We start from the raw sequence: 115,343 nt of genomic DNA, 5'->3' as shown, positions 1-115,343 counted from the left end.
ACTGCAATATCACTTCTCGTCAATGCATTCGGTGCCAGTTGGTTCAGCAGCGACATGTCAAGGATATGATGATTCACGCCCAATTCCTTGGCAATGTTTTGAGCACATTCGATTTCCAAGCTATGCCGCTGATTATAATCGAACGTCACCGCTTCCACTTTCTCAAATCTCTCCAATGCCCAGAACAGGCACGTCGTACTGTCCTGACCTCCGCTAAACACAACCACTGCCTTTTCTTTCTTCTTCATTTCTATAAAACTCCTTTTTACGGAAAAAAACAGCACCCTAAGAATAGAGCACTGTTTCTCCTTAGTTTTTTTGAGAGGGTAGCTAGAACCTCTTCCGCCTTAACGCGGAATATTATATTTTTCCAAGTCAATAGTAACTTGAAAACGATAAGAAATCAAGATGTTTATATTTAGTGAATATTAAACCTAATGGAAAATTTGGTTATCTTTTCATTGCTTAAACATCCCATTTTTTAACCGATAAAAAAGAGTGAATAAAATATCGATAAAGGGGTCCATTAATTTGAAAAGCATTAAAGCAAAGGTATTGGTGGCATTTTCACTCATTTATAAAGGTTGTTTCATTTTCGTATATTCGGGGAATAAATAACTATACACAATAATAAACCAATAAAAAGCAAATCTATCAAAAGCGGCAGGAAGTGAATATTTTCCTTTGTTTTCAGAATATTTAGTGTATAATAAATATAACTAAAGGAATATTTTAACTGAAATAATCATTGCTTCCAATACCTGCTACTGCAAATCCCGACATTTCCTTTCAACACCATGCACGGGCACTTATACTCAGTAAGGATCCATTGCATGCTTTCTCTCGAATCAAACCATTCACAACTTTATTCACATAAAAACACGATTCTCACTCCAGATCTGTAAAAAAAGGTTAAATTTCACTCACGATATGTTACTATTAAACTAAGACCTTTTAACCCCAAAGGAGGAATTCATATGAAACGTTTTTTCAAATTCATAACAGATTTTAACGAAAGAAAAGCACTGGAACGGGAAACCGAAGAGTTCTTTCGCAAAGAATACGAAAATTATATGAAGATGAATCCTGACAATCAAGGAAAAAGAAGGAGATTAGCTCCTAGACTTTATGTGATTGATGGCGGTAAAAAGGGCTCCAACCTTGAGATTTCTGACAGAAAGAAATCCAGTTAACCTGATTCCTCCCATAATCAGCTACGAATGCAGTTGCTCAAGACCCACAAACGTTAAATCACCATGATAAACGGAGATTCGTGACCATTCCATTCATTTACAATATATAAGCCGAAAGCTCAGATATGCTTCTGAGCTTTTTTTATTTTTCATTCTTTTATAAACACTATATTTATAGAAGAAACTAGGTATTTTTTTAAAAAAATGGGTTAACTTTAGTTTATTTCATGTTTCAGGTAAAAGATCAACTATAGACCCATGGGTATCCCATTAGGAAAAAACCGGAAAATATCAAAAAAAAGAGATGTGTTCTTTTACTCATCTTTGTCCGTATTCTAAAGAGTCCAACTAATTGAGTCGATAGATGCAATATCTTACATTGAATGACAATTCCATAAATATTGTTACGTTTATGACAACTAATAGGTATAAACAATTAATAAACTGTAATAAACCTCACTTTTAAAAACAATTCATTATTCAAATATAGCCATTAAGAATCGGGTTCAAATGCTCATTAAACCATTTTGATTCTGACCAAAATAGATCTTTATTAAACTTTCCATAATTTAGTGTAAATAAACCAAGGATTTACGTGTTTTTCAGCCATATCTTTGTACTCATAAAACAATTTATCCCATTAGATAATATTACACTCCTATATACATTTATTTGAAAAAGCTGATAATAACTATATTGCGATAGAATAATTGACTCTTGCCTATTAAGTTTAAAATCATGTAGTGTGTATTCAGTAAATCAAATAATTAAAAAAAAGAGAGGTTAAAAAATGGCACCAATATTTATTTGTGCGATCTTTTTACTTGGCTATGGCATTTTCGAACAAAAACGCCATCAGAAGCGTCTCGACTCCATCCCGGTACGTGTGAATGTGAATGGGATTCGAGGGAAATCGACTGTAACGCGCCTGATTACAGGTGTGATCCAGGAAGCTAAGTACAAAACAGTAGGTAAAACAACCGGAACATCAGCAAGAATGATCTATTGGTTTACCGACAAGGAAAAACCGATTGTACGCCGCCCGGAAGGACCCAACATAGGAGAACAACGGCGTGTAGTTAAAGAAGTTGCCGACTTAGGCACGGAAGCACTAGTTTGTGAGTGCATGGCCGTACAGCCTGACTATCAACTAATCTTCCAAAACAAAATGATCCAAGCAAACATTGGGGTCATCGTGAATGTATTGGAAGACCATATGGATGTCATGGGACCGACTTTGGATGAGGTTGCTGAAGCCTTCACTGCTACCATTCCCTATAATGGTCACTTAATAACCATTGAAAGTGAATATTTGGACTTTTTCAAGCAAATTGCCAAAGAACGCAACACAAAAGTGATCGTTGCAGACAATTCCAGAATTTCGGAAGAATTCCTACGCGAATTCGATTATATGGTATTTCCAGATAATGCATCACTGGCCTTGGCCGTTGCGGAGGCTTTGGGCATTGATGAAAAAACAGCTTTTCGCGGTATGTTGAATGCACATCCCGATCCAGGTGCCATGCGGATCACCAAATTCGGAGATCCCATTCAGCCAACTTTCTTTGTCAATGGCTTTGCTGCAAATGACGCGTCATCGACGCTGAACATTTGGGAACGTGTCAATACGTTTGGATACAGCACAGAACCTCCTATCGTCATCATGAATTGCCGTCCCGACCGTGTGGACCGTACCGAGCAGTTTGCTAGAGATGTATTGCCTTACATAAAATCTGAAATCGTCATTTCCATAGGTGAAACCACATCACCGATCACTCGGGCATTCGAGCAAGGTCAATTGGATACAAAAGAATATTGGGATTTAGAAAACTGGTCAACTGAAGAAATCGTGGCCCGCCTCCGCCCATTGATGAAAAATCGCATCGTCTACGGTGTCGGGAATATTCACGGTGCAGCGGAACCATTAATTGAAGCATTCATGAAATCTAAAACGAAGCAAAAAGCGAGTTAAGTAGGAGGAACCTTAATGTTTGGATCGGATTTATATGTAGCTCTAGTACTAGGAGTTACGCTTAGCCTTATATTTTCAGAAAAAACGGGTGTCGTACCCGCAGGACTTATCGTGCCAGGTTATTTGGCATTAGTATTTGATCAATGGGAAATCATGCTGACCATCCTGATCATTAGTGTAGTAACTTATTTGATCGTCACTCACGGCCTTTCAAGATGGGTGATTTTATATGGAAGAAGAAAATTCGCAGCCATGATGGTGACAGGGATTTGCTTGAAGCTCCTGTTGGACTTCGTCTACCCCGTCATGCCATTTGAAATATTCGAGTTTCGGGGAATCGGTATAATCGTACCTGGATTGATAGCGAATACGATTCAAAGACAAGGAATGCCATTGACACTTGGCAGCACGCTTTTATTATCCGGCTTGACTTTCGGTTTAATGAACGTGTACTACCTATTCTGAGGTGCAAAAAATGAAACGGACTTTAAATGCAAAAGAAAAAACACTTATCTTTATTAAACGCACGAAGAAAAAGAATCTTAAATACACTGGAATCATACTACCTATATTACTAATCGCTTTAGTCATTACCACTTGGATGGGACGGGCTGAGGAAGTGAAAACAACTGCTTCAAAATCCGATCAACCATTTACGATGACAATGGTCGGTGATGTGATGATGGGACGGTATGTTAAAGAAGTGACGGATAAGCACGGATATGAATACCTCTTCCGTTATATGCAGCCCTATTTTTCCACTTCAGACTATGTCAGTGGGAATTATGAACATACCGCTTTAAAAGAAGAGGTATCTAACTATAAGGGAGCAGATACTCCCATCCGGTTAAACTCCAATACTAGTGGTGTTCAAGCCGTTAAAGATGCTGGCTTCTCTGTGATGTCTTTGGCCAATAACCATATGATGGACTATGAAGAACAAGGACTTCTTGACACGATTGATGAATTCAAAAGTACGGATATGCACTATGTCGGTGTTGGATCGAACACTACGGAAGCTAAAAATAGCATCGACTATGCAGATGTTAATGGCGTACGTGTCGCAACACTTGGCTTCACGGATGTTTACGGTAAGGATGCCGTGTCAAAAACTGATAAAGCCGGACTATTGAACTCCAACCCTGATTTATTATTTGAAATGATCGGCAAAGCAAGGGATGCCAAGCAAGGCAACGCAGACTTGGTTGTGGTGAATATGCACTGGGGACAAGAGTATTCAACATCTACAACCGCCCGTCAAAAAGACTTGGCTAAAGCTATCATCGATGCTGGAGCTGACATCATCATCGGCCATCACCCCCACGTGCTTCAATCGTTTGATGTGTATAAAGATGGAATCATTTTCTATAGCTTAGGAAATTTCATATTCGATCAAGGCTGGACACGCACAAAGGATTCAGCCATGGTTCAATACCATTTAGCGGAAGACGGAAAAGCTACAATCGATGTCGTTCCACTGCAAATTGAAGAAGCAACACCAAGGCCAGCTACCTCTTCAATCGACAAATCACGTGTTTACCGTCAGTTGACGAAGGAAACGAGTGAAAAAGCCCAATGGTCGAAAAAAGAGGATCGTATCGAGATTACCTTGGATCACAAGAAGATAATCGACCATAAAGCACAACGTGAGCAAGAAGAAAAAGCAGCGAAAGCAGCGAAAGAAGCAATGGAAAAGAAAGCTGCACAAGAGAAAAAAGCAGCACAAGCTAAACAACAGGACATGCAACCCATTCAGTAAGGAACGCTTTGTACTACTACGTAAAGAAAAAAGACACACAACTTAGAAGTTCAACGAAAAGGGGGACCAACCGATGATTAACCGTATGACGAGAAAAGTGCTCATTTCCCTTAGCATGCTCATTTATATTGCTGGATGTTCGAAGACACCCCCTATTTCTGACACTAATGAACCGATAGATAGTAAAAGCGCACAATCATATGGGGTCAGTTCTTCAAACCCAATCGCAATAGATGTCGGGATGGATATATTGGATAACGGCGGTACGGCGGCGGATGCCGCCATTGCGGTATCCTATGTATTAGGTGTAGTCGAACCCTATGGATCTGGCGTGGGTGGCGGAGGCGGTATGCTGATTGACCCGGAATCCGGCGATCCCAATTTTATCGATTATCGTGAATCTTCTCCGGAAGACCCAAGTTCAAGACACGATACGGGGATTCCTGGTTTAGTGGCCGGCATGCAGGTTATCCATGATAAGTATGGGAGCGTACCGATGGAGGATCTTCTTCAGCCGGCGATTGATTTGGCTGAAGGCGGTTTTAAAGTGGATGAGATTTTATCTTCGCGCTTAGCCGCAGCTCAACCAAGGTTATCTTCCGATACATCATTATTTTATCCTGATGGCGATGCCATTGAACCAGGCAAAACCCTCATTCAAGAAAACCTTGCTGAAACATTGAAGCTAGTTCAGAAGGAAGGTCCTGATGGTTTTTATAAAGGGGAAATTGCACGGGATATTAAAAGAGAAACAGACATCGACTTGAAGGATTTAAAGCGCTATGAGGTGAAAGAACGTAAGCCGGTTCAAGGAACATTTGCCGGTTATGACGTTTTAACCGCCCCTCCGCCCTTTTCCGGGATTACAGTTCTTGAAATGTTGAGGCTCGCCGAGGAAACGAACCTCGGTGAATCTTCAAGTAAATCAGCTTATTTGAAAGTCCTGGGGGGCATCTCAAATACAGCCTATCAAGATCGGTCCGCCCATATTGGGGATGGGATAAGCCACTCTAAGGCGGAACAATTGCTCTCCCCCATTCACTTGAACAATCTTAAAAGTAAGATCAAAAGTGATAATTGGGAAAATAAAGAATCGAATGATTCCGAAGAACATGAAAGTACGACACACTTTGTGATCATGGACAAGTATGGCACTGTCGTTTCCGCAACAAATACGCTCAGCAACTTTTTCGGATCTGGTGACTATACGAATGGTTTTTTCCTTAACGATCAATTGAAAAATTTCCGGTCCGGTTTGAACTCTCAAGAGGCATATAAACGGTCAAGAACTTTCACCGCTCCGACCATTCTCAAGAAACCAGGGAAGGAATCGATTGGGATCGGCTCACCAGGCGGTGATAGGATTCCGCAAGTATTGATGCAGGTCCTATATTCTTATACAGAGAATGAAGGCCCATTTCAGGATATCGTCGACCGTAATCGGTTCGTCTTTGATGGAAAGAAAATTTATACAGAATCCAGGCTTTCGGATGAAATAATATCCAACTTGGAAGATTCAGGATATGAAGTCATTCAGAAGATTTCCCCCATGTATTATGGTGGGGTTCAAGTACTCGTTAAAAATGAGAAAAATGGACAAATATCCGGAGCTGGGGATAAAAGAAGAAATGGAAGCTGGAAAGCTCAGCAATAAAAGTGCAATCCAACCCCTCCTTTTCTAAAAAAAATCATAAGAATTCTAGCGATGTATAAGGGGACTTAGAATATGAATACCGTAAAAAAAATAACAAGCTGGGTTATACCCGTTGTTCTAATAACAGCCCTGCTTGTGACCATGAATACATTTAAACGGACAGAAACTTTAACACCCGACGAGCAAAAGAAAATAGAACAATATACGACTGTCGAAAAATAAAAAAAGCTGGGGCATCCCCGCTTTTTTTATTTTTGCCGTCAACGGATATGGAAGATGAAATACGCTATAGATACGGAGGATAACCATGAGTGAAAATAGCTATATCGATTTTATTGAACTGCAGCAAAATGAACAAGAAGACCTCGATTACCGCATCATCGTTCATCACAGGAATCCTGATATCGCAGTTCTAGCCATACATGGCGGGAATATCGAACCAGGTACGAGCGAAGTTGCAGCCGCACTTGGAGAGAGACTTTGTGCAAGCACCTATCTATTCGAAGGCCTAAAACCAAGGGGCAACCAGGTCCTCCATATAACATCCCCCTTATTCAATGAACCGGGCGGCGTTTCAATGACAGCGAACGCTCAGACCATCCTTTCGATCCATGGCCACTACGACGTACATAATGCGCTGGTTTACATTGGCGGAAGGAACGAACCCTATAAGTACCTTATTCAGCAATGCCTCAACAAAGCTGGATTTCAAACTGATCATGCACCGCAGCACCTTTCAGGCATGAGCGGATACAACATCACCAACACATCCAAAACGGGTGCAGGCGTGCAATTGGAACTTTCCACAAAGCTTAGAAAAAGCTTTTTCAAAGGTGATGACTTTACCAGTAAGAACAGGATCAATCACTGTGATCTTTTTAAACGGTTCGTTACTGCCATTGAAAAAGCGACTCTTGAATATAAACAGGTTGAATAAGCTTCTTAGTCCATGAGGCTTTCAACTTGACCGAAGCTTTCGAATTTCTCGGCAAAATAACCTGACGAAAGATTGGAGATATGAACGCCGGTGTTTTCCGTTGTATTGAGAAAACGGCCATCACCTAGATAAATACCTACATGGGTCACACCTAGCCTTGTTCCTGTGTCGCTAAAAAACACTAAATCCCCAGCCTTTGGATTTTCGATTTTGGGCACCAATGAGAAGTAATCCGCTGCGGAATCTCGTTTTACTGAAAGGCCCTGCTCCTTCATGACCCAATAAATGAAGCCGCTGCAATCCATTCCGATCATCGGATCTTCTCCCCCAAAAACATAGGTGAATCCGCGTAAAGTGTATGCATACTTGATGACATCATATGCTTTATCATATGCAGCCTCCTGGTTTACATAAAACGGATATAACGGGTTGCTGTATAGTTGAAGATACTGCCCTTGCATCAACTCATCCGTACTTAACGCGTTACGACTTTTGATCGCACTCATGGAAATGCTGTAATTCTCCGATATACTATTAAGCGTTTCTCCCGTTTGGACGATATGCTCTCCTTTAGGCGTGTATGTTTTGTACGCCACTTGGTATTTTGCAAAGTAATCTTCTGTAGTGGATCTCACCTGAACCGTTTCTGCACCATATCCAGAATTGACAAATTGGTTTTTGCCAATATAAATACCCGCAGTCATGACTTTTAAGCTGTCTTTTTCCAGAAAGAATATAATATCCCCAGTTTTCGGAGTGGCTGTATCCATCCCTTGCTTATAAAAACCATCCACTGTCAAACGGTCGACCGGCACATTTTGCTGGGAAAGCACCCAATGAATCAATCCGCTCGAATCAAACCCTTTTTCAGGCGTCTCCTCACCAGCTGTCTTTTTAAACCCCATAAAAGATTTCGCATAGTTCGCAATTTTTTTTCCTCTCTCTGACCATTGATAGATGGAAGGAGTATACGCCGTCTGAATGATTGCCAACTTTTGGCCCGCAAATAACTTATCATCCGGTAAACCATTCGTTTTCATTAATTGCTCAGCCGATATATCATATGTCTTGGCAATCGAATCTACCGTTTCGCCAGATATTACAGTATGCACAGGATCTGCAGCCTCGGCCTTTATGCTAGGTAAAAAAGTGAAACTAATCATAAATACCAAAGTAAATATCATACAGCTTATTTTTCCATTAAACATTTTAACCCTTCCTTTATACGCTGAAATATTTTAAATTTACGATGTATTCCATCATATGAAGCCGAACAACTTTCATATAAATCTTTTATCCTATCATTCACCTAAAATAATGTCTTATTGCTCATCTCAACAATATCATCGTCGAACCAAACGAAACCTTTAGCCTATTTTTTACAAAAAAATTCGGTCACTTTCATTGAAGCACTTTATAAATAAATCAATATTCCTATACTGTAAAATTTCACCTCATCGAGATAAGTTGGAAATCGAAGAATTCCTAAAGGGTTTTATTTTTTTATGCAAAATGGGTAAAGTTAGATTATAGGAATCCTGGTCATGATAAAGTCGTGCATATACGGCTTGCCCTATTTATGAAGAGGTTAACGATATAGGAGTGAACATTTTGATAAAAATGACAGAGAAAGCCCAACAGGCAATTAAAAATATGCAGCATAGTTTGGGAGGGGAATCGTATTTGAGGTTTGGCATAAACAGACCTTGCTGTAACCAGATGAACTATACATTAAGCTTGGCAATCTCTAAAAAAGAGCACGAGGAAATACTCGTTTTACATGATATAAAAATGTTGATTGACCCATCGGACTCCCATTTTACAGATCAAACGGAAATTGATTACGAAGGCGATGGATTTTTGATCAGGAACCCGAATCCATTGGTATCACTCATCATCTAGCAGAAGTAAATAAGGGGAAAGCATAAATGGCCTTCCCCTCGTTTCTATGAATCTATGGCATATACACCGTTTTACTATGTGAAAGCTTCAAAAACACTTTATCTATTGGCTGTCGTTAACTCAACCAAGTTGTTTTCCGCCTTTTATGGACACCATGTTTACATCATCTTGGTAGGCACCATAGGATTTTTAATCTAGTAATCTATCTCAGATTAAATCTTGGATATGCATCAATGGAAAATGAGGAGATAGTGATGAGTGATGAGTGATGCGATTGCATTACTGGTGGAGCAGTGTCACCATCGTCGTTATTGGTATGACAACAAAAATAGTCCTGCTTTTGGCCTTGAGCCATTGGACCCTACTTGTCCGATTCCTATATATTATTCCCCTTTGTAAAAAAGGCATGGATACTTGACCAGCCCCTCTAAATTGTACTTTTGTACTTCTATGTGATTTTGTCCTCTAATAGAGAGATGCCCCGTTAAACGAATCAAGGTCAAGTGCCTGCAGAATGGTAAAATGGCTATACAACCAAAAGGGGAAACCACTTAGTGGCCTCCCCCGTTCCTTTAATTCTTTATCTGGAATTCCCCCAGCGTATGCTCCAAATCATTTATTAACTGTGTAAGCTGCTTTGTATATTGAAAAGTTCATTGCAATAGGAGGATAGGATTGGTTTCATCCCGAACCATGGTTTTAAAAGAAGACTTGTTTATCCTTCATGTTTTTTAAACCCTCACTAGATTGAAGAAATTTGCAACACTCCTGCCGAATAACTGGCTAACCGAGACCCCACAGACGCTTGCTTTGATGAGGCTTGGCAGGCAGCCGGCGGAAAGGGTGCGGATTTCTGAAATCAACTGGAACGTTTTTTAAATATAAAAAACTGTAGATCGACAATAGAATATGTCGGTCTTTTTGATTCGAAGCTGATCATTTCCATGAAAAAGGTAAGGTGATAACTCATTTTACTTTTTATCCGGCTTGGTGAATTGCTGACCAATTGCACCTATTATTAAAATGATGATCGAAATGAGACTGTAGTCCTTAAAAAAGGTCGTAAATGGAATATCCAGAAATAAAAATGCCATCGTAAGCAGTCGTCCTAACAGTAGAATCATTCCGATAACTACCATCCATTTAAATACTTTTCCCAAAAATTCCATCTTTTCCTCCTTAGCTAATCTATGATGACCTTCATGGTATTACCATTTTACAAAAATAAATAACTGGAGGGCTGCCAAATATCCAATATCCTTTAATATTCATAATATCCATATCAGCCGGAACACCGCCCAGGCTCCAGTCCTTCATCTTTACATGGGCGTTCTGTGTACCATTACTCGGGGGCATCTTTCGAGATCGGTTTTCCGGCTTCGATCAACACTTTGCTGCCCAGTAGGAAAAAACCTTGAATGAACAGCAATAAACCAGTTCCTATAAGCAGCCATTCTATTTTAATGATGTCGGATATCGGTCCAAATACAAGCATTCCCAGCGGCATCATCGAAGTCGAAATCATCCCTAAAACACCAAATACCCTACCGAGAAGATCACCATTGACCTTCTCCTGTAACAAGACCGTGGACGGCGTATTAAAGATCGGCATCGCCACCCCGACTACCCCCATGATGATCAAGTAAATCCAGAAAACGGGGATGATTCCAAGAGCGAAAGTACAGGCACCAATTATAAGGCTCGCAAGTGTCATCGTATGGATCTTGTTTTTAAAGCCTCCCCAGGAAGCCATGAAAATCCCACCTAGCATCATACCGATGGCAAAAGTGATTTCTATCGCAGTCAACCGCCAAACATCATTCCCGAAAGAGCGTGTGACCTGAAGCGGTGTAAGAAATGCAACAGGTGCGGCAAGCACGAAGAAAAATGCGAAAAACATAAAGAACTTCTTAAGAAAGTCGTGATTCTTGATATAGCTGAATCCTTCTTGCAAATCGGCGAAATAGCTGGTTGTTTGCTCTTTTAATGCCTTCGCATGTGCTGGAATTTTCAAAAATGCCAGCAATGTGAAGATGGCAATTGCAGCTGTAATCACATCAATGAAGAAAATGGTTTCGATTGAAGCCATCGTAAGCAGCGCGCCGCTCACCATGGGGGAAACGAGCATCACTAGCGCTTGAATGCTTCCATTTGTCCCGTTCACCTTCGTAAGTTTATCTTCTGGCACAAGCTGCGGAAGAATGGCCCCAACTGCAGGAGTCTGGATTCCAGTTCCGATCGCCCGGACAGCGGACATGACGAAAAGCAGCCAAAGCTCATCGTAGCCGATTAAAAACAAGATGGCCAATATCAGCGTTGAAATGGCAATCAATGAATCCGAAAGGATGATCAGCATCTTCCGATTATAGCGGTCTGCCCATACCCCCGCGATTGGGGAGAGTATAAAGGTAGGCACGAAACCACAAACGATGGATATCGTCATCATGACACCCGACTGTGTATTCAACGTGATATACCACATGATGGCATACTGAACCAAGGACGAACCAAAGAGCGATATGGTCTGACTGCCTAGAAAAAGAGTTATATTCTTTTTCCAATTGTCCGTTACTTGTTCATTTAATGATTTCATCTCTTATACACCTCATTCTATTTTAATATTTTTTTCTTAATGCCCTAAAAAAAACACAGGCTATCTGCCTGTGTTTAGAGTAAATGGATCAGAACCTAACTAAAGAAACCTGAGAGGATGATTATTTTCACGATAAAAATAATCTCCCACTGGCCTTCGTTTGGTCATGCTACGGAGGGTCCAACCTTCTACACGTATCCAAAATGACCTCCTTGGATGCGTATTTATAAGATTAACTGGTTTAGCGAAAACCTTTGAGCCACAAAGGTTGCCGCGGCTTCAGCTGGACAGCAAAAAAAGCGTAAAATGAAGGTTTCCTTAAAAATAGACAGACCATTCCCATTTACCCTGCGGATATGCAGAGCCCTTGAACGTATTCAATTAGCGGTTCAAAGATTGGAAACGCAGTCTGATAAATGTCACAAGGAAAACCTCCATTTCTTAAAAGTTAAAGTCATATTAACATGGCACAAACTGGTATATCAACAAAAAACTTCCTTTAAAGCAGAAGCATCACTTCGGTTTTAGGCCGTCTAATGTATCCACCGCATTCCATTCATCCATTCATTCGTTTGACTGCGGCCGTATATTCCATATGCCATTTTTCCCATTCACCCATTGGGAAGTCCTGATGATGACCATCAAGTAAATTACTTAACATATCGAGGCAAACATGCCAGCCTGCCAAATCCTTTGGTGTATGATCATTAACAGGCTGGATGGATTCCTTCAATACTAATGAGCATCCATCCTTTTCAGGGGATACCTCGAAACGAACCCAGCCGTCCCCCCATTCAAAGTCTAAAACGGCAGATTCCCGGAAATCCCTTATCTTCATATCAAAGGATTTCCCTGACCCATCATTGAAATTGAATTTTATGTTCCCGTCTTTTCGAAGGTCCTTTATTTCCAGATTGGACATCCACTTTTCCAACTTATCATTCTCCGTTAAAGCACCCCATACCTTTTCCACTGAATGATTGAGCAGGCGATCGAATCTTGCGATAATCCCGTTACCTTCTTTTTTGATTACAGCTTGCACTTAGATTCCCCCTATTCGATTCATTACCCGATCTTATTTTTAAAATACAAAATGGTCGGATGGAATTCACCATTTGCCGATTTCGCATAATCAGGAATCCTTCCTGCCTGAATATATCCCAATGAAGTATACAAGGAGTTAGAAGGATCCCCTTCCCTTGTATCCAGGACCAATAATATCCGTCCCTCCTGCTTGGCCCTCTTCTCAGCCTCTAGCATGAGTGAACGTCCTATGCCTTTTCGTCTATAACCAGTATGCGTCATTAATTTTGCTATTTCCGCACGATGGCCGCCGTTTTGCTTTGAACATAAATGTAACTGTACGCTCCCGACTATCTCACCCTGTAATTTCGCGACAAACAGAATCACATCAGGATTTAGGGCACTACCCCAATAATCAATTGCCTCAGACTGTTTCATGGGAGGTAAAAAACCAATGGACGCTCCATCATTCACAACTTGCACCAAAAGGTCGGAAAGTTCATTAAGATGGTATTCGATTGATGTTAATTGTTCGACTTTCACCTCAGCATTCAAAGTGATCACAACCTTCAGGAGATATAGTTATATTCACCATCCCTGGCGCTTTGATAAAGAAGTAATATGAGCCAGATGATGGCGTCCGTGCCATGCATAAATGCCTATATTTTCACCGATAGTCACCACTCCTGAATCAGGATGAATGAATGTTCGGCTCAGGTCGTCTGCATGAAGACCCGATAAAAGTTTGCACATTCGGATATGTACACTTTCGATTAGTGATAGAGAAACTTCAATCGGCAAATCATAATCAGGCAGCTCTGCCCATTGCGCCTCCTCGTACGGTTTAATGACCGGACTTTCTTCCGTAAGGGCCAATTTAAAGCGAATGAACACATTCATATGACTATCAGCAACATGATGCACCACTTGGCGCACCGTCCATCCTCCAGGCCGATAAGCCGTATCAAGCTGTTCATCATCCATGTTACCCACTGCCTCCTGCAGCATCCCAGGCAAAGCTTGAATCTCCCTGATCCATCCCTCGGTCACACCATTAGTAATTTCCCCGTCAAACTGAAATTTACCAACCGGGTATCTTAAATCCATCTTCATTCCCCCTTGATGTTCGATAAAAATAGCATCCAGTATATATTCTTTATCAATTGAGACAAATCCTTTTTACCGGCAATTCTTTGTTTTGCACTCCTGCTCATGTTTTCATTAACCACCAGGAATATTAATCCATCTCATAAGCACGTATACTATTTCCACATTTAGCAACCATAACAAAAGAATGGCATGTACAACAATCCAATCTTTACACAATGGAAATGGGGATAGGATCATCTTGAAGAAAATCAGTTCGATACAAACCCTTAGCATTTTCTTTTTATCAATCGGCCTTCTTAATCACGTTATGTTGATCCCTTTCCTCCTATCCACTGGCGGAAGGGATGCTTGGTTTTTTTCTATCATAACTATTGGATTGATACCGATTTGGGTCTACATATTATCCAGGATAATCAAGAATATGAATAATCAATCCCTGACTAATTGGCTTGAAAATAGATTTGGGAAACACATTAAAAATATCGTTTTATTCTTTATAGTGATTTATCTGATCAGTCTTGTATTGGCTACCACCAAGGAAACGATAGATTGGATCACTACAAGCTTTCTGTTTGAAACCCCAAGTTTGGCCATTATCATTCCGTTTACACTGCTATGCATATTCCTAGCCCATTCAGGTATGCGCTCCATCGCCATTTGCTCTTCTGTATTATTGCCGATTGTCGTCGGTCTTGGCATTTTTGTTGCGACCGGAAATATACCGACTAAAGACTATAGCCACCTCCTTCCCCTTTTCGAGAATGGCTATTTTCATGGCGTTAAGGCTTTGCATTATTATGGTTATGGTCTTGCCGAACTGATTTTAATCGTTTTTTTTCAGGAAAAGCTTTCTGATAAGCTCAGTCGGAAAGCATTGGTTTTCTTATGTCTCGGTTTAGTGTTTCTACTTATGGGCCCACTAACTGCTGCTATCGCTGAGTTCGGGCCGACCTTAGCCGAAGCCATGAGGTACCCCGCCTATGAACAATGGCGGTTGCTGACAATTGGTAAATATATCGAACATACAGACTTCTTTTCCATTTATCAATGGCTTGCGGGAGCCTATATCCGTGTATCCCTAGCGTTATTCTTAATAATGGAAGTCTTTAAAGGAAAAACGAACAATATGAAGCTCGGAATCCTTTTCGCTGTAGGTTTTCTTATGGTCGTCATCTCCATCGTACCCTTCAGTAATTTCAAGTTCTTGCATGTAACTCAAACTTTTTATTACCCTGGCGCTTTTTATTTCCTTTTACTTTTGTCCACCATCTTATTTACCGGCACTTTCATTAGTTCTAAGGAGGGTAAAAAACATGAGAATGAAACGATCCAAAAATGAACCAGCCCTGCCTGAATTAAAGGAAGAGACATTTCGGGAGTTATTCCGTTCAAGTTCAGATATCATATTTGACACGATTTATATCGGAGAAACAGAAAGGCTCATTCCTGCCCTTATTTTTTATTGCTCGGGTATGGCCGATATCAGTTTATTGAACGAGGGAATTTTGGAAAAATTAAATAAAATGATGGAATTGGATGAGAGGATTGATGCGGAAGAGGCAATCAACAAGCTAAAACCCTTGGTGGATTTGACGAAAGTGACCATTGATAGTGAATTCATTAGTGTCCAACAGCTGATCTTCTCCGGGAATGCATTATTATTCATACCGTCGAACCAAGATTTATTTTCAATAAATTTGTCCAATGTTCCGAACCGGCAGCCTGAGGAGTCTTCTTTCGAGGTCTCGGTAAGAGGTCCAAGAGATGGGTTTGTCGAAGATTTATCCATAAATACAGCCTTAATCAGAAAACGTCTAAAAACAAAATCGTTAGCCTATGAAGACTTTATCGTTGGCAAGCGCAGTCAAACGAAAGTCGCACTGATGTACATAGATGACATCATCAATAAAGATCTGGTTAAACATGTAAGATCCAAGATTAACTCCATTGATATTGATATATTGGTTAGCAGCCAACAATTGGAAGAATTGATCACAAAAAGTAAATTCAGTATATTTCCACTCACCCATTATACAAGTCGCCCTGATTTTGCAGTGGAAGCACTCAATCAAGGAAGATTCATTCTAATCGTGGACGGTATGCCAACAATAATCGTGGCTCCTTCTACATTACTATTGCAAATAAAAACCGCAGAGGATTCGAATCTCCCTTATCTATTTGTAAGCCTGGAGCGACTGCTTCGCTTTATGGGGCTTGGCATTACCATTTTATTACCTGGGTTTTGGATATCCATTTCCGCTTTCAACATTGAACAGGTACCGTTTCCGTTACTAGCCACCATAACCCTTTCAAGACTCGGGCTTCCCTTATCCGCCACCATGGAATTCATTCTCATGCTCATTTTATTTGAACTATTCCGTGAATCCGGAGTCAGGTTACCTAAAGCGGTTGGGCAGACAGTTGCAGTTGTAGGCGGTCTCATTGTCGGTGATGCCGCGATACGGGCAGGACTGACTTCACAAACCATGCTTGTGGTCACTGCAGTGACTTCTGTCGCATCTTATACCCTTGTAAACCAGTCACTAACAGGCGCCGTCACCATCCTGCGTATGTTAGTTTTAGCGCTCAGCTGCATTTACGGAATCTACGGCTTGATAATCGGTTTCCTTTCCATTGTCACTTTATTATCCAGACTTGAATCATTCGGGGTTCCCTATATTGGAGGACTGAATCCACCAAGGTTCGCAAAAATCATGGATGCATTCATAAAAAGGCCATGGAATTCCATGAGCAAGCGATCATTGGCAGCTAATGATAAGACCAGAAAGGAGCAGTAAGGCCATGTTCCGCTTTTGTAAACTATTGTTGACCATACCTTTAATCCTTTTACTTTCGGGTTGCTGGGATGAAAAAACGATACAGGACTTTCATTATATAACGGCAATGGGCATTGATTACAAAGATGGGGAATATATCGTTTATGCGCAGCTTGTAGACTTTGCTGCTGTAGCTAAAACGGAAGCGAAGCCAACTGAAAATCCGCCCGTATATGTTGGAAAACAAAAAGCCCGTTCCATTTCGCTTGCCGTAAATCAACTGATGCGAAATACTCAACAAGCTCTCTATATAGGGCATATTTCCACATTTGTAATCAGTGAAAATGTTTTGAAGCAGCAAAGTACAGAAATAGTGGATTATATTTACAGAAACCAATTACTTAGGTACTCAGCAAATATCTTCGCCACAAAAAGTTCCCTGGATGAGCTTTTCTCCATTAATGGTTATTTTAATTTATCGCCTTTATACACGACATTATATTTACCAGAGGATGTCTATCGAAACAGATCATACATTGAACCCATTACGGTCCAAAGGTATTATTCTAATCAACGGGAAAAAGCATCCACCACCATCTTGCCTTCCATTACTTGGAACGAAAAAGTATGGAAAGAAAAAGATAAAAACCGAAAAAGCCTTTATATGGATGGTGCTTTTGTCATTTACTATAAAGTGTCCCAACCCTGGTTCTCTGAAAAGGAACTGAGCGGTGTACGCTGGCTCACTAAAAGGACCAACAAAACTCCCGTAAGCATTAACATGAATAAGCAAGACATCTATGCCTCTTTCTCCCATCCACATTCTAAAGTAAAACCTGTTTTCAAGGATGGAAAGTACAAGTTCGATATTTCCGTTGACGTATCGGGTAAAATACTGGGGCTAGATACACAAATGGAAATCGAAAAGATTAAACAAAAATTCGAAAATGAAATAAAAAAAGAAATCCAAACAAGCTTTGAAACCGGGATTCAAAAGAACGCAGACCCTTTAAGCTTAGGTAAAATCCTTTATATCAAAGAGACAAAATACTGGCAAAAGAATCATATAAAAGAGCCGAAAGATTATTTAGATAAAAATTCAATACATGATATAAACGTAAAGGTACACATCCTTAACACAGGCGGATTAGAAGCTAAACCACTCGAGTAATGAAGTTTTGATTTGTGATTTTAATGCCCAATTTTTTGATAATGCTCCATTGACGAGTAAATCGACTTAATTCACGAGTATTTGCTACAAACTCACGAGTAAACGCTGATATCACATGAGTTTGCTGCTACATTCTACGAGTAAACGCTTATTATCCAAGAGTTTACTAACTTGGGTTTAATAGCCCTCTTCATGATGAAAAAAGTCAGGATGGTGGCATTTTGAGCTCCATCCTGATTTTTGGCGTTGGAAATGAGGCCCTGAATTTGTCGGATATCATAATTAAATGATAAATTAAGAGTATTCTAACAATTGGGGGTCCATTTATGAGCATACAGAAGGCTACATTACATGAGCTAGAATCACTGACCGAACTTTTTGATTTATACAGAGTGTTTTATGAGCAAACATCCGATCCCGGTCGCGCAAAGGAGTTTTTAAGAGAAAGGCTGACAAATGGGGAGTCTGTGGTTTTTATGGCCTATGATGAAGGAAATCCTATTGGTTTTGTACAATTATACCCTTCTTTTTCATCTGTGAGTATGATGCGGTCATGGGTATTGAATGATTTATTTGTGAGGGAGTCCGCCCGCAAAAAGGGATTTGGCGAGGAGTTATTGAACGCGGCCATCACTTTTGCACGCGAAACAGGTGCCAAAGGGGTTTCACTGGAGACAGGCAAGGATAATGTAAAAGCACAGAAACTTTATGAAAAATTTGGTTTCGTCCGTGAATTGAACCATTTCTATTATTTCACCATTTAATATAAAAAAGTGTAGGGAAACCTTCCCTACACTTGGATGCTATTTATCTAGTATATTAATTATTTAGCAGTTTCCATGCTGGCTTGAATTTCTTTAATTAGAAGTTCGGCACCTTCAGGGCTAAGTATTAATTTACCGTCAGCAAGTTTCATATTGTCATCGGAAACTTCACCTGTAACCTGACATGTCATGTTTGGTTTATATTTTTGAAGGATGATGCGCTCTTGTTCTACATAAATCTCCAGAGCGTCTTTCTCATTAATTCCTAATGTTCGGCGTAGTTCAATTGGAATGACTACCCGTCCTAATTCGTCAACTTTACGTACAATACCTGTAGATTTCATTTAATTTACCCCACTAACTTTCTTGCGAATGTTGCATCTATATATTTCGTCACCATTCGACATTATTTGCACTTCTATAAATATACCACTACCTACCATATTCGTCAATTCTCGTATCTTCGTATATTATCTGCCTCTATATGATTTTTATATAAAATATTAGTAATTCCTTCATAACACGCGTCATAACAACGTTTCCCGCTTTTTTATTGGCACATTTTGTTAATTTAATTATTGAAATGAAAACGTATTCATATAATTTCAACAGCCATTCTCCATCATTCCATGTCGAATGATGGAGAATGAATTTCACTAGCCTAATAGAATCCTGTTGATTTTCTTTTGCTTTTGAAGGACAATTTAAATTGATCGCTTATAATATTTCGAAAATTCATTCTGCTTTTGACACAGTGGATATTTCTGAAAAATCTTTCGGAAAGCCGAAACGATTGCCATACTTCGAGAGTCTTACTGACTCATAAAACAGATTGAGGTGAGTCAATTGCGTCCGATTATATTAGGTATTTGTTCTGCTTTCTTTTTTGCATTTACGTTTGTTTTAAATCAAGCCATGGAGTTGTCTGGCGGAAGTTGGATATGGAGTGCTTCGCTGCGTTATATCTTTATGGTGCCTTTTCTGTTGTGTATCGTATTAAGCAGAAAAAATCTGCGTCCCCTTTTACGCGTGATGAGAGAGAAGCCGGGTCCTTGGCTGCTTTGGAGTTTTGTCGGATTTGGGTTATTTTATGCTCCTTTATGCTTTGCATCCGCCTACTCACCTGGCTGGCTAATCGCCGGTACTTGGCAAATCACAATCATTTCGGGTGCATTGCTTGCGCCGCTGTTTTTTGAAAATGTCCAAACGAAAGATGGGCTCGAAAGGCAAAGAGGAAAGGTTTCTGTGAAGGGCCTCCTCATGTCCATGATCATTTTGCTTGGAATCATCCTGATGCAACTGGAACACACCAAGCACATTTCTATGGCCAATCTTTGGTTGGGTGTGATTCCAATCGTCATCGCCTCGTTTGCATATCCTTTGGGAAATCGCAAAATGATGGAAGTATCAGAAGGCCGTTTGGATGCTTACCAGCGTGTATTGGGAATGACTTTGGCGAGTCTGCCGTTCTGGTTTCTGCTTTCATTGTACGGTTTCTTTACAGTAGGGGCGCCGACGAAGATGCAGAGTTTCCAATCCCTTTTGGTCGCACTATTTTCCGGAGTCATTGCCACGGTCCTTTTTTTCATGGCGACCGATTTGGTACGCGGAAATATGCAGAAATTAGCTTCAGTTGAAGCTACACAATCGATGGAGGTCCTTTTTGCCCTAGCCGGCGAATTGCTATTCCTATCTTTACCGATCCCTACTCCGTTATCGTGGTTCGGCATCTTTATCGTCATCATAGGAATGATCCTGCATAGCTATGTATCTCATAAAAAAGAAGGTTCATCCCGGAAACGGACAGTGAGTGCCTAAAGCAAGTCAAAAAAGCCCTGGATAAGATTTCGGGGCTTTTTTGACCCGAAAACAGAAACTGACTACGTTCTTTTTTTCCATTGACAGGTCATGATTAATTGATGATTTTTTAAAGTGGCAAAAAGCTCACCATCCATTTTTTTCATTAAACTTTTACCTTGAGTAAGTTCAAAAAGTATGTATAATGAAAGGTAATTGCATATGTCAAAGGTTTTCTAGGGTTCCGCAGTGCGTCTTATTGCTGGTCTGGTCCGAGAGAAAACTCACAGCATAGCTGTGTCACGGAAGGATAAAAGCCTGGGAGAAACTGTTTAACGGTTATCTCTTGGGCTTTTTTTGTTTTTTTGGTAAAGAATAAAATTGGAGGTGCGATATTTCATGAGCACAAACTGGATTAAAGTATTCATTGCAGCTTTTTTTGAAGTATTTTGGGTGATTGGCTTAAAACATGCAGATGACTTTTGGACTTGGTCTGGAACGGTCATTTCGATCATCATCAGTTTTTACTTGATGATAATGGCTGGCAGGAAGCTTCCTGTCGGAACGGTATATGCCGTGTTTGTCGGTATGGGTACGGCCGGGACCGTTTTTTCCGAAATCATTTTCTTTGGGGAATCCTTCAAGCTAAGCAAAACGCTATTGATCCTCCTCTTATTATCAGGGGTGATCGGCTTGAAGCTAGTGACTGATGATAAGGCTGAGAAAGGGGATGAATCTTAATGGCTTGGGTGTCTTTAATCTTAGCGGGGCTATTTGAAATGTTTGGGGTTGCGATGATAAATAAATTGCACAAAGACCGTAATTGGCAATCCTTGCTGCTGTTATTCATCGGATTTGGAGCAAGTTTCTTATTTCTTGCTTTTGCCATGCAAACCTTGCCGATGGGGACGGCTTATGCTATCTGGACAGGGATCGGCGCATCAGGCGGAGCGATAATCGGGATGCTCTTATACGGGGAATCCAAAGATTGGCGAAGGGTCGTTTTTATAGCCATGGTCCTTGGCGCGGCAGTGGGATTAAAACTTGTTTCATAGGAATGTCCCACTTGAAAAGGAATATGGCACCACATTACAAACACCATCCTGATATTACGTTATCAATACCTATTTTATATAAAAGCATAGAAAATCAAAGACGACACATACCCATTATGTGCCGTCTTTTCACCTAACTTGAATTAAGTAGAATTTTTCGCGAGTGAAGTCATTTTATAAAACATGGCCAGCATCCATCTCGGTGGAACCTTTCCCCTTAACCTGTTTTAGCGTCGCCACTATAAGAAAGCTAACAATCACTAATAATAGCCATGAGCTTACCTTTCCTAGATGAACGAGACTCCATGCATCGGTTTGGTTTGGATATTCCCAAGCTCCAAAGAACGTTGCGATATTTTCGGCTATCCATATAAAAAATCCGATGAGCACAAATGAAAGTGCGATTGGCATACGATAACGAGTTCCACCAATCTCGTATGTGACCCATGATCGCCAAAATACGAAAATGACAAGTCCAGATAACCACCAACGAACATCAATCCAATAATGATGGGTGAAAAAATTCAAATAAATTGCAGCTGCAAGAGATACAACGACCAAAAAAGGTGGCCACTTGACCAGTTCAACCTTTAACCTCCTCCACGCCTGGCACAGATAACTCGCTACACTCGCGTACATGAATCCGCTATACAGAGGCACTCCAAAAATTTCGAAATATCCTTCCTCTGGATAAGTCCAGGAGCCCATATGTACCTTGAAAAGTTCAAGAGCAAGTCCAATAAGGTGAAACAATGTGATAACCTTTAGTTCATCCTTTGTTTCAAGCCCAGAACGCACCATCCACCACTGCATCAGAAGGCAGATGATGAGCAGCCAGTCATACCGCGGCAGGAAGGGAAGCGGAATGAATTTTGTAATAGCCAAAGAGGCAAAAATAACGGCAGGAAACAAACATGATAGGGCCTGCTCCCAACCAAAACGAACGAGTTGTTTTAGTGCTCTCATGATTGGTGCCTCCATTTTTTTAATGGTTAAATTCATGAGTAACTCCCCTTTTATGAACTCTTTCTTTTTCCACTTTTTTAATCTTGGGTGTCTTCATCATTTCGGTATTCTAAAATATCTCCTGGTTGACATTCTAAAGCCTTACAAATCGCCTCTAAAGTTGTTAATCGAATCGCTTTTGCCTTACCGTTTTTCAATATGGAAAGGTTAGCCATCGTTATTCCAACCCTCTCAGAAAGTTCTGTAACACTCATTTTCCTTTTAGCCAGCATCACATCAATATTGATTATAATTGCCAAGTTATTCACCTCAGACTATTAAGTCATTTTCTGATTTTATATCGATGGCTTCTTGTAAAAGCCTTTGAAGAACAGCAGCAAAGACTGCAATCACCATTGAAGCAAAAATAACGACCATTCCGATTAATATGATACCTGGGGCGTCGTCCATTTCCGCCATGAGATAAAAGAGCGGCATGCCTACCACATACAAGACACTGATTGTTATTGCACAATTTTTTATAGTCTTTAAAGCTCTTACAGATAATTCCGAGAAAGCTTTGTTCTTGTCAATATAGCTTAAAAGTTTAAAGGCTTGATATAGAGCAAAGTAAAAAGGTATCGCCGATGCATACAAATCGATTAAAATGAGATATTTCAAATAAGTCATATCCGGATATAATTCTGCTGCAAAATTCGCTATCTCAGGCACCACAAAGATGCACAAAGCAAGAACTGGAATTCCAATAAGAATAACAGCTATCTTTAAAAAGAGTGTTGTTCCTAGTTTCATAAAAAAGCACCTCACTTATTTATTGTCAATTTAATTTAACATACGATTTATCGTTTTACAATAAAACATTGTTGTTTTTTATTATATTATTATTGTTACTGAAATATCCTTTCATTTTAAAAAATAAAAAAAGCATTCCTCATTACAAAGAAATGCTCCATAACTAACTATACAATTCATCACTTGTTCCCGTATGTTTAATAACTATGGTTACCTTCAGCTCTACTCGTCTGCGTAACCGTATCCCTCTCCTTATATCATCAGGATTTCCCTGATATCCTCTTCAGTAAGTGCAGATGACGACTTGTCTCCAGGGTCGATGATTTCTTCAATAAGGTGTCTCTTTTTCTCTTGAAGTTCATTCATTTTTTCTTCGATTGTGCCACGGGCTATAAGTTTGATGACTTGAACCGCATTCTTCTGCCCCATTCGATGGGCACGGTCCGCAGCTTGTTCTTCAACTGCCGGATTCCACCAAAGGTCATATAGAATGACTGTATCGGCACCCGTCAGATTGAGACCCGTACCGCCCGCTTTCAATGAAATGAGGAATATATCCCGTTCTCCTGCATTAAACCGATTGCAGATTTCCACACGTTCCTTTGATGGGGTTTGTCCATCCAGGTAGAAAAAGGGTTGTCCCTTCATGGCCAAATCCCTGCCGATAATTTGAAGCATTTTTGTAAATTGCGAGAAAATCAGCACCCGTCTTTCAGAATGCTTCGATTCCTCGAGAATTTGCATCAGTTGCTCATATTTTGCTGAACTGCCTTTATACCCGTCAACAAACAATGCGGGGTGACAGCATATTTGCCGAAGCCGGGTCAAGCCAGCGAGGATCCTGATCCGATTTTTCCGGAGGGTGTCCTTGTCCAGGTGTTTCAGCGTATCATGCCGCAGCTTCGCCAGATAGGCGCCGTACAGTTTCTTCTGATCAGGAAGCAGTTCCATCGATTCCAGCGACTCGATTTTTTCCGGTAATTCCGCTAGTACGTCCTCTTTCATTCTCCGCAGCAAAAATGGACGGATCCTGCGGGAAATCTGCTTCCTGGAGAGGTTGCTATATTCCTTTAACCCCATGAATAGTTCAGGGAATACGACGTGGAAAAGGGACCAGAGCTCTTCTAGTGAATTCTCGATAGGCGTACCAGTCAACGCGAAGCGATGTGCCGCTTTTATCTTCTTGGCCGCTCGTGCCGTTTGTGTCACTGGGTTCTTAAAGGCCTGTGCCTCATCGAAAAACACCGTATGGAAGTCCTCTTTTTCAAACGACGTGATGTCTTTCCGGAGCAATGGATAAGAGGTGATCACTACATCCACGTCCTTCACTTCCTTAAGCAGCTTCGACCTTTCCGTCTTGTCGCCATCTACGACGACGGCTTGTATATCAGGAGCGAATTTAGTGAATTCGCTCAGCCAATTGTAGGTCAAAGATGATGGGCAGACAATAAGCGCCGGAACCCTTTTCTTACGGATGTCAGGTAGCTCGGATAAAATGAACGTGATGCTTTGCAATGTTTTCCCCAGCCCCATATCATCAGCAAGAATCCCGCCAAAACCGTATTGGGCAAGTATTTTCATCCATTTGTAGCCGTTTTTTTGATATTCGCGCAAGATCGGGCTTAGACTATTTGGAACGATGAACTCCAAGGCGCCCGGATTCCTGATATTATCCAAAAACTGACGGAATGATTCCTCCATTGTGAATGTCTGGCTGTCATTCACGGAATCAAGGAGCTGCAGCCCTTTTACGATTGGCATGTTCAGCGTGCTTTCCAGGTCTTCATCCTGTACGGGCAGTGCATTCAGAAAACGATTGATTTCCTCGTATTCCCTTGTTTCAAGGGAAAGCAGCGATCCATTTCTTAAACGATAGTACTTCCTTTTTTCTTCAAGCGCTGCTAAGACCTCACGTATTTGTTTATCTGGGATATCATCCATTTCAAATTTGAATTCGAGCCAATTAGTCCGTTCTTTTTTAATTTTCACCCTAATCCGCGGTGCAGCATTCCCACGGGAAATCCGATTTCTTACAGCCGTCGTGGCATAGATTTGTACCAGCTTTTGGAGTTTCGGAACGATGTGGTATAAAAACTCATATTCCAACTCTTCGTTATGCAAGAAATAGCCGCCGTCCGTCTTGGTAAACTGGCTATCCTCCATCAGCTTTAGTATCTCCGCTTCCTTCTCAACATCCCTTATAATCATCGAGACTGCCTTGGATTCCTGTTTTTCCAAAGGGTTGATTACGATATTTTCATAAATGAATTCCAACCCCGCAAGCAACCTGTTTTTCACTCGATCCAAGTATAGCTTTGCAACCAGCGGTGTCTTCAAAAACAATTCGGTGATGGATCTTGCTATCTGGACTTCACCGAGTCTTTTCAAACCTGGTACCACTTTGTCCAGGAATAATTCCAGCTGGTCATGATGGATTGGAATTTGATTCATCCCCGAATCCTCCATCATTTGCTTTAACTCTGAAAGGCGCTGGAAATCCTCATTTTCGAGCTGAACCAATTTCCCTTCAAATAGAACCAATGTGTATGCATTCATGACAATCATCTCGTGCAGCCTTTTAATATTCAGTTGATAACCTTTGCCCTCGCTTTCGGTAAAGTCAAACTGTAAAGGAAGCGGTCCGTTTGATAAACGAAAGCCATTGAATGTAAGGCCACCATAGGCAAGCTTCACCAAGGGCGCTCTTTCAAGGACGGGGACAAGCCTTCGAAAAGAAGATGGAGGCAAAAGTAATAAGTGATTGTCCAATGTATATTCAGATTTACCCGTCAGGGCGTCAACATAGACTTTTTCATCCGATATCACGGTAATGAGCTCCTGAAGCACTGAATCATTTTCATTCTGAAAACAATGCAATACCGGGTCATATATAAGTGAAAGGGACACTTGGGCAGGCTTTCCTTCTTTAACTCGCTTCAGGAAATCCCGGACATTCGCCACATTGAAAGAACCGATTTTCATTTCCAGTCCTAACATATATTGTTCCGTTCCCATCCATACTGGTTTACACGTAAACTCTGCTTCAAGCATCTTTCTTTTTTCAAAGTGGCGCTGATGACCGCTTTTGCGTACAGGCTGATTATCGAAAAGGGTCAGCAAACCCTCCGACAACTTCTTATTGGCTGAAGCATCAGAACTGTGTGCACGCAGGCCCTCAGGAATCGTTCCATCTCGCTGATGGTCGTAAACCGACAGCAGGACGGCTGCAATATGCTGGCAATCCCTTTGGAAGGAAGCCAGCGTAGGACAGCTGCATTTCGTCTGAAATCCGCCGACAGCATCCACTTCAATCGTGACATGGAAGTCTTCCTTTCCTTTAACCGTTGCTTCACAACCATCAGGACGGTAACTTTCAAATGTCACTTTATTGGCACGATGAAAAGCTTCCCCTCTTTTGAAGGAGACGGCCCCGCACATGTCTTTTATGATTTTTTGATTTAATTTGATATCCAAATTGCCGTCCTCCTCCCGAGGTTTTGTTGTTGAGTGATTTTACATTCCGTTGAAAAATAAGCTCATTTTATCATCATACTATGAAATGGGTTTACGGGGTTGTAAAAAAGCAAAAAGACAAACTCCCATATTCGGAGTTCATCTCTATTTCAGCAAGGGGAATTGCACCATCATTGTTGTCCTTTGGTGTTGCCTTTCTTTTTTTTTCGATAAAAGAAGCTGAACACAAGGAATACAAGAAGAATGAGAAAAAGGATAAGTTCAGCGGGATCCTTCACCAAAAATGGGTTAAAGGCATGCTTTATTGAATTATCCAAATCAAATCCCAATAATATATCCATACCTAAAGTTATGACCACTAAAGGGACTAGGATCAAAACTGTAATACCAAAGATTTTCATTTCTCATTAATTCCACCTTTTAAGAACTTATTTTGTTGCTTGTCTTCCTTTTTTTTCGATTCTTAAAAAAGGCAATGATCAAGAGAAGCAACGGAATGATCACCTGAAATGGCAGATGGATGTAATTTGGTACGGCATCTAGCCCTTCATAGATATGTTCCGTATAGCTGCTTGCTATAATAATCGAGATCAATAAAATGACCATGCCAACAGGGTAAGCAAGTCTGGAGGGCTGTTTAACATTGAAAATATTCGCCGTACCCGTTACCGCTACATAAGTAAATACACTTATCTTAATGAACCCACCAATCAACAACAAAAACAAGAAGTACACATCGAGCCGTTCAAGAATGCCAGCGACCTCTATTGACTGAATGAGGGTAAGAAGAGGATATTGCGAACGTGTTGTAAGGTCCACACCAAGTACAGCAATATTCACAGCCATTATTATCGCGAGAAAAATACCGCTTGTCGCCAAGCCCCCTATCCCAATTTTTTTCAGTCGCTGAGGTTCGTTCAAATAAGGAAAAATCATTAAAAACACGATGATCTCGCCAAATGGAAAGAAAACGGTTTTAGTGAAACCCATTTTCAACATCTCTGTCCCGCTGATTTCAAAAATGGGTTTTAAGTTGTTTAAATGGATCATGCCTGAAGCAATAATCAGAAGCATGAAAGTCATTAAAAGTAAATTCTCCAAGACAAAGAATAGTTCCCCCGTCCTCACCAATACTTCTATCCCTTTACGGACCGTATACACCACGACTAAAATGAATACAGCGTTCGCAAAAAATAACGGAATATGAGGATAGGCAAAAGTAAGCAGTGTATCTCCGAAATCCCTCAGCACCCTTGCAGCAAGATAGATGAAATAAAGGATGTATAGAAAAGCTACAATCCTGCCTAGAAAATTCCCCAATATATGTTTTACAAACTCTGTTAACAGCTGATCAGGGTAGTATTGAAAAAGGCCATAATAAATGAAAAATAATAAAAATCCGCCTATCATCGCAATAAGGATGACTAGCCAAGCAGCCTGCTTGGCTTCACCTGCAAGCGGAACCAAAAGTGCACTGCCCATTTCAAACAGGAAAATAAGGACGAACAGCTGGTAACCGCTGATTTTTGCCTTTTCCATGAGGATGCCACTTCCTTTCCATTATTGATCTTTCTTTTTTAAATTTGAAAGAAATGGCTTATTGCGTAATCCGGTACGGCGAATGAAAGTCTCTACCTGCACATCTACTTCGAGCCTAGGAAAAGAAACATCGTCCCAGTTTTCTTCGATTTTCTTCCATTCTTTAGGGTGGGATTCATGCATGATTTCACCAAAGCCAAAAATATCGGATTTATTTTTCTGTGCCCGAACGATCGCGACTTCCATCTCCTTCTTCACGTCTTTCGCTAACTTCTTTTCAATATCTATCAGAACATGCGTATCGGTTAGATTCAAAGGAACATTCACCTCCCGGATATCGCCTTCTGCACGGACCTTTATCGATATTTTCGGTTTGCCGTTTACCAATTTTGCTCCGACGTTGGTTTTTTGGCGAATAACCTGATAGGTGATTGCGTCTTTTTTTCCCTCCCAATCAAGGTTTAAATTGGTACTTTCGATCCTATCCAATACCCACATTGATCCTATTGCCTTATCGCCATCCAGCCAGTCAATCAATTTCCCATCTTTAAAAACACCTATCCCTACTGCATTAGGGTTTGCCTCAATATCCGAGGACATGGTATTCTCCATACTATCCTCTTTACCTGTGTTTCCTTTCACGGTAAAACCACTTATTATCGGTTCTTTTCCGGTACTAAGCAGATTCTTGATCACCTCTTGGAGATTGATGCTAATATTTTTCCCCTGGGTTTTTTCAGTGGTTTCAATCGTTTTAATGACTTTCTCAGCAGATACCTTATCGATTGCGGTTAACGTTTCGACAATATCCCTTGCTTTCACACCCCGGGCAATCACGATCCTCGTAGTTGCCCTGAATTCCGGTGAGCGCTCAAATGCGTCGAAAATATCGTTGAGGCCCTCTTCTTTTGCTAGCTCCTCACCTATGACAATCAGGTTGGCATGGGCAAAATACATATCTCGTGAAATCTTGGTTGAAGCAAGACTATCCAGTTCAAGCACATTATCTCCGGTGGCCCTATAAATGGATATCGGCGGATTTGTTCCGCCGCCGCCCTGAAGAGCTCCCGCTACATTGCTTGGATTAATGATTTGGAAAGTTCCCACTAACTTTCCTTCTTTATTTCTATCGAGTCCAACTGCCGAGACGATGGCCATTTCGTTTAACTCTGTTTTATCCCAACAGCCGGTGGTGAGTGTAGTACAGATCAACATCAAGAACAGAATTAGCTTTTTACGATTCATTGCCTTCACCTTTTTTCTCGTCAGAAGTTTTCATTCCGCGCGATTCTGGAGGTAGGGGTCTTTGATTTTCGCCTTCCCTTATCAGATTATTTTCGTTGGTTATAAATTTTGGCCTTTCCTTAAAGGCCCACATAGGTCTTCTGAAGAATGTGTCGCCCAACCCTTCCGGATTCAGAGGGGCGAGCGGTGTCATATAAGGAACTCCAAGTGAACGCAGGCTGCATAAATGGACAATAAGGACGATAAAGGCTAAAATCATCCCATAAAAACCTAAAGTGCCGGCACAAATGATGAATCCGAACCGCACAATGCGGGCAGATATGGCTATGGAATAAGAAGGAGTTGCAAAACTGGCAATCGCCGTGATCGAGACGATGATGACCATTGCCGGCGATACGATACCAGCCTGGACAGCCGCCTGCCCGATGACCAATGCTCCGACAATGGACATGGTCGAACCAACAGCCTTTGGCATCCGAAGACTTGCTTCCCGTAATATTTCAAAGGTCATTTCCATGAGAAGCGCTTCAATGACGGCAGGCAAAGGAACCGTTTCCCTTTGGGCCGCTACAATGATCAGCAACTTCGTTGGGATCATTTCCTGATGAAAAGTCGTGGCTGCAACATAGACAGCTGGCCCGACTATAGAAATAATGAAAACGATGATCCGTAAAAAACGTGTGGCTGAAGCAATGTCGAAGCGATTATAGTAGTCTTCGACAGATTGGAAAAACTGTACAAATATTGCCGGTGCCACCAGGACAAAAGGCGTTCCATTAACGAATATCGCCACTCTTCCTTCCAGAAGGTTTCCTGCGACCATATCCGGTCTTTCTGTATGGTTAAGGGTTGGGAATGGGGTCATGACCTGGTCTTCTATCAATTGTTCAATATATCCTGATTCAAGAATGCTATCGATGTTAATTCGATTTAAGCGCTTCTTGACCTCCTCGACAATCTCTTCTTTAACAATTCCATTTATATACATGATGGAAACGTCCGTTTTTGTCACCGTGCCTATTTTCATCGACTCTATCCATAAATCCGGTGTATTGATGATCCGGCGTAACATGGCGATGTTTGTTCCATTCGATTCCGTAAACCCTTCTCTTGATCCCCGGACAGTCAAATGCGTGCTTGGTTCCTGAATCGAGCGCTTTTCTCCTCCTCTTGTACTGGCAACCAGGGCGATGTTTATACCATCAACAAAAATGATGCTGTCCCCTGATAATAATGACAAAAACAATTTTTCCCAATCCTTGACGGTTTCTACACCACCGAGGGAAACCACGTCTTCAGAGATTATATCCAATGCTTCTTGTGGAAGTATTTTTTCTGATAGATGAGGATTTTTCATGATTGACTCAATTAAAAAGTCCGTAACGCTTGGATTATCAATCAGACCCTGCACATACAAAATAGTCGTTTTTATCTCCGGATTTTGACCGATTTTCAACGTTCGGATAATGATGTCCGGACTGTTTCCCGTCTTTTTCTTCACGTTTTCCAGATTTGCTGCAATGGAACTTTCTATATAATCAGGCGTTTTGCTTTTGGATTGACTTTCATCTTCCTTTTTCTTTTCACGTTGCTTCACTTGTCTCTTTTGTTTGAAAAAAGAAGCCATAGCACCGAACCTCATTCCTTTTTCGTTTCACTCATTTTGTCCAAAGCACTCCCCCTTTATTCTGAGTTCTGTCTCTTCCTTCCATAAGAAAAAGGCTGTCGCAATGACAGCCTTTGGTGTTCATATTCGGTTATGTAATGAAAGTGCCGATTCGAACGGCCAATCAACTAAACTGAGATTATACTTTGCCTTTATTCCTTCTAAAAATCAAAACAACGAAAGTAATGAATAGCAATGCCAATATCGCATAAACGATGTTTGAATAAATGTCCATATACCCTACAATATCTTCCCACGAAGATCCAACAGCTGCCCCGATATTCACTAAGATGATGTTCCAAATTAATGTTCCGGATGTTGTGTAAAGCAGAAAGAGCCAAAAGCTCATATGGGACATGCCTGCTGGAATCGAGATCAAGCTTCTGATCAGCGGTACCAGTCTACAGAAAAACACGGTCCATGCCCCATACTTGTCAAACCATGAATTCGCCTTATGGACGTCCGATACCGTTAACCTAAGAATATGGCCCCATCTTTCCACGAACTTTTCAATGACCTTAACATCAAGAAGTAAACCAATTCCATAAAGGACGACTGCCCCTGCCACTGACCCTATAGTCGATGCGATCACGACGCCCATAATCGTCATATTCGCTGTTGTCGTCATGAAACCGCCAAAAGTAAGAATGACCTCAGACGGGATCGGCGGGAAAATATTTTCCAATGCTATTAATAGAAAGATTCCCATATACCCAAAATCATTCATGAATTCCGTAATCCAGTTTTCCATTTAATACGCTCCTAACTTTCTTGAATCAACAGCTGACTTGTTACCTGCCGGCTGCTTATCTTGCAATAACCTTGCTCCCTTTATTAACGATCTTTGTTCTTCCGCCGGTCTTGATACCTTTGGAAAAACCAAATGGAAATCGCAATCCAACAACCACCCGCCAAATATCCGGCAATGATATCACTAGGATAATGGACCCCTAAATATATTCGGCTTATACCTATCGAGAGAATCATCATCATGCTGAACAGAATCAATAGAATCCTTGCCCACCTAGCCCTAATGTGACGCCATAGCAGAAATGTAAGAATACCGTATAAAGAAAATGCATTCATGGCATGTCCACTAGGGAAACTGTACCCCCCTATTTCGATGAGTCGATGTAAATCAGGCCGGGCGCGTTGAAAGAATAGCTTAACCATCAAATTGAGAAGAGGTGAACCAACCATGACTGCAGTGAATAGGACAAGTTCCAAACGATGCTTCAAAACCCTATATAAGAAAAACAAAATGACCAAAGAAAGGATGATCAGGGAACCGGTAGAACCTATGTAGGTAAAGAACTTCATGATGTCCGTCAGAAGAGGAGACTCCCATCCCTGCACCAAGGAAATGACATCTTCATCAAATTTCAGGTATTCATTTGCACTTATGGTAAATGCCATGAAACTGAACCCGATTAAAGAAAGTACACTTATTATAAATGCAATGGTTAATTGCTGCTTTAATTTCATAATAACATCCTTTCACTTTTTAAAACCGTTTCATATGGAAATTTCTATTTTATCATATCTTCTTCATCGCATGGTGAATGTAATTGCTTCATCGCCCGCCAACCTAATTCGGGGAACATGCCTTGGCACAAAATTTTCTACTTTATCATACTACTCTATTCGTCATTGTCTCCTCAACTTCGGGTTACTATAGATTTCCTATTTAACGCATACCATTCAACATGTATGCCATGCTTCCCTACTAACAAGAAAAAAACCTTATGCAGGTTAGTGCACAAGGTTTTTTCGTTTTTAAACCGTACGGAATGCCTTAAGCGGTAGTGATGTCAATGTTTGCCCGGTCGCTGAATCGGTAAGATTCTCTTCTAACTGGAACGATGGCATTGATTCAATATGCTTGAATTTCTTCAGGAATGTAGTAAGCGCAATCTTTGCTTCCAGCCTGGCTAGCGGCGCTCCCAGGCAGAAATGAGGGCCATTTCCGAAGGTTAGATGTTTCTTATTGTTAGGGCGGTGGATATTAAGGGTGAAGGCGTCTTCAAACATCTCTTCGTCCAAATTAGCTGCACTCATCCAAACAACCACGCTATCCCCTTCTTTCAATTCCACTCCCAATAGATCGTTATCTTCCTTTACGGTGCGATCCAATTTAATAAGGTTGAATCGGAAACGAAGCATTTCTTCGACCGCCTGCGGAACCAAATCCAGGTTTTCATGTAACTCTTGATAAACTTCTTTGTCATCATATAGCAGGGAATAAAAGCTATTGGCCAGTAAATGACTTGTTGTCTCGACCCCCGCTCCTAAAATCAGCATGGTCGTCCGGACAACCTCATCATCCGTAAACATTTCCCCATCCACTTCTGACTTCAATAGATCTGAGATGATATCATCTGCCGGGTTTAATCGTTTTTGCACAACAATCGGATACAAATACTGATAGTATTCTTTTGCTGCCACTTGCTTCAATTCATTTACTTCTTCTTGTTTTTCTATATCAAAAGGAAGGAATAAGATATCCACCCATTTCTTAAACAATAAACGATCTTTCGAGGGAACGCCCATCAAATCCGACATGACAATGATCGGAAGCGGACTCGCCAATGATTGCACAATATCGATTTCCGTTTCCTCATCCATTTCTCCAATCAATTCATCTGCAATTTCCTGAATGCGAGGTTCCCAGTTTTGAAGACTTCTAGGTGTGAATGCTGCGGCCAGCAGTGAACGGCGTTTTCTATGCTCTGGTGGATCGGCTTCAGTGATTTGGATCTTTTCAGGTACAGAACCTTCATCACTATCCGTTCCAACCGATATGGTAGTCCGTTTCCGAACACTCGAAAAATGTTTATAATCACTGAGAACCCGCTTCACATCTTCATATTTAAAAACATTCCACGTATCCGTTTCTTCGTGATAACTCACCGGGTCATTTTCTAGCATCTGTTTACACCAAGCGTACGGACTAAATTCCTCCGTCCGTGTTTTAAACTTAGTAATTTCTTTTACTGCAATAATTTCTTTCATGATACCGACTCCTCCCACTTCTCAAAAGTTACCTAACAAAAGGACGAATGTTCAGCATTCCCATCTCAGTCGATTTGTTATAGGGTCGAGCATTCCTGATAGACTTTTTCACCAAATCCTTAAATACACATCTATTCCATTATAGGGTAAAGTCCCGCAACAAACCATGCATCTTCCATACCAGCAGCCAAACATGAAATTTGCCCCACAATCCCAACAACCCTATGTAAAACTGCTTATTTTTGACAATTCCCTTTCTTTTTCTATTTTTTTATGTCTCTCAATTGATGCTTAAAATCCAATCCTCTTTTTCAAATTCGGAGACAGTGCTTTTCACTAAGTTATTTCAGTATAGATATTTTTTTATAATTGCCGGAGTTTAAATCGGAATGACTCCACGTTGCAGCCGTCCAGTTTGTAGACAAAATACGATGATTATTAAAGAAGACTTGGTTATCCTTCATGAATTTTCACTATTTTATATATAATGAAATCCTTAAACTGGCTAGCCGAGACCCCACAGACGCTTGCTTTGATGAGGCTTGGCAGACAGTCGGCGGAATGGGAGCGGATTTCTGAAATCAGCTGGAACGTTTTTTTTGAGGGTTTGTAAATCTGATCGTTGATTTCCACTCCAGGCACTCGCTTTCCGCGGGCTGTCCGGGAGCCTCGTCGGCGCTCGCCTGCGGGGTCTCCCTTGGACACGCTTTCCCGCAGGAGTCTCGTACCTTCCGTTCCAATTAACTAGAACGTTTTTCAAAAAAAAAAACTGCAGGCAAACTCGCTTTTCTTCGAGTTTGTCTACAGTCTGAACGGCTGCACTGTAGCCGTCAATTTTTGCCCCTTTTAATCAGTTCATGTAAATCATCCATTTTCTTTTCCATGATATCCAGTCTGGTTTTACGATGCTTCATGGAACGGAAAAGAGATACGGTCCCCACGATGATCAGAATTAGAAATACAAGGCAAAACAATTGGTATATCAGATCCGCAATATTAAAACCACTCACTATGTAATCCCCCTAAATGGCATTCTCAGTATTCTATTATACACCAGGCAAAATGAACAATTTAACCTTTTTAAAGTTAATCAGGAATTAAGGTATAAAAAACCGATAGCCAATTGCTATCGGTTGATCTTTTATACCTCTATTTGTGGATCGTCAAAATCTTCTTGAGGCACGATTAATTCAGTATAGAATGCAGCCATTGTTGTCCCACAATAAGGAATCAACCATAGTAAACCAATTCCCAGCGTGAACATACAAAGGATGCCCCACCCGATGAAGCTTAGGTGCAAAAGGAAATACTTCCATTTCAAGCCCTTCATTCTTTTTCTGCTTTCTTTAATGGCTTCAAGCACCGTGTATTCAGGATGATCCTTCAATAAGAAAAACAGCTGCGAATAGGCGATGCATTTGATGATACCCGGAATGACTAATAATAATGACCATAAAAAAATGAAAATTGCTTGTAAGATGGATGCCCCAATAAGCTTGAAAGAGGTTTTTCCATCTTTATAGATAGCGAATACTTCTGGAATATCAGGGTTTCCTTCCCTGACCAAATTCAGGTAGAACCAAGTGGTTGAAATGGTAAGCGGGATTAAGGCAATGGAAAAGACCAAGCTGAAGATATCAGACCATAACGGTGTTTCTTCCTGCATGAGCCATTGTGAAAACCCACCGCTTCCGATCACTTCGACAATTAAAGGGAAAATGAGGTTGATCAAGAACAACAGAAACATAAGCGAAACAGTTACTCCCCATTTACCTCCCAACGACTGAAGGGCTTTCCTTTTTAATTCTGAGATTCTCATACGCTGATTTAACTCCCCTTTTTTAAATGGCGGAATTCTGAATAAAATTTGGATACATTCAGAAAGACCACTATTTATTTGATGTCTATCTCACGTCGTATTCAAGCCGCGGGCTTAAATTCCTAGAAAGCACACACAGATAGAATTAAGCTGTTTACCCGGTTTCGAGCAGCCATGATCAACCCCTTTCTGGCCCATTGTCTATTGGCTTGTTTGTTCATAACAGTTTATGAAGGGGAATATGGCAATATGCCCTTCCAAATGAAAAATACCTTCGCGAAACCCTACCCTGTTAAGGTGTACGGTCAGCGAAGGCGCGTTTATAATCTTGGGTCATGTACTTTCTAGTTCTATTTTCCTTCTCCCAGATAGACCGGGCCACGCATTTAATTCTTTCCTAAAATCTTTTCGAACAGCATTGATAAAAATGTTAACACCGTACTCCATGGCATCTTCGTCAAAAGTAAAACGCGGATGATAAGTGGGGATGGGTTATTCCCTTTTCCTTATTCCCAGCTCCTATCAAGAAATAATTGCTAGGTGCCTTCTGTTGGAAAGCTAAAAATTCTCAGCCCCCATCGTTTTTTCTTTTCAAACTTTTTCCTGGCTTTGTCATCACCATTTATTTGATCTCAACAAAAAAAGAGCATCCCAAAGCCGAATCACCTCCGCCTTTGGAACACCCTCTTTCCTATAATCAATCAGAGCCAGTTATAATAAAATCGTCTTGGAGCAAAGCTAAAGGAAGCTTTCTATTTATAGGATCCCCTGCCGAAACATTAATTTCAGTAATGTGACCACTGGCACCTATTGAAACATCAATCAATTTCCCATCTTCCGTCTTCACTAAAAAGAGCCTCTCCCATTCATAAACATAGGAATTCTTTTGAACGTAAACTTGTTCGACGGTCCCATCCTGAGCACACTCGATGGTATGAATCGGTTTTAACACGGAATCACTCCTCCACTCCCCATTATTAGACTAAAGCTTATACCCAGCCGCGGAATATCGAGGCTTCTGCCATTTTTCTGACACCCACCATATACGCTGCCAGCCTCATATCCACTTTTCTTGTCTCGGACATTTCATATACTTGATTAAATGAATTGACCAATAACTCTTTTAATTTGGTTTGGACTTCTGCATCTTCCCAATAATAACCTTGATTATTTTGAACCCATTCAAAGTAAGAAACTGTCACACCGCCTGAGCTTGCCAATACATCAGGTACGAGAAGAACATTGCGTTCCGTCAAGATCTTGGTTGCCTCTAATGTGGTAGGTCCATTCGCTGCCTCCACAACAATTTGGGCTTTGATAAGATGTGCATTTTCTTTGGTGATTTGATTGGAAATGGCAGCCGGCACTAAAATATCACAATCCTGTTCCAGAAGTTCCTGATTGGTGATTGTATTATCGAATAGTGTCGTTACCGTTCCAAAGCTATCCCTTTTATCAAGTAAGTAATCGATATCCAGACCATCCGGTTTATATATGGCACCATATGCGTCCGATATGCCAATCACTTTTGCACCTGCATCATGCATGAATTTGGCCAAAAAGCTTCCTGCGTTCCCAAACCCTTGGACGATGATGCGTGCACCTTTCAATTCTATGCCCTTACGCTTTGCCGCTTCCTCGATACAGATGGTGACACCTTGTGCAGTCGCCTTTTCCCTACCGTGTGAACCGCCCAGTACCAGTGGCTTACCTGTAATGAAACCAGGAGAATCGTGTTCTCTTATTCTACTGTACTCATCCATCATCCATGCCATGATTTGTGAATTCGTATAAACATCCGGGGCCGGAATATCTTTAGTCGGCCCCACTATTTGGCTGATTGCCCGAACGTATCCGCGGCTAAGCCTTTCCAATTCACCAATGGACATTTGGCGCGGATCACAGATGATGCCGCCTTTTCCTCCGCCATATGGCAGATTCACGATTCCGCATTTCAAACTCATCCACATTGAAAGTGCTTTGACTTCTTCCTCATCGACTTCGGGATGAAAACGGATTCCGCCTTTCGTCGGACCGACAGCATCGTTGTGCTGGGCACGGTATCCAGTGAAAATCTTCGTCGTATTGTCATCCATCTTAATTGGAATCCGGACGGTCAGCATCCGAAGAGGTTCCTTCAAAAGCTCGAACACTTCTTCAGAATAGCCAAGCTTATCCAGCGCCTCCTTGATTACGACCTGTGTTGAATCAAGTAAGCTGGCAGTTTCTTTTTCTTCTTTGATCGTTGTACTCAATGGAATTCACCTCATAGGTATATTAGGATAAAACTCTTTTTATGCGTTCGATTGCCCAATCCAAGTCTTCTTTTGTAATCACTAATGGCGGAGCAAAACGGATGACTGTATCATGTGTTTCTTTACATAGCAGTTTTTCTTCTTTAAGCTGCTCACAATAAGGTCTTGCTGCTTCTGTCAATTCGACTCCGATGAATAAGCCTCTGCCACGGATATCTTTAATCATTGGATTCTTGATTTCTTTTAAACTATCCATAAAGTATTGTCCAAGCTCCAACGAACGTTCCGCTAGCTTCTCTTCTTCAAGGACTTCCAATGAAGCGATGGAAACCGCACATGCCAATGGATTGCCTCCGAATGTAGAACCATGGGAACCAGGATTGAATACGCCAAGGATTTCACGGTTTGCAGCTACGCAAGAGATTGGGAAAACCCCGCCGCCTAGCGCCTTACCTAGAATGTACATATCCGGAACTACCCCATCCCAGTCAGAGGCGAACATTTTTCCTGAACGTCCAAGTCCTGACTGAATTTCATCAGAAACGAATAGGACATTATTTTCTTTACATAAGTCGGAAGCTTCTTTTAGGAATCCTTGTGGCGGTATGATGATTCCTGCTTCACCTTGAATCGGTTCGATTAAAAATCCAGCCGTCTGCGGTGTAATCGCTTCTTTCAATGCATTAAGATCGCCGTAAGGGATAAGCTTGATCCCTGGTAACATCGGTCCAAAGCCTCTTCTATATTCCTCATCGGATGACAAGGACACTGCTGCCATCGTACGGCCATGGAAGTTCCCGATACAAGCAATGATTTCAGCTTGGTTTTCTGCGATTCCCTTAACATCATAACCCCAGCGTCTAACAGCTTTGATTGCTGTTTCAACGGCTTCAGCACCCGTATTCATAGGCAGCGCCATGTCTTTTTGCGTAATGCGTGAAACCATTTCATACCATGGGCCTAATTTATCACTATGGAATGCACGGGACGTTAATGTTACGCGATCAGCTTGTTTTTTTAATTCGTCGATGATTTTCGGATGCCTGTGGCCTTGGTTCACTGCTGAATAGGCACTAAGCATATCCATATATTTGTTGCCTTCAGGATCTTCCACCCAAACTCCTTCTGCCTTCGAAATGACGATTGGAAGTGGATTATAATTGTTTGCACCATATTGTTCTGTTTGCTCGATTAATTTATCCGTTAATGTTGTCATGTTGATTCCCCCTAAAATTTATAGCGTTTCAGATGTTGTTTTTCCTTGAAGATGAAGAACTAAATAATCAGGACCGCCCGCTTTTGAATCTGTACCTGACATATTGAATCCGCCAAATGGCTGGTATCCTACAATGGCACCAGTACAGCCGCGATTGAAGTACAAGTTACCTACGTGGAAATCCTCACGCGCTTGTTCGATATGTTCAATATTGTTCGAGATGACCGCACCCGTTAATCCATAATCCGTATTATTGGCAATCTCGATTGCATGACTGAAATCTTTTGCCTTACAGAACGCAACCACTGGTCCGAAAATCTCCTCTTTCATGACTCGTGCGTTCTCATCCACATCGGCAATGATAGTTGGCTGGATGAAGAAACCTTTTGAATTGTCTCCTTCTCCCCCTGCAACAAGTTTCCCTTCTTTTTTACCGATTTCAACGTAGCTCATGACTTTATCGTAAGCTGCTTGATCGATAACCGGACCCATGAAGTTGTTTACATCCGTTGGTTCGCCGACTGTTTTTTCTTTCGTTAATTCAATGACACGATTCAAGACTTGGTCATATACATCTTCCACTACGACGGTACGTGAACAAGCAGAACATTTTTGACCGGAGAATCCGAATGCAGAAGCGACGATTGATTGTGCCGCCAATTCCAGATCAGCCTCTTTATCAACAACGATCGTATCTTTACCGCCCATTTCAGCGATGACACGTTTTAACCAGATTTGACCTTCATGAACTTTTGACGCACGCTCATAAATACGGATTCCAACATCACGAGATCCGGTAAAGCTGATGAAACGTGTACGAGGATGATCTACCAAATAATCACCAACTTCAGCACCGCTTCCTGGGATGAAGTTCACAACTCCTGCAGGCAAGCCCGCTTCTTCCAACACTTCAATGAATTTAGCTGCAATGACCGGTGTTGTACTGGCCGGTTTCAATAAGACCGTATTACCTGAAACAAGAGCCGCCGTCGTCATGCCTGCCATGATCGCAAACGGGAAGTTCCAAGGTGAGATGATGACACCGACACCAAGCGGAATATAATTGAAAGCATTGTGTTCAATCGGACGGCTCTCCACTGGCATGCCGTCTTTAAGCTTAAGCATTTGACGTGCATAGTATTCCATGAAGTCGATCGCTTCCGCTGTATCTGCATCCGCTTCATTCCAAGGCTTTCCTGCTTCTTTAACCAATAGAGCCGAGAAATAGTGTTTTCTTCTACGAACGATGGCTGCAGTCCTGAATAAAATATTTGCACGCACTTCCGCTTTCGTTTTTCTCCAAGTTTGGAATGTCTTATCTGCCGCTTGCATCGCTTGCTCAGCAAGATCCTTATTCGCTTTGGATACGGTTCCAATAACTTCTTCTTTATTTGCTGGGTTTACAGAGGTAATGACTTCATCAGTAAACACTTTTTCACCATTAATGATCAGCGGATATTTCTTCCCTAAATCATTAGCTACATCATTCAATGCCACTTGAAAAGCTTTATTATTTTCTTCGATTTTAAAATTAGTAAATGGTTCGTGTTTATATGTTTGGACCATTATGGCTCATCTCCCTAAAGTTTATGTTTTTTACTTCTCCCCTATTTAACAAGCAAGTTCCGTGCCAACTTTTCATTTTTTCGGAAAAATAAAGTTTTTTCTTGAAATATGCAATGAAATTCAGCACTTTTGGGGCAAAATCGACATAGTATGCCATTATTTTTTGCTCTAATCCCTATTTTTGTCGTTTAAACCTGACACTTTTTATTAATGCAAGTTTCATGCCAACTAGGAATAACATAAAAAACAGCGTTTTTTCACTTTTTCCGCAAAATATTTTTGCACTTTAATGCAAAATAATCTTGCTGTGCAAATTTTATTTGCGCCTTTGCTTCAATTCCACTACAATAGCTCTAAGAAAAGAATAAACGGGAGGCATTCATGTATTTAGATCAAATCATTAAAATAGAAGGTTTCCAAACCATCCTCCATTCGCTTGTGGATGTAATCGATATTGGGATACATATAATCGATATAAAAGGGCGGACCATTGTATATAACAAGAAAATGGCAGAAATTGAAGGAATGGATTCAGAAGAAGTATTAGGGAAGAAGATTCACGAAATCTTTAAGTTCAAGGAAGAAACGGAGAGTACATTAATAAGGGCACTTCATTCGGGTAAGCCAACCGAGAACTCGAAGCAGACCTACTTCAATAATCTTGGACAAGAAATTACCACAATCAATAATACTTTTCCGATTTTGGATCAGAAGCAAAATATCATCGGAGCAATTGAAGTTGCAAAGGATATAACGAATCTTGAAAGAATCATTAAGGATAATATCTTAAATAAAGGCGATACCAAATATACGTTTGACAGCATCATCGGAACGAGTGAAAATTTCTTGGAAGTCATAGAAAAGAGCAAGCGCTCGACCAGAACGGCATCCTCCATCCTAATCGTAGGGGAAACGGGCACCGGAAAAGAGCTCTTCGCCCAAAGCATCCATAATGGCAGCAGCCGTTCGACACATCCTTTCATCAGCCAAAACTGTGCTGCCCTGCCAGATAGTCTAATTGAAGGAATACTCTTCGGCACAAAGAAAGGCGCCTTCACCGGATCGATTGAAAGGCCTGGGTTATTCGAACAGGCACAGGGCGGTACCATCCTGCTAGATGAAATCAACTCATTAAATCCGAACATGCAAGCGAAATTATTACGGGCCCTTCAAGAAAGAACGATTCGCCGTGTTGGGGATACAAAAGATAAAAAAATTGACGTTAGGGTCATTGCAACGATAAATGAAGATCCGATAGATGCCATTTCAAATGATCATTTACGAAAGGATTTATACTACCGATTAAGTGTCGTTTCGTTATTCATCCCGCCTCTTCGTGAACGGAAAGAGGATATTCCTTTGCTGGCGCAATCCTTCATCGAGAAATTCAATGCGCTGTTCGAGTTAAATATAGAAGGGATCAGCGAAGAGGTCTACTCGCTTTTTTATGATTACGACTGGCCCGGGAACGTAAGGGAACTTGAACATATCATTGAGGGGGCCATGAATTTAATGGAACCTGGCGATACAAAGATTGCCATCACCCACCTTCCGACTCTATTTAGGAAGAAAGCCCATTTGGAAGACATTCATCCCGATAGAAAAGAGAATCATGCAAATGGAGATTTACAGGAGTCAACCTTATCTCTTGATGATTATATCGCCAATACTGAAAAGCAATACTTGGAGAAGATATTAAAGGAACATGGCATGAATATCTCCCAAGCAGCCAAGGCGCTGAATATTAGCCGCCAAAGTCTTCAATACCGCTTGAAAAAGTATCAGGTCAAATAACATCATTCCCGCACAAAGAAGGCCCCCATTAATATGGAGGGCCTTCCTTTGCCTGCTATTCTTTTCACTTCGCAATCAGAATGTTTCAGCTGCTTTTGCAACGTTTTCCAAACCATCCGCGATGATTTTTTGTGTCCGATCCGGATACTGATTATGTCCTTCAATGACCACGACCTCCGGATTGTTGATCCCCCATAGGCCAATGATATTTTTCACTAAATTCACGGCCATTTCAGCAGAAGCCATTCCTTCTAATGCATAATCAGAACCGCGGGCGTTCAATAGCATGACTTTTTTATCACCAGCATAACCGACAGGACCTTCCGCCGTATAATTGAACATTTTACCGGCTTGTGCCAAATAAGAAAGATATGTGATTAGCGGTGCAGGAACCGTTGAGTTCCATAGAGGGAAAGCGAATACCACTTTATCCATCTCCAGGAATTGATTTAAATATTGGTCAACCAGTTTCGCCGCATTTTCCTCTTCGGCTGTCAGTTCAAGACCTTGGTTGCGTTTATACAACCCGGTAATCGCCGTATTTCCATAGTAAGGAAGTTCTTCTTTAAATAAATCCAGCTCGGTCACTTCATCTGCACGGTGTGTCTCTTTATATGCTTTTAAGAAGGTTTCATACATTTTCGAGCTGATCGCCTGCTCTGCAGGACGATCGTTCACTTTAACAAATAATACTTTTGTCATTTTTCCATTCTCCCCTGCCGCGGTTTCTTTATTTCCAAATAATCTACTTAAGAATCCCATTATTCCCACCATTACTTTCTACATTAATTCTTACAATTTCAGACGACTAAATGAATCTCATTGCCTGATGGATCTTTTACAGCGAAAAACCCTTCTTTTTCCGCGACGTCTGCCCCGATTTCTTTCAGTTGTTCCGTTACTTTGTTTCTCGCTTCTTCATCTGCAAAAACGAGAGTATACCAGTTTAGCCCAACACTATTTTCCTTTGGAGCAGGGGCGCCAACGCCATTCCAAGTGTTCAACCCGATGTGATGATGATATCCACCGGTTGAAGTAAAGAGCGCTCCTCCATATCGATTCACAACGGTAAACCCAAGACCTTGCATGTAAAACTCCTCCGTTTTACGTAAATCGGCTACATGCAGATGTATATGCCCCATTAAGGTTCCTGCAGGCAGTTTGCTCCACTCACCATTGCTTTCATTCAGAAGGTCATTCCCATCCAACGGATCCGTGCCCATTGCGACTTCCCCATCTGCCCATCTCCAATCAGTGGATGGCCGGTCAGAGTATACTTCAATGCCATTGCCATCCGGATCGGTAATGTACAGCGCTTCACTCACTTCATGATCCCCCGCTCCAAATGGATATTTCGTTTGAAGTAAATGGCGCAAAAAAATCGATAAATCGGCACGGCTTGGCAGTAATAGGGCAAAGTGATATAAGCCCGTCGTCCGCCCTTCTTTCGGAATCACATCAGCAGGCTGCTCAAGTGTCAGCAACGGGGTTTTTCCGTCTGTCGTTAAAACAGCTTGCCGGTCGTTTTTCTTCAATACTTGAAGACCGATGATTTCTTGATAAAACAGAATGGCATTATTTAAATCCAAAACATTTATACTGACATCGCCAACAAAAGTAATTGGTTTTTGATGAAAATTTTTATCCATATTGTCACTTCCCTTTTTTATTGAAAATCACATGATCCAAAGAAAGAACTGTGCGGTTTGCACACGCTAGATAGACAGACATGGCCAGCAGTGCCAAGTCCAGTTCGTAGCCCGCTGCTTGCCCGTTTCCTAGAAAACCTGCAGGTAATTTAGCCGTGAAAATCGCTCCCGCCATAATGACCGCAAATAGGACGGAAACGATTCGTGTTCCCAAACCCAGTATAACCGCAAGTCCTCCGATCAATTCGATTCCAGCAACGATATACGCCAAGAACCCTGGAATGCCAAGGCTATCGAAAAATCCCGCCGTATTTCCTATTCCCCCTTGAAACTTTGAAACGCCGTGAATGAAAAAAGTAAGACCTAAAATCACCCTTAAAAAAACTTGACCTGCATCATTTTTATTCATGTATGAATTCTCCTTTTTGTTGGTTACTTTATGTAAGTAATTATATTTTCATAAGCTTATAATGTCAAGTAAGTTTATTGGAATTTCTTTTTTTTCCAAAAAATAAAAACGAATTGCCGAAGCAACTCGTTCCATGGTGTCACTATTTAAATGTGTAATAAATGGTTGAATTGATGATGAAAGAATCGGCAATCGTTCTTCCGACTTCCTGACATGCCACTTTACTGAACTTTGTCGCATCAACTGGCTCATATAATAATTGATGAATGCCATCCACGGACCGTATTGCGACGGTTGCGCCGGGGTTCGTCTGAAATATCCGTTCCAGTATTTCTTCTTTATTAGGAACCAGGCTGGCAATCCATACAAGATCAAACTCCGTGTAGTCATGAAGGGCGCGATCATTCAGGATATATTCTGAATTCCCTTCGTTATCCAGTTCTTGGATGATGCGCCAGCCAAGTGAATGGGCTTGTTCATCTATATCGAGACATGTCATTTTCGCACCCAACTCCCGTTGAAGCAGCAATGGACTTAATGGCAGAGGACCCGTCCCTACAAATGCGAATGATTGAATATCATTTTTCACCTTTTTCAATTCATTGATTTCCGTTTTGATCAGTTCTTTGTAGTTATCCCAATAAATGAAAGAACGGAAGTCATCCAGGGAGTTCACCTTGCCAACAAATAATTTGGCATAATGATCCTCCATCAATGTTTCAGCAATCGTCAGCTTATCAAGCATGGTACCCCGAATCGATCGGATTTCATCATGGTTGAGAATTTCTTCTGCCATGTGCTGGTCCACCGGTTTCGAAATCATCGAAACCAGTTCGGATAAAACGCGATTGATGATTTCGTTATTTGGTGATAAATCATCTTCTTCTAGTAGGATTTTATAAGTATCCATATATGTATGAATGATTTTTTCCTGTTTTCTAGACCATTTGATCGTTTTCAAGGCGAACACTCCTATTAGGAAATAATTTTTTACTTAACCGTGGTATATACATTGCCAAAAATACCGAACGTCCTAGGCTGAATACAGTAAAGGCCAGCCATAATGCATGGTTTTGATATGCCGGCACAAAAATATAAAGTGTTATCACAAAGGCAATCAAGGAATAGATCATCGAGTTACGAATCGGTGCAGCTTCTGTTGCCCCAGTAAAAACACCGTAGAAAACGATACCTACACTGGCCGATAGTGGAAACAAAATAAGCCAGATCCCATAAATGTTTGCCAATTCAATGACACTTGGTATCCGTGTGAAAAGCGACAGGATGGAATCACCGAATAGATAGTAACTGACCGCAATCATCAGGGAGGACAGAACACCCCACTGCAACGACAGGATCAGGGTCTTCTTATATAAGTGCTTATCTCTAGAACCAATCGCTTTTCCAACAAGTATGCTTGAAGCATTTGCAAACCCGTCAAAGAAGTAAGCCATCATATAGTGAATTTGGATGAGTACGGCATTCGCCGCCAATATCTCCGTTCCATATGAGGCACCCTTTGCCGTGAAGATATTAAAAACGGCCAACAGGCAAAGCGTCCTGATGAATAAATCCCGATTCACCGACATCATTTTCTTAATGGATGACGGATCGAACATCTCTTTCAAAGGAGGCATTTCCATTCGATGCGGCGACGCTTTCACAATAATGATCAGTCCAATGAAAAAGGCCGTCACTTCCGAAAGGAGGGTAGCTATGGCTACTCCTGGCACACCCCATTCGAATACATGGACAAACAGCAAATCCAAGACGATGTTCATCAGGTTCATGAACACCTGTAAAACTAGCGAAACCTTGATCTTGGACATCCCCATCAGCCATCCCAATATGACATAATTCATCAAAGTGAATGGGATTCCCCATATTCGAATGCTGAAGTATTCAGTTGCATATCTTCGAACGTCAGCATCCGGATTCATCAGTGTTAAGGAAACATGTTCAATTGGCCCCTGAAGCAGGATGAATCCTATCCCGGCAACAATCGCCAGTATAAATGGCCTTAAAAAGGCTAAAATGCCTTGCTTTTCGTCGTTTGCCCCAAGTGCTTGTGCAGCAAATCCCGAAGTGCTCACCCGCAAAAACCCAAACAGCCAATACAAGGTATTGAAAATAACCGTACCTATAGCCACGCCGCCCAAATAAGCAGGGTTTGGTAATTGACCCACAACAGCGGTGTCCACCGCACCTATCAACGGCGTCGTTATCGTCGATATGGTCAGAGGAATGGCCAAGGCCAAATATGATCGGTGGTTCACCTTACTTCCTCCTTAATCAAACTTCACTTTAATCGAAAACATTACGATTTAAAACTCAAATAAACACAAGCTCTTATTCAAACATCGAAATCAGTTCTTTTGTGTATGAATGGCGATCGCTGCAAAAAAGCTGTTCGTTTTCGAAAGAATCCACAATAACCCCCCCCTTCATCACCATGATCCGTTGGCTCATCTCCTGTACTGCCGACAGATCATGAGAAATAAAAAGGTAAGAAATGTCCAAAGTCTCCCGCAGCCCGCCTAACAATTTCAGAACGGCCGCTTGTGACAGCACGTCCAGGCTTGAAGCCGGTTCATCCAATATAATGAGGGCCGGTTCAATGCTGATTGCGCGTGCAATGGTCACACGCTGCTTTTGTCCGCCGCTTAGCTCATGCGGGTAACGTTCAGCAAAACTCTTTGGAAGCTCCACGGTTTCCAGGAGCTGTCCGATAAAGTTCACTTCACTTGTATATGTAAAATGTTTCAGATTGACCTCGCTGCCAAATTGAAGATATGGATCCATTAGTGAATCTTTTATCCTTAGTTTTGGATTCAAAGCCGATGCAGGATTTTGCAAAACAGCCTGGATGTTCTTGCGGTACGGTTTTAGACTGCGTTCGCTTTTGTTTTGCAGCGCAGTTCCTTCAAATAGGATGCTGCCTTGGTCAAAGGATTCAATCTGAAGGATGATTCTTGCCAGTGTGCTTTTTCCGCAACCGCTCTCTCCCACTAATCCGAGGCATTCCTTCCTTTCGATGCTAAAATTCACGTCCCTTAGTATTTCTATTCCGTTATCATAGGTTTTATGGACATTTCGTACGTCTAATAAACTCATCCTGACACTCCTTCAAGCTTGAATGGAATTCTGCTCAATGATGGCGATGACTGAATCAGTTTTTTCGTATAAGCATGCTGCGGATGATTCAATACCTGATTTTTATCACCGGTCTCAATGATGGCTCCGTCTTTCATGACCGCAATGCGATCCGCATACTTCCTGACATGACGTAAATCATGGGTAATGAACAAGACTGCACATCCGGTTTCTTTTTGGAGCTTTGATAACAGCTGTAAGACCTTAAAGGAAGATACACTGTCCAAGGCTGTGGTCGGTTCATCCGCTATCAAGATATCCGGTTCAAGCAGCAGGGCTATTGAAATGGATACCCTTTGAAGCTGCCCACCGCTTAATTGAAAAGGGTATCTGCTATAGATATCTTCATTCAGGCCCACCGATATGAGCGCCTCTACCGCTTGCTCCCGCCTTGCCTTTTTGGAAAGATTCAAATGCGTCCGCTGATATTCGTCGAAATGCTGACCGATGGTAAGGAACGGTGTGAATGAACCCTGGTAATCTTGAAAAATATAAGCCAGGCGTTTTCCGCGAATCTTCCTTATTTCAGAGGAAGTTAGCGTTAATAGATTTCTTTCCCCGTACCATATTTCCCCCTTCGCTTGGAGATTGGGAGCAAGCAGCTGACATATTGCCATGGCCGTCATGCTTTTGCCGCTTCCACTTTGTCCGACAAGCGCAAACCACTCACCTTCATGCACATCTAATGAAAGATCCTTGACGATATGATTTTGCTTTCCCATGATATGTAGCTGCCTCACGGATAAAACGCTCATGATTCCACCTCCTTTTTCACATCGAATGCATCGCGCAAATAATCACCGAGAATGTTGGATAAAAGGACGACAAATACGATGGCGAGCCCCGGGTAAATCATCAGCAACATATTGGATTGAAAGTATGGCCGGGCATCATTCAGCATGGCTCCCCACTCTGGTGCCGGCGGCTGCGCCCCGAGCCCGATATATGATAAGGAAGATATGAGCAAAATGATTTTTCCTAAATCGAGGCTAGAAAGGACAAGCACGTTCCCGATAAGGTGCGGAAATAGATGCTTCCGCATAATCCCAAATGAACTTAATCCATTGATTTTAGCAGCTGTGACATAATCCTTTTGACGTTCGGTGATCACCGTACTTCGCACAAGCCGGGCATAATTCACCCATTTCACTAGAACGATCGCCAACAGGAGATTTTCGATTCCTGGTCCTAATAAGCCACTAAGCACAATGGCAACGATGGTATCAGGGAATGCGAGAAACGCGTCTGCAATGCGCATGAAGATCCGATCGATCAGCCCTCCTTTAAAACCGGCAATCACCCCGAACGGGACGCCGATGATAACCGCGGCAAACAGAGATAAAAGACCGTAGCCAACCGTCAGCTGTGCGCCAAGCAGCAGACGTGTCAATACATCACGCCCTAGATGATCCGTCCCTAACGGATGTTCCATGCTTGCCGGCCATAGCCTTTCTCCCAGATTGACCAGTGTCGGATCATGTTTCAGAATAATTAAGGTGTAAGCCGCGACGGCAAGGACTGTAGCCATCATCGTAAAAAGGACGGTCATTCTCCAGCGCCTTTTGGATTTTTTTTTGATAACTAACTCCATTTTCCATGCTTCCTTTCCTTCAGTCTTAGCTCCGGATTTAAATAGCGATAAGATAAATCCACGGCACTATTAACCATGAATACAATGATGGCCATGACCAACAGATACCCTTGGATGACTGGATAATCCCGCGACCGAATCGAGTCCACGACCATCTTACCTATACCTGGATAGGCAAAAATCACTTCGATCACCACTACACCGCTGATCAGGCTGCCAAGGCTGACACCGAATACGGTAATGACCGGGGGCAAGCTATAACGAAATGCATGGGCAAAGAATATCCGCATTTCTGAAATCCCCCTTGATCGGGCAGCCCTGATGAAATCATGACTTAGGGAATCTATTAAACTCGAACGCAGCAAACGGACGTACACACTTGTGATGGCCAGCCCCAAAGTGACTGACGGCAGAATCAAAGAACGAAATCCGTCCCTGCCCATTGTTGGAAAGGCCCCCCATCGAACCGCAAATAAATCTATCAAGAGCAGCCCCAGCCAAAAGCTAGGAATGGCTGCGCCTAACAAAGACACGGCACGGCTTATCTGATCAATCCAGCTTCCCCTGTACAATGCAGCAAGCGAACCTAATGGAATGGCTATACCAAGCATCACAAGCAATGCCCCAACCGCCAGCTCAAGTGTTGCAGGCAGCCCGCTCATGATCATCTCCATCACTGGCTGATTGGTCAGATAGGAATTTCCGAAATCCAATTGGATAAAGTCAGTAAACCAATCTCCATACTGCACTAACAGCGGATCATTGAACCCCAATTCTTCACGAAGCTCATTGACTTGCTCGTTTGTGATCGATACATCATCCACTTGAAGTATCGAGAGAACCGGGTCGCCTGGAGCAAGCCGAACAAAAAGGAAAGAGATAAATGTAATCACAAGGACAAAAATCACGACCTCAATGAATCGACGGACTAAGATGCGGAACATTCACTTCACATCCAGTTCATTCGTCAGCATGTAGTATTCGCTTCTCGAAGTGATCCAGTTTTCAACTTTATCGGCATCATAAGCAACAAGTGTATTCGGATGTAAAATGAAAGAATTATATACTTGTTCATCCACATACATCGCAATCTCCTCAGCTAAATCCGAGCGCTTCTCCTGTCCGACCGTTACGTTCAGCTTATCAATCAGGGACGTCAGGTGATCATCATCGACCCCACTGAAGTTCAAGGCTCCCTTTGGATGATAAGTAGCATTTAAATAATAACCGGCATCCCCGCGCGGAGCCGTTAAATTGCTGTAGGTCGTTAAATCCCAATCCCGATTGGCAGCCATATACTCTTCAGGGATTTCTATTTGCTTGATTTTCACATCAATCCCCAACTGGCCGGCATCCGATTGAAAAACTTGGGCAATTAACGGCAGGTCAGCACGTGAACTATATGTAAGAAGTGTAAACGTTAACGGTTTGCCGTCTTTTTGCATGACACCATTCACTTTCTTATATCCCGCCTGATCAAGAAACCCCTTAGCCGCTTCCATTCCATTCTCTTTTTTCAGATAGTCCGGAGCAAAAGAGAAAGTGGATGGAAAAGGCCCTGTTGCCACTTCTGCATGACCATGTAAAATCGTATCCACAATGGATGAACGGTCGATCAAGGCATCTATCGCCTTTCGGACGTTTATATCCTGCAATGCTTTACGTTCCAAATTCATCGTCATTTGATGTACGCGGAAAGTGGAAGTCGATTCAACCTTCACACCATCTATCGCCTCTAAATTTTCTAGGCTTTCCACTTCCGGACGGAAAACAATATCGGCGTCTCCCGATTCAAGGGCAAGAGACCGGGCATTGGCATCTTCATTAAACGAAAACCTGGCTCTCTCAAGCTTTGCGGCTCCATCCCAGTAAGACTCATACCGGATTAAATCAACTGCCGTACCTGGTATGAATTTCGAAACCGCAAATGGCCCCGTTCCTATCGGCTTGTTTATATAGTCACTTTCCTTCACGTCAATAATCGATGTATTTGGATGGACCAATTCAGAAGGAAACTCAGGAAAAGGAACCTCCGTCTTAATGGTAAGCGCATTTCCGTCCGCTTCTATCGATTCGATGCGCAAAGCATTCTTGATCGCCGGACTATCCTTCATCGCCCTCTCCAAGGAAGCCTTCACCGCTTTACCATCCATCGGCTTTCCATTCTGAAAAGTCACACCCTCCCTTAAATCGAAATTCCATAACTGACCATCCTTGCTATCCCAGCTTTTCGCCAGCCAAGGTTCAATGGTCAAATTCTCATCATTGAGATGCACCAATGTCTCGGTGATCCCAGCCCTTAGTGACACATAACTAGTATCAACATTCGGATCAAGCGAGCTAGTCGCAAAATTAAAAAGCAAGTTCACTTCCTTCTCCCCTCCCCCTTGATCTTTCGCAGACTCTGTGGAACAAGCAGCCAAAAGAAAGAATGATAAACATACAATAAAAACCGATTTACATTTTCTGAGCACGATATATTTCCCCCATTACCTTAACTATTTTTAATTGGCTGCTGTAAAATCGTATTGATTACGATTTAGAATGCAGCATTACTATCATGACAAACCAGGTAACGCATTGCCGAATGCTCATCCGAAATCAAACTATGTAATGCTCCTTGAGATTAAGCATCCATTCACGAGTATTTGCGCCAATCTCACGAGTAAATGCTCCAAATTCACGAGTATTTGCTCTAAATCTCGTGCAATAGCTGCAAAACCTTAAGTAAATGCACCAATTTTACGATTTACTGCACTAAATGGCCTTTTGTAAACCCTAAACTCAAGCAATTCCCTATATTCTCAACATAAATATCCCCTTCCGCCAAACAAATCAAAATGATTACGATTTACACTTTAAAAAAATCTAAATGTCACTCTTGTCTTGGCTGTCTTTCATTATAAAACGTAACGATTACTATTTACAAGGTTTTTTTGTACGCTTTCAAGGTTATGCTGGGATATCGTATGTTAGGTTCCTTCTTTATATTGGCTTTTGATTAAGAAAAAACTCCTGAAAAAGGATTTCAGGAGTTCTTCGGCTTTTATTTCAAGTTGTTGTAGTGGTTGATAACTTCTTTGGTTATTTCGCTATTTTCGTCCAATCCGCTAACTTCCTTAAGTGCGGTAGCTACACCGTGTTCTTTGATCATCGTTTGCAGTTTAAGGGCTTCTTCATCTTCGTTAAAATCAAAGAGTAATGCCGCCGCTATCGCTTTCGCCAGATTAGTATAGGAAAGTCCGGCTTTCTTAGCTTCTACGGCAGGGCGCACGAGACGGTCGTTTGGCCCGAGCTTACGCAGCGGTGAACGCCCGACTCTATTCACCGAGTCATTGAGGTAGGCGTTTTTAAATCGATTAATGATTTTTTCGATATACTGCTGATGCTCATCTGGCTCCAAACCGTATTGCTTTATTAAATAAGCACCAGTTTCCCCTAGGGTTTTCTTGACCTGCTCTACAATGCCTGCGTCCTCCAATGACTGGTCAATCGTCGATTTTTTATTTTTGAGATAACCGAGGTAAGCAATGACGGCATGTCCTGTATTAACGGTAAACAGTTTTCTCTCAATAAATGGAGCGAGTTCCTTTACAATGGTCATCCCTTCAACGGCAGGAATGTTTTCATTCGTTTCAACGACCCATTCATAATAAGGTTCCACCAAAACATCGAGTGATCCTTCGTTATTTTGTATAGGAACGATACGATCGACAGCTGAGTTAAAGAAGTATACTTTATCGGCTAGGTTTTCCTTTGCATCTTGATCCAAGTTTTCTAGAATATAGCCTTCTAAAAGGTCTGTTGCCGATATTTGGTTTTCACAAGCAATCACATATAGTTTTTCATCGGTTTCCTTCACTCTTGAAGCTAATCCTTTTGCAATTAAAGGAGCGATATGTGGCAAAATATTAGGACCGATAGCAGTGGTAAGGTAGGTTGCTTCTGAAATTGCTTTTATGATTTCCTCTTCCTGCTTTAAGCTGTTTAAACCCGAAACATTTTCTACTGTGACGGATTCTTGTTGATCAGTGGCCAGTTTGACTTGATATTGCTTTTTATCATTTAACTGATCGATGATTTGATCCGCTATGTCTACAAATGTCACATGATATCCAGATTGTGAAAAGAGTGCTCCGATAAATCCTCTTCCAATGTTTCCTGCACCGAAATGTACTGCTTGTTTCATTACAATCATCCCTTTATCAAGTTAGTATATAAATAGTCCAAAAATATGGCTTCCAGCCTTCTGTTAATCATTTCTTCGTCCGAAGATGAAAAAATCATGATGGCTTCAGTGCTTTCAATTAAGCTTGAACTTATTAAGCTGACGATTTCCTGCTGCTTTACACTCAATTCTTCAGGTGCCAGCATCAGCAGTAAATTTTTCATATGGACGTCATTTCCGTCCATACCTTTGACCAGACGATATTCCTCCAGGTGGGCCACCTGGAATATCAGTTCTTTCACATTCTTATGTCTCGTATGAAAAAGGCCCATTCCAGTGCCAGGAATGCCTAAACCACCTTTTTTTTCTCGTTCCTTCAAGGATCCGACCACATCATCCGCACCATTTAACAGTTCTTCCGTTTCAGCGATCCTGACCATTTCTTCAATGATTTCTGGATGTCCTTTCAGATGCTGCAGCCGATAAAACCGGAAATTATCCATGATCGACTCGATGCTCTGCTGGGCATCTTTCAATTCCTGCAGTACTTCTTTCAATTCGCCGTCCTCTTTTTTGATCACGGTATCCTTATGGGCTGAATGACTGCCATAACGCTTATTCTTCGTGAAGTTTTCGATATTCTTCCTTAAATAATTCCTGATATTCAATATATTCTCTTCACTCAAAAGAGGGGATACAAGGATATAATCACTATCGATATACGGAAGCCGGACGGTAGAAATGATCACATCATAGTTTTTCAGGCTGCCCTGCTGCTGGATGTCTTTAATCGTCTTGATTTCTACAGTCTCGATTTCGATGATTTCTTTTTTGATCCGGCTTGCAAGCATCTTCGACGTACCTATACCTGTCGGGCAAACGATGAGTGCCCTTATTGATATTTCTTCCTCCCGCAGCACTAATGCAGATCCGAAATGAAGGACGATGAAGGCTATTTCATCTTCTGGAAATTCCTTTATTTCTTTGAATCCCTTTTCCAGACTGGTCTTTACTGCCAAAAAGAGAACCGGATATTTTCGTTTAATATCTTCGGTTAAGGGGTTGTACAACCCCATTTCCTGTTTGATCCGGAAAAGCGATGGTTCCATATGGGCAAGGAGCCCCTGATACAATGGGAAATCCTTGGTTAAATCGATTTGCAGTTGTGCCGAAACATCTTTTATCAGGTTTCTTATCAGCTGCCCAAGCAACACACTGTCATATGGAACGGCATCCGCTGCATGAAGCTTGGAACCTTTAAGGATGGCGGCGAGGTAGCTTATATCATCGATGGTAAAAGAGACTTCAAGCATGGTGCTGAGTTCCTTGCCTATTTTATTCATGAGATTATTCTCATCGGAAAGTTCGCTTATTTTCTTGAAGTCCTTCTCCAAAAAAAATTGGCTTTCATTCCTTTGCAGGGTTATATAAATATGTACAATTAACCCTATATACCCGCTATCCGCCAAACGAGAATGGACACTGTTAAAAGTGGAAAACAGCACCCCATCAATTGCCAGAAGATATTCGGGATCGAAATAGCCGAGGATTTTCGCTTCTGGGAATTTTCCTTCTTGCAACAAAAATAAACTTTCAATCAGCTCTTCATTAAAGAAGTGCAAGAAATAGGCTGCCTGGGCTTTCCGTTTATTTTCTTCTGTCCCAGCAAGCTCGATTCCGACTCCCCTTTTTCTAGTAATCACGATATTAAAATACTTTAACCATTCAGTCAGTTCGTCCAAATAGGTTGTAAGAGTCGTAATGCTTATACCGAGATCACCCGCAAGAACTTGAGTTTTATATGATTCTTCCTGCAGTAGAGCTAAAATAAGATTCAACTTTCTTTCTTGTGGCGTTTGATCGATCGGATGATTACCCATAAGGTGCTGTACAAGCCGAAAGACTTGTTCATTCTTCCCATCAATGGACAGTCCCTCATGTGTATTACGTGTTAAATGCAACTCAAATGATTGCAGGATTTTTTCTATGGACTTCAGATCACGTTGAACCGTCCGAACACTAACATTCAATTGTGTCGCAATGGATAAGGCTGTATGTTTTCCTGAAGTTCTTATGATCAATTCTATGATTGATTTTTCCCTTGAAGTAATATACATGCTACCAACTCATTTCAGGTGGAGTAACACGAGAAAATACTGAATAGAAAAGCGTAAAACGCTTTTCTATTCTTGGTTAAGAGTATTTAATTATTTTCGACTTTTATAATATCCATCAATTCCCTGGCTGATGTGGCTTTAACCATCTTTTCGATATTCTCCATATCAGAGCAGGTAACTGCAATGCCAGATAGAATTTCAAGATGTGTCCCGTCCTTGCCGGCAATGCCGAATATCAATCGTGCCTTTTGGCCGTCAAAGTCGACACCATCAGGAATTTGTAAAACGGTAAATCCAGATTTAAGGACATCTTTCTTAGCTTCCTCGGTTCCGTGCGGAATGGCTACATCATTCCCCATATAGGTTGAAGTCAATTCATCACGAGCAATCATTGCTTCAATATAGCTTTCCTTAACGTAACCTGCTTTGACCAAAGCTCTTCCCGCAAAGCGGATCGCTTCTTCCTTATTGGCGAATTGTTGATTAAGGAAGACGTTTTCTTCGCGAAGCAATTCATTATTATCCTGCTCATCCTCGTTGATGCCAGGCTCGATTGAATGTTCACGAACACCGGGAACCTTCTCTTCAGCATCTTCGACGATTTCATGCAACTCATCGGTACCGTCATCCTGAAGCCGTGCAAGCAATGAATCGTATTCAGGGCTCGATAGGAAATTATCGACGGATACATGATAAGCATTCGGCACTTTATTCTGTGCCCTTGGAGTTAATTCTTCCTGTGTTATGACGATTTGGGCATCAGCAGGAATGTTTGAAATCGCCGTATTGGTAACAGCGATATTCAATCCGGCTTCCTTCACCTTCTTGCGAAGCAGCGAGGCCCCCATCGCACTTGATCCCATCCCAGCATCGCAGGCAAATATTATTTTGCTGACGTTTGTTGGCATCGTTCCCGGATCTGAAGCGAACACATCGGCAACAGAGCTTTTCTTGCCTTTCATTTCTTGCATTTTTTTCGCGGCATCTTCAATATTCTCTTCGGATTGCTTTCCTGTTTTTAAGATGAATGCACCGACGATAAATGAAACAAGGGCCGCTACGATCACGCCTGCAAAGTTAGCAATATATGCGCCCGCATTATGCGGAGTTACTGCTGTAATGGCAAGTATGCTGCCTGGAGAAGCTGGAGCAAACAATCCTCCGCCTAGTAGGACCAATGTGAAAACCCCACTCATGCCTCCAAGAATGACTGCTAAGAATAACATCGGCTTCATTAGGATATAAGGGAAATAAATTTCATGGATCCCGCCGAAGAAATGAATGATGGCAGCTCCTGGCGCTGATTTCTTCGCCGTTCCCTTTCCAAAAAAGCAATAGGCAAGCAATACGCCGATACCTGGTCCAGGATTCGATTCCAGAAGGAACAGGATGGAAGCCCCAGTTTGTTTAACTTGCTCTACACCGATTGGTGATAATACACCATGATTGATGGCATTGTTCAAGAACAATACCTTGGCAGGCTCGATCAAGATACTTGTCAACGGCAGTAAACCTGTACCGACAAGCCAATCGACTCCTGCTACAAGCCAGCCTGTAAATACGTCTACAGCAGGCCCGATGGCCAAGAAGGATAGTATGGACAATAAGCCGCCAATTATCCCTGCTGAGAAATTATTAACCAGCATTTCAAAACCGGCTTTTATTTTCCCTTCAATCAATTGATCGAATTTCTTGATGACATATCCGCCGAACGGTCCCATTATCATTGCACCAAGGAACATCGGGATGTCAGATCCAACGATGACGCCCATTGTCGCAATGGCACCGACTACGCCGCCACGGTGGTCATGGATTAGCTTACCACCCGTATACCCAATTAAAAGCGGCAGTAAAAACGTAACCATCGGTGTAACCATTTTGGCAAGGCTTTCATTTGGCAGGAAACCAGATGGGATGAATAGGGCAGTGATTAGCCCCCATGCTATGAAAGCTGATATATTCGGCATGACCATTGAACTTAGAAAGTTACCGAACTTTTGAACTGCAACTTTTATATTAAATTGAGCCATTTTGCTCTCTTCCCTTCATATTAATATAGTTTCCTTTAATCTTAAGGTACGTACATTCCGCATTCAATAAAAGAAAAAGCTAACTTTGTCGCGAAAGAGAAGACAAACATAATGTATCTCACTTTTCCAGATTTATTCAGCGCTTGAAGCAGATAAAAGAGTCCCGTTCGCATCTTGACGAACGGGACTCTTTTATAAATGGAGCCTTATAGTGGGATGATTCCCAATAGGACAGATACCACTATCATGACAAGCGTCGATCCGCATGCCCATTTCAGGAAAGTGCGCTGCAATGCACCGAAATCTTCCCCTACCATTCCAACCAATAGATAGGTGGATGGAACAAGCGGACTTAATAAATGGACGGGCAACCCTAATAGTGAAGCTCTACCGATCAGGGCAGGGTCAATTCCATACGCAGCTCCCGCTTTAGCAAGTAATGGGAGCACACCATAATAAAATGCGTCATTAGACATGAAGAACGTGAAAGGTGCTGAGATGATAGCTGTGATCACAGCAAAATGTGCACCCATTTGATCTGGAATATGTTGAATCAAAGAGTTTGCCATGGCATCGACCATTTCCGTACCTGCAAGGATTCCAGTGAAGACACCTGCAGCAAAAATCATCGAAATAACAGATAGAGCATTGTCTGCATAGTTTGCCACACGTTCTTTTTGATCTTTGAGTTTTGGATAATTAACCGTAATGGCAATCGCAAAACCTATCATGAACAGGACTGCTGAAGGCATTAGTTCCATAATCAGCGCAACCAGCAGTGTAAGGGTCAATGCGTAATTGAATATTATCAATTTAGGACGTTTAAGATAAGCATCTTCCGTTGCAGCCGCATGCTGTGCCACAGCACGATAATCGACTTCTATGATCCCAATTCTCTTTCTTTCTTTTTTACCCAGGCAATATGCCATGAAAAGGACGAATAGGACTCCGCCAATCATCGCAGGAATGACAGGTGTGAAAACATCGGACATTTCAAGTTTTAAAGCGGTCATCACCCGTGCTGTCGGGCCTCCCCAAGGAAGTAGATTCATGACTCCAGATGACGAAACAGCAATACCGGCCAATACTAGCGGTCTCATTCCAATCCGTTTATATAGCGGAAGCATGGCTGAAATCGTTATCATATATGTTGTCGTACCATCTCCATCCAAGGAAATCAGCAAAGCCAGTACTGCCGTGCCGATGGCAATTTTGACTGGATCTCCTTTTACAACCTTAAGGATTGTATTGATGATCGGGTCAAAAACGCCAGCATCGATCAAAATGCCAAAGAAAAGGATCGCAAACAATATCATGATGCCCGTTGGCGCCACATCTTTGATTCCTTCCAAAGCCATTTCGCCCATTTTACCGCCAAACCCACCAATAAGTGCAAAGGCACTTGGTACTGCAATCAAAGCTATCATGGCTGTAAGTCGCCCTGTCATAATTAAAATCATAAACACTACTATCATCAAGTATCCTAATAAAGCGAGCATATGATCACTCCTCAATTTCTAATTTTCTAATTTTCTAAATTGTATATGAAATCACTTTATCTGTAAGCGTTTTCAATTTATTGTGTTTTAAAACTATTAAATTAATTGTGTTCATTGTGTTCACGGAGGCGATTTTTCAGAGTGAACCAGACTCCATTCCCCGGGTTGAATGGCGGGTTCTTTAAGGAAAAGATACGATTATTAAGCAAACAGTGACTAAATCTTTATGCATTGCAGAGGATTTCTAAACTAACTCACATTGCTTTTTTTGAAATCTTTCAAACCATTTTAACCGTTGTACAGCATGCATAAAAAAACACCTCCAATCTTGAAGGTGTTCCACATTTAATTCTATTGAATTTTATAATATCTTCGTTCAGGTCTTCCCACCACCCCGTATACGACTTCCGCTTTACATTTCTTAACGGATATCAAGTATTCCAGATAGCGTCTCGCGGTTGTCCTGGAAGCACCGATCTGACCGCTCACTTGCTCAGCCGACAAACCGATATCGCTTGCTTCGAGAACCTCGATCACTTTCGCCAAAGTAATTTCGTCGACCCCTTTCGGTAAGGACGGCCCATCATTCGTTTCCGAAACGGAAGATCCCTTTTTCAAAATGAGATCAACAAAATCCTGATCTATTTCTTGTTTGGATTTCATCAGATGGACTTTCTTCAGATACTCTTCGATAACTTGGTTGAAGCGCTTCATTTCCACTGGTTTAATTAAATAATTCTCTACACCATAGTGAAGCGCCTTTTCAAGTTGTTCTTTATCCGTTGCCGCGGTAATCATGATAATATCCACATTCGGGAATTTTTTACGTATGTCCGGAAGGAGGTCTGTACCAAGCTGATCTGGCATATAAACATCAAGCAAAAGCAGATCCGGACTTTTTTGTTCCAAGATACGAAGCGCTTTTTTGGCATTGACAGCTTTTCCGACCACTTCTATTTCATCAAAGTTTTTTAAGAATTTTTCATGGATATCCGCTACACGAAAATCATCTTCTGCGATGACAGCTCTTATCTTCAGCATCCTTTCCCTCCTCTCTGTTCTTTAGGAAGATACACGGTGAATATGGTGTTTCCATCCTCGCTTTGAACTTCGATGATGCCGCCCAGCTCTTTTACGACATGATCAGCATTCGAAAGTCCATAACCACTCGGACTTCCGCTGTTTTTCGAAGTGAAACCCCGATCGAAAATATGGGCGATGGCATCCTCAGGTATTCCTTTTCCGTTATCACTCACTTCAAATACCATATCATTTCCGATATCTGTGGCGAAAAATTTCACGCGCGGCTCTTCCATGCTTGAAACCGCTTCAAGTGCATTATCGATAATGTTGCCTAGAATCAATGTTAGTTGTGACAATTTTATATGATCCGGCAGTTTCTCTAGGTAACTTTGTGCGTCTATTTCAAAGATGATCTTCTTCTCCGATGCTTTCCCTATCTTACCAAGTAACAGGGCTTGTACTTTTGTATCCTTTATCTGTTCGAACACGACACGGTTCAGGGAATGCAATTCGGATGTTTCGCTTTGAATCATTTCTATCGCTTCATCATATTCCCCTAATTGTATCAATCCTGAAAGGACGTATAGTTTATTGGTAAATTCATGGGTTTGTGCCCTCAAATCCTCTGAATGCATCTTCACTTCAGATAATGTGTTGACCATTTCCTCAATTTCCGTTCGATCACGGAACGAAGCGACAACACCGCTTACCCCTTCACTATCGAAGATTGGCGTGCAATTAACGATAACGGATTTGTCTTTCCATGAAATCTCCTTATCCACTTGCGGTTCACCGGACTTCAGCACTTCGAATAAATATTTCGAAGGAAATAGGCCATCCACGTTATCCACGTTCAAATGGCGAACCGACTCTTTAATATCCAGCAATTTTTTCGCCGGCTGATTCATCGAGGTAATCGACCCATTTTGGTCAATGGCCAGAATCCCTTCTTTCACCGAATGCAGCACTGCATTTTTTTCTTTATATAAATTGGCGATTTCAAATGGTTCCAGCCCCAATGTATCTTTACGTATGCTCCTTGCCAGCATATAACTGCCAATGATCGATATCATGATGGCCACTAAAGATACAATCATCTCTTTGGACAAATCCTTGAAAATTTGGGCGCGGACATCGTCCACTAAAAAACCGACGGAGACGATTCCAATTATTTTTCCAGCCTCATTGAATACCGGTGACTTCCCCCGAATGGAAAGTCCGAGTGATCCTGCCGCTTCGGAGACATAATATTCGCCTTCCCGAATGGCCCTGCTATTATCCCCGCCTTCCATCCGCTTCCCAATTTCGGAAGCCAGCGGATGGGAATAGCGAATTCCCTCTGCATTCCCTACAACGATGAACTCAGCCCCTGTTTCCCTGCGGATCTTTTCGACAATCGGCTGGATTATGCCAGCGGGATCATCAGTTTCAAAGGCATCTGTAACGGTAGGCATGAAGCTAACCGTCTTTGAAAGCTCCAACGCCAATTGACCTTTATCCTTCGCTATTTGCCTTCCTTCCATATAGGAAAAAGAAGTAGTCAATAAGATAATCAAAAAAAGGCTCAACGATAAGACTAACCCGAGAATCTTGGTTTCCAGCGATACTTTCCTCATTTTCAACAGCATCCTCTATTTTCATTTTCATTCACTAAATTTTATAGGAGCATAATGATTTTACCATTTCTATTAAATATTGAACATTGTTGGCCGTTTATTTCGCCACATTCAAAAATGAAAGGATTTAAGTAACAAAACAAGGTATAATTTAACAAAAAGGGGAGGGTGAAATGAATTTCTTGAATCCTTTTCAAATGATTTATATGATCATCATAACCCTTTTGCTGATTTACGATTTTTTTCCAGTCTTTTTTCTTTCTGATATCGTGTCACCCGAGGTACTTCTTGGGGTTATGATAGGATTATTTCTCAGTGTCCTTTTTAAGAAAGATGGTCACGCCGATAATGGTGCGAGAATCAAGGAGCAGGTGTTTTACACCTTGTATCTCCTTTCCGTAGTGGGAGTGTTGACCGCTTTAGGTGGACAATCAGCTATAGGCATTTCTCTTACTGATGTATATCTTTGGATAGCACTGCTTCTGTCTGGCTACCATACCTTTTCGTATTGGAAGAAGGCAAAACAATCTGAAACATAAAATGCTCAAAGGAAGCATCTCCTTTGAGCATTTTTTCAAAAACAGCTAAATGAATTGATTTGTCTTGTATCGATACCAAAAAACGTCCAGAACCTGCCATTCCACCTGAAGCCGGCAACAGAACGCGGACCGACGAAAATGGGATAATACCAGAAACTCGCACCATTGTTTAGCCATATAAAAGTATTCCTGAACAGACAAAACGAAATGGCACCTGGATCTACGGCAAATGGTGAAGCCGATTGCTGGTGGGGGATAAACGCTGGCGGGGGAGCTGTTGGTGCTTGCGAACCCGGCGGCGGTCCTGGTTGACCTGGAAATTGAGGCATACCAGGGATGCCCGGAAAGCCGGATAGACCGGGAAACTGCCGTTCAAGAAAAGCTTGATCTTCATAATGGTACATTGGGTCCATATACATGGTCATTCACCTCTATAAGATTGAATGTAATAAGCTATGATATATGGACTCAAGGTGTTTGGGCTGGAAATGCAATTTATCGACGAAAACTACCGTTTTTTCTCCGAAATTAGGAATATATCGACGAACTCTGCAGTTTTATCTCCGAAACACAGGAGTATGCACTAATTCAATATAGCAATCTCCATAAATAGAAGGTCGCATAGGATTCCCAATCGGCCCACGCTTCCGATAGTTTCCGGATTTCCGCTTTCGTTGGTTTTGCTTCCGTTTGCATGACCAGTTTCATGGAATTATGCAGCCCGACGTCATCGATGGGAAAGGCTGCTGGAAAACGTAAACAGCGCATCAGGACATAGTTCGCTGTCCACGGACCGATTCCCCGTATTTTGGTCAGCATTTTTTCAGCCTCTTTTACATTCTTTGCATTCAAAAGCTTTTCTTTTGTAAGTTCTCCTTTTGCAATCAGTTGAGCAACACCTATTAAATATTCACACTTCTTCACCGTCATCCTCAAATCGACAAAATCTTCGACCGTCAATTTCGCGATCACATCAGGCTTTGGAAACAGCCAATATTGCTTTCCTTCGAATTCAACAAAATCACCAAATCCCTCCACAAGCCTCCGTTTCAAGGTATAGGCATAAGTCAAGTTAATCTGCTGTCCAAGTATTCCCCAGGCAATCGCTTCAAACAAATCAGGGATGCCCATATTTCTCAAACCGAAGAATTGGCTTACCGGCTTTTGCAATAAAGGGTCATTTTGGGCCAGCTCATAAAAAGGAAGCAGATTTGTCTCAAGATCGAACCAGTGACGAACGTATTGGTAAACAGCATTCTTTACCTGATTATCCATCGGTGCAGTTCGTCCTGGAAATCGAACGGTCAGCTCCGTTTCATTCATCGCACTGATTTCTACTAAAAGTGTCTCGTTTTCGACAACAAGTGCTCGATAAATTTTTTGATCAACAATATCAAACAGACATTCATTGGAGGATCTTGATAAATATTTAAGATTTTCCGAAAAACTAAACTCTTTTGGTGCACGAATTCTCAATTCAGTCATGCCTTCATCATTTGATAATGTCTCTTTCATCCTGCTCCTCCTTTGGCCTATTCTCTTTATTCTAATGAAAAATGGGTACGTTATCTTGCTCTTTCCTTCAAATAGTGATTCATCCAACTCCCTTATTTTAACAAAACTTATTGAATAATTACGTTATCTTGCTTTTATATTATCAAAATGTTTGTATATCAACCCTTTCTTGTATACTAAATGCAGAGGTGAGTGTAGTGAATCCGAAAAAAGCAGATTTCCCGAATGAATATTGGAAAGCTATTATAGATTGTGATGCAGCATATGATGATCATTTTTTATACGGAGTAATTACGACGGGCATCTTTTGCAGGCCCTCCTGTAAATCCAGGGTGCCGAATAAGGAAAACGTGAAGATTTTCAAAAATGCCATGATGGCTTTGGAAGAAGATTTCCGGCCTTGTAAACGATGTAAACCGGAAGGACTGAATTTGCCGACAGAAGAATGGGTTGAACAAATAGCCGAATGGATCGACACCCATTACAGAGAACCCCTCACATTGAACAAATTGGCGGATATTTCCCACGGCAGCCCCTATCATTTACAACGATCATTCAAGCGTGTGAAGGGGATATCGCCCACTGAATACATTCAACGGCTTCGCCTTGAAAAAGCAACGAAGCTCCTAGAAAACTCCGAACAGCCGATAACTGAAATAGGCTTGGCTGTCGGGTTCTCGAGCACACCCTATTTCATGACGCTATTCAAAAGTAAAATGGGGAATACCCCCTCAGGATATCGGAAAGCTTATCTTAAAACTCAAGCTTTGGAGTGTGAAGAATATGAAGAATGATAAAGAACAAACCATTGATTGGGCCATATTGCATTATGACAGGTGGCAGCTATATGTGGCCAAAACGGAAAAAGGGCTTTGCTATGTAGGCTCTCCCGGTCAAACGTATGAAGAACTGAAGTCTTGGCTACAAAAACGCTTTCCAATGGCGAGCCTTGTTGAAAATGAAAAAGCATTAACACCCTATCTAAAAGAACTCCAAGAATATTTCGAAGGGACCAGGCAGACTTTCTCTCTTCCAACAGATGTAAAAGGCACGACCTTTCAACAAGAAATTTGGGCAGCGCTGAATCAAATACCTTATGGAAAAACCTGTTCCTATTCCGATATTGCCCAAATCATCCAAAGGCCTGCAGCTGTTCGGGCGGTCGGTACGGCCATTGGTGCCAATCCTGTTCTGATCACGGTGCCATGTCACCGGGTTATCGGAAAAAACGGGGCCATTACTGGTTACCGTGGAGGTACGGAGATGAAACAATATTTACTTCAATTGGAATCAGAAATGAAGGCGTGAGTACAATCTGACCGCAAAAAAAGCATCCGACTATGCGGATGCTTTTTTTGCGCCTTTGTTTTTTAGTACCAAATGGTCACCGCTTTTTTATATGCATCACTATTAGGGATCGCATGTATCCCCTGGGCCTGTGCTTTGCGCGGGTCATAATCATATACCATTGGTGTATAGCACGCGGTCTGCCCTTTGTTCACGACACCGTTGCCCCCGGAACTGGCGCATGTATAGGCTTTCCCATCAGTACTTCGGACAATCCTGGCATCCGCTTCATGGTTGTAAACGGCGGGACGTGTTACGGTCACTTTTGCCCAGGCGGTTTTACAGACAGTGCTGAATTTCAATTCTACGTACGAATTGGAATCGATCCATTTTTTATCCTTCGTTACCGCAGAACTTGCACAACTATTATAGTATGGACTTTTACCATCATAAGCATGTGTTTCTGCCAGTGCTTGATTTTTCCCAAATCCAAAATCGACAAGAAACATCGACAGTGTCATCACCATGGATAACCCTATCATTTTAAGCTTTTTATTCATTTCATTCATCCTTTCTTTGCATAAAAATAGATGAAGGTTTTTCTTTTTTCATTAATACCAGCCGGTTTCACCTGCTGTATATGGCCAAAAAGCGACCGCTTTTGCTTTTCGCGGATCTAAATCATATACCATTGGTGTATAACATGTCGTTTGACCTTTATTTATTTCACCATTTCCTCCAGGAGACGCACAGCTGAATTGTTTATTATCAGTATTTCGGACAACCAATGCCGTTGCCTCCCCATCCGTTTTAGCCGGTCTGCTTAGCGTCATCTTTGCCCAAGCCGTTTTGCAAGTTGTGCTGAATTTCAATTCCAAATTGGCAGAAGCCCCGTTGGCATAAATTTTCACGGACTTCTTCGTGACTGCGCTATTCGCACAACTATTATAGTAAGGACTTTTTCCATCATAGGTGTGTGTTTCTGCTGATGCTTTGCTGGCAAAAAAATCAAGGGAGCCAAAAAGGACTAAAGAAGCTACAAAAAATGAAATGCTTAAAACCATTTTTTTCATTATTTCACTCATCCCCTTAACAAAATTTGTACACTGTTCATCTTACAATTTTGTAATATTCTTACAAGTGATAAATTCCCTAGTTCATGAAAAACTACATAAACCTCCTTTAACTCGAATCCTCCAATCACTATAGCAGTCTGGTATGTCTCGCTTTATCAACTGAATCACCACAGAGACAAAGTCATTATCCCTATGAGTAATTCAGGACAAATAAGGTAACAACTAAGAAAAATTGCGTATCGAGCTGAGACAAAACGAGCCAATAGGCTGCCGTTGACCGGGAAAGACACAGGTCGATGTACTTAATGTTTAAAAAGCCCCGACAAAACTCGAATCGTTTTGTCGGGGCTTTATTTTCATTTTGCGAGGTTTTCTCTGATCAATCTAATGATGCTTTCATAATAGGAAAGATCATGCGGCACGAACTCATCTCGTCCAACAAATCGATCGATCATCATCCTACGGCCTTCTTGATTCATTTCAAATCCCTTAATATTCACCCCGTCCTTCGCTTCGGTCCAAAACTCTTCGAAGTCATTCAGCACAACCTTCACAATTCCGGAAACCTCTTCTGGCTGCAGGGTGAAATCATCTAAGCGATGTGTACTTTCATATAGAAAGACGTTTGCCAGTTCTTTGTCGATAAAATTCTCTTTCGTTTGATGGTATTCAATAATCCCTAATGGAACCAACTCGTCAAAGGAAACATCAATGCCTATTTCTTCTTTGATCTCCCTGACTCCGTCGTATACCGTTTCATGAGCCAGCAAATGACCGGCAGCCGTAATATCCAATAGATTCGGATAATCTTTTTTCATCGCACAACGATGTTGAAGATATAGGTAATCCACGCCCGCTTCCCTACTGACGAACCAGCAATGGAAAACCTCATGCCAATGTCCTAATCTATGTACTTCCTCACGTGAAGCCACGCCGGTTTGATTGCGATCGGAATCGAAAACCTTCAACCACTCAGTTTCCATGGAGCTTCACTCCCAGCCCTTTTTTATTAAAAACAGCTTCATCCTTTTTTTCTCCAATTTTTCGGGTTTAAATAACCTTTATATTTAGCAGCCACTTCTTTCCCAACCAAAAGCGCGCCTGCCCAAAACATGACTTCCGCAAAGACGATCGCACCTGTTATGACCCCCGCTTTAACCGCAGTCGAAAATGGCGTAAAAGGAGCTACGACAGGAATGATCCAAGTGAGAAGGGAAATGATCAGGAATCCCATCCCTACTTTGTAAAACCTCGATTTCCTTACTTCCTTACTTTCTTTATCCAATTAAATAACCTCCGTCATGATGATTTTCATTTAATTACTCCGCCAAACATTCCACTTTCAAATATACCATTGAATATATTCCTTTTTTTATACGTTCGAATGTTCATTTCGTTTCATAAATATGAGAAATAAAGAAATTCCATTTGAGGAAAACTAGAGCAGGTATTTGATAAGAGAGGTCATTGTATCTATTAATGAATTGACTTTACTATTCTTAATGGATTTAATAATCTTATACATACTATTCTTATAACACTTGCATGCAGGAAAGGAAAATCCAATGTACATTGAATTCATTGCCACAACGATAGAAGATGCCATTTTAATCGAAGAATCGGGCGCAGACCGAATCGAGCTTGTCAGTTCTTTAGCCGAGGGGGGATTAACACCTAGCCACGCCCTGATAGAGGCTGTCGTCAATTCAGTAAAGATACCAGTCAACGTGATGGCAAGGCCTCATAGCCAGTCGTTTTGTTATACTCAAAACGATTTGGAAATTATGAAAAAAGATATCCAAATCATTCGTTCACTCGGAGCGAACGGGGTCGTATTGGGTACATTAAATGAAAAAAATGAAATCAATCGACCATACCTCGAAGAACTATTGACGGTATGTGAAGGTTTGGAGATTACATTCCACCGAGCCATCGATGACACAAACGACCCAGTCATTTCAGCTGAGATGCTAGCACAATATCCAGAAATCACAACGATATTGACCTCAGGTGGGCATGGGGATTTCCCCAGCCGCATGCAAACCATTCAACAAATGAAAAGGGTCTGCGGCGACATAGCGATACTGGTTGGAAGCGGCTTAAATAAGGATAATATCCTATCTATCGATTCCGAATTGCAAACCGGTCACTATCATTTCGGTACGGCTGTTCGAAAAAATAACAGTATCATTGAAGGAGTTACATTAGAAAAAGCTAAAGAAATCGTAAACATGCTAAAGAATTAATGTCGGAAAGGGACCATTTCCTTGGTCCCTTTTATGATGCAGATCTCTTTTTTTGTAAAAAGACCGAGTCCCAAAACCAAAAAATCAAGGCCGCAGAAAGGCTTATTGCATAGTAATTCTTTGTAGTTACAACTTCCATACTGAAGTCAAAATTAAGCACCGAACTATAAATGAATACAGCCAGCAAAGAGAAAAAAATATAAAGGCAAAAATAAATTAAACTGAATTTTTTAGGATGTTTATTGAAAAGGACCTGTACCGGAACAGCAAATAATAAATAAGGGATAACGATATAAAAAGAAAACACGATAATGCCAAGCACCCCCCAGGAACCCTCGCTCAAAATAACCATCATCGTGGAAAGCGACAGACAGGAAGAGACTAGACTAAAAAAATAATAAGGAATCACATCGCTTAGCTCCGATACCTTTTGACTCATTTTCCAAAGTTCCATTTTAACCCATACCTCGAGATGACTTGAATTTTTTTTATTTCTGGATTGCCCCATTTTATTATAAAAAAATTTGATTTTTGAAAGTCACGTTTTTTTCCCTAGACATAACTTCTTTGTTCCAATCGTTTTAAGAAAAAGCGCCTCCGAAACATTTCTTTAGAGTGCGGGCCTGGTTCCAATTACGACAGTGGCGTCCAGTTCTTCACACTTTACCACCCGTGGCATCACCCCGTATCTAGCAAAGATTTCTACGGTCTGCATCGCTTGCTGCTCACTGGTCTCGACTAACAAATGGGAGCCCGGTGCCAGCCAAAGTGTTGCCGAAGCCGCCACCCTTCGCTGGACATCAAGCCCGTCCGCCCCGCCGTCTAATGCCACCCTCGCCTCATGCATGCGCGCTTCATGGGGTAGTAGACCGATTCCCTCAGTAGGGACGTATGGTGCGTTTGCGACCAGTACGTCAACACGTCCCCTTAAATTGACTGGAAGCGGTTCATAGAGGTCCCCTTCGTATACCTGACCATTGACTGAAGTGACGTTACGACGCGCGCACCGCACCGCGGCTGGGTCAATGTCAACGGCGTACAACTCGATATCTTCGATCACATCACCCACAGCGGAACCAACCGCGCCCGTGCCGCAACACAAATCCACCACGACGGCTCCTGGCATAGCGAGTGCTGTCGCTTGGCGGACTAAAAACTCGGTCCGTCGGCGCGGTACGAAGACTCCGAGATCAACCTTTATCCGGATACCGCAGAATTCCGCCCAGCCGATGACGTGTTCAAGGGGCAAACCCGCTATCCGTCTATCCACCATCCCGGCCAGTTCGGCCGTTGTCCCTGCCGCGATGATGAGCAACCGGGCCTCTTCCTCGGCGAAAACACAACCTGCGGCCCGAAGTTTAGTGACGATGCTTGTATAAATGGCATCTCCATTAAAAACAGCCACTTTACTTCCATCAACATCATTGATTTTCCCAAGGTTAAAGGAGGCATTCCTAAATTCCATAAGTTTCCCCCTATTCTCTATAAATTGGAATATTATAAATATTACCATAACTATAGTATACAGCTTCTTAAACTGACCGTCCCTTTAGCTCCAAAATAAGAAGGTTGCCGGAGCAACCTTCCACCATGAAATTTCTTAATCTTGAGATTTAATTTTTATTAGCGTCAGCAAAGTGCCCCATCGCCTCACACATGAATTTTGCTAAACCATCACCATATTGGTCGATATTTTTGGTGAAGCGTTGGTCATCCACGTACATTTGACCTAATCCTTTGAAAGCATCCAGCGAGTATGTGCCGAAGTTATTGTTCAAGCAATCATACCATTCTTTAATTGCCTCTTGTGCCTCCTCCGACTTGGGCGAATCATTTCGGATTGACGCAAGTTTTATATAGATATCCGATACAATCTTCTGTGCATCTTTGGACATGCCCGCCACTTTAGCCTTCGACTCATCGACAGCTTTATCCCCCCAAAGCTTACGAGCTTCTTCTTCATATGGATTCTGACTGAAGTCAAATCCTTCAAATTTTTCTTTATTCGACATTTGAATTTCCCCCTTCATATGCTTAATCGATTTTTCGACCGTCTTAATTAATTTATCGAGCTGACTGCGTTTCTCCAGTAACATTTTTTGATGTTGCTTTAACGCTTCTTGTTTATCAAACGAAGAGCTGCTTATCATTTGTTTTATTTCCTTTAACGGCATGCCAAGTTCCCTGAAAAACAGGATTTGCTGCAACATCTCAAGATTATCATTCGAATAAAGTCGATAACCTGCATCGGTTATTTCCTCTGGCGATAATAACCCGATCTCATCATAATAATGCAGTGTCCGCACACTAATGCCAACTATATCGGCCAGCTCTTTCACTTTCATTGCCACTGCTTCTTACCTCCTTTCGATATCAATTACTTTAAGGCATTACGCAACGTCAGAGTCAAATGGATATATGAAAAGTTTCCGCCCAATTTAAAAAGACGATCCTTCCAAATGAAGAATCGCATGTTAGTCAGAATTCACTCTTTGTAAAAGCTTCGGATTGAGCCAAAACTATGTATAAAAATTTCCCATTACTCGCGAATTTGGCACTTTTACTCGTGAGTTTCCGCATTTCACTCGCGAATTTGACGCTTTTACTCGTGAGTTTCGGCCTTTTACTCGTGAATTAAACAATTTTCTTATTCATGAAGCACTAGCTCTGCATGAAAGTTAGCTCCGATCTTAGCTATACTTCTACCTCCAATGATCGGGAATGCTTAGAGAGGGAGGTAATTTCGTCTTCATATCGCCCTTTGCCGAGTTAATCTGTGCTTGTGTGATAAAGAAACTCCCAGTGAGATCGGCACCGCTTAGATCAGCGTCCCTAAGGTCTGCACCGATAAGGTCCGTCACTCTCATGTCAGCTTCTCTAAGATCAGATGCAATAAACAAAGCTCCTCTTAAGTTTGCTCCCCTAAGGTCTGCACCTCTCAACTTTGCACCGATAAGGTCACTTCCCCTACCTATTTTGTTCTGTTTTTTTTGTTTTTTCTTAAATGAAACCTTTGCACGTACCATTTCACTTGTGCGCAAAAGTAAGTCGTTAACGATCGCTCTATGAGCTGGTACATTCAGGTCCATGATAGACTTTGGACTTTGTTTAGTGAGATATTCCGTGTCTATAAAAGCAGCCTGCAAATCTCGATGAAGAGGTTTCGCATCTTCTAAATTCAGTGCTTCATGTAAGTAGCAAAGCATTTCATGAAGTTGTTGCATTATTGGAAATACATCGAACATTTCCTTTGCTGACGCTGGGTTGTCTCTCCAATCGTTTCCATCATAAGTGAGTTGAGATACCTTTTGACCGGCACCAAAGCATTCATATACCGTACAGCCTCGATATCCTTTTGCTCTGAGATTTTTATGGATGCCGCAACGATAATCTGATTGCAGGTTTGAACATGGTGTACCTCCATCTTTATCTATTGCAAAATCAGCGGATTTTGCATAAGGCAAAGCTACACAGCACAAACCGAAACAATTCTCACAGTCTGCACGTAATTGTTTACGAATACTATCGTTATTCGTTAATTGATTAAACAATACTTACACTTCCTTCTATAAAACCAATCGTTTCATAACTAGTAGATTTTTTTGTTTTCTACTATTTTATCAAAAATCCCAATTAATCTATATATTAACAAAATACTAATAATCAAGAAATGATAACCCACTTGATATGTCTGCTGTATTTTTTTGAGATTAATTGCGAATCTGAAAATATGAAATTAATCGGGAAGGCAAGTGATTTCCATAATAGGAATTATTAATCATGTTATAATTTCTTTAAGATCACGGAACTCTAGGGGGGTAGGCATGTATCCTTTTAAGGGCAGAAAAAAAGGCGAGACAAAAAAAGAAAGGCAGTATTGCAACTACACGTTGGAAACAAAGGCAGAAGGAGAAATAGACGAAATGTCTTATCAAGTCGCAAGAATTCTTCGGCCAACGTCCAAAGAGATCATCTTTTTATGTATTGGTTCAGATCGTTCCACGGGAGATTCATTCGGGCCTTTAGTAGGGACGATGCTAAGAGAAAACCAAGTCCCTTATCCTGTCTTCGGAACACTTGCAGAACCTGTTCACGCCCTTAATTTGAAAAGTGTTTTTAAAGAAATAAAGAAGCAAATTAAAAATCCCTTTATTTTTGGCATCGATGCTTGTTTGGGAGGTTATCATCAAATAGGTTCTATTTTTCTGACAAAAGGTCCCTTTTGCCCTGGTGAAGCCATGAGTAAATCATTACCTGAATTGGGTGATTATCACCTAAAAGCCGTCGTGAATTATTTAGATCCCCTTTTTCCCCAACAATCTTTAAATGGTACGAGACTGGATACTGTCATGAATCTTGCGAAGATTACCACAAAAATCATAGTTAAAGCCTTCTAAAATAATAGTAAAACCCCAATAAAGCCTTAGCTTTTTTTGGGGTAAACAATTTGCTGTTTGATTTGTGTTTTAATCATCATATTTTGTAAAGTTACCCTTTATTCTTAACTAGCCCATAAACACCTCTACGATTCATTGCTATTATGCTTCTTGTCCAACATGATATGCTAAACTTGGGTCATTATAGTAAATAACTTCTGTTAGAATCCTATTGCCCTGAATATTACGGAAAACTTCCCTTGCGGCTTGTTCTGTTTCAAATTCATACATTACAATACCTCTGTTTTTATAGAGTGTGATGATCCACATTGAAAATCCTCCAATTATCAATTTCATGATCGTAAGATAGGGTTACCGTCCCTTTTCACTAAATGACTCCCAAGATTATCGCTGCTATTGTCATGACAGTGACAGTCCCTAATGCCCATTTCACGGCAAACCGTTGTAAATCCCCGAAGTCAGTGCCCACTAAACCTATTAGCAAATGGGCTGCAGCCACCAAAGGACTCAATACGTGTATCGGCTGCCCTATTATCGAGGCGCGTCCTATTTCTGCCGCGCTAATTCCGTAAGCATCAGCTGCCTGTGCGATAATGGGAAGTACGCCAAAATAGAATGCATTATTTGACATAAAGAAAGTAAAAGGGGCACTGGCATACGCAACAATTACCGGTAAAAATGGTCCTAAAGATTCTGGGATCAGCGAGACCAACGTAATGGCCATTGCATCAATCATTTTCGTTCCAGACATGATGCCGGTAAAAATTCCGGCTGCAATGACAATGGAAACGACGGCCAATGCATTTTTCGAATGAATGGCGATTCGATCCTGCTGATCCTTTAAATCAGGGTAATTGACCAATAGCGCAATGGCGAAAGCAACCATGAATAAAATGGTTAAAGACATAAAATCAATGATTAATGATGCCATGAGCACAATCGTTAAAATGAAGTTGAACCAAACCAATTTCGGTCGACGATAATCACGGGAGACCGTTGTTGCCGCTAACTCGGAATTAGCCTCCGAATTCATTTCTTTTGTGTGATTATGCTGGATCTCTACTACGCCCAATCTCTTTCGTTCCCCTTTTCCCAATATAAAAGCCACAACAAGAACCCAAATTAGGCCAAATCCCATGACAGGAATCATTGGTAAGAACAATTCCGAGGCGTCAATATTCAACGAGGCCATCGCCATAGCGGAAGCTCCCCCCCACGGTGTCATATTCATAACACCCATGGATAACATGGCTACAGTGGCTAATATTATTTTGTTCATCCCCAGACGCTTATAAAGGGGTAAAAGCGCTGAGACGGTAATGATGTAAGTAGTTGTCCCGTCTCCATCTAATGCGACGGTCATTGAGAGAATCGCGGTTCCTAAAACTATTTTTAATGGATCTCCTTTTACTATTTTCAATATTTTAGAAATGAGAGGATCGAATAAACCGGAATCTATCATTATTCCAAAATATAAAATAGCAAATAAAATCATTATGGCTGTGGAAGCTATTCCTTCTACACCATCCTGCATCATGGGTCCCAGTTCTGTAAAGAATCCTCCAATCACTCCAAATACGATTGGAACGAGCATAATGGCCACTAGTGCCGATAGCCGCTTCGACATAATTAAATACATGAATACTGCAATCATGGAAAATCCTAAAATGGATAACATCTTCATGCTCCCTTCCTTATTGATAAAATATTACTATCTTTTTTGATAACGCTTTCTTTAGAGACTATCATCCATTAAGCCTTATTCACATATAAAGAAAGTAATAAGAGTTTTATTCATTTTTTTCACGCCTGAAAAAGAAAAAACCCCCATTGATGAAAACAAATTTCATCAACAGGGATTTAAAGGTGTTTTATTTTATATTTTCTTTCAGGCCTTCCAACACTTCCATACAAAACCTCAACTTCCATTTCATCACAGGAAACTAAATACTCCAGATATCTGCGCATGGTTGAATAACTAATTCCAACGAGTTGGCCTAGTTCATCAGCATTTAAACTGCCATTGATGTTTTGAATCTTACTTCTGACCATTTTCAAGGTATGTTTGTCAATTCCTTTGGGAAGAAGATTTTTTTGGACATCATTTGCTGTATTTGGATTACTTATGGTCCGAAAAAGAGTATCGACTTTATCTTGATTTACTAAGTTGTTATTATGCAGCTGCCGTCTCGTCAGGTCGTATTGGTTGAGCGTCGCAAGAAGCTTATCGATAATGATCGGTTTTATAAGGTAACCAAAAGCCCCTCCCCTAATCGCTTCACTGACTGTTTCGGTATCATTCGCGGCGGTGATCAGAATTACATCAATCCCCCGGTATTCCCTCCTAATTTCCCGAAGAAGGTCAATTCCATTCATATCCGGTAAAAAGATATCCAATAAAATTAAGTCCGGTTGAGCGGCATGCAAAATGTTTAATGCTTGCTTGCCTGTGCTAGCTGTAGCAATGACAGTGAATTGATCAAGTTGATTCGTAAATTGTTTATATATATTCACTGCATTTTCGTCATCTTCAACAATGACGACTGTAATCGGTCCTTTGGACATTCCTAAGCCTCCTTTTCTGCTTTTAAATCCTTCGGGATGACGATGGTAAATCTTGCTCCTCCCAAATAACTGCGATCTATATAAATTTCTCCGCTTAAAAGACCAATGGAGTTTTTTACAATGGCCAAGCCGATCCCATGATTTTCCCCATTTTTAGTCGTATAACCATCTGTAAAAATAATATCCCCCATGGCATCAGGGATTCCTGGACCGTTATCCTCGATATCAAATATAATTTCGTTTCCTAAATCCGTAAACGAAATTTTGACCTTTCCCTCATTTTTGTTCTTTTGCCGTGCTGCCTCCATCGCATTATCGATGACATTACCAATAACGGAAACCAAGTGATGGGAATCCTCAGGTTTTAATGAACTATTTAAATTGCTTTCCTGTTCTATTTCTAATATAACCTGCAGTTCTTTTGAACGGTTTATCTTTCCAAGTAAACAGGCGGCTAATAAAGGATCTTTAACTGATGACATAAGAAACGAAATGATATCTTGCCTCTCCCTCACTTCTGAAGAGATGATGTCCAATGCCCTATCGTATTGTTTTAAACTAACTAATCCATAAATGGTATTTAATTTGTTTAAAAACTCATGGTTTTGTGCCCGCATATTTTCTGAAAAGGCCTTAATTTCTGAAAATTCATCTGTTAATTGTTCAATTTCGGATACTGTTCTTATTGTTAAAACGATGCCCCTGACGTCATTATGATTTAAGATAGGGGATAAATCCAAAATGTATAGCTGTTGGCCTAAAAGTAACTTACGATTGAACTGTCCCTCTTTTGTGCTAATTACCATTTTGATGAGTTTTTCTAAATGCCCATTTACAATCCGCTTACCCACCATAAGCTGATGATCATGAAACATTTCACGTGCTCTTTTATTCATGGAAGTAACCTGTTTTTCAATATTAATCGTAATGGTAGCATATCGGATGGCATCAAGTGTCGCTTCCCTTTCTTGATAAAGAAAAGAAATCTCCTCCGGCTCTAGACCTAAAATAAGCTTTTTTAAGCGCCGCGCAATAAATATTGCCCATACGATTCCTACAATGATTGGGATAAGTGACAAATGAATAATCTTCATTTTATAATTGGATAGTTGATCTTGCACATTCTCTATCAAAAACCCTACAGATGAAACACCGATAACTTCCCCTTTATCATTCCAGATAGGCGCTTTAGCTTTAATCGCTGGCCCCGATATCCCATTTCCTTGATAAATAATTGATTTGTGTTCATTGAGAACTGCATCATTACTCGTAGCCGTAGGCTTCCCAATATATTCTGGATTAGGATGAGAGTAGCGAAGTCCTTTATGGTTCGCAATGGTTACATAATCGGCACCCGTTGTTTGACGAATCATTTCTGATGCGGGTTGAATCACCTCTGATGGCTGATCTTCGTTAAATCCCTGAATGATCGTTGGATTTTGAGCCGCTAATTTGGCCACTGTCATTGCTTGCTTACCCATATGGTTTTCGACGATGTCTTCCAGCAGTGTAGAAAATAGAAGGCTCACAAGCAAGGTACTGATAAAAACAACGAATATGATAAGTAACGTCATTTGAGTTAATAAGTTCACTCTAATTTTAAACATCTACATTTATTCCCTAAGCCTTTCCGTATTAATTGCTCATACTCGTATAGTAAATTTCTCCACTTTCAAACAAAACAATGATCGTTCCTTATCACATGGACTTGAATAAAATAATAGCAAATTTCCATGTAACAAAACAGTTTAGTTTATACCGTGGTTGAGACAGCCGGGAACCTTTTCCTTTACAAAGTTCACCTAGTTAAAAGGTCTTCCCATTCTTCAAGTGAAAGTTTTTCGGTCATATGCTTATATGCATCAGGGACTTTTATCGAACACATAAGTTCGAGACTATTATCATCGGGATCATTGAAATAGACGGAAGCGTTCCCTTGGTTCGGACGCACAAAAGGTTCAATCGATGTCCTTTTTCCAAAAGGGACGACTTCTATTTTTAGAGATTGGAGCCAAGTTAATGCATTTTTCATATTTTCATAAGATACCCGAAAGGCGATATGCCTTAGTGAAGGGTGGTATGGAGTTTGATATTCTTTCCCTTCCCATAAGCCGACCCAGCTTTTGTTTTCCTCTATCCAAAAGAAGGCAGTATCTTCATCCCTCCAAGCTAGTTTCAAGCCTATTTTCTTATAAAAATCCATTGAGTTGTCCAAATTCTTGACAGGTAAATGGGCTTCATATAAACCTTCTATCATATTACATTCTCCTTTCTCCTTTTAAGTAAATGAACTCCTTTGCCAGGAAAATATCTCGCGATCATTTCTTCATCTCTTAAATCCTTTGCAATTTAAAATATGGTTTAATGCGGTTTATTAATAGATGAAAATGGATTTATACGTTCTTACTATAATGGTAGAATGTTAGCTTTTGACCCGTATCCGCACTAATTTCCTCATTAATCGAAATCCGTTCAAATCCATTTTTCACTAAAACCTTTTGGGAGGCAATATTGTCGCTTGTCGTTTTGGCATGTATTTTAGTCACATTTAATTCCGGCGCCAGATTAACCAAAAGCTTTAAAGCTTCGTTCGCAATCCCTTTTTGCGTAAACGGTTCACCGATTCTATAACCGACATGAGCCGTACCATTAATCGGGTCGATATCCACAAGATTAATCCTGCCGACGATTATGCCTGAACCTTCCTTAATCAAATAAAAAGAGGAGATAGCATCTTCCTGTTCTTTTAATAATTCCTTATGCCTGATCTCAAACGTACCAAAGCTATAATAATCATCTCCCCGGCCTGGGACCGTTTGCTCGAAAAACCTTCTATTACTGCATTCAAATGCAAATAACGCTTGTGCATCATTTTCATTAAGCCTGTCAATGTATATATCCATCATTCTTCCATCCTTTCAAAAACGCTAAGCATATGCAGCCTGATATATCATTCAAGAAAACCAAGCGCATATCCTTCCTGATAAAATGTATATAATGGAAGATTTGTACTTAGCTTGTTCCAGTCCTCCCTTTTTTGTTCCCTCTAATCCAGTTCCAGAATAGAGATAAATACATGAATTCCTTGAAAAGTCAAAAATAAATTATTTTTTCTTCTGGTAAAAAAACAATAGATGATGTATTATAGTCTTCAGATATTCATTATTCTCATTTGGTTAATCGGAATTAGGAGGAATATATATGATTGGTTATGTGTTTTTAAATCTTGCCATAATGCTCGTTCTTTTAGGCGTTTTATTTTACATGAGTAAGAAGCATATTTCCTTTACAAAAAGGGTCTTTACTGGACTTGGTTTAGGGATTGTATTCGGACTTCTTTTGCAGTATTTCTATGAACCTCAGTCAGAAGCGATCGTTAAATCGGTCGATTGGTTTAACATTGTAGGTTCCGGCTATGTCAAGTTCCTGCAAATGATCGTCATGCCGCTTGTCTTCATTTCAATCTTATCCGCATTCACAAGATTGAAACTAACTAGCAATATTGGAAAGATCAGTGTCCTGATCATCGGAATCCTACTAGGAACGACTGCGATTGCAGCAGCTGTCGGGATCACCTCGGCAACTGTATTCAATTTGGAAGCCGTTCAAATTGAGCAAGGGGAAGCGGAGTTAAGCCGCGGGGATCAAATATCGGAAACATACGGTACGATTCAGGATAAAACGATGCCGCAGCAAATTCTTGAGTTGATTCCGTCCAATCCGTTCCTTGATTTAACGGGCGCACGTCCGACATCAACCATTTCCGTTGTAATTTTTGCTGCATTCCTTGGGATTGCCTATTTAGGGGTCAAAAGGAAACAGCCTGAACATGCTGAATTTTTTGCTAAAATAGTAGATACATTGCACAGCATCATCATGCGCGTAGTAACATTGATCCTGCGTTTAACACCTTACGGGATCTTGGCAATCATGACGAAGACTGTAGCTACGAGTGATTTGGATGCCATCCTGAAATTGGGGAAATTCGTCGGTGCCTCTTATGTCGCCCTGATTGTCATGTTCCTCATCCATCTGTTATTGCTGATGCTTGCAGGATTGAACCCAATCGTATATTTAAGAAAAGCTTTCCCGGTATTATCGTTTGCCTTCACTTCAAGAACAAGTGCAGGAGCTCTTCCATTGAACATCCAAACACAGAAACAACTAGGGGTGTCAGAAGGTATTGCCAACTTTGCCGGATCCTTCGGCTTGTCGATCGGTCAAAACGGCTGTGCCGGAATCTATCCGGCCATGTTAGCGGTCATGATCGCTCCAACGGTTGGAATCAACCCACTAGAGCCTTCATTTATAGCCATGTTGATTGCCATCGTGGCCATTAGCTCTTTCGGGGTTGCAGGTGTAGGCGGAGGAGCAACATTCGCTGCCATCCTAGTATTATCTGCAATGAACTTGCCAATCGCCTTGGCCGGACTGTTGATTTCCGTCGAGCCATTGATCGATATGGGAAGAACGGCCGTGAATGTCAGCGGAAGCATGACTTCCGGTATTCTGACTAGTAAAATAACGGGCGACCTGGATAAGGAACAGTTCAGCGAAGAATCATCTTTGAAAATTGAAGCTGAAATGTAAAATGAAAAAAGCATCGGACTTCCTGTTATGGGAGGTTCGATGCTTTTTTTCATATGGTCACTTTTTAATTTGCCTCGCTGTGTAATGATTGGCCTGAAAAGCCGATAGAGCTTGGAACATATACTGGACAGCTGCATATACCCCACATGCAAGGAGTATTCCTGCGAGTACATCCAATACAGCATGCTGTTTCGTAAATAGCGTGGAGAGGATGATCAGTGTTCCGAATGCAGTGACACTGGCAAACTCCCATTTATGCTGTTCTTTCCGCTTATGGGCGACGATCATCATGATGAATGTAGTCAGTACATGAATGCTGGGAAGACAGTTGACAGGTTGATCATGACTATAAACGATTCGCATTAAATGGGCAAAGATATCGTTCCCCACCACTTCTGGACGCGGTACTGTTGTTTGCCAAAGGCAATATACAAGAAAACAGAGAAGTTTCCCCGATATCAAACTGACTAATCCTACGAAATAGTGCTTTCGGTCAACAAAACAGTAGTAAATCAGCAATCCATAGATATACGGATACCAAAGTAAATAAGGAAGGACAAATTCTTTAATAAAGGGTATCTCCCCATCTATTATAGTCGTAACATCGACAGCATGACCTGAAGATTGATTGATGATTGAATAAATGGAACTAGTAATCACCAAAAGTAATAAATATAATAACGGGTGAAAGGATAGTATGGAATTATTTTTCATAGCTCGCTCCGACCTTCAATATATTGGTTTTTTCCAAAGATTATTATACAACATTTTTCACTAGATTAAATCTTTAATTGCTAAAGTTAATGATTCCCATGAACTAGTAAAATGGATATCTCTTACTTTTCATCAGACCAAGAATACAGAACGAAAGCCATGGCATACATACCACGGCTTGAAACTGAAACTTATATGCGAGAAGGCTAAAGTGATATCCCCGCTTTCTCTAGATTTTGTTATGGCGTTTTTTCCAAACAAACGTTAAGGAAATGAAGATGTAGATGCAAAGTGTAATGACCGTAACGACTATGGATGTCGTGAAAATGATTCCGATCAGGATCGTTATTAAAGCGATGATCGCAGCCAAAGTCGTATACGGGAACCATTTTACTGAATAGGCACTTGTTTTTCCGGACTGTTGTTTACGTGATTTCAAATGGGCGAAAGCAATGATCAACCAGATGAATAATACGGTATATCCTAGCGAACCCATTAGGAATTCGAAGGTTTTGCTTCCAGCAAATAAGGAAATCAGTACACCGCCGTATAAAGCGGAAGTACACATTAATATTGCGGGAACAGGTACTTTCTTCTTGGATAACCGGGAAAAGATTTTCGGAATGCGACCATCCACGGCTTGTGTATACAGAACACGGGATGAACCATACAACCCGGAGTTCATCGATGAAATGATCGCTAATAGAACAACGGCGTTCATAATATGGTCGGCACCTGGAATACCGATCATTTGAAAGACCATTACAAACGGACTTTCCTGCACCCCGTTTACTTCGTTCCAAGGAATTAAGCTAACGATGATGAAAAAAGGAATGATATAGAAAGAAATGATCCTGACCAAAGTACTGCGAACGGCTTTTGGAACCACTTTTTCAGGATTTTTCGTTTCAGCTAATGTTACCCCGATGATTTCCGTACCGCCATATGAATAGATTACTACCAGCATCGCTGTGATCAAACCTGTCGATCCATTCGGGAAGAAACCGCCATGCTCAGTCAAGTTAGAAAAACCGACGGCTGTATGTTCACCAAAAGTAACGAGCAGCAACAATAATCCAGCCATGATGAACACAATGATGACGGTAATTTTAATTAAAGCAAGCCAGTACTCCGTTTCAGCAAAAACCTTTACCGACAGCAAGTTAACCGCAGTAACTAAAACCGAAACGGCTAGTGCCAGTATCCAAATTGGATATCCAGGCAGCCAATATTGAATGAAAATCGCCGCAACCACTGATTCCGCCGCAATATTCAATACCCACATTTTCCAATAGATCCAATCCAGGAAATAGGCAGGATATTTTCCTAAAATCGATTGGACCAAATCCCTGAATGTTCGTGCACCGCTATTGCGGACCGCCATTTCTGCTAAACCTTGCATGATGAATAATAGGATGATGCCTCCTATCAAGTACGCAATGATTATGGAAGGGCCTGCCATATCAATGGCTGAACTGCTTCCTTTAAATAAACCTGCCCCAATGGCACCGCCTAATGCCATCATCGTAATATGCCTTGAAGTCATTGTCCTCTGTAAATTCCGTTTGTCCGTTTCCATATCCTTACCTCCCCAAAATCAAAAAAAGCATATCGTCTCTTCCTTCATAATCAAATGAAGAAAGAGACGATATGCCTTAAGCTTACCGCGGTACCACTCTTATTGGCTCTTTTAAGAACCCTGCTTTAAAAACCTTGTAACGAAGGTCAATCGTTAAAACAAAAGAATAGAATAATTCCTATCTTTCGCTTTACCACTCCCAGGCAAGTTCAAAGTATCATTGGACTGCGTTGCACCAACCCGCAGCTCTCTTCACCGAATAATGAGCTTTTACTACTCCTGATCATTGCGTTTCAAAAATTATATCTGAATATTTTTAATAATATCCCATACTATACGGACTCAAAGTAAATTTGTCAATAACTTTCTTAGGATAATATTTTCAAAGAAACAAATCATGGGAAATCGTGTTGAGCCAGCCATATGAAATCCGTAAAATACTATCTAAAATAAAGTTGATGCAAGTACTCTGGGGAGAGTTATTCAAGATGATTAGCCATGAACCTAAAGAGTTATTAAGAACTCTTCTAAATGGAAAAAACCAACAAATAATACAGCCCCTATTTGCCTAATCAAATCAATCTATTTATAAAAGCCTAGACTCTCCTAATCGTTTAAAACACCATCCCTAACCAGGATGCAGCCACCATCAGAACCCCAACGACAATCACTATAACCGGTCCTACAACAATTAATCCAAATAGCAATGAGACTACTGCGTCCAGGAAGATTCGAAATGGTCCTGCTTTTTCCTTTTTATTGGCTTGCTCCGTTAATAAGTCTTCAATATGACCGACTTTTTGCTTCAATTCCTGCAACTCTTGAATCACGTTAGTGTCTTGATCCATTAAATACCACCCTCTACAATTAACAATAAGTGTTAATTCTATCATTTTCATCCATTTTTAAACAGTGGAATTTAACCGTAAAACAACTCTATTATTCTATTTCTCCATAAATATTAAAACTATTTTTTCAAATTCTGTCATCAATGTTACAATAACAAGGTTGAAATCACCCCAATCTATAGAACACGTGAGGTATCATACTTTTTATGAAAGCATTACGATTATTAAAGAGTTTTAACTTTTTATATTTTGGACTGCTTGCCATTTTCATTCCGTTTCTCCCAGTCTATCTGGCTGATCAAGGTTTGCGTCCAGCCCAAATCGGATTCATCATCGGTACAGGTGGTTTTGTCACCCTCATCACCCAGCCTTTATGGGGAATGATCAGCGACAAAACAAGGACTATACGAAAAGTCCTGTTGTTACTCATCTTTTTCTCGAGCGTAATCGGTTATTTCCTCTATGATTCAAGCAGTTATCTTCAGCTTATCCTATTTGCCATGCTGCTATATTTCTTTCTGATGCCGATCGATCCCCTGACGGAAAGCCTCAATTTTACGATTGCAGAGAAATCCGGGATCAGTTACGGTTCCATCCGGACATATGGTGCATTGGGTTATGCGGTCATATCGCTGATCACCGGCTATGTTATGTCATATTTCGGAGCGAACAGCCTTGCCTTCCTTTTTGCGGGCATAGGTTTGATCAGTTTCATTGTCAGCTGGATGATGCCTGATGCGCCCGTTTCAGGGAAACCTGTTACCTTAAGCAGCCTTAAGCATTTTTTCAGCAATAAAGAGACCCTTCTCTTTCTGTTATTGGTTTTTATCTGTGCTGTTCCAGCAAGGATGAACGATACTTTCCTCGGAGTGTATATCAGGGAACTTGGAGGAAGTGCCAAGCTTGTAGGCTTGACCTGGTTCTTAGCGGCGGGAAGTGAAATCGTTGTATTCGCCCTAAGCTTCTGGTGGTTGCGCAAGGGTAAGGAAATCATCATCATTTCGTTTGCAGCCGCGTTTTTCTTTATCCGTTATTTCGTCTCTGCCTGGATTACCGATCCACAGCTATTAGCTTATTTGCAAGTCATGCAGCTATTGACTTTCCCGATTTTCTACTCGGCAGCCATCCAATATCTGTATCGGATCGTTCCTGTGGAATGGCGTGCCACAGGCCAGACCGTACTGGCGCTGCTATTCTTCGGGGTTTCGGGAATTATTGCTTCTTATATAGGCGGAGCCATATATGGGGCTTTCGGCGGCAAGACCCTTTACCTGTTCATCTCCTCCATCTCCTTCATAGGAATGGTATTCGCTTTGGTTCTTTATCGGATATATGGCAAGAGGCTCGATACTGCAGAGGACGCTGTATAATCCAAAAAACTGTATAAAAAAGAGCATGTTTTAATCAAAACATGCTCTTTTTGCATTCCGTTAGCTAAAGAAAGGGGCAACCGTTAACATTAGCACAGAGAAGCAAAACAATATAGTAGTTGTCCTGTTTGAGAGTTTTACTTGTCCGCCCTTTTTATAGAACCCAGAAAATTGAAGGCGGTTTTTATAGAGTACATAAAGTAATGGAAAAATTGCCATACCAACAATCCATCCGCCCGTGGTATTCTCTACGGTTATACCAAAAATCGCATAGATGGAATTAATGATGAACCCCATTATCATACCAATAACAAAAATAATGGTGATTATACGAAATAATTCTAAGATAACTCTTAACATCATTTCACCCGCTTTCTGCCTACTTTCCCGTTATCCGTAAAAAAAAGGCTGCAATCAGCAACCTTGAAAGAACTTTTACAGGATGGGATAATTCCCTAAATATAACAAACTTTCATCTTTTCGTAAATAGACACTCTTTACTCTTCTTCTTGAACGAGCGAATGCTTAAATGCGTAAATCACTGCTTGCGTGCGGTCCTGCACGGCAAGCTTACTTAAAATATTGCTGACATGTACTTTAGCTGTTTTCAGGGCTATGTATAGTTCATCCGCAATTTCCTGATTCGTTTTTCCTTGTGTCATCAGCAGCAAAATTTCCATTTCGCGGTTTGTCAATTGATCATGAAGCTGGGTAACCTTTGGGCGACGCAGCTTTTCCATCATTTTTCCCGTCACTTCAGGTTCAAGTACGCTTTGTCCCTTGAAAGTTGAACGAACGGCTCTCGCAATCTCGCTGGCCTTTGATGTTTTCAACATATAGCTCGTCGCTCCGGCTTCCAATGCCGGGTACACTTTTTCATCATCCAGGAAGCTTGTCACAATGATGATCTTTGCTTCTGGCCATTTTTCGATAATTCGTTTCGTCGCTTCTATGCCGTCCATTTCCGGCATCACCAAATCCATCAAAATGATATCTGGACGCAATTCCATTGCCAGTTCGACAGCTTTCAAGCCATTGTCCGCTTCCCCGATCACTTCGATATCCGACTGTGCGGATAAATAAGCCGATACCCCTATCCTTACCATTTCATGGTCATCGACAAATAATACTTTAATCATCATGATCACCTCCAGCATTTAATAATGGGATTTTCACTTCAAGTTTCGTTCCTTTATTCGGAACGCTTACAAGTTGCATCGTTCCGCCTAATTCAACAGCCCGTTCATGCATGTTTTGCAAACCATATGATCCCGTTTTCGACTCCTCGACGTTAAAACCGATGCCGTCATCCGTTATCCTTAAAATGATCAGCCCATCACGAACGATCAATAGCACTTCAAGCGAGTTCGCTTTTGCATGTCTTAGTGTATTTGAAATCGATTCTTGTAAAATCCGAAACAGATGGTCCTCAATCCCCTTATCCAGAGTGACAGGCTCCATCTTCCAATTTATATCCATCGTCACTTTTTGGGCCAATTCCAAAAGGAGCTCTTTCATTCCTTCATGTAAAGATTTTCCCTTTAATGCGACAGGTCTCAAGTGAAGCAATAGCGCCCTCATCTCAAGCTGGGATTGATGGATCATTTCTTCCACTACCTTGAATTGCTTCATTTCCGTTTTTTCCATATCGGATTGAGATTCGGTGATGGCCGACATGAACATCGAAGCGGCAAACAATTGCTGGCTCACAGAATCATGCAGTTCCCGCGCCAAACGGTTTCGTTCCTGGGAGACGATTTCCTGGATCTGTTTCTCCTGATCAATGGCCTTTTCATTCGCCATTTTTTGTGATAATTTTGTCTGCTCATTTATTTGCTTATGGATCAGTTGCATCCGTTCCACCATTTTAGCCATCTCTTGGACCGGATACGTCTCCTGTTGTGAAGGTAAGCGTCCCTGTTCAAGTAAATACAGCCCTTCATCCACCCTTTCCAGCTGCCTCTTCCAAAACATTCCCGAAACGACTCCATAAATCAGCCCTACCGTCATGACCAGGCTTGGCAGGAATATGACGAAGGGTAATCCCATGACCACTTTCTCCCACAATAAGCTCCAGTCGGATAAAGGAAAGATGAAGAAAACCGCCGCCGGCAAGATGAGGGAAATAACGAAAGCAACACCAAGGGCAGTCAATATCTGCCGTGTCAGTATACTCATATCCGCTTCACCTCTAAATCCCCAACTAAGATTGAAGTGATGATATGAACCTTGTGATCCGTTTCATTGAACCCTTCCGTTTGGTAGGAATAAATTTGATTAAAGACCCTGGATTCAAGCTTATTTTCAAAAATCCGCGCTCTGCCAGCAATGACAGAATGATGGACCCTGATTTCGATGCCGTACGGTACAAGCACAGTGATATTGCCAATGATATTCCTGATGGAAATGACAGCGTCGCCTTTCGGTAAAATCGTTTTGCTTAAATCGATAACCGTATCACCGACCCCGCCCTGAACATTCACGGAATTCCATTCATATACATGCTCGGCCGTTTGTTGATGACCGAACAACTTATTTTTAAAAAGGTAATCGGTTTTCAGCAATTGTTCCTTATTGATCTTTTCTTCATCCGAATCATCATTGGTTAAAATCGGACTGACCCAATCAGGATTCTTTTTGGACTGATAATATAAAAGCAAAAGATAAATGAGGATTGCCATTAGGAAAAATCGAAAGACGAACATATTCAAGACAGTGATGATAAGGGAAATCAAACCTATAAAAAATATGATTTTCCCGATTGTCCGTTTTGTGAATTTCCTGCCTAAATAGATACATCCTATTGAAAAAGCGAGGGAAAAAAGGAGACCTCCACCAGTAAATGAAATCTCTAAAAAAAGCAGGACGACTCCGATGAGAAGTATCCATCCCATATAGTCCGTCTTCATCTTGTTCAACATCGGTTCGCCTCCCTTGTATATGATCATGATATTCTTAAAAGGCACAGGAACCCGTGCCTTTTAAGAATACCATGAAATTATCACGTTCTGACAGCCTGTTTTCCCCCGCCCTCCATTCCAAAAGGCCAGGGGGTAACAGCAATGCCTTAAAAAACCATTACGCTTCTTTCTGTTCCAATTCTTTTTCAAGCTGGACAATCCTGGCATCGATCGTATGCCGATTATAATCAGTATGGACCTGGTGCTCGATGCGATCGATATAATGCTCCATTTCTTCAAACATCGCTACCGGTTTGGCTTCGGAACTGCCTCCGTCCAAAACCCGATTGATCCTGTTGTTTGCCCGGGCAATATTTTCCCTGCCCATCAGTTCCAGCCTCTTTAGATGCATATCCTTCAGCTTATGCTTCATTTCTTCATATTTCCGCTCCAGTTCAGCCAGCTGAACCTCTGCACTTTTATGCGCCTCCTTCAAACTTAGCGCCCGATCTTCATAGTGCAGGCTTTCCTTTATAGCAAATTCCATTAACTCTGTCTCTCCCGACTGCTTAGCAATCTCAGCCTGATGCTTACGTTTTTCAGCTAGATGTTGCGCTTGATTATATTCACGCATAAACTCTTCTTTCAAAAGATATTGACGTTCAAGCAGCTTACCGACCTTTTCTGTCTCCTGCTCACATTGACGCAAATATTGATTTAACATTCCAATTGGATTTTTTTGCTCCTTTTTATCCAACAAATCGTGAAAATCCGCTGAAATCGTTTGTTTCATTCTTGAAAATAAATTACCCATTCCAATTACATCCCTTCTATTAGTTCTTATTCAACTCTTTCCACTCTCTTTCAAAATTTGAGAATGGGTCATTTTCTTTAGATGATGCACTTTCATCATTTTCATTCCATTTTTTATAAACCAGGTAAAGAACATAAGCTGCCACCAGTCCCAATATTGCCGGGATATGGGAAATAGAAACGATCAGCACGATAATGGAGACTGATCCCCACGCAATCTTCGCCCCTGTCGATTCGGACTTCATGAACTGCTTGAATCCGAAGTATAGGATCGCCAAGCAAATCGCCAGGCTGATCAGTGGACCCACATTCGCCAGTAACAGGAAAAGTGCGATCAGTCCTACAATAAATAAACCAAATTTCTTCATTGTTTTCGTCCTCCTTTCTATGTTTATATCTTATCTACTTTTACAAGTTCGTATAATGAGCCTTAGCTATATTTTCTAGTAAGACTTAAGGCGTAGTCGCTGTAAGTTCCACGCTAATGAGGGCGTTTTGATCGTGTATTTGGGTGGTTCACTCGTGAATTTGGCGGATTTACTCGTAAGTTTGGCGTTTACTCGTGAATTCTGCTTTACTCGTGAGTTTTGGCGTTTTACTCGTGAATTATGATGCTTTACTCGTGAGGGGTTTTCTCGTGAATTTTTGCGGGTTATAAGTGGCGGAAAGAAGTTTTTCCGATAAGGTGGGGAAGTCTTTAATAAAAATTAAATCTTCCGATTGTATATAACCGGAAGATTGGTGAACTGCTATTATCACTACAAATACAAGCCTTCGGCGTAAACTGAGGTGATGGTTTGAGCAATTTCTTCGACAGAGCTTTGATGTTCATTTCGGACAATTTCCCACAGATACATTTCATTTGTGAAAAACCATCCTCTTGCCACAAGCTCATGGTTCAGTTCAGCTCTTGCCAGCCCATTGTGCTGTGCATAGGCGACGTCCTTTGAAATTCGCTGAATGAACTTCATGCGGATCGCTTTCCATTTATCTGAAATAATGGTTGATATCCCAATGGCCTGTTCAAAAACTTGCATCATATTGCGTTCAGCTTCTGCCATTTTCAAAAAAGCATTAGCTTGCCTGTTTATGATATGTTTTGCTTCGTCTTTTGATTTTGGAAGGAAAGAGGTCTCGGCAATTTCATAAAATTGCTCCATTACATTCTCCATTAATACGATTAACAGATCCTCTTTCCCTTTAAAATGAACATAGGCCGTTCCGTATCCGATGTTTGCCCTTTTGATCATTTGGGAAATAAGCGCAGCTTGATAACCTTCTTCAAGAAATATTGCCTTTGCAGCCTCTAATAACTTTTGACGTGTCATGATCGAGCGTAAATGCCGTTTATCCCCTACTTTGCCATTCTCCATGCTTATTCCTCCCCTTATCTTCTAGCATAAAGGATTTCCATAAAATAAAAAACATTTCTTGGAAAGATAGATTTAATGTTTATAATTTTCTGAATTACTTATTGACACCGTGTCATATTCTTTGGTACGATTCTCCTAGAATTATTTAGAATACTCATATAGGAGGATGATTATGGTTTCTGAATACACATTGGATCACGCTAAACAAATGGATGAGAATGATGCGCTTAAAGGTTTTCGAGAAGAGTTTTATTTAAAGCCGGATTCCATCTATATGGATGGAAACTCATTGGGGCTTCTTTCGAAAAGGGCTGAACGCACTCTTTTGGAATCTTTGGAAGATTGGAAGGAGCATGGGATTGATGGATGGACACAAGGTAATCACCCATGGTTTTTCATGGCTGAGAAATTGGGCGCGAAAATGGCCCATTTGGTCGGAGCTTCTCCTGAGGAAGTTATCGTAACCGGCTCCACAACTGTAAATCTGCATCAACTTGTAGCTACTTTTTATAAGCCTGAAGGAATGCGGACAAAAATTTTAGCAGATGAATTAACCTTTCCGACTGACATTTATGCTCTTCAAAGTCAGCTGCGTACACATGGATACGATCCGGAAACCGATCTAATCCGCGTGAAAAGCCGCGATGGAAGATTTCTTGAAGAGGATGACATTATCGAAGCAATGACCGATGACATCGCTTTGATCATCTTGCCAACAGTCCTGTATCGCAGCGGTCAAATATTGGATATGAAACGATTAACTGAGGAAGCTCATAAAAGAGGTATAGTGATCGGATTTGACGGATGCCATTCTATCGGTGCGATCCCGCATTCATTCAGCGAATGGGATGTGGATTTTGCGTATTGGTGCAATTATAAACATTTAAATGGCGGTCCTGGCGGTGTTGGCGGTTTATATGTAAATCGAAAACATTTTGGCACGATGCCTGGATTGGCTGGATGGTTCGGCTCCAAAAAAGATAAACAATTCGATATGGAACATACCTTAACACCAGCTGAATCAGCAGGCGCATATCAAATTGGCACGCCCCATGTGTTAAGTTGTGCACCTTTGATTGGGTCTTTGGACATTTTTATTGAAGCTGGAATTGAGAATATTCGCGAAAAATCCCTTAAAATCAATCAATATTTAATGGATTTAGTTGAATTCGAATTGGAAGACATGGGATTTTTCATTGGAACTCCTAGAGAAGACATACGCCGCGGAGGTCATGTAAGCCTTGAGCATAAAGAAGCTGCACGGATATGTAAGGCCTTGAAAGAGAACGGTGTCATTCCAGATTTCCGAGCACCTAACATCATTCGTCTCGCTCCGGTTGCACTATATACTTCCTACGCAGAAGTTTGGGAAGTTGTACAAATACTCAAGAAAATCATGTCAGAAAAACAATATGAAAAATTCAAAAATGAGCGTGAAGTGGTCGCATAACATGGAATTCCGCCAGATGAGGCTCATCCCTCAAATGGGTAGTTAATTATGGCAGGATAAAATCTTTTTTGATAAAAAGGGGATGAACTATGGAGAACAAAAATACTCAATTGAATTTTAAAGATGAGCCAGAAAAAGGATTAAAACGCGAGCTGGAAACAAATCAGCTTTCCATGATCGCAATGGGCTGTGCCATCGGGACAGGGCTATTCCTTGGCAGCGGGCTTGCCATTCAAGCGGCAGGGCCAAGTGTATTGCTCAGCTATGCACTCGGGGCGTTCATTGTTTTACTGTTGATGGGCTGTTTAGCCGAAATGACGGTTGCCCATCCTACTTCCGGATCTTTTGGAGCCATTGCTGAAAAGTACATGACTCCAATGGCAGGCTATCTTGTCCGCTATTCTTATTGGATTGCCAATGTTTTGGCTGTTGGTGTTGAAGTAAGTGCAGTCAGCGTGTATATGAAGTATTGGTTTCCGACAGTGCCGGGAATCGTATGGATTTTGCTGTTTGCAGGTGCCCTGATTTATGTAAATGCTACTAGCGTGAATACATTCGCTACATTTGAGTATTGGTTCTCCTTTATTAAAATAAGTGCCATCGTTGGTTTTATCCTTCTTGGAGCCTATGTACTATTCGGTTCATCCGATCAGCCACATATAGGACCTGAAAACTTTGTAAATGAAGGCGGTTTTTTCCCATTTGGTTGGTGGGGAATGTGGGTAGCCGTATTTATTTCTTTATTCAGCTTTCTTGGAACCGAAATGATAGCGGTTACATCAGGGGAAGCAAAAGATCCGGATGCAGCAGTTCCAAAAGCATTAAAAGCGACCGTGTTCCGTTTATCCACCTTCTATGTATTGACGATCGGCATCATGTTGATGATCGTTCCGTGGAAAACGGCTGGGATCGAGGAGAGTCCATTCGTAAAAGTGATGGAAATCTTGAACATTCCTGGTGCATCCGGAATCATGAACTTTATTATTTTAACAGCTGCTTTATCTGCCATGAATGCCCAGCTCTATGCTTCAACACGTATGATGTTCTCATTAGCTCGCGGAAAACACGCACCTAGCTTTTTAGGAAAGTTAAACAAAAGGGGCGTTCCGGGAAAAGCACTTGCTGTCTCTACAACTGGGATTTTCATTGCTGCAGGCGTTCATGCGTTACTTCCAGGTTCATCCTATGCATTCATGATGGGGATTTCCATGTTCGGTGCCATGTTCACATGGTTCATGATCTTCATTTCCCATTTGTTTTTCAGGGTTAAATGGGAGAAAACCGGCGGACGTAAATTACCTGTAAGGATGATCGGTTTTCCCTACTTAACGATACTAGGAGCCGTTCTTCTATTCAGCTTAATGATTACAACATGGTTTACAGATTTCAAGATCATGCTTCAATTCGGGATACCTTGGTTACTATTTTTAGCTGTTGCTTATTCTGTTTCAAAAAGAAGAAATATTAACCATAATGTAATGGAAGAATCTCTGGAAAAGAAGATAGAATAGAATGACGGAATAAATAATTTTTTGCATATGGAAAAGTGAGGAGATTGCGGAATGAAGAATATGGATAACAATGAACAAACAATAACGGGTCTAGAGAAAGAAATTCAAACCGACTTTCAAAAATCGATGTCTTACGGAGATTATCTCCACCTTGATAAGATTTTAACCAGTCAACATAGATGTTCCGATCATCATGATGAAATGCTATTTATCATTATCCATCAAGCGAGTGAGCTATGGATGAAGCTCATTTTACATGAGTTGACAGCAGCAACTGAGTCCATCCGCCAAAACAAATTGGAACCTTCGTTTAAAATGCTGTCTCGCGTTTCGAGGATCCAGCAGCAATTGATCCAGTCATGGAATGTCCTTTCAACTTTAACGCCGGCTGAATACATGGAGTTCAGGGATAAACTGGGACAATCTTCCGGATTCCAATCTTATCAGAATCGTTTGATTGAATTCGCATTAGGAAATAAAAATATCCATACGCTATCAGTCTATCAGCACCAAACAGATTTATACGAGCAAATGCAGCAGGCCCTTCATGAGCCAAGTATTTATGACGCGGCGATCAATGCTCTTGTAGCGCGCGGATTACCTATTGATCAAGAAGCCCTCAGCAGGGATTGGTCACAAAGATATGAACCAAATGCCAGTGTAGAAGAGGCGTGGCTGACAGTTTACCGCGATGTTGAGCAATATTGGGACTTATATGAGTTGGGCGAGAAGTTAGTGGACATTGGCCATCAACAGCAATTATGGCGTTTTAATCATATGACCACAGTGGAAAGGATTATTGGTAATAAACAAGGTACTGGCGGATCATCAGGTGTAACGTATTTAAAAAGAGCCCTGGACCAACACTTTTTCCCAGAACTATGGAGCCTAAGAACGAAGCTATAAGATGAAAATAAGCAGCAAAGAAACAGCCAGAAGAGATGGAGGTAAATGCATGGGGACATGGATTGATATTTCACAACGTCTGGATGATAACGTTGCAGTCTGGCCTGGAGATACACCTTTCTCTTATAAAGTCAATTGGAGTAAAGAAGAAAGTGGATCTGTCAATGTAGGTCAAATCAATATGAGTATCCACACGGGTACCCATATTGATGCACCTTTTCATTTTGATGATGATGGAAAAAGAGTGATTGATTTGGATATCGAATTATATATGGGAAATGCCCGAGTTATCCATTTACCAAACAAGACAAGCATCGGAGTCGATGAATTATCCAGTATAGATCTACAAGGCGTTACCCGTCTGTTAATTCGGACGGATGCATGGAAGGATCGAAGTGTGTTTCCACAAACGATTCCTCATATCCAACCGGAACTAGCGGCATATCTTTCAGAACTCGGCGTTCGTCTTATTGGACTTGATTTACCATCAGTAGATCCACTGGATAGCAAAGAACTGTCTGCCCACCATGAACTTGCCGATCATGGAATTCACATTTTGGAAGGTCTTGTACTAGACGATATAGGACCGGGTAATTATGAGTTGGCAGCCCTCCCTCTTCCATTAGTTGAAGCAGATGGAAGTCCGGTACGTGCTGTGTTGAAAAAGTTACCCTAACATATAACAGTGTTGGTATTGAATTAATAAAAAAAACGAGCCAGATCAAAAAATGATTTGGCTTGTTTTTTTGTTTCATTAAACACCGTATTTATTAGTCAAGCCAATTTCCCCTCTCCTCCATTGTCCTGAGATAATCATAACTATCAAATTTATCTCCCTAAACCAAGTACATCTATGTTATAATTTTCAGAATTCATCACTAAGAGTGGAGGTCCGAATATGGAAAACTTTTATTTGTTCATCATCATGTGCATTCTTCTCATCATCTTACCTGGTCCAGATACAGCAATAGCCACAAGGAACACCGTTACCGTGGGAACGTCGGGAGGTTTTAAAACGATGTTCGGCACATGCTGTGCCCTGCTTATCCATACATCAGCTGCCGTGTTCGGACTTTCGGCAATCATTGTGAAATCCGCTTTACTATTTTCCATCTTCAAATATGTCGGTGCCGTTTACTTGGTATATCTAGGCTTCAAGACACTATGGGGATTAAGGAATAAGCAAGTTGCCGCAGCGACGGAAACGTCAGTCAAAAGTAAGTACGAAAACCAGTCCTGCTTTAAGCAAGGGTTCCTTACCAACCTGCTGAACCCTAAAGTGGCCGTCTTCTTTTTAACGTTTCTGCCTCAGTTCGTAAATCCAGGAAATGATACGTTTTTACCATTCCTGATCATGGGCATAACCTATACCGTTTTAACTGCGTTGTGGTTTGTATTTTATATCTATCTGCTGAACCAAATCAGTGCTTTTATGAAAAAGCCTAGAACCCAAGCGATTTTCGAGGGTATAACCGGGACGGTCTTGATTGGTTTCGGGATAAAGCTAGCTTTGGAAAAAGCTCATAATTAATTAGAACTGCACCCTAATTGTTAGACTCCATCTAACAATTGGAGGTGCAGTTTTTATAGTAGTCTATTTGTGTTCTGATACAGGTGTAGGGATTTAAGTACTTGCTGAGTTATGTTACACTACAAAAAACCATAATTTGGTGTTTTTATACAAGGAGAAAAAACATGCCAACTATCGATGGTAGGAAAACAAAGGATATCGGATTAGGTTCACTTTCTTTCGCGCTATGTTTAATCGGAATATTGTTTACCTTTCAATTTGGTGATAAATCTTGCAATGGAGATAACATTTTAAATAATATTGGACTTAGCGCATGGTCAAATGGAGATTCAGGTATTCATTATACAATGTTCTATTCGGCTATATTTTTCATCCCCTCCTTTATTATTGGTCATATACATCCCGATAATATAGGAGCAAAAGCAGGGAAAATCATATCAGGTTTCCTATCAATTCTTATTGTTTCAGCACTACTAACGATTATTATTGATTTTGTGTGGGGACCATGAATGAGCTTATTGAGGACTGTTGCGGAAAAAGGTCAAATTAATGGGTATGAGCCCAGTAATACCAAACTCATACCCCACCCAAGCCTTTATAATAAACGTGTTTAACTTTTGTGTGATCTTTAACTTTCCATGGTGCTCAAATCACTTAACGTAACCATTCACGAAAAACCCAATTGTTTCGAGCTCGTCCTCAGATAAATCCCGCTTTAATTCTTTAGCCAATTCCTGCTCCATTAAAGCTTGATTTCCCCGATGTTCGACCACGGTTCTGGCACATTCTTTCATTAGCTTAAGCTCCGCCTCCATCACCTGTTTCGTGCACGGCTGATCATGATGGGAGAGTATATATGTTTCGGCATCATAGGCTTCAATTTTATTAATGAGCAGCGATGCCTGTTCAGCCGTATAATTCCATTTTTCAGCATAAAGATTGGCATATAGGCAGTCTCCCAGAAATAATGTTTTTTCCTCTGGAACATAAATGATGCAGGAATCTTTGGCATGGTCGCCGCCAACATGTTCAATGACACAGGTTATATTGCCGAGATCGATCGTCATCGTTTTTTCAAAGATGATATCGGGCAGGGGGAAGGCAATCTCTCTATTCGTCCCATGTTCCAACTTGATTGCATCGGCGCAAAAGGGTATCTCCGTCCCTTCTTCGACCCGTTGATCAAGTGCCTGATCTTCCCATGAAAGCTGCTGCATATCTTTAATGTTAGTGTATGTTTTTTCCTGACAAATCACCGGAATCCCGATATTCTCCAGTCCGAATACATGGTCCCAGTGTGAATGGGTAAGAACGAGAAAATTCCCGCTTATATCATTCCGAAGCAATTCGTCCTTAAAGAGCTGTGCATGCCGGACAGAGTTACCGGCATCGATGATGAGCGTTTTCTTGTTTCCCGTAACGGCGGCAAGAACTGGGCGATCCGTTTCCTGAACTGGCGGCAGGTAGACAATATTTTTCGATAGGTGCTGTAATGTTTGCATGTTTCTGTTCTCCTTACGATTGTTGTGATTAGCTTGCTCAAGTATAGCAAATTACCCATTTATTCATAAGATAATCTCCGCAAAAGGTTAAAAAGACAACAATCACCGTGATTGCTGTCTTTTCGTCATCATTCAAATGAACCTATTCAAATATACCGTAACTTTCGAGAGGGCATTTAAAAAGGTGGCTTTAAAAAAAGACTCTTCTTTTTTCTGATCTTCAGGTGGTTCTATATATTTATTATTGTCCGCAACGAGTGTACTATTTGAGATTTTCGACTCTATGGCTCCTGTCAACTCGGCTGCAAATTTTCCACTATCGATGACCACCATCGATTCTGTATTTAAAAAGGCAGATCGAGAATCCAAATTGTAGGAACCCACTGCACTTAATCGTTGATCATAGACCACCGATTTACCATGCAAAGAATAAGGCTTTGCATATTCATAAAGCCTTGCGCCCGTCTCAACGATACTATCCCTAAGCGCCAAGTAACCGGAAAAAGCGATCACATTCGGGGTTGATTCCACCGAGTTGGTAAGTATGGTCCAATTAACCTTTGAATCCATCTGCTTCGGTTCATATTCCTTCAAGGCATCCGCAGGAACAATATAGGGACTTTGGATGATTACCGATTGATTGGCATTCGCCGCAATATCCACTAGAGATCTCCACACAATTGGGTATTTATTGAAACGCTCGATTGGGTTATGAATGAAGGACACTTTTTTAGTAGGTGTTGTAGAATTGCTCCACTCGACGACTGGATTAACGAAATCTGCTTCAGTTTGCAAAGCTTTGCTGTATTGATTCGCTAATGCATCTCTTTCACGTTTTCCTTTTTCCTTTTGCCTTTTCGAGAGGTCCGAAAAAACATTGCTCGTATACGGATGGGTCCATAATTCATTCAAATAGTCCTTCATTTCAACGATTACACTATCTTTCTCCTCTTTAGCATTGAAAATGAGTACATCCCTGTCATAGACAAAATTTCTCGGCGGCTTGCTTGCTAAATACTTATCGGCAATATTTCTCCCTCCGATGATGCCTAACTTTCCATCTACAGTGATGATCTTATCATGAAGGCGATTATGCCAGGTCCACGGCTTAAATGGCTTAAAGGTTTCGTAATATCTTAATTCAATGTTTTCATGAGAGGCCAATGCATAACGGGCACTGCTTAATTGACCTCTGAGTCCATGAGATATTCCATCCAGAAGGATTCGGACTTTGACACCTCGGTCAGCAGCTTCGAACAATGCTCCAAGAATAAGTTCGGTTGATTTGCCTTTTCCAAAAGCATAGTAGGCAATATCGATTGAATGCTGGGCTTCCTGGATCATTCGCATTCGGGCGAGTCCCGACTCATAACCGTCTTCGAGTAGAAGGACACGATCCACGGTGGCTTCCTTCTCTCCCATATATGCACTTACTTGATTAATCGGCTTATCTTCTTCTTTTTCCACTTTGGGGAAAAGAACCACTGCCGTCACCACTACATAAAGCAAATATATTAGAAGAACGAGCAGAACTCCTTTAATTGCCGTTTTTACAGTCATTGAGCACTCCCCCCTTTTAAGCGTATTTTAATACTATTCGTAATAAGCAAAGACTCTATTCAACATCTGCATGCTTGATATATCTGACGATGCCACATACTTTTTTGCTTGATTCTGGGTGGAACTTGGTGCACTTTTTTTTCCTTTTAAATGTGACAAAGTGGTGAACATGAAAGCAGTTGCATAATATGATATAGAAGGAGGGATTTCATGCTTAAACAACCTGATAGAATAAGTATCTTTAATTATTGTTTTGCATTAGGGGTGTCAGAAGTTTTCTTTTTATCCAGCTTTTATCTTTCCATTCTTGACGTTTCATTATTTGCGCTTGCTTTACCATTTTCCGCTTTATTTCTAATGTTCTCCTTGTACCTATTCCTTCGAACGCACAAAGCAGCAAAGACTTTACCCAACCAAGAGGAACGAAGAAGGGAAATTCATGCATTCTATCATCAATCTTTCGGGATTTTCACGATCATTTTTTTCACATTACTTTTTGTTGCTTTAGCCTATATTCCCTGGCTGGAAAACGGAGGGCATTTCTATCTTCTTTATTGTTTACCGATGGCATTGCTTTGTATGATTCCTATGATTTTATCTTATAAAGGAATGAAATTATTCAAACTGGAGTCCGGCAGGAATTTAACGAAAATCTAATTGATTTTACCAAAAGCTTCGTTAATCCAAGAGCTCACCCAGGAAACTCTTGAAAGAACGTAAGAAACGAATCAATGCTCTTTCCATGTTTTTTAGTTGAATGTATAGGTAAAATGAGGATATAATAATGATAACTAACACATAAAAAAAAGACACTGGTTAAAACCAGCGTCTTAATGAACAGCAAAACTGCATAAAGAGCAGCGGCTTTCTGTGGTAAGTCAGTAGCTACTCGATCATGAAAGTAACCCTTTTCCTACATACATCTGGCCGGATGGTATGGAGGGGGTTACTTTTTTAATGTAACCGCGATTACTGCGACGATTAAAGAGGCGAATGAAATCATTAGCATCAGTCCGTCCATAATAGAAATCACCAGCGACACCCCCTTTCTGAAAAGGAGTGACCGCTGCCCACTATACCAAATTGCTGTCCATTTACTATTATATCTGCATTACTTGTTATTTATAGCCAAAAATAGATGTATTTAGTCTTCTTGTTAGATCCATGCTTTACATAAAAAAAATCCCACATAAAGTGAGAACATTTTTTGCATGTATATCGCTTATTGTTCCACTACACGGCCATCTTTATAAATGTGGAACCACCCAATCGTTCCTGTGCCGCCTTGATCCATCCAATCTTTATTAGCTGCTTTATAATTGTAATATGATTTTCCTTTGCCATCTTTCAGCAATCTGCCATCACCGCTGAATACGATCTTGTTACCCAGTTTCTTCTTCCCTAACGCAATCGCATCTTTCTCCGTGAACTGTTTTCTTTCCACCTTATTTTCATCTAAAGCAGCCCATGTCAGCGGTCCGACGATACCATCTGAAGCCAAGTTATGATCCACTTGAAACTCCCTTACCACATTTTGAGTTTGGGTACCGAAAATCCCATCAACACCTACATTATATTTAACATCTTTAAGGCTTTGCTGTAAGTCTCTTACATAACTCGAACGTGAGCCTTCCCTGAGCGTCGGGCGCGTTTCCGCCTTCGTTTCGATTTTCTGGATTTGACTGCCCTTTGATGCTGCGTGGGAAATTGAAGTTCCCATTCCTAGAGGGGCCAACATGAGCGCAACTGTTGGAATAATGACCAATAATTTTTTCTTCAACACATATAACCTCCAATCATATAATCACTCCTGCAGGTTTCTGACACTTTCCTTGGAGCCCATTCATTATAACGTATGGAGTTGCTTTATTGGTGTTTCATTACTTTAAATATAAAAAATGGTAAATAGTGTCCATAGTGTGCATTCCAAAAAGTCAGTATATGATGGAAGTCCCGTTTCTTGAATAAAACAAAAAAATCCCTTAAAGGGGATTTTTTTGTTTTATTGATATTCTGTCTGTTGTTGATTCTGCCCTTGCATCCCAGTTCCCATTCCCATCAAGTTAGTGGCAAGCGGCACCATGTTTTTCATTTTCCCGCCATTTCCACTCAACATTTAATAAGTGGCAATACCTACTACGACCGAAGCGACAACTGGGTAAAATTTAATCCATGTTTGCCTTCATTTACATCACCTTATTTTATATATTTTTGTTCATTTCCTGAACTCTTATATATTGTTCAAGAGAACCAAAAAAATTCAAGATGTTTGTTACCGACATAATTAGTAATAAAAATATGTTTTAAAGGGAAAATTCTTTTAGGAGGGATATTAGCACTCTTCGAATGGGAATTTTATTTTTATGTCGCTAAAATCCAAACGCTTATCATCAAGTTGTTTATTCAATAGTATAGCCATTCAATGATTAAAAAATGATTTAAGATTATTGAGGTGAATATTCATGCCAATGTTAGATGTGGACGGTATTAGCTTGTATTATTCTGTTAAGGGAAAAGGGGTTCCTATTGTTTTTATTCATCCTCCAGTACTGACAAGTGTGAATTTCCAATACCAAATGGAGGAATTATCCCAAGAATTCAAAGTTATCACTTTTGATATTAGGGGTCACGGAAGAAGTCAGTATTCAAGACTGCCAGTAACTTATCCCCTGATTATAGAAGATATCAAACATCTGTTGGATCATTTGAAAATTAAAAAAGCAATCATATGCGGATATTCAACCGGCGGCTCTATCGTATTGGAATATTTGCTGAGTTGTGCCGATCGGGCTCTAGGAGGCATTGTAATAGGTGGAATGTCTGAAGTGAGGGATAAATATTTAAAGCAAAAGATTTCTTTAGGAATATCACTTGCAAATAAAGACGCAGTTCCAATTCTTGCGCTATCCATTTCATGGAGTAATTCAAATACGGAAAATTTGTTCAACAAAATGTTTAATGAAGCCCTAAAAGGAGATGCCAGAAATATCGAGCAGTATTACTATTATAGTTTGCATTATAACTGTACCCATCTGCTAGAGAAAATCAACCTGCCGATTTTACTGATCTATGGTAAAAAAGATAAACCACTTTATCATTATGCTAATTTATTGCATGAAAAATTGCCGTGTACGGAATTAAAATTCATTGATCATGCAAAGCATCAGATCCCTACAAAAGCGTCTAATGTTTTAAATGAAAGCATAAAGCATTTTGTCCATACACAAACTGTTTAACCTTTCGATTGCATAAACCCTCAAGTACTATGCAGGAAATTTCATTTTTTACCATTGTACACATCATAAATTTATGGAGTGAAAAAATTGGGAAGAGATAAAAGTATACTGATTCATTTAATATTACTATTGCTAGTCACTGCAGTTTTTATTTGGTCAGTTATTAAGCCTGAAGGATACTTGATATGGACAATGGAAGTACTTCCTGCCGTTGTGTTTCTGATTTTTGTAATTGCTACATATAATAAATTCCGCCTCACTACATTATCCTATTTGGTTATTGCCGTTCTTACAATTACCATGTTCATCGGTGCCCATTATACGTACTCAAAAGTTCCTCTATTTAATTGGATAAAAGATCATTACGATTTAAACCGGAACCACTATGATCGGTTTGGACATTTCCTAAAAGGTTTATTTGCGATTGTGATTAGAGAAATAGTAATACGTAAAACCCCTCTAACAAAAGGACCCTGGTTATTTGCTGTCACATTAAGTTTTGCGCTTGCCATTGGAGCCTTATATGAAATTATCGAATGGATAGCTGCCATCATTTCAAAAGGCGGAAAGGCTTCAAAGGAATTTTTAGGAACACAGGGTGATATTTGGGACGCACAATGGGATATGTCGTTAACCTTAATCGCCTCTATCCTTGTATTGTTCACCTTGTCCAAACTTCATGACAAGCTGTTACGAAAAGTGAAAAATTGAGAAGAAAAAAAAGTAATTATGTGTCCGACATACAAAAACTGTAAAAGCTTAAAGGAATTACAATCTTCCACTTTCCTTTAAAGAAAGGCTCTAAAAACGATAAATAAAAAAAATAGTGATCTATATAGATCACTATTTTTTAATTAGAATTTGATTGTTAATATGATGTTCCATATGTTCTAGATAATCTTTTATTAGCCACTCCAATGATTTTTGTTGATTATTTCCTATATCACAAAGATTAGATAATCTATCATTTGGTGTATTCTTTATTATATATATGATTTGCTTATTTAAGGTGCCAAAAAGGTTAACTATCTCATCCATTGGTCTCTCTTGATAATTCTGGACTAATACCCATTGGTCTTGATTATATGATTGTATAACATATGGCTGTTCTTCGTACTGAATCTTGATAAACCTATTCATATTGTTCAATGCAGAATCGCATAGATGTCCTAAAATCTCTTTTTTGGACCATTTGTGTGGCATTGGTCGATGATTTAATTCTTTTTCTGTCATCCGGTTGAACTCTTCAGGTATAAAACATATCCAATGATTGATTCCATCTATTACATTTTTCAAGTTGCACTCCCCCTAAGTTTTACCTAAAGGATTTTTATTCGGCAACCAACCAGAAAATACCTTCTTCTTCAATCAACAGCATTCAATAACAGACCTAAAAGAAAAAACCGAAATCATAAATGGATTTCGGTTCAGACTGCAGGCAAACTTGAAGAACAGTCAGTTGCATGCAGTTTCAAAAAAAGTTCTAGTTGATTTCAGAAATCCGCTCCCTTTCCGCCGACTGTCTGCCAAGCCACATCAAAGCAAGCGTCTCCGGGGTCTCGGCTAGCCAGTTATTCGGCAGGAGTGTCGCAAATTGCTTCAACCCAATAAGGATTTCATTAAACAGAAAAAAACATAAAGGATAGACTAGTCTTATCAAGGTTCGGGATGAATCCAGTCTACAGTTTTTTCTTAAACAAACATTCCAATTGATTGGAACGGAAGGTACGAGACTCCTGCGGGAAAAGCGTGTCCAAGGGAGACCCCACAGGCGCGAAATGCGCCGAGGAGGCTCCCGGACCGCCCGCGGAAAGCGAGTGCCTGGAGTGGAAATCAACGTTCAATTTTATAAACCCTCAACAAAGGTATCATTTGTTTTCAGAAATCAGTCGACAAACTGAACCGAAATCAAAAATGGATTTCGGTTTTCATTTTTAACCAGTCATGATTGTACTTGCTTACTTTCCTTTTTTTCATTGATAGCTTTTTGATCGATTTTTGTATAGATGCGTTCCACTTCGATTTTGTCACGCAACAGAAGTTCGCGGTTTTCTTTTAGCAGTTCAGTATAAGATTTCTTTCTCCTAGACATTTTTTAATTCACCTCTCAAGTGATTGAATTCCTTTTGTAAAACTACTAACGGAAGCTCGTATAGTTGTTTATTATATTTTTTAAAAATCCCGAATTTCAGAAGTTCTTGTATAAGTTCCTCTTTTTTTGCTTCTCCCTTTGCACTTAATTGGGTAATCATCAAGGGCCCTCCTTAACAAAAATGCTGATTTTTGGTATTTTGGGTTGCCTAGCATCCGATCCCACATGAAGAATCTCCACTTCCTCCTCTTGCTTCCCCATATAAGGGCATGCTCTGCAAAGTCTTCACATTTCCTTAATTGTTCGTATGTACTGCTTTCATGGTGTATTTTCAATACTCGATCATATACATCAAATCCAAATTGCTTCATTTTTTCGGAAAGGATATCTATCGCGGCGCAAGGTTTCGAATGGGTCAAGTCGCCAGCACCAAAGAATGCGACTTTCACTCCACCAAAGTCCACTTGGTCAATTTCTTCATAAAACTCGTTTGCTTCATACGGTAAATCTTCAAGATTCCATGTATATAAACCAATAAAGGCCAAATCAAAATCCTTTAAAGCATCAACTTCAACAGTATCCAATCTTTCCATATATACTTCACAGCCGACAGCCTTCATTCTATTCTTTATGTTTATAGCCATTTTCTCGGTATTACCGGATAAACTGACATAACCAATGAATACCTTCATCTATATCACCTTCCTAATTGAGAATTACTTTCATTACACACCTCACTATAAATGAAAATGATTCTCATTGTCAATTATTTACCTCCGCTAATTATATGAAGTATGAATCAGGAACGGATATTTCCGCTTCACTTTCCCTGTATCTGTAATGCTGCTGGAATTGTTCAAATTCATTCTTCCAAAAAAAGAGCCCGTTTTACTCATTAAGAGTAAACAGACTCTTGGTTAATCTATTATCCTAAAACTTTAATCTTCAATCTTTGAATTAATAAAATTTCACAATATTTTCGAAAGGTAGGAACGTTTTGTCGCCTGGTTGTTCATTCGGCTCACCAAATGGCATTTGAGCTATCAACGACCATTTCCCTGGAAGATCCCAATTCTTCATCACTGCTTCATCAATTATTGGATTATAATGTTGTAAAGATGCCCCTATGCCTTCCGCTGATAAAGTCACCCATATTGCATACTGCAGCATAGCACTTCCTTGATGCGACCAATATGGAAACTGTTCTTTATAAGAGGGTGCTTTTTCTTGCATTTGTTCTATCGTTTCTTTATTTTCAAAGAATAGAATGGTACCCACTCCATCACGAAATCCTTGTAATCGTTCTACAGTTGCCGCAAAGCTCTCTTCCGGAACGCGGGAACGTAGTGTTTCTTTTACAATATCCCAGAACTTTTCATGCTCGTCATCCATCACTACCACCACTCGTCCACTTTGCATATTAAATGAAGTTGGTGCATGTAAAGCGGTCTTTAACACTTCATTAATTCTTTCTTTCGTAATACTTTCGTTCTTTTTCACCTTACGGATGGAACGACGATTGATGATTGCTTCTTTTACATTTGTTGTAGTTGCTGACATTTTGATTCCTCCAAATAAATTTTCATTTAATTTTATTTAATAACTCAAAAGGCTTTTAGCAATTCCCCTTACCATCACATTGCAGGCCATCAAATTCATTCTGTTTATTTTTTGCTTCTTCCTTCTCGATGACTTGCGCTAACCTTTCTTTGCTGGCTAGTCCTTGAATGACTTCATCACCAATAATAAACGTCGGAACAGCCCTGATATCTGCTTCTTCATAAGCATGTTTTAGTGCTTCTTGGTGCACTTCCCGATACTTTCGTGACACTAACGCTTCTCTAAATGCATCAACAGGAAGTTCAACTTCACCCGCTAATTTTGTCAATACTTCAATATCTTCAATATTTTGTTCCTCTTGAAAAAACGCTGTAAATACTCTGTGGTGGAACTCGTTCCCTTTTCCGTGCTCCTTTGCAAAATGGCACCCTTCGAACGCCAAATGTGTATATGGATGCGGGGAAACACGTGGTAAACGCATATCAACCCCTAGCTTTTTCGCAGCAGGAAGAATATAAGAATCCCATGAATTCAACTTATCGGGTTCTTTCCATGGATCAATTTTGGAATAGGGACTCGGACGCAATTCAAATGGCATCCATTCCACTTCTACATCCTTTTCCTTCACGATTTCGTCCAAAGGACCTTTACCTAAAAAACAAAATGGACATATAAAATCAGAATACGCTTTAATTTTCACTGTCATAATATATTCCCTCACTTTTCATCATTAGTTCAACTTGTAACCAAAATAGTTACAACACAGAACAAAAAAATATTAATATAAGAACATTGTATTTAGTAACTACACAGTCAATTGCTTCCTGTGATTGTTTCATCACCTACTGTAATCATTTTAGTTACAGGACAAAGGAAAGTCAACCATTATTTTAAAAAACTATTAAAAGCATGTACTATTTTACAGAAAAAAAAGGTTTGTAAAGAAAGCGTTGCTTTCTCTACAAACCTTTTATTAAGCACCATTACATCTCGATTTGTTCGTTAACGGGTTCTCTCTTTTTCTTTCTCTGTTTTTTCGATTTTTTATAGTACAGCAATTCATATATACATGGAATGACGATAAGTGTGAGCAGTGTAGAAACAGCTAGCCCGCCAATGACAACGATCGCTAAACTTTGTGAAACCAAGCTTCCTGTCTCCGCTTTTTTATATAAAAGTGGCAGCATGGCACAAATCGTTGCTACAGCCGTCATTATGATTGGACGGAATCTTGTAGCTGTCGCTTCGACGATCGCATCACGGATGATCATTTTTTCTTCGTTTTGTTTGACTCGATCCAGAAGCACAATCGCGTTTGTCACAACAATTCCAATTAACATGAGAGCACCCAGCAGTGCTGTAATATCCACTGGAATTCGACTGATAACCAATCCTAATACCGCTCCAATAGCAGCGAATGGCAAGGAAAATAGAATGGCGATCGGTGCTTTGATCGATTTAAATGTTATAACCATGATTAAAAAGACAATACCGATCGATATTAACATCGTAAGGAACAAATCGGAAAAATCATCTGTCTGCTGAGCACTCGCTCCCCCGACTAAAATTTCTACATCATTCGGAATATCAAGACCTTTGTTCTCCTTATCTCCAAATATCTCAAGATTTATTTTACTTGCAACATCGGAAAGCTTAGTCGGATCGACTGTTGCAGTTAGTTGAAGATACGTTTCTCCATCTTTATGGAACTGTGTTGTTGCACTCTCTTCGCTCTTTAAAGAAGCAACCTTTGACACTGGTGCTAGACCGCCATCTGTCATAATCGGAATGCTTTTTAAATCCTCTGGTTTTTTGGGATCTAAGATTGGTTCAAGGACGACAGGTGTCTGCTTATCCTGTAAAGTTATATTGCCGATAGGAGTTTTATTAAGCATGATACCTAATTGTTGACCTATTTGTTCTGTATTGCCTTTAGCTGGATCTACCTTGAATGAATAAATCGTTTTCTTTTCGTCTTGGTTCGTTGTAACATCTTCAATTCCTTTAATATCCTGAATTCCTTCTTTGACCTTATTGGCCGTCTGTTCCAAATCTTCAACATTACTGCCAATCACATCTATCGTAATGTTCGTCTTTGATGCCCCCATCATAAATGAGGAAGCGGTGGCCGTAAGCTTCGCATCAGGATAGTTTTCTTGTTCCTTTTCCACCTTTTTCAGGATTGAATCCACATTTGTTTTATCCTTCACCAGGATGCCGAAAGTAGCTTCAGTGGGTGATGTGACTGCGCCATATTGTGCTGTCTCGGCAGAGTTTCCTAATTGCATGAAAATATTATCCGCTTCACTCATACCCTGCATCGTTTCTTCGAGTTCAATCGCTTTTTCCTTTACTTTCTCATAAGGCTGATCATTTGGATAAGTTAAGGTCACGGAGACATAGTCTGCTGAAGAATTATCAATCGCCCCTTTTGGCATGGCAAAATATGTACCAATGGAACCGACAAACAGCAGCATAGCAACAATCAAGACAACCCATTTATGGTTTAGTGACCAAGTAACCAGCTTGGTAAAACGCTTGGCCGGTCGATGTTTTGGCAGCTCCGTCCTTTTCAGCAATCCTGCACTCATTAATGGAACAACCGTCAATGCCACAATTAAAGAGGCCAGCAAAGAATAAGTGACAGTCAAAGCGAAAGGAAGAAGAAACTCTTGTAGCCCTCCATTCAATAAAGCAACCGGCAAGAAAACTGCTACAGTAGTAAGGGTTGAAGCTGTTATCGCCACTCCCACCTCTTTAGTAGCATCCATCACCATTTCGATTGAAATCTTCTCCTGCTGCATTTTCCGGAAAATATTTTCAATAACAACAATACTATCGTCCACTAAGCGACCGATCGCAACAGCGACACCGCCCAGCGTCAAAATATTCAGCGTCACTCCCGACAATGACAGCAAAAATAACGTAAAGCCAAGAGATAACGGTATGGATACGATCGTAATGAATGTAGATCGTACATTCCGTAAAAAGACCATGATTACAATAGTAGCGAATAGCGCACCGAGCAGAACTTCTTTTACCATCGTCTGAACGGAAGTCTCCACCATATCAGCTGTAGATAAATAAATGGTCGATTTCTGGTCACTATACTTTTCATTAATTTCTTTTGCTACTTTTTCAACCTCTTTACTGATTGTTACAGCATTTGATTGACTGTCCTTGATAATGCTTAAATCAATGCTTTCCTTTCCGTTAAAACGACTGATGAGGTTACCATCCTTCGCTTCTTCAACTTTTGCTATTTCTCCAAGTGTGACATTTGGAGTGACCTTTAACGCTTTTAATTTTTCAATACTTGTTAAATCCCCGATAACCTTGATGTTACTTGCCTTCCCATCAATCACTTTTTCGCCTACGGCCAGAGCTGCATTCTGACCGTTAAGAACGCTCATGATATCTTGAATGGAGACTTTCTTTTTAGCCAATTCTTCATTATCCACTTTGACTGAAAGAATGGATTGGGAAACTCCAAATGTCTGTACATCCGAAACCCCTTTAATATCTTTATACAGAGGTTCTAATTCTTTCTTGGTAAAGTCTATATTTTCAGCTGTTAATCCATCCTTAAAAGTAACAGCTACAAATGAGATGGGAATCATTGATGTATTTAACTGTGTAACAGTTGGCTTTGCCATGCTTTGTGGCAGCGCTACACTGCCAAGAGCCTCTTGAACATCAAGTTTCGCTTGTTTCATATCCGATCCGGCTTCAAAGAATAGATCTACTTTTGAAAATCCATCTCCAGTGGTGGAGTATATTGAACTCTTTCCTTTAACTCCCGTAACTGCTCTTTCAATCGGATCTGTAACTTGTGTTTCCATCGTTTTCGAATCAGTGCCCTGCCCCATTGTGATAATCGTAACTTGTGGATTATCAGCAGATGGTAAAAATTCCATCGGCAGTTTAAAATAACTGACAACTCCTATCAACAAAATAAATATGGTTACCAATGAAACGGCAGCCTTGTTCTTAAACGCCCACTTAGTAAAAAACTCCACGTACATATCACCCCTGATTATAATTTATAAGAAAATATTCCCATTTAAAATCTTACCATATATTACTAATAGTGGATTGTTAATTTTTTATTGATTTTTAATTTTTTTTATGTCTTAGCTTCAAAGAACTTTTTCCACAAAAAAAAAGGCTGCGCAGCAGCCTCAAAGAAACAAACTCGATTATTTATATCCTTTGAAAAAAAGCATAACGATAGCCAAGACCATTACCCCGATAAGTAATAACGGGCCGATGCCCGAGCTATACACGAAGTATACCGTGATGTGACGAAAAATGAGCACGACTAGAAACAGGAATAACAAGAAACACAACAAGATGATCAGAGCGGTATTTTTATTCCGATACAAGTAACCAGCCCCATTTTAATAGCTATATTTACACTATGGAAAAATTCATACGATGCATGCCCTTACAAGAACATTCCGTTAAGAAACAATATGCAGCCCATGTTTTGTACTATTCTCTATCTCATATAAAAAAGGGTTGCCACGGCAACCCGATTCTTTGAATATGGTTCGGACGGTATAAATGAAACTACATTTCTTGAAGTTCATTGACCGTTACAAACCTATAGCCTTCGTTCGTTAACTCTTGTAAGATCCCTTCAATCGCTTGAAGTTCTTTACCCGTATCATCATACATCGGATGCATCAGGATGATCGAACCTGGTTTAATATTATCCTTCACATACTTCACTTTGTCAGAAGCGGAAGTGTAATAGCTATCTGGTTCCAGATTCCAGGTAATGGTCTCTCTATCATTTTTATTTAAATAATAAGGCAGCCCTAAGATTTTTTTCCCATTTGGTGGCCGAACGTCAATTTCACCCTTATATCCGGAGTTCTGAATTAATATATCCGTTTTCTCGATTTCCGCCTTGATAAAGGAGGGAGATTTAAACACCATTCGCCTGTGGGAATACGTATGATTCCCAATCTGATGTCCTGCTTCCGATATTTTTCCAGCTTCCTCTGGATACTTTTCAATTTCGTTACCAATCAGAAAGAATGTAGCTTTTACATCGTATTTATCCAATATCGGAAGGATCTCATTTACATTCTTCGATGGGCCATCATCAAATGTCAAAGCGACCACTTTTTCATTCGACTCGACATTATCCGTTAATCCTCCGAATACCTGATATGTTCTCGAATTCATTAATTTATATGTACCAATCAATAGCAGGAAAACAACGAGGATTCCCAATCCAATGAATATCAGTTTCTTTTTCATGGCAAATACCTATCTTTCTATAAGTTTTTTAATCCAATGACCTATTATAGCAAATCACTGAACGTTTCAACTTTATATTTAATGCCTCAGACCTTCTTCAAAAAGAAATGAGGTTGCCGGAGCAACCCCATTTTAAACTAACCTCTTACAATCTGGGATCTACAGGATCTGATTCCATGGCCAAGGTTCCCAAAACACATTCGTGTACTCGCTCGATCGATTCGCCTTTTACATATCTTTGAATGCCTTCGATTCCCAGGGAGAATTCTCTCAGTGCCAGTTTTTGCTTTTTGCCTGTATTCCTGTTTTTCAGTCTCTCAAGATTTTCCGGAAGCAAATAGTCCATTCCATAAATGATGTTTAGGTACTTCCTTCCCCTTACTTTTATGGCTGGCTGCAAAAGCTTGCCTTTATTTCTTGCGATGAAAAATTCCGGCTTGATTACAATGCCTTCATGGCCTTCACTGGTGATATCCTCCCACCATTTAATGACCTCTTCTTCACTTGCTTCATCCGAAATCACTTTATATTCGGTTTCCACAAATAAATGGGAACACTTTGCAAAATTGCGGTTCATCTCCATATGCCATGTATGGGGCTTATCGAAGAAGGTATCCTCACTATGGGCAAGCACATGGAATGGTGCGATTTGAATGGAATTCAAATCTTCAATTTCCCAGCAGTATTTTTGAAAGACTTCTTTGAAAGTATGAGCATTTTCCAGTTTCAGCTCATATTCTTCCAGCCATCCTTTTAAATCGGCATTTTCATAGACCGCTTTCTCGATTTTTTCCTTTAGCATCGTTCGGTCAAGAATTGCATTTTCGGCTACATGGGCATATTGACTGCTGATGAGCTCTTTTGCCTTCAGGTTCCATGGCATGATTTCAGCGTCTAGAAGGACATAATCCGTCTCGTATCTATCAAAATAGCCGCTCTCATTTAAATCTTGATTGATTTTCAAGATAAGTTTTTCTTCCGTCTTTACGTCGAAGAAACGTCTGCCCGTTCTTGTATGGATAACCCCCAATGATTCAAAACCGGTATGTTTTTTAGATGCTTCAGTATCCCGGAATAGAAAAAGGATGGCCCGGCTTCCCATATGTTTCTTTTCAGCAATCATGGTCTGGATTCCCTGGCTTCTGTAATAGTCGATGGCCTCTCTTGGATGTTCCAGATAGTTTGCCGATGAAGAGGGACTCGGTGTCGGGCTCATGGTTGGCGGGATATAGATTAATTGTTCAATCGGTATCGTAAAGTGTGATATCTTATCGATTGCAGGTTTTACAATATCCTTTTGGACCTTTACCTCGCCCATTTTCTCTGTCAATACTGAATAACCATTGATGAATTTACCGATATTCGGCGGATTCAGCCGGTTTTTCTCCCATTCTTTCAATGGGGTGTCATCGTCACCGGAATGATTTTGACTCGCCTGTACGGAAATGACCTCCCTTTCCGGATAGCGGAAAGCGGTCAGTGCTCCGCCAAAGACGGCACCTTGATCAATATTAATGGTATTGTTGATCAATAACGGCTGCGGCTTGGGATCGTGTCCCCAGACAATAAGCGTGCTTTTCTTATGGGAAATATACCAATCTTTACGCACTGGCTTTCCTCTTTCATCAAAACCATCCGTATCACCATAACGGCAGAAGTCACTTATGGCTTCAGATTGTTTCCCGATGAATGCGTCTTTGATTCCGGCATGCACACAAATCAAGGTTTGTACACCATTCTTGGTGAACACGTAATGCGAAGGGGCGTGCAGGAGAAACTCTTTAAGCTTGTTTTTCGTTTCCGCCGCTTTTTCCCTGCCATGTTCCTCTTCATATCTTTTAAATTCTTCTTCAACTTTTTCATCGCCATGGTTTAAAGTGACGCCTCTCCCATCCAACCATCTGGCAATCTTCCATCCATGATTACTGTCAATCATATAGGCAACGCCCTTTTGAACATGTTCATGGAAAAAGAGCATGGTTTTAAGCGACTCCGGCCCCCTGCTCATGACATCTCCTACTGAAACGAACTTTCGTCCTTCGGGATGCAGATAAAGACCTTCCTGATTTTTTTGATAGCCTAGCTTCTCAAGAATGAGGATCAACTCTTCATGGCAGCCATGAATATCCCCGATGATATCGATTCCGTGCCCGATGTCTTTTTCAAGAGGATTCGTACCTCTGCTAACCTGGAGGTTGTCCGTTTCCTTTATCGTGTAAACCGATGCATAGCCTTCTTTTTTCAGGTATCGCTTTTCCCTTTTGAATGTCTGGCATTGCTGTCTGATCCTTCTTTTTCCCCTTGGATGTTCTCTTCGTTCATCCCTTGCAAGCAGTTCATCTTCAGCGATATCCAGCACAATCGATTGAATTTGAACATTATTATTTTTGGCTAAAGTGATATATCTTTTCCGATCATCAGGGTGAAGATTGGTCGCATCGATAATGGTCAATTTATTTAAACGGCATCTTGCTTCAATGACGGATTCCATCATTGAAAAGGCTTCACCTGATATGGTTTGGTATTCATCCATCAAACTGTCACTTTCATCTTTTGGTCTGTCATGCCAATCAATGAACTCCACATCACTTACCATTATCCTAAAGTCATCTGAACTTATGACCTCCGAAGGTAATATCTCTTCTTTTTCAATCATCCTTTTTAATAAGGTTGACTTACCGCTGTTTGATGGTCCAATCAGCAAGACAATCCCTGCGTATGGCAATACGATATTCATATTCAGTCCTCCTTCCTTTCGAACACGCACATTTGTGTCGGAAAGCCTTGTGTGGCATGCTCTTCACCAATTCCTTCGAAGCGAAGATCATAGAAACCGTCATGATTTCGCGAAGTGCACCACTGATGAAATTCGGCTCTTGTCCACTCAAACCGATGATCATTGTGCCGAAGGGAATCGTCCATATCATATACCTCGTTATATTCACGGTTTGGCGTTGTGATAATCAAGGCTCTCGGTTGATAATCATGCAATATCGTATCCATTACCTTAGGAAGGCGGTACTCGTCGATATGCTCGATGACCTCACATAAAATGATGACATCCTTATTCTTTAATCTTTCATCATAATAAAAGAGTGAACCCCATAGTGTCTCGGGAACCACGAATTTTTCTTTATCCTTCACTTTATCGAATCGCCCTAGGGCTTTGATGGATGCAGATTCGGATGGCTCGACGGCGAGGATTTCCTTTACGCCCTCAATAAATCCAAGACGTACTGAAAGTTTTCCTTCGCCTGAGCCAAAATCCACCACGCTGCTTGGGTGCATTTGACTTACAGTATCAACGATTTTTTCATAGCGAAGATCATTCAACCGAACCTTTCTTTCTTTTTCGTCTTTCTTCATTTCAGGTTTTTTGTTCTCGACGATGCTGTATACTTCCTTGAATCTAAGCGATTGGCGATAGATAAAGTCACGCATAGGATGATCGTCAAGCCATCCCTCACCATATCTTTCAAGTTTTTCGATTTCCTTTTCATCAATGTAATAATGCTTATAGTTGTCAATGACTGGAATCAATACGAACAAATGCCTTAACCCATCCTGCAGTGTCTTCATCCCTTTCAAGGAAATAGTTCTTGCCGAACTCCTATCCTTAATATCGAAAGAATACTGAATTTCCGGGCGGGTAATTATCACTTCATAACCAATCGGCTCAAATAATTCCCTTAATTGGTTATCGGAAAGAGTAGAAACCACCGGACCAAAATTGAACTGAAATGAAAACGGATGGTTTACCCATTCTAAATGTTCTTCCTTCGGCTGCCCATTCAAAGCTGTTCCCAGTGCTGACCTGATCAATGAACAGAAAATGCTGCTCACCGCAAATTCCCGATCATTTATGTAGTGAGTGATATCGTAGGAATTAGCATTATTTTTCACTAACTCTATGGGATCCGGTGTAACAAAGATTGTTGCCTCCATTTCCGATTCCGTAAACTTACTATAAAAAAGGCGCACTAAATGCCCTTTATGATTTCTTTCATATAAATTATTCGGGTTCTTAGACAATAAATAAGATATCGCTTGCACATTGTCACCCGATGCCTGAATCGTCAACTGCATACGAAACACTCCTTTCAAACACTTCTTTCACTAGTAACATTTAAAAGAACTCATTCTTCGACTTCCAAATTCATTACTTTCTACCTAAAACGTACTAGTCCACCTTATATTACCACAAAAAGAAAATGTGATTTCCGTAATAATTCCATCTTAAAATACAATTGTCCCAAGAGAAGAACCTATTAAAAGAATGGAAGAGTGGGAAAAAAGACTCCAAAAAGAATTAGTGATCATGATGGGGATTTGCTTTGACGAGGGATGATGGTAGACAAGGGCAAGCATTTACATGAAGGCTTATCTTGCCCTTATTAAAATCGAAGGTTATTATACAGTGTTGATCATCCTTTTGAAGAAACCATAACTAGGTAATCTCTATTAAAATACTATTGCTCTCTTCCAATCGAACCGTCTACATTCACTTTACATGTATCAATTCAAAACGCTCACACACAAGCAACATATCTTCCTTAAATGTGTGGCCGATTTTGTCCAGTTCTTCTTTAAAAAAATTTTCATGTGC

112 protein-coding genes, 1 pseudogene, 2 riboswitches and 1 other annotated feature (2 of these 116 cut by a window edge) are annotated in these 115,343 nt (G+C 40.8%); of the genes and pseudogenes, 32 read left to right on the top strand and 81 right to left on the bottom strand.

Annotated elements, in window-relative coordinates; all coding sequences use genetic code 11:
• Window positions 1-248: the beginning of a 7-cyano-7-deazaguanine synthase QueC gene (gene queC / locus BS1321_RS19025; RefSeq protein WP_063232585.1), read on the bottom strand. Its footprint begins 418 nt before the window's first position; 248 of the gene's 666 nt are visible here — the first part of the coding sequence; it begins with the start codon at window positions 246-248; the stop codon falls past the left edge of the window.
• 55 nt (window positions 249-303) lie between these two features.
• A riboswitch (PreQ1 riboswitch) is annotated at window positions 304-346 on the bottom strand.
• A 631-nt stretch (window positions 347-977) separates the two neighbouring features.
• Here queC and BS1321_RS19020 point away from each other — a divergent pair.
• The 7 genes from BS1321_RS19020 to BS1321_RS18995 all read left to right on the top strand — a co-directional run bounded on the left by BS1321_RS19020 (window position 978) and on the right by BS1321_RS18995 (window position 7,515).
• Complete coding sequence (locus BS1321_RS19020; protein ID WP_063232584.1) at window positions 978-1,193, top strand: hypothetical protein; 216 nt, start codon at window positions 978-980, stop codon at window positions 1,191-1,193.
• Window positions 1,194-1,983: 790 nt separating this feature from the next.
• Window positions 1,984-3,165 (top strand): poly-gamma-glutamate synthase PgsB, encoded by a 1,182-nt coding sequence (pgsB, locus tag BS1321_RS19015; RefSeq protein WP_063232583.1) that lies wholly within the window; start codon window positions 1,984-1,986, stop codon window positions 3,163-3,165.
• 15 nt (window positions 3,166-3,180) lie between these two features.
• Complete coding sequence (pgsC, locus tag BS1321_RS19010; RefSeq protein WP_063232582.1) at window positions 3,181-3,630, top strand: poly-gamma-glutamate biosynthesis protein PgsC; 450 nt, start codon at window positions 3,181-3,183, stop codon at window positions 3,628-3,630.
• 10 nt (window positions 3,631-3,640) lie between these two features.
• Window positions 3,641-4,924, top strand: coding sequence for a CapA family protein (locus BS1321_RS19005; RefSeq protein ID WP_063232581.1), 1,284 nt, complete (start codon window positions 3,641-3,643; stop codon window positions 4,922-4,924).
• Window positions 4,925-4,997: 73 nt separating this feature from the next.
• Window positions 4,998-6,578, top strand: a complete 1,581-nt coding sequence (locus BS1321_RS19000; RefSeq protein ID WP_230161680.1) for a gamma-glutamyltransferase family protein — start codon at window positions 4,998-5,000, stop codon at window positions 6,576-6,578.
• 72 nt (window positions 6,579-6,650) lie between these two features.
• Window positions 6,651-6,800 carry a CapE family protein gene (locus BS1321_RS27900; RefSeq protein ID WP_169803974.1) on the top strand — a complete coding sequence of 50 codons (150 nt, stop codon included), beginning with the start codon at window positions 6,651-6,653 and terminating at the stop codon, window positions 6,798-6,800.
• A gap of 85 nt (window positions 6,801-6,885) precedes the next feature.
• Window positions 6,886-7,515 (top strand): poly-gamma-glutamate hydrolase family protein, encoded by a 630-nt coding sequence (locus BS1321_RS18995; protein WP_063232580.1) that lies wholly within the window; start codon window positions 6,886-6,888, stop codon window positions 7,513-7,515.
• Window positions 7,516-7,520: 5 nt separating this feature from the next.
• On the opposite strand, the gene BS1321_RS18990 is transcribed toward BS1321_RS18995, so the two are convergent.
• Window positions 7,521-8,723 carry a C40 family peptidase gene (locus BS1321_RS18990; RefSeq protein WP_063232579.1) on the bottom strand — a complete coding sequence of 401 codons (1,203 nt, stop codon included), beginning with the start codon at window positions 8,721-8,723 and terminating at the stop codon, window positions 7,521-7,523.
• Window positions 8,724-9,135: 412 nt separating this feature from the next.
• Between BS1321_RS18990 and BS1321_RS18985 the strand changes: the two genes are divergently transcribed.
• A complete protein-coding gene (locus BS1321_RS18985; protein ID WP_232522818.1) occupies window positions 9,136-9,417 on the top strand; it encodes a HesB/IscA family protein in 282 nt (93 codons plus the stop codon).
• Between the two features lie 971 nt (window positions 9,418-10,388).
• Here the strand turns inward: BS1321_RS18985 and BS1321_RS18980 are convergent.
• The 5 genes from BS1321_RS18980 to BS1321_RS18960 form a co-directional block, all read right to left on the bottom strand.
• On the bottom strand, window positions 10,389-10,586 hold the full coding sequence (locus BS1321_RS18980) for a hypothetical protein (protein ID WP_063232577.1): 198 nt from the start codon (window positions 10,584-10,586) through the stop codon (window positions 10,389-10,391).
• Between the two features lie 173 nt (window positions 10,587-10,759).
• Window positions 10,760-12,010, bottom strand: coding sequence for an MFS transporter (locus BS1321_RS18975; protein WP_063232576.1), 1,251 nt, complete (start codon window positions 12,008-12,010; stop codon window positions 10,760-10,762).
• A 556-nt stretch (window positions 12,011-12,566) separates the two neighbouring features.
• The gene (locus BS1321_RS18970; protein ID WP_063232575.1) at window positions 12,567-13,052 is read right to left on the bottom strand and encodes an SRPBCC family protein; all 486 of its coding nucleotides are present in this window, start codon (window positions 13,050-13,052) and stop codon (window positions 12,567-12,569) included.
• Between the two features lie 23 nt (window positions 13,053-13,075).
• Window positions 13,076-13,588 (bottom strand): GNAT family N-acetyltransferase, encoded by a 513-nt coding sequence (locus BS1321_RS18965; protein WP_063232574.1) that lies wholly within the window; start codon window positions 13,586-13,588, stop codon window positions 13,076-13,078.
• Window positions 13,589-13,621: 33 nt separating this feature from the next.
• The gene (locus BS1321_RS18960) at window positions 13,622-14,140 is read right to left on the bottom strand and encodes a YfiT family bacillithiol transferase (RefSeq protein ID WP_081112868.1); all 519 of its coding nucleotides are present in this window, start codon (window positions 14,138-14,140) and stop codon (window positions 13,622-13,624) included.
• Window positions 14,141-14,381: 241 nt separating this feature from the next.
• Here BS1321_RS18960 and BS1321_RS18955 point away from each other — a divergent pair, with 241 nt between their 5' ends.
• The 4 genes from BS1321_RS18955 (at window position 14,382) to BS1321_RS18940 (ending at window position 18,855) form a co-directional block, all read left to right on the top strand.
• Window positions 14,382-15,482: a GerAB/ArcD/ProY family transporter gene (locus tag BS1321_RS18955; RefSeq protein WP_063232572.1), complete on the top strand. Its 1,101-nt coding sequence runs from the start codon at window positions 14,382-14,384 to the stop codon at window positions 15,480-15,482.
• Complete coding sequence (locus BS1321_RS18950) at window positions 15,457-16,941, top strand: spore germination protein (protein WP_063232570.1); 1,485 nt, start codon at window positions 15,457-15,459, stop codon at window positions 16,939-16,941. Before BS1321_RS18955 ends, BS1321_RS18950 begins: the two co-directional genes overlap by 26 nt.
• 4 nt (window positions 16,942-16,945) lie before the next feature.
• Window positions 16,946-18,091 carry a Ger(x)C family spore germination protein gene (locus BS1321_RS18945; RefSeq protein ID WP_063232568.1) on the top strand — a complete coding sequence of 382 codons (1,146 nt, stop codon included), beginning with the start codon at window positions 16,946-16,948 and terminating at the stop codon, window positions 18,089-18,091.
• 326 nt (window positions 18,092-18,417) lie between these two features.
• Window positions 18,418-18,855, top strand: coding sequence for a GNAT family N-acetyltransferase (locus BS1321_RS18940; protein ID WP_063232566.1), 438 nt, complete (start codon window positions 18,418-18,420; stop codon window positions 18,853-18,855).
• A gap of 59 nt (window positions 18,856-18,914) precedes the next feature.
• On the opposite strand, the gene BS1321_RS18935 is transcribed toward BS1321_RS18940, so the two are convergent.
• Window positions 18,915-19,199, bottom strand: a complete 285-nt coding sequence (locus BS1321_RS18935; protein WP_053536026.1) for a transition state genes transcriptional regulator AbrB — start codon at window positions 19,197-19,199, stop codon at window positions 18,915-18,917.
• 502 nt (window positions 19,200-19,701) lie between these two features.
• On the opposite strand from BS1321_RS18935, the gene BS1321_RS18930 reads away from it, so the two are divergent.
• The 3 genes from BS1321_RS18930 to BS1321_RS18920 all read left to right on the top strand — a co-directional run bounded on the left by BS1321_RS18930 (window position 19,702) and on the right by BS1321_RS18920 (window position 21,707).
• Window positions 19,702-20,673 carry a DMT family transporter gene (locus BS1321_RS18930; RefSeq protein ID WP_063232564.1) on the top strand — a complete coding sequence of 324 codons (972 nt, stop codon included), beginning with the start codon at window positions 19,702-19,704 and terminating at the stop codon, window positions 20,671-20,673.
• 204 nt (window positions 20,674-20,877) lie between these two features.
• Window positions 20,878-20,979: riboswitch (guanidine-I (ykkC/yxkD leader) on the top strand.
• Window positions 20,980-21,051: 72 nt separating this feature from the next.
• Window positions 21,052-21,393 carry a DMT family transporter gene (locus tag BS1321_RS18925; RefSeq protein ID WP_063232562.1) on the top strand — a complete coding sequence of 114 codons (342 nt, stop codon included), beginning with the start codon at window positions 21,052-21,054 and terminating at the stop codon, window positions 21,391-21,393.
• Window positions 21,393-21,707, top strand: coding sequence for a DMT family transporter (locus tag BS1321_RS18920; protein WP_063232560.1), 315 nt, complete (start codon window positions 21,393-21,395; stop codon window positions 21,705-21,707). Before BS1321_RS18925 ends, BS1321_RS18920 begins: the two co-directional genes overlap by 1 nt.
• A gap of 174 nt (window positions 21,708-21,881) precedes the next feature.
• Here BS1321_RS18920 and BS1321_RS18915 read toward each other — a convergent pair whose 3' ends face one another.
• The 18 genes and pseudogenes from BS1321_RS18915 to pruA all read right to left on the bottom strand — a co-directional run bounded on the left by BS1321_RS18915 (window position 21,882) and on the right by pruA (window position 41,257).
• Window positions 21,882-22,673, bottom strand: a complete 792-nt coding sequence (locus BS1321_RS18915; protein ID WP_081112881.1) for a DUF817 domain-containing protein — start codon at window positions 22,671-22,673, stop codon at window positions 21,882-21,884.
• A 77-nt stretch (window positions 22,674-22,750) separates the two neighbouring features.
• Window positions 22,751-22,972 carry a helix-turn-helix domain-containing protein gene (locus tag BS1321_RS18910; protein WP_063232556.1) on the bottom strand — a complete coding sequence of 74 codons (222 nt, stop codon included), beginning with the start codon at window positions 22,970-22,972 and terminating at the stop codon, window positions 22,751-22,753.
• Between the two features lie 10 nt (window positions 22,973-22,982).
• The gene (locus BS1321_RS18905) at window positions 22,983-23,465 is read right to left on the bottom strand and encodes a DUF2975 domain-containing protein (protein WP_063232554.1); all 483 of its coding nucleotides are present in this window, start codon (window positions 23,463-23,465) and stop codon (window positions 22,983-22,985) included.
• 252 nt (window positions 23,466-23,717) lie between these two features.
• A complete protein-coding gene (locus tag BS1321_RS18900; RefSeq protein ID WP_063232552.1) occupies window positions 23,718-26,939 on the bottom strand; it encodes a DEAD/DEAH box helicase in 3,222 nt (1,073 codons plus the stop codon).
• Window positions 26,940-27,109: 170 nt separating this feature from the next.
• Window positions 27,110-27,340: a YczF family membrane protein gene (locus BS1321_RS18895; RefSeq protein ID WP_063232551.1), complete on the bottom strand. Its 231-nt coding sequence runs from the start codon at window positions 27,338-27,340 to the stop codon at window positions 27,110-27,112.
• A gap of 19 nt (window positions 27,341-27,359) precedes the next feature.
• Window positions 27,360-28,478 (bottom strand): GerAB/ArcD/ProY family transporter, encoded by a 1,119-nt coding sequence (locus BS1321_RS18890; RefSeq protein WP_063232549.1) that lies wholly within the window; start codon window positions 28,476-28,478, stop codon window positions 27,360-27,362.
• A 21-nt stretch (window positions 28,479-28,499) separates the two neighbouring features.
• Window positions 28,500-29,723: a Ger(x)C family spore germination protein gene (locus BS1321_RS18885; protein WP_063232547.1), complete on the bottom strand. Its 1,224-nt coding sequence runs from the start codon at window positions 29,721-29,723 to the stop codon at window positions 28,500-28,502.
• Entirely contained in the window at window positions 29,713-31,350 is a 1,638-nt protein-coding gene (locus BS1321_RS18880; protein WP_063232545.1) for a spore germination protein, read from the bottom strand. The genes BS1321_RS18885 and BS1321_RS18880 overlap by 11 nt, the downstream gene beginning before the upstream one ends.
• Window positions 31,351-31,528: 178 nt before the next feature.
• A complete protein-coding gene (locus tag BS1321_RS18875) occupies window positions 31,529-32,140 on the bottom strand; it encodes a DedA family protein (protein WP_063232543.1) in 612 nt (203 codons plus the stop codon).
• An 83-nt stretch (window positions 32,141-32,223) separates the two neighbouring features.
• Window positions 32,224-32,874 carry a phosphatase PAP2 family protein gene (locus tag BS1321_RS18870; protein WP_063232542.1) on the bottom strand — a complete coding sequence of 217 codons (651 nt, stop codon included), beginning with the start codon at window positions 32,872-32,874 and terminating at the stop codon, window positions 32,224-32,226.
• A gap of 291 nt (window positions 32,875-33,165) precedes the next feature.
• The gene (locus BS1321_RS18865) at window positions 33,166-34,404 is read right to left on the bottom strand and encodes a cytochrome P450 (protein WP_063232863.1); all 1,239 of its coding nucleotides are present in this window, start codon (window positions 34,402-34,404) and stop codon (window positions 33,166-33,168) included.
• A gap of 827 nt (window positions 34,405-35,231) precedes the next feature.
• Window positions 35,232-35,411 (bottom strand): hypothetical protein, encoded by a 180-nt coding sequence (locus tag BS1321_RS18860; protein WP_063232541.1) that lies wholly within the window; start codon window positions 35,409-35,411, stop codon window positions 35,232-35,234.
• Between the two features lie 131 nt (window positions 35,412-35,542).
• A complete protein-coding gene (locus BS1321_RS18855) occupies window positions 35,543-36,220 on the bottom strand; it encodes a DUF975 family protein (protein WP_063232539.1) in 678 nt (225 codons plus the stop codon).
• A gap of 333 nt (window positions 36,221-36,553) precedes the next feature.
• Window positions 36,554-36,788, bottom strand: a pseudogene (locus BS1321_RS28230) (hypothetical protein); the annotation flags it as partial.
• A 129-nt stretch (window positions 36,789-36,917) separates the two neighbouring features.
• Window positions 36,918-37,172 (bottom strand): biotin/lipoyl attachment domain-containing protein, encoded by a 255-nt coding sequence (locus BS1321_RS18850; RefSeq protein WP_063232537.1) that lies wholly within the window; start codon window positions 37,170-37,172, stop codon window positions 36,918-36,920.
• A gap of 37 nt (window positions 37,173-37,209) precedes the next feature.
• A complete protein-coding gene (locus BS1321_RS18845; RefSeq protein WP_063232536.1) occupies window positions 37,210-38,475 on the bottom strand; it encodes a Glu/Leu/Phe/Val family dehydrogenase in 1,266 nt (421 codons plus the stop codon).
• Window positions 38,476-38,497: 22 nt separating this feature from the next.
• Window positions 38,498-39,691, bottom strand: coding sequence for an ornithine--oxo-acid transaminase (locus BS1321_RS18840; RefSeq protein WP_063232535.1), 1,194 nt, complete (start codon window positions 39,689-39,691; stop codon window positions 38,498-38,500).
• A gap of 18 nt (window positions 39,692-39,709) precedes the next feature.
• Window positions 39,710-41,257: an L-glutamate gamma-semialdehyde dehydrogenase gene (gene pruA / locus BS1321_RS18835; RefSeq protein WP_063232534.1), complete on the bottom strand. Its 1,548-nt coding sequence runs from the start codon at window positions 41,255-41,257 to the stop codon at window positions 39,710-39,712.
• A gap of 381 nt (window positions 41,258-41,638) precedes the next feature.
• Here pruA and BS1321_RS18830 point away from each other — a divergent pair, with 381 nt between their 5' ends.
• Window positions 41,639-43,051, top strand: a complete 1,413-nt coding sequence (locus BS1321_RS18830) for a sigma-54 interaction domain-containing protein (RefSeq protein ID WP_081112865.1) — start codon at window positions 41,639-41,641, stop codon at window positions 43,049-43,051.
• A gap of 75 nt (window positions 43,052-43,126) precedes the next feature.
• Here BS1321_RS18830 and BS1321_RS18825 read toward each other — a convergent pair whose 3' ends face one another.
• The 16 genes from BS1321_RS18825 to BS1321_RS18750 all read right to left on the bottom strand — a co-directional run bounded on the left by BS1321_RS18825 (window position 43,127) and on the right by BS1321_RS18750 (window position 62,306).
• On the bottom strand, window positions 43,127-43,813 hold the full coding sequence (locus BS1321_RS18825) for an FMN-dependent NADH-azoreductase (RefSeq protein WP_063232533.1): 687 nt from the start codon (window positions 43,811-43,813) through the stop codon (window positions 43,127-43,129).
• Between the two features lie 38 nt (window positions 43,814-43,851).
• Complete coding sequence (locus tag BS1321_RS18820; RefSeq protein ID WP_063232532.1) at window positions 43,852-44,700, bottom strand: VOC family protein; 849 nt, start codon at window positions 44,698-44,700, stop codon at window positions 43,852-43,854.
• Between the two features lie 4 nt (window positions 44,701-44,704).
• Window positions 44,705-45,109 carry a DoxX family protein gene (locus tag BS1321_RS18815; RefSeq protein ID WP_063232531.1) on the bottom strand — a complete coding sequence of 135 codons (405 nt, stop codon included), beginning with the start codon at window positions 45,107-45,109 and terminating at the stop codon, window positions 44,705-44,707.
• 142 nt (window positions 45,110-45,251) lie between these two features.
• On the bottom strand, window positions 45,252-46,070 hold the full coding sequence (locus tag BS1321_RS18810) for a nicotianamine synthase family protein (RefSeq protein ID WP_063232530.1): 819 nt from the start codon (window positions 46,068-46,070) through the stop codon (window positions 45,252-45,254).
• A complete protein-coding gene (locus BS1321_RS18805) occupies window positions 46,048-47,385 on the bottom strand; it encodes an MATE family efflux transporter (protein ID WP_063232529.1) in 1,338 nt (445 codons plus the stop codon). Before BS1321_RS18805 ends, BS1321_RS18810 begins: the two co-directional genes overlap by 23 nt.
• Before the next feature lie 73 nt (window positions 47,386-47,458).
• On the bottom strand, window positions 47,459-48,223 hold the full coding sequence (locus BS1321_RS18800) for an ABC transporter ATP-binding protein (protein ID WP_063232528.1): 765 nt from the start codon (window positions 48,221-48,223) through the stop codon (window positions 47,459-47,461).
• Complete coding sequence (locus BS1321_RS18795) at window positions 48,220-49,017, bottom strand: ABC transporter ATP-binding protein (protein ID WP_063232527.1); 798 nt, start codon at window positions 49,015-49,017, stop codon at window positions 48,220-48,222. The genes BS1321_RS18800 and BS1321_RS18795 overlap by 4 nt, the downstream gene beginning before the upstream one ends.
• Window positions 49,014-49,793 carry a nickel transporter permease gene (gene nikC / locus BS1321_RS18790; protein ID WP_232522817.1) on the bottom strand — a complete coding sequence of 260 codons (780 nt, stop codon included), beginning with the start codon at window positions 49,791-49,793 and terminating at the stop codon, window positions 49,014-49,016. Before nikC ends, BS1321_RS18795 begins: the two co-directional genes overlap by 4 nt.
• Before the next feature lie 50 nt (window positions 49,794-49,843).
• Window positions 49,844-50,797, bottom strand: coding sequence for a nickel ABC transporter permease (gene nikB, locus BS1321_RS18785; RefSeq protein WP_063232525.1), 954 nt, complete (start codon window positions 50,795-50,797; stop codon window positions 49,844-49,846).
• Complete coding sequence (gene nikA, locus BS1321_RS18780) at window positions 50,798-52,327, bottom strand: nickel ABC transporter substrate-binding protein (protein WP_063232524.1); 1,530 nt, start codon at window positions 52,325-52,327, stop codon at window positions 50,798-50,800. It abuts the gene before it with no gap.
• 572 nt (window positions 52,328-52,899) lie between these two features.
• Window positions 52,900-54,042 (bottom strand): mannitol-1-phosphate 5-dehydrogenase, encoded by a 1,143-nt coding sequence (locus BS1321_RS18775; RefSeq protein ID WP_063232523.1) that lies wholly within the window; start codon window positions 54,040-54,042, stop codon window positions 52,900-52,902.
• A 5-nt stretch (window positions 54,043-54,047) separates the two neighbouring features.
• Window positions 54,048-56,138 (bottom strand): BglG family transcription antiterminator, encoded by a 2,091-nt coding sequence (locus BS1321_RS18770; RefSeq protein ID WP_063232522.1) that lies wholly within the window; start codon window positions 56,136-56,138, stop codon window positions 54,048-54,050.
• A gap of 86 nt (window positions 56,139-56,224) precedes the next feature.
• Complete coding sequence (locus BS1321_RS18765; protein WP_063232521.1) at window positions 56,225-58,168, bottom strand: PTS mannitol transporter subunit IICBA; 1,944 nt, start codon at window positions 58,166-58,168, stop codon at window positions 56,225-56,227.
• A gap of 206 nt (window positions 58,169-58,374) precedes the next feature.
• Window positions 58,375-59,667 (bottom strand): CitMHS family transporter, encoded by a 1,293-nt coding sequence (locus BS1321_RS18760; RefSeq protein ID WP_063232520.1) that lies wholly within the window; start codon window positions 59,665-59,667, stop codon window positions 58,375-58,377.
• 351 nt (window positions 59,668-60,018) lie between these two features.
• Window positions 60,019-60,708 (bottom strand): response regulator, encoded by a 690-nt coding sequence (locus BS1321_RS18755; protein ID WP_063232519.1) that lies wholly within the window; start codon window positions 60,706-60,708, stop codon window positions 60,019-60,021.
• On the bottom strand, window positions 60,702-62,306 hold the full coding sequence (locus tag BS1321_RS18750) for an ATP-binding protein (RefSeq protein WP_174524158.1): 1,605 nt from the start codon (window positions 62,304-62,306) through the stop codon (window positions 60,702-60,704). Before BS1321_RS18750 ends, BS1321_RS18755 begins: the two co-directional genes overlap by 7 nt.
• 173 nt (window positions 62,307-62,479) lie before the next feature.
• On the opposite strand from BS1321_RS18750, the gene BS1321_RS18745 reads away from it, so the two are divergent.
• Window positions 62,480-62,845, top strand: coding sequence for a hypothetical protein (locus tag BS1321_RS18745; RefSeq protein ID WP_063232517.1), 366 nt, complete (start codon window positions 62,480-62,482; stop codon window positions 62,843-62,845).
• Between the two features lie 35 nt (window positions 62,846-62,880).
• On the opposite strand, the gene BS1321_RS18740 is transcribed toward BS1321_RS18745, so the two are convergent.
• Window positions 62,881-63,264, bottom strand: a complete 384-nt coding sequence (locus BS1321_RS18740; protein WP_081112864.1) for a transporter — start codon at window positions 63,262-63,264, stop codon at window positions 62,881-62,883.
• 169 nt (window positions 63,265-63,433) lie between these two features.
• The gene (locus tag BS1321_RS18735) at window positions 63,434-64,360 is read right to left on the bottom strand and encodes a DNA-3-methyladenine glycosylase family protein (RefSeq protein WP_269467086.1); all 927 of its coding nucleotides are present in this window, start codon (window positions 64,358-64,360) and stop codon (window positions 63,434-63,436) included.
• Between the two features lie 197 nt (window positions 64,361-64,557).
• On the opposite strand from BS1321_RS18735, the gene BS1321_RS18730 reads away from it, so the two are divergent.
• Both BS1321_RS18730 and BS1321_RS18725 read left to right on the top strand, forming a co-directional pair.
• On the top strand, window positions 64,558-65,154 hold the full coding sequence (locus tag BS1321_RS18730) for a bifunctional transcriptional activator/DNA repair enzyme AdaA (RefSeq protein ID WP_063232515.1): 597 nt from the start codon (window positions 64,558-64,560) through the stop codon (window positions 65,152-65,154).
• Window positions 65,144-65,668, top strand: coding sequence for a methylated-DNA--[protein]-cysteine S-methyltransferase (locus BS1321_RS18725; protein ID WP_063232514.1), 525 nt, complete (start codon window positions 65,144-65,146; stop codon window positions 65,666-65,668). Before BS1321_RS18730 ends, BS1321_RS18725 begins: the two co-directional genes overlap by 11 nt.
• Before the next feature lie 62 nt (window positions 65,669-65,730).
• On the opposite strand, the gene BS1321_RS18720 is transcribed toward BS1321_RS18725, so the two are convergent.
• The 4 genes from BS1321_RS18720 to BS1321_RS18705 form a co-directional block, all read right to left on the bottom strand.
• A complete protein-coding gene (locus tag BS1321_RS18720; protein WP_232522816.1) occupies window positions 65,731-66,174 on the bottom strand; it encodes a DUF2690 domain-containing protein in 444 nt (147 codons plus the stop codon).
• A gap of 84 nt (window positions 66,175-66,258) precedes the next feature.
• Window positions 66,259-66,732, bottom strand: coding sequence for a DUF2690 domain-containing protein (locus tag BS1321_RS18715; RefSeq protein ID WP_144477269.1), 474 nt, complete (start codon window positions 66,730-66,732; stop codon window positions 66,259-66,261).
• Window positions 66,733-67,079: 347 nt separating this feature from the next.
• Window positions 67,080-67,706 carry an NUDIX hydrolase gene (locus BS1321_RS18710; protein WP_063232511.1) on the bottom strand — a complete coding sequence of 209 codons (627 nt, stop codon included), beginning with the start codon at window positions 67,704-67,706 and terminating at the stop codon, window positions 67,080-67,082.
• A 38-nt stretch (window positions 67,707-67,744) separates the two neighbouring features.
• Window positions 67,745-68,008, bottom strand: a complete 264-nt coding sequence (locus BS1321_RS18705; RefSeq protein ID WP_326151188.1) for a transporter suffix domain-containing protein — start codon at window positions 68,006-68,008, stop codon at window positions 67,745-67,747.
• Window positions 68,009-68,288: 280 nt separating this feature from the next.
• Here BS1321_RS18705 and BS1321_RS18700 point away from each other — a divergent pair, with 280 nt between their 5' ends.
• Window positions 68,289-68,969, top strand: coding sequence for a copper homeostasis protein CutC (locus BS1321_RS18700; RefSeq protein ID WP_063232510.1), 681 nt, complete (start codon window positions 68,289-68,291; stop codon window positions 68,967-68,969).
• A gap of 31 nt (window positions 68,970-69,000) precedes the next feature.
• Here BS1321_RS18700 and BS1321_RS28785 read toward each other — a convergent pair whose 3' ends face one another.
• The 4 genes from BS1321_RS28785 to BS1321_RS18680 form a co-directional block, all read right to left on the bottom strand.
• Complete coding sequence (locus BS1321_RS28785; protein ID WP_419555889.1) at window positions 69,001-69,321, bottom strand: UPF0715 family protein; 321 nt, start codon at window positions 69,319-69,321, stop codon at window positions 69,001-69,003.
• Between the two features lie 258 nt (window positions 69,322-69,579).
• On the bottom strand, window positions 69,580-70,434 hold the full coding sequence (locus tag BS1321_RS18690; protein WP_081112862.1) for a putative protein N(5)-glutamine methyltransferase: 855 nt from the start codon (window positions 70,432-70,434) through the stop codon (window positions 69,580-69,582).
• 148 nt (window positions 70,435-70,582) lie between these two features.
• Window positions 70,583-71,320, bottom strand: coding sequence for a MerR family transcriptional regulator (locus BS1321_RS18685; RefSeq protein ID WP_063232508.1), 738 nt, complete (start codon window positions 71,318-71,320; stop codon window positions 70,583-70,585).
• Between the two features lie 351 nt (window positions 71,321-71,671).
• Window positions 71,672-72,520: a pentapeptide repeat-containing protein gene (locus tag BS1321_RS18680; protein ID WP_063232507.1), complete on the bottom strand. Its 849-nt coding sequence runs from the start codon at window positions 72,518-72,520 to the stop codon at window positions 71,672-71,674.
• A gap of 273 nt (window positions 72,521-72,793) precedes the next feature.
• Between BS1321_RS18680 and yyaC the strand changes: the two genes are divergently transcribed.
• On the top strand, window positions 72,794-73,366 hold the full coding sequence (gene yyaC / locus BS1321_RS18675) for a spore protease YyaC (RefSeq protein WP_063232506.1): 573 nt from the start codon (window positions 72,794-72,796) through the stop codon (window positions 73,364-73,366).
• A 141-nt stretch (window positions 73,367-73,507) separates the two neighbouring features.
• Here the strand turns inward: yyaC and BS1321_RS27895 are convergent, their stop codons facing one another.
• From BS1321_RS27895 to BS1321_RS18650, 6 genes are all read right to left on the bottom strand, one after another.
• Entirely contained in the window at window positions 73,508-73,675 is a 168-nt protein-coding gene (locus tag BS1321_RS27895; protein WP_169803973.1) for a hypothetical protein, read from the bottom strand.
• Window positions 73,676-73,733: 58 nt separating this feature from the next.
• Entirely contained in the window at window positions 73,734-75,044 is a 1,311-nt protein-coding gene (locus BS1321_RS18670) for a CitMHS family transporter (RefSeq protein WP_063232505.1), read from the bottom strand.
• A gap of 182 nt (window positions 75,045-75,226) precedes the next feature.
• Window positions 75,227-75,931: a response regulator gene (locus tag BS1321_RS18665; protein WP_063232504.1), complete on the bottom strand. Its 705-nt coding sequence runs from the start codon at window positions 75,929-75,931 to the stop codon at window positions 75,227-75,229.
• A gap of 2 nt (window positions 75,932-75,933) precedes the next feature.
• Window positions 75,934-77,538 carry an ATP-binding protein gene (locus tag BS1321_RS18660; RefSeq protein WP_063232503.1) on the bottom strand — a complete coding sequence of 535 codons (1,605 nt, stop codon included), beginning with the start codon at window positions 77,536-77,538 and terminating at the stop codon, window positions 75,934-75,936.
• 191 nt (window positions 77,539-77,729) lie between these two features.
• Window positions 77,730-78,188: a VOC family protein gene (locus BS1321_RS18655; protein ID WP_063232502.1), complete on the bottom strand. Its 459-nt coding sequence runs from the start codon at window positions 78,186-78,188 to the stop codon at window positions 77,730-77,732.
• 136 nt (window positions 78,189-78,324) lie between these two features.
• A complete protein-coding gene (locus BS1321_RS18650) occupies window positions 78,325-78,834 on the bottom strand; it encodes a GNAT family N-acetyltransferase (RefSeq protein WP_063232501.1) in 510 nt (169 codons plus the stop codon).
• Window positions 78,835-79,132: 298 nt separating this feature from the next.
• On the opposite strand from BS1321_RS18650, the gene BS1321_RS18645 reads away from it, so the two are divergent.
• Window positions 79,133-80,521 (top strand): L-cystine transporter, encoded by a 1,389-nt coding sequence (locus BS1321_RS18645; RefSeq protein WP_063232500.1) that lies wholly within the window; start codon window positions 79,133-79,135, stop codon window positions 80,519-80,521.
• A gap of 57 nt (window positions 80,522-80,578) precedes the next feature.
• Here BS1321_RS18645 and BS1321_RS18640 read toward each other — a convergent pair whose 3' ends face one another.
• From BS1321_RS18640 to BS1321_RS18630, 3 genes are all read right to left on the bottom strand, one after another.
• A complete protein-coding gene (locus BS1321_RS18640) occupies window positions 80,579-81,235 on the bottom strand; it encodes a phosphatase PAP2 family protein (RefSeq protein WP_063232499.1) in 657 nt (218 codons plus the stop codon).
• Window positions 81,236-81,464: 229 nt separating this feature from the next.
• Window positions 81,465-82,814 carry an amino acid permease gene (locus BS1321_RS18635; RefSeq protein WP_063232498.1) on the bottom strand — a complete coding sequence of 450 codons (1,350 nt, stop codon included), beginning with the start codon at window positions 82,812-82,814 and terminating at the stop codon, window positions 81,465-81,467.
• Window positions 82,815-82,873: 59 nt separating this feature from the next.
• Window positions 82,874-83,110, bottom strand: a binding site (T-box leader).
• A gap of 318 nt (window positions 83,111-83,428) precedes the next feature.
• Window positions 83,429-83,662: a hypothetical protein gene (locus tag BS1321_RS18630; RefSeq protein ID WP_063232497.1), complete on the bottom strand. Its 234-nt coding sequence runs from the start codon at window positions 83,660-83,662 to the stop codon at window positions 83,429-83,431.
• 206 nt (window positions 83,663-83,868) lie between these two features.
• Between BS1321_RS18630 and BS1321_RS18625 the strand changes: the two genes are divergently transcribed.
• On the top strand, window positions 83,869-85,032 hold the full coding sequence (locus tag BS1321_RS18625) for an MFS transporter (RefSeq protein ID WP_063232496.1): 1,164 nt from the start codon (window positions 83,869-83,871) through the stop codon (window positions 85,030-85,032).
• Window positions 85,033-85,529: 497 nt separating this feature from the next.
• On the opposite strand, the gene BS1321_RS18615 is transcribed toward BS1321_RS18625, so the two are convergent.
• The 6 genes from BS1321_RS18615 to BS1321_RS18590 form a co-directional block, all read right to left on the bottom strand.
• On the bottom strand, window positions 85,530-86,171 hold the full coding sequence (locus BS1321_RS18615; RefSeq protein ID WP_063232494.1) for a response regulator transcription factor: 642 nt from the start codon (window positions 86,169-86,171) through the stop codon (window positions 85,530-85,532).
• Entirely contained in the window at window positions 86,164-87,210 is a 1,047-nt protein-coding gene (locus BS1321_RS18610; protein WP_063232493.1) for a sensor histidine kinase, read from the bottom strand. The genes BS1321_RS18615 and BS1321_RS18610 overlap by 8 nt, the downstream gene beginning before the upstream one ends.
• The gene (liaF, locus tag BS1321_RS18605; protein WP_063232492.1) at window positions 87,207-87,953 is read right to left on the bottom strand and encodes a cell wall-active antibiotics response protein LiaF; all 747 of its coding nucleotides are present in this window, start codon (window positions 87,951-87,953) and stop codon (window positions 87,207-87,209) included. The genes BS1321_RS18610 and liaF overlap by 4 nt, the downstream gene beginning before the upstream one ends.
• Before the next feature lie 157 nt (window positions 87,954-88,110).
• Entirely contained in the window at window positions 88,111-88,746 is a 636-nt protein-coding gene (locus tag BS1321_RS18600; RefSeq protein WP_063232491.1) for a PspA/IM30 family protein, read from the bottom strand.
• Window positions 88,747-88,765: 19 nt separating this feature from the next.
• Window positions 88,766-89,113, bottom strand: coding sequence for a lmo0954 family membrane protein (locus BS1321_RS18595; protein ID WP_063232490.1), 348 nt, complete (start codon window positions 89,111-89,113; stop codon window positions 88,766-88,768).
• 390 nt (window positions 89,114-89,503) lie between these two features.
• Complete coding sequence (locus BS1321_RS18590) at window positions 89,504-90,118, bottom strand: TetR/AcrR family transcriptional regulator (RefSeq protein ID WP_063232489.1); 615 nt, start codon at window positions 90,116-90,118, stop codon at window positions 89,504-89,506.
• A gap of 172 nt (window positions 90,119-90,290) precedes the next feature.
• On the opposite strand from BS1321_RS18590, the gene kynU reads away from it, so the two are divergent.
• From kynU to BS1321_RS18560, 6 genes are all read left to right on the top strand, one after another.
• Entirely contained in the window at window positions 90,291-91,568 is a 1,278-nt protein-coding gene (gene kynU, locus BS1321_RS18585; protein ID WP_063232488.1) for a kynureninase, read from the top strand.
• A gap of 89 nt (window positions 91,569-91,657) precedes the next feature.
• Entirely contained in the window at window positions 91,658-93,079 is a 1,422-nt protein-coding gene (locus BS1321_RS18580) for an amino acid permease (protein WP_063232487.1), read from the top strand.
• Between the two features lie 60 nt (window positions 93,080-93,139).
• On the top strand, window positions 93,140-93,985 hold the full coding sequence (kynA, locus tag BS1321_RS18575) for a tryptophan 2,3-dioxygenase (RefSeq protein WP_094246715.1): 846 nt from the start codon (window positions 93,140-93,142) through the stop codon (window positions 93,983-93,985).
• Between the two features lie 49 nt (window positions 93,986-94,034).
• Entirely contained in the window at window positions 94,035-94,661 is a 627-nt protein-coding gene (gene kynB / locus BS1321_RS18570; RefSeq protein ID WP_063232485.1) for an arylformamidase, read from the top strand.
• A 222-nt stretch (window positions 94,662-94,883) separates the two neighbouring features.
• On the top strand, window positions 94,884-95,516 hold the full coding sequence (locus BS1321_RS18565) for a LysE family translocator (protein ID WP_063232484.1): 633 nt from the start codon (window positions 94,884-94,886) through the stop codon (window positions 95,514-95,516).
• A 164-nt stretch (window positions 95,517-95,680) separates the two neighbouring features.
• Window positions 95,681-96,025 carry a hypothetical protein gene (locus tag BS1321_RS18560; RefSeq protein ID WP_063232483.1) on the top strand — a complete coding sequence of 115 codons (345 nt, stop codon included), beginning with the start codon at window positions 95,681-95,683 and terminating at the stop codon, window positions 96,023-96,025.
• A gap of 141 nt (window positions 96,026-96,166) precedes the next feature.
• Here BS1321_RS18560 and BS1321_RS18555 read toward each other — a convergent pair whose 3' ends face one another.
• Both BS1321_RS18555 and BS1321_RS18550 read right to left on the bottom strand, forming a co-directional pair.
• The gene (locus tag BS1321_RS18555) at window positions 96,167-97,018 is read right to left on the bottom strand and encodes an MBL fold metallo-hydrolase (RefSeq protein ID WP_063232482.1); all 852 of its coding nucleotides are present in this window, start codon (window positions 97,016-97,018) and stop codon (window positions 96,167-96,169) included.
• Window positions 97,019-97,150: 132 nt separating this feature from the next.
• Window positions 97,151-98,578 carry a phospholipase D-like domain-containing protein gene (locus BS1321_RS18550; protein ID WP_063232481.1) on the bottom strand — a complete coding sequence of 476 codons (1,428 nt, stop codon included), beginning with the start codon at window positions 98,576-98,578 and terminating at the stop codon, window positions 97,151-97,153.
• A 210-nt stretch (window positions 98,579-98,788) separates the two neighbouring features.
• On the opposite strand from BS1321_RS18550, the gene BS1321_RS18545 reads away from it, so the two are divergent.
• A complete protein-coding gene (locus BS1321_RS18545; RefSeq protein ID WP_063232480.1) occupies window positions 98,789-99,235 on the top strand; it encodes a hypothetical protein in 447 nt (148 codons plus the stop codon).
• Between the two features lie 565 nt (window positions 99,236-99,800).
• On the opposite strand, the gene BS1321_RS18540 is transcribed toward BS1321_RS18545, so the two are convergent.
• Window positions 99,801-100,361, bottom strand: coding sequence for a peptidoglycan-binding domain-containing protein (locus BS1321_RS18540; RefSeq protein ID WP_063232479.1), 561 nt, complete (start codon window positions 100,359-100,361; stop codon window positions 99,801-99,803).
• Between the two features lie 679 nt (window positions 100,362-101,040).
• On the opposite strand from BS1321_RS18540, the gene BS1321_RS18535 reads away from it, so the two are divergent.
• Together BS1321_RS18535 and BS1321_RS18530 are read left to right on the top strand one after the other, a co-directional pair.
• A complete protein-coding gene (locus BS1321_RS18535) occupies window positions 101,041-101,814 on the top strand; it encodes an alpha/beta fold hydrolase (RefSeq protein WP_063232478.1) in 774 nt (257 codons plus the stop codon).
• A gap of 78 nt (window positions 101,815-101,892) precedes the next feature.
• The gene (locus tag BS1321_RS18530; RefSeq protein WP_375781411.1) at window positions 101,893-102,525 is read left to right on the top strand and encodes a DUF2238 domain-containing protein; all 633 of its coding nucleotides are present in this window, start codon (window positions 101,893-101,895) and stop codon (window positions 102,523-102,525) included.
• A gap of 132 nt (window positions 102,526-102,657) precedes the next feature.
• Here the strand turns inward: BS1321_RS18530 and BS1321_RS18525 are convergent, their stop codons facing one another.
• The 11 genes from BS1321_RS18525 to BS1321_RS18475 form a co-directional block, all read right to left on the bottom strand.
• Entirely contained in the window at window positions 102,658-103,110 is a 453-nt protein-coding gene (locus BS1321_RS18525; RefSeq protein ID WP_063232476.1) for a DinB family protein, read from the bottom strand.
• Between the two features lie 646 nt (window positions 103,111-103,756).
• On the bottom strand, window positions 103,757-103,906 hold the full coding sequence (locus BS1321_RS18520; protein WP_094246637.1) for an FbpB family small basic protein: 150 nt from the start codon (window positions 103,904-103,906) through the stop codon (window positions 103,757-103,759).
• Window positions 103,899-104,066, bottom strand: a complete 168-nt coding sequence (locus BS1321_RS18515; protein ID WP_081112861.1) for a Fur-regulated basic protein FbpA — start codon at window positions 104,064-104,066, stop codon at window positions 103,899-103,901. The genes BS1321_RS18520 and BS1321_RS18515 overlap by 8 nt, the downstream gene beginning before the upstream one ends.
• A complete protein-coding gene (locus BS1321_RS18510) occupies window positions 103,987-104,598 on the bottom strand; it encodes a flavodoxin domain-containing protein (protein WP_063232475.1) in 612 nt (203 codons plus the stop codon). The genes BS1321_RS18515 and BS1321_RS18510 overlap by 80 nt, the downstream gene beginning before the upstream one ends.
• A gap of 265 nt (window positions 104,599-104,863) precedes the next feature.
• The gene (locus BS1321_RS18505; protein WP_063232474.1) at window positions 104,864-105,466 is read right to left on the bottom strand and encodes a nitroreductase family protein; all 603 of its coding nucleotides are present in this window, start codon (window positions 105,464-105,466) and stop codon (window positions 104,864-104,866) included.
• Window positions 105,467-105,521: 55 nt separating this feature from the next.
• A complete protein-coding gene (locus tag BS1321_RS18500) occupies window positions 105,522-106,172 on the bottom strand; it encodes a DsbA family oxidoreductase (protein WP_063232473.1) in 651 nt (216 codons plus the stop codon).
• A gap of 277 nt (window positions 106,173-106,449) precedes the next feature.
• Window positions 106,450-109,485 (bottom strand): efflux RND transporter permease subunit, encoded by a 3,036-nt coding sequence (locus BS1321_RS18495; protein ID WP_063232472.1) that lies wholly within the window; start codon window positions 109,483-109,485, stop codon window positions 106,450-106,452.
• 553 nt (window positions 109,486-110,038) lie between these two features.
• Complete coding sequence (locus tag BS1321_RS18490; protein WP_063232471.1) at window positions 110,039-110,737, bottom strand: polysaccharide deacetylase family protein; 699 nt, start codon at window positions 110,735-110,737, stop codon at window positions 110,039-110,041.
• Between the two features lie 145 nt (window positions 110,738-110,882).
• Window positions 110,883-113,474, bottom strand: a complete 2,592-nt coding sequence (locus BS1321_RS18485) for a polynucleotide kinase-phosphatase (RefSeq protein ID WP_063232470.1) — start codon at window positions 113,472-113,474, stop codon at window positions 110,883-110,885.
• Between the two features lie 2 nt (window positions 113,475-113,476).
• The gene (locus BS1321_RS18480) at window positions 113,477-114,823 is read right to left on the bottom strand and encodes a 3' terminal RNA ribose 2'-O-methyltransferase Hen1 (RefSeq protein ID WP_063232469.1); all 1,347 of its coding nucleotides are present in this window, start codon (window positions 114,821-114,823) and stop codon (window positions 113,477-113,479) included.
• Window positions 114,824-115,238: 415 nt separating this feature from the next.
• Window positions 115,239-115,343: the end of an ASCH domain-containing protein gene (locus BS1321_RS18475; protein ID WP_063232468.1), read on the bottom strand. 345 nt of this gene lie beyond the right edge of the window; the window shows 105 of its 450 coding nt (coding positions 346-450); its start codon lies off the right edge, out of view; its stop codon occupies window positions 115,239-115,241.

Source organism: Peribacillus simplex NBRC 15720 = DSM 1321 (genome assembly GCF_002243645.1).
Taxonomy (GTDB): Bacteria; Bacillota; Bacilli; order Bacillales; family DSM-1321; genus Peribacillus; species Peribacillus simplex.
The sequence above is the reverse complement of the archived record's forward strand: the minus strand, read 5'-3'. Positions and strand labels throughout refer to the sequence as shown.

What these genes read in the sequence shown, in the direction of transcription:
- BS1321_RS19020 (WP_063232584.1), top strand. Translation starts at nt 978, where the DNA reads ATGAAACGTTTTTTCAAATTCATAACAGATTTTAACGAAAGAAAAGCA.
- pgsB (WP_063232583.1), top strand. Translation starts at nt 1,984, where the DNA reads ATGGCACCAATATTTATTTGTGCGATCTTTTTACTTGGCTATGGCATT.
- pgsC (WP_063232582.1), top strand. Translation starts at nt 3,181, where the DNA reads ATGTTTGGATCGGATTTATATGTAGCTCTAGTACTAGGAGTTACGCTT.
- BS1321_RS19005 (WP_063232581.1), top strand. Translation starts at nt 3,641, where the DNA reads ATGAAACGGACTTTAAATGCAAAAGAAAAAACACTTATCTTTATTAAA.
- BS1321_RS19000 (WP_230161680.1), top strand. Translation starts at nt 4,998, where the DNA reads ATGATTAACCGTATGACGAGAAAAGTGCTCATTTCCCTTAGCATGCTC.
- BS1321_RS27900 (WP_169803974.1), top strand. Translation starts at nt 6,651, where the DNA reads ATGAATACCGTAAAAAAAATAACAAGCTGGGTTATACCCGTTGTTCTA.
- BS1321_RS18995 (WP_063232580.1), top strand. Translation starts at nt 6,886, where the DNA reads ATGAGTGAAAATAGCTATATCGATTTTATTGAACTGCAGCAAAATGAA.
- BS1321_RS18990 (WP_063232579.1), bottom strand. Translation starts at nt 8,723, where the DNA reads ATGTTTAATGGAAAAATAAGCTGTATGATATTTACTTTGGTATTTATG.
- BS1321_RS18985 (WP_232522818.1), top strand. Translation starts at nt 9,136, where the DNA reads ATGACAGAGAAAGCCCAACAGGCAATTAAAAATATGCAGCATAGTTTG.
- BS1321_RS18980 (WP_063232577.1), bottom strand. Translation starts at nt 10,586, where the DNA reads ATGGAATTTTTGGGAAAAGTATTTAAATGGATGGTAGTTATCGGAATG.
- BS1321_RS18975 (WP_063232576.1), bottom strand. Translation starts at nt 12,010, where the DNA reads ATGAAATCATTAAATGAACAAGTAACGGACAATTGGAAAAAGAATATA.
- BS1321_RS18960 (WP_081112868.1), bottom strand. Translation starts at nt 14,140, where the DNA reads ATGGATTTAAGATACCCGGTTGGTAAATTTCAGTTTGACGGGGAAATT.
- BS1321_RS18950 (WP_063232570.1), top strand. Translation starts at nt 15,457, where the DNA reads ATGAGAATGAAACGATCCAAAAATGAACCAGCCCTGCCTGAATTAAAG.
- BS1321_RS18945 (WP_063232568.1), top strand. Translation starts at nt 16,946, where the DNA reads ATGTTCCGCTTTTGTAAACTATTGTTGACCATACCTTTAATCCTTTTA.
- BS1321_RS18940 (WP_063232566.1), top strand. Translation starts at nt 18,418, where the DNA reads ATGAGCATACAGAAGGCTACATTACATGAGCTAGAATCACTGACCGAA.
- BS1321_RS18935 (WP_053536026.1), bottom strand. Translation starts at nt 19,199, where the DNA reads ATGAAATCTACAGGTATTGTACGTAAAGTTGACGAATTAGGACGGGTA.
- BS1321_RS18925 (WP_063232562.1), top strand. Translation starts at nt 21,052, where the DNA reads ATGAGCACAAACTGGATTAAAGTATTCATTGCAGCTTTTTTTGAAGTA.
- BS1321_RS18920 (WP_063232560.1), top strand. Translation starts at nt 21,393, where the DNA reads ATGGCTTGGGTGTCTTTAATCTTAGCGGGGCTATTTGAAATGTTTGGG.
- BS1321_RS18915 (WP_081112881.1), bottom strand. Translation starts at nt 22,673, where the DNA reads ATGAGAGCACTAAAACAACTCGTTCGTTTTGGTTGGGAGCAGGCCCTA.
- BS1321_RS18905 (WP_063232554.1), bottom strand. Translation starts at nt 23,465, where the DNA reads ATGAAACTAGGAACAACACTCTTTTTAAAGATAGCTGTTATTCTTATT.
- BS1321_RS18895 (WP_063232551.1), bottom strand. Translation starts at nt 27,340, where the DNA reads ATGAAAATCTTTGGTATTACAGTTTTGATCCTAGTCCCTTTAGTGGTC.
- BS1321_RS18890 (WP_063232549.1), bottom strand. Translation starts at nt 28,478, where the DNA reads ATGGAAAAGGCAAAAATCAGCGGTTACCAGCTGTTCGTCCTTATTTTC.
- BS1321_RS18885 (WP_063232547.1), bottom strand. Translation starts at nt 29,723, where the DNA reads ATGAATCGTAAAAAGCTAATTCTGTTCTTGATGTTGATCTGTACTACA.
- BS1321_RS18880 (WP_063232545.1), bottom strand. Translation starts at nt 31,350, where the DNA reads ATGGCTTCTTTTTTCAAACAAAAGAGACAAGTGAAGCAACGTGAAAAG.
- BS1321_RS18875 (WP_063232543.1), bottom strand. Translation starts at nt 32,140, where the DNA reads ATGGAAAACTGGATTACGGAATTCATGAATGATTTTGGGTATATGGGA.
- BS1321_RS18870 (WP_063232542.1), bottom strand. Translation starts at nt 32,874, where the DNA reads ATGAAATTAAAGCAGCAATTAACCATTGCATTTATAATAAGTGTACTT.
- BS1321_RS18855 (WP_063232539.1), bottom strand. Translation starts at nt 36,220, where the DNA reads ATGAGAATCTCAGAATTAAAAAGGAAAGCCCTTCAGTCGTTGGGAGGT.
- BS1321_RS18840 (WP_063232535.1), bottom strand. Translation starts at nt 39,691, where the DNA reads ATGACAACATTAACGGATAAATTAATCGAGCAAACAGAACAATATGGT.
- pruA (WP_063232534.1), bottom strand. Translation starts at nt 41,257, where the DNA reads ATGGTCCAAACATATAAACACGAACCATTTACTAATTTTAAAATCGAA.
- BS1321_RS18830 (WP_081112865.1), top strand. Translation starts at nt 41,639, where the DNA reads ATGTATTTAGATCAAATCATTAAAATAGAAGGTTTCCAAACCATCCTC.
- BS1321_RS18825 (WP_063232533.1), bottom strand. Translation starts at nt 43,813, where the DNA reads ATGGGATTCTTAAGTAGATTATTTGGAAATAAAGAAACCGCGGCAGGG.
- BS1321_RS18820 (WP_063232532.1), bottom strand. Translation starts at nt 44,700, where the DNA reads ATGGATAAAAATTTTCATCAAAAACCAATTACTTTTGTTGGCGATGTC.
- BS1321_RS18815 (WP_063232531.1), bottom strand. Translation starts at nt 45,109, where the DNA reads ATGAATAAAAATGATGCAGGTCAAGTTTTTTTAAGGGTGATTTTAGGT.
- BS1321_RS18800 (WP_063232528.1), bottom strand. Translation starts at nt 48,223, where the DNA reads ATGAGTTTATTAGACGTACGAAATGTCCATAAAACCTATGATAACGGA.
- BS1321_RS18795 (WP_063232527.1), bottom strand. Translation starts at nt 49,017, where the DNA reads ATGAGCGTTTTATCCGTGAGGCAGCTACATATCATGGGAAAGCAAAAT.
- nikC (WP_232522817.1), bottom strand. Translation starts at nt 49,793, where the DNA reads ATGATGGCTACAGTCCTTGCCGTCGCGGCTTACACCTTAATTATTCTG.
- nikB (WP_063232525.1), bottom strand. Translation starts at nt 50,797, where the DNA reads ATGTTCCGCATCTTAGTCCGTCGATTCATTGAGGTCGTGATTTTTGTC.
- BS1321_RS18775 (WP_063232523.1), bottom strand. Translation starts at nt 54,042, where the DNA reads ATGAAACAAGCAGTACATTTCGGTGCAGGAAACATTGGAAGAGGATTT.
- BS1321_RS18770 (WP_063232522.1), bottom strand. Translation starts at nt 56,138, where the DNA reads ATGTATATTACTTCAAGGGAAAAATCAATCATAGAATTGATCATAAGA.
- BS1321_RS18765 (WP_063232521.1), bottom strand. Translation starts at nt 58,168, where the DNA reads ATGGCTCAATTTAATATAAAAGTTGCAGTTCAAAAGTTCGGTAACTTT.
- BS1321_RS18760 (WP_063232520.1), bottom strand. Translation starts at nt 59,667, where the DNA reads ATGCTCGCTTTATTAGGATACTTGATGATAGTAGTGTTTATGATTTTA.
- BS1321_RS18755 (WP_063232519.1), bottom strand. Translation starts at nt 60,708, where the DNA reads ATGCTGAAGATAAGAGCTGTCATCGCAGAAGATGATTTTCGTGTAGCG.
- BS1321_RS18750 (WP_174524158.1), bottom strand. Translation starts at nt 62,306, where the DNA reads ATGAGGAAAGTATCGCTGGAAACCAAGATTCTCGGGTTAGTCTTATCG.
- BS1321_RS18745 (WP_063232517.1), top strand. Translation starts at nt 62,480, where the DNA reads ATGAATTTCTTGAATCCTTTTCAAATGATTTATATGATCATCATAACC.
- BS1321_RS18740 (WP_081112864.1), bottom strand. Translation starts at nt 63,264, where the DNA reads ATGTATATGGACCCAATGTACCATTATGAAGATCAAGCTTTTCTTGAA.
- BS1321_RS18735 (WP_269467086.1), bottom strand. Translation starts at nt 64,360, where the DNA reads ATGAAAGAGACATTATCAAATGATGAAGGCATGACTGAATTGAGAATT.
- BS1321_RS18725 (WP_063232514.1), top strand. Translation starts at nt 65,144, where the DNA reads ATGAAGAATGATAAAGAACAAACCATTGATTGGGCCATATTGCATTAT.
- BS1321_RS18720 (WP_232522816.1), bottom strand. Translation starts at nt 66,174, where the DNA reads ATGGTGATGACACTGTCGATGTTTCTTGTCGATTTTGGATTTGGGAAA.
- BS1321_RS18715 (WP_144477269.1), bottom strand. Translation starts at nt 66,732, where the DNA reads ATGAGTGAAATAATGAAAAAAATGGTTTTAAGCATTTCATTTTTTGTA.
- BS1321_RS18710 (WP_063232511.1), bottom strand. Translation starts at nt 67,706, where the DNA reads ATGGAAACTGAGTGGTTGAAGGTTTTCGATTCCGATCGCAATCAAACC.
- BS1321_RS18700 (WP_063232510.1), top strand. Translation starts at nt 68,289, where the DNA reads ATGTACATTGAATTCATTGCCACAACGATAGAAGATGCCATTTTAATC.
- BS1321_RS28785 (WP_419555889.1), bottom strand. Translation starts at nt 69,321, where the DNA reads ATGGTTATTTTGAGCGAGGGTTCCTGGGGGGTGCTTGGCATTATCGTG.
- BS1321_RS18690 (WP_081112862.1), bottom strand. Translation starts at nt 70,434, where the DNA reads ATGGAATTTAGGAATGCCTCCTTTAACCTTGGGAAAATCAATGATGTT.
- yyaC (WP_063232506.1), top strand. Translation starts at nt 72,794, where the DNA reads ATGTATCCTTTTAAGGGCAGAAAAAAAGGCGAGACAAAAAAAGAAAGG.
- BS1321_RS27895 (WP_169803973.1), bottom strand. Translation starts at nt 73,675, where the DNA reads ATGTGGATCATCACACTCTATAAAAACAGAGGTATTGTAATGTATGAA.
- BS1321_RS18670 (WP_063232505.1), bottom strand. Translation starts at nt 75,044, where the DNA reads ATGTTATCCATTTTAGGATTTTCCATGATTGCAGTATTCATGTATTTA.
- BS1321_RS18665 (WP_063232504.1), bottom strand. Translation starts at nt 75,931, where the DNA reads ATGTCCAAAGGACCGATTACAGTCGTCATTGTTGAAGATGACGAAAAT.
- BS1321_RS18660 (WP_063232503.1), bottom strand. Translation starts at nt 77,538, where the DNA reads ATGTTTAAAATTAGAGTGAACTTATTAACTCAAATGACGTTACTTATC.
- BS1321_RS18655 (WP_063232502.1), bottom strand. Translation starts at nt 78,188, where the DNA reads ATGATAGAAGGTTTATATGAAGCCCATTTACCTGTCAAGAATTTGGAC.
- BS1321_RS18650 (WP_063232501.1), bottom strand. Translation starts at nt 78,834, where the DNA reads ATGGATATATACATTGACAGGCTTAATGAAAATGATGCACAAGCGTTA.
- BS1321_RS18645 (WP_063232500.1), top strand. Translation starts at nt 79,133, where the DNA reads ATGATTGGTTATGTGTTTTTAAATCTTGCCATAATGCTCGTTCTTTTA.
- BS1321_RS18640 (WP_063232499.1), bottom strand. Translation starts at nt 81,235, where the DNA reads ATGAAAAATAATTCCATACTATCCTTTCACCCGTTATTATATTTATTA.
- BS1321_RS18635 (WP_063232498.1), bottom strand. Translation starts at nt 82,814, where the DNA reads ATGGAAACGGACAAACGGAATTTACAGAGGACAATGACTTCAAGGCAT.
- BS1321_RS18630 (WP_063232497.1), bottom strand. Translation starts at nt 83,662, where the DNA reads ATGGATCAAGACACTAACGTGATTCAAGAGTTGCAGGAATTGAAGCAA.
- BS1321_RS18625 (WP_063232496.1), top strand. Translation starts at nt 83,869, where the DNA reads ATGAAAGCATTACGATTATTAAAGAGTTTTAACTTTTTATATTTTGGA.
- BS1321_RS18615 (WP_063232494.1), bottom strand. Translation starts at nt 86,171, where the DNA reads ATGATTAAAGTATTATTTGTCGATGACCATGAAATGGTAAGGATAGGG.
- BS1321_RS18610 (WP_063232493.1), bottom strand. Translation starts at nt 87,210, where the DNA reads ATGAGTATACTGACACGGCAGATATTGACTGCCCTTGGTGTTGCTTTC.
- liaF (WP_063232492.1), bottom strand. Translation starts at nt 87,953, where the DNA reads ATGTTGAACAAGATGAAGACGGACTATATGGGATGGATACTTCTCATC.
- BS1321_RS18600 (WP_063232491.1), bottom strand. Translation starts at nt 88,746, where the DNA reads ATGGGTAATTTATTTTCAAGAATGAAACAAACGATTTCAGCGGATTTT.
- BS1321_RS18595 (WP_063232490.1), bottom strand. Translation starts at nt 89,113, where the DNA reads ATGAAGAAATTTGGTTTATTTATTGTAGGACTGATCGCACTTTTCCTG.
- BS1321_RS18590 (WP_063232489.1), bottom strand. Translation starts at nt 90,118, where the DNA reads ATGGAGAATGGCAAAGTAGGGGATAAACGGCATTTACGCTCGATCATG.
- kynU (WP_063232488.1), top strand. Translation starts at nt 90,291, where the DNA reads ATGGTTTCTGAATACACATTGGATCACGCTAAACAAATGGATGAGAAT.
- BS1321_RS18580 (WP_063232487.1), top strand. Translation starts at nt 91,658, where the DNA reads ATGGAGAACAAAAATACTCAATTGAATTTTAAAGATGAGCCAGAAAAA.
- kynA (WP_094246715.1), top strand. Translation starts at nt 93,140, where the DNA reads ATGGATAACAATGAACAAACAATAACGGGTCTAGAGAAAGAAATTCAA.
- kynB (WP_063232485.1), top strand. Translation starts at nt 94,035, where the DNA reads ATGGGGACATGGATTGATATTTCACAACGTCTGGATGATAACGTTGCA.
- BS1321_RS18565 (WP_063232484.1), top strand. Translation starts at nt 94,884, where the DNA reads ATGGAAAACTTTTATTTGTTCATCATCATGTGCATTCTTCTCATCATC.
- BS1321_RS18560 (WP_063232483.1), top strand. Translation starts at nt 95,681, where the DNA reads ATGCCAACTATCGATGGTAGGAAAACAAAGGATATCGGATTAGGTTCA.
- BS1321_RS18555 (WP_063232482.1), bottom strand. Translation starts at nt 97,018, where the DNA reads ATGCAAACATTACAGCACCTATCGAAAAATATTGTCTACCTGCCGCCA.
- BS1321_RS18550 (WP_063232481.1), bottom strand. Translation starts at nt 98,578, where the DNA reads ATGACTGTAAAAACGGCAATTAAAGGAGTTCTGCTCGTTCTTCTAATA.
- BS1321_RS18545 (WP_063232480.1), top strand. Translation starts at nt 98,789, where the DNA reads ATGCTTAAACAACCTGATAGAATAAGTATCTTTAATTATTGTTTTGCA.
- BS1321_RS18535 (WP_063232478.1), top strand. Translation starts at nt 101,041, where the DNA reads ATGCCAATGTTAGATGTGGACGGTATTAGCTTGTATTATTCTGTTAAG.
- BS1321_RS18520 (WP_094246637.1), bottom strand. Translation starts at nt 103,906, where the DNA reads ATGTCTAGGAGAAAGAAATCTTATACTGAACTGCTAAAAGAAAACCGC.
- BS1321_RS18515 (WP_081112861.1), bottom strand. Translation starts at nt 104,066, where the DNA reads ATGATTACCCAATTAAGTGCAAAGGGAGAAGCAAAAAAAGAGGAACTT.
- BS1321_RS18510 (WP_063232475.1), bottom strand. Translation starts at nt 104,598, where the DNA reads ATGAAGGTATTCATTGGTTATGTCAGTTTATCCGGTAATACCGAGAAA.
- BS1321_RS18505 (WP_063232474.1), bottom strand. Translation starts at nt 105,466, where the DNA reads ATGTCAGCAACTACAACAAATGTAAAAGAAGCAATCATCAATCGTCGT.
- BS1321_RS18500 (WP_063232473.1), bottom strand. Translation starts at nt 106,172, where the DNA reads ATGACAGTGAAAATTAAAGCGTATTCTGATTTTATATGTCCATTTTGT.
- BS1321_RS18490 (WP_063232471.1), bottom strand. Translation starts at nt 110,737, where the DNA reads ATGAAAAAGAAACTGATATTCATTGGATTGGGAATCCTCGTTGTTTTC.
- BS1321_RS18485 (WP_063232470.1), bottom strand. Translation starts at nt 113,474, where the DNA reads ATGAATATCGTATTGCCATACGCAGGGATTGTCTTGCTGATTGGACCA.
- BS1321_RS18480 (WP_063232469.1), bottom strand. Translation starts at nt 114,823, where the DNA reads ATGCAGTTGACGATTCAGGCATCGGGTGACAATGTGCAAGCGATATCT.